This is a genomic window from Photorhabdus laumondii subsp. laumondii (genome assembly GCF_003343245.1).
GTDB classification, from domain to species: Bacteria; Pseudomonadota; Gammaproteobacteria; order Enterobacterales; family Enterobacteriaceae; genus Photorhabdus; species Photorhabdus laumondii.
On record NZ_CP024901.1, the window covers coordinates 4,555,354 to 4,670,696 of the forward strand.

Sequence of the window (115,343 nt, forward strand, 5' to 3'; positions counted from 1 at the left end):
GGGCTCGTAAATTATTTATATTTTCCATTGTGGCAATCACTTCCCTGAGTGTCATGATGTCTATTGACCCGCATGTGCCCTCAGAAGCCTTCCTAACTTACGTCCGGTAATTTTTCCTGATGGCAGTGGCAATACTCCTCTGCCATCAGTTCTCTCATCCTAATTTCCCTCTCCTTAATACTTCAATATTATTAATTCAATTAACTATTTACCCCTTATTGAAAACCTATCTACAATGACGCATCAAAATATTTCGAGGTAATCATGAACGATAATAAAATGACGCCACTTGAGCTTCGGGCGACATGGGGCCTAGGTTCAGTTTTTTCTCTGCGAATGCTAGGTATGTTCATGGTTCTTCCTGTATTAACAACCTACGGCCTTCATCTAAAAGATGCCACCGAAACACTTATTGGCATCGCTATTGGCATTTATGGTTTAACCCAAGCCATTTTCCAAATTCCAGTTGGCCTGCTTTCCGACAAAATTGGCCGTAAGCCCTTAATTATTGGCGGATTATTGCTATTCGTCCTTGGCAGTATTATTGCTGCTCTCAGTGATTCCATCTGGGGCATAATCATTGGGCGAGCGTTACAAGGCGCTGGAGCGATATCTGCTGCAATTATGGCGCTACTTTCTGATTTAACCCGTGAACAAAATCGAACTAAAGCGATGGCTTTTATTGGCATTAGCTTCGGAATAACTTTCGCCATAGCCATTGTACTTGGCCCAATCCTTACGAATGCTATTGGATTAAATGGCCTATTTTGGGGAATTACCATTCTGGCCGGTAGTGCCATTCTGATAACACTATTGGCTGTTCCTTCCACAGATAAACACATGCTTAACCGTGAATCAGGCATTGTTCGTCACAGTTTCAGTAAGGTTCTGGCTGATAGCCAGTTGCTGAAACTTAACTTTGGCATTCTCAGTTTGCACACTTTGCTAATGGCAAGTTTTGTCGCCCTTCCTCTGGTGATGCAACAAGCAGGGCTCCCTACCCAGCAACATTGGAAGGTTTACCTGATCACTATGCTAGTTTCATTCTTATCTGTTTTACCTTTCATTATTTACGCAGAAAAAAAACGCCGCATGAAACAAGTGTTTTCACTGTGTATCACGATGCTGCTGATTGCTGAAATTGTATTGTGGGCGGCGGGACATCACTTATGGATGATTTTTATCGGCATACAAATTTTCTTTATTGCTTTCAATGTAATGGAAGCTATCTTGCCATCACTCATCAGTAAAGAAGCACCAGCGGGTTATAAAGGTACAGCAATGGGTATCTATTCCACCAGCCAATTTTTAGGTGTCGCTTTAGGGGGTGGCCTCGGTGGTTGGTTATATGAATTAAAAGGAGCACCGCTGGTATTTGCAGCAGGTATCGTTCTGACAATCATTTGGTTCATTATCAGCACAACAATGAAACAACCTCCTTATGTCAGCAGTATCAGAATTTCTCTACCAGAAAATATCGTCAATAAGGCATTGCTGGAACAAAAAATTCTTGTTCAGCCCGGCGTTTGCGACGTCGTTATTGTTCCGGAGGAGCATAGTGCCTACATAAAAGTAGATACTAAGCTGATAAGCAGAGCACAACTTGAACAATTGATAGCTAATAATAATGACACGATAGATTAAGTATCAAACCAGATAACCCCTACTCGCTCCGATTCGACATTAAGGTAAATTGGGAGTGGGACTCCTGGTCAGGAATATCCCACTCCACATTAGGCTAGATATATCAATCCATTAGGCGGAAAATCAATCCCGGAAATTAGTAAACTGGAATGGCTGTCCCAGCTCTGCGCCACGAACTAATGCCATAACACTTTGCAAATCATCACGAGCTTTACCTGTCACTCGCACTTGCTCACCCTGAATCTGTGCCTGTACTTTCAGCTTACTATCCTTAATCAGCTTCACGATCTTTTTCGCCGTAGGGGTATCAATCCCCTGCTTCAAAGTCGCGTCAACGCTGTAAGTCTTACCACTGTGCAACATATCATCAGGGATATTCAATGCAGCACCATCGATACCACGTTTAGCCAACTTTTCACGCATGATATCAACCAACTGATTTACCTGAAAATCTGACTCACTGGCAATCTTGATAGATTCACTTTTTTCATTTAATTCGAAACTGGCGTTGACATTACGGAAATCCCAACGGCTAGTAAGCTCGCGCTGCGCATTTTCTACCGCATTGCGAACTTCATGCATATCAATTTCTGAAACAATATCGAAAGATGGCATTATCCATGACCTCCTGATAATCAATAAGTTGGCATGATAACCGCTTTCCATTGTCAGCAAAAGCTCTATACTCAGATTCGCGGGATCTTATCATTTCTATCCATTACCATAATAGCGTCTCTCCCGGAGGATTATATGAAGATAACCGTTCTTGGCTGTGGCGCTATAGGAAAACTGTGGCTAGCAGCATTATCACAACAAAAACATCAAGTACAAGGTTGGCTAAAAAGTTCCCGATCTTATTTATCTGTTCATATTGACGAAATGAATGGGGAAATATTCAACCAACCAATCCCAACTAATAACAGCGACCATCTTACCAACAGCGAATTACTGATTGTCTGTCTGAAAGCATGGCAAGTTGCTGATGCAGTGAATAATTTACTCCCCAAACTTTCACCTAATTGTCCAATCTTATTACTACACAATGGCATGGGCACCCAAGAAGAACTATTATCAGCGCCTAATCCAATACTGCTTGGCGTCACAACGCATGGCGCATATCAGGATGACCAACAGGTTTATCATACCGCTTCCGGGCTAACCTATATTGGTTCAGCAACATCAAATGCAACTGGGCTTAGCTCTCTGGCTAATGTATTACACCAATCTTTGCCAGATGTTGCATGGCATAATGAAATTCTCTCTATTAGTTGGCTGAAACTTGCCGCTAACTGTGTCGTAAACCCGCTGACTGCGCTTTATGAATGCCAAAATGGAGATCTGCTTCGCTACCCAGAACAAGTGAATATTTTGTGCGAAGAAATTATTCAGGTTATGCAACGAGAAAACATCCATACCACTATCGACAACCTGATTTCCTATGTCTACGATGTGATTAAACTTACAGCAAAAAACTACTCATCCATGTTGCAAGATGTCCGCGCAAAGCGTCGCACTGAAATTGACTATATCACCGGTTATTTATTACGCCAAGCCCGGGCACATGGTCTGGCAGCCCCTGAAAATACCCGTATCTATAACCTAGTAAAACATAAGGAAAGATGATTATGAACCCTTCAGCACTCATCTGCCTGACTCACGGTAGTGAAGAAACAGAAGCCGTTACAACTATTGATTTACTGGTACGCGCTGGCATCAGTGTTACGATTGCCAGCACCGCCAGTGATGGAGAATTGGTTTTAACTTGCTCCAGAGGTGTGAAACTGGTTATACGATTCGGGGTTCACGTAATAGGAACCCCGAAACATAGAATTGAAACAATTAAGGCCGATAAACTTTCACGTTATCAAAACCCTGTTCAGATAAATAAAGTGCCTGCAAACGGCTCATTACTCCACGTTCACAATAGAGCAGATAAGTCTTCTCCTTTGGCAAATCACCAAACTGGCTGCTCAACTTATAGAATGGCAATGATTTGATTTCCACACCATTCAACTGTAATGGCCGATCATCTTGCTCATCAGGTGAACGAATATCCAATAACACATCCGTTGGAGCGAACGCTGTCACTGTTTCAATTTCAACCACTTGCTCACTGCTTTGTTCTGCGATCTGACGAATATCAACATTCTGAGCTTCACTGACAACTTTTTCCAAAATATTAAAATCGAAATTCGCTTCTTCTGCTTCAATTTTAGCTTTAACGGCTTTTACTGTCGGGCTTTTTGAAATAACACCACAGAATTCAGGCATTGTACGAGCAAAATCCTCAGTGCCTATTTCACGTGCCAACCTGATAATGTGTTCTTTATCATGAGAAATCAGTGGCCGCAGAATCAACGTATCCGATGCATTATCAATCAAGCGCAAATTAGTGAGTGTCTGGCTGGAAACCTGTCCCAAAGCCTCACCGGTAACAATCGCCTGCACGCCATAACGCTCTGCAACTTTAGATGCCGCTCTTACCATCATCCGTTTAAGCACCACCCCCATTTGACCATCATCAACTTTTTCCAAAATTTCAGCGACAACAGGTTCAAAATCCACAGCAACGAAACGAACTTTATGGGAACTGCCAAAACGATTCCAAAGATAATGAGCAACCTGTTTCACACCAATTTCATGAGCAGAACCGCCAAGATTGAAGAAACAATAGTGAACACGACAGCCACGGCGCATTAGCATATAGCTGGAAACACCGGAATCAAAACCTCCCGAAATTAGAGACAATACATCTTCCTGCGTTCCGATAGGAAAACCACCAATCCCCTCATAGCGGGCTTTTACCAGAATCAACACATCTTGATCAATTTCCAGATTAACAGTCACATCAGGATGATTGAGTTTTACTTTTGCAGATTCAATATGCTGGTTTAAACCACCACCAACATAGCGTTCTACTTCATTAGAAGTAAATTGATGTTTACCTCGGCGCTTTACCCGCACGCAAAATGTCTTATTGTGGAGCAATTCTCCATAAGCCTCATAAGCTTGTTCAAAGATATGATGCATATCACGAAATTCACGCTCTTCTACTTGCAGAATATGGTGGATCCCGGGAATACGTGTCAGCGCATCACAAATTTGAACGCCAAGGTTTTCATCTTTAGTGCGAACTTCGATATTATCCCAATGGCGAACCACGGCAATATTATCTCCTAACGTTTTCAGCACATTGCGAATATTACTCGCGAGAATTTTAATAAAGCGCAAACGAACAGTTTGGCTCTTGATCGTGATTTCAGGGAATAATTTAATAATAAACTTCATAGTGAGTTATAGTAGTAGTTAGGCATTTTGATAAATAAAACTGATGGTATGTTTTGGTTGTCAAATCAAGCCGCGAAGTATAACACTATCTCGTGGTATAGCGCGTAAAAAACACAAAACCAGTTAAGGATTTGTTTGCACCAGCGTAATAGGATAGTCTGCAACTCTCAGGCGAACTCTGTATAAATAGTAAAAAATTATGCCAAAGAAAAATGCAATATCAGAAAGTACAAACAGTACGCCAGAAACTGCACCAGCAATGACATTTGAAAGCTCATTAAAAGAGCTGGAACAGATTGTCGCCCGGTTGGAATCAGGTGAACTGGCACTGGAAGAAGCCCTAAGCAAGTTTGAGCGTGGTATCCAATTAGCCCGCCAAGGGCAACAAACTTTGCAACAAGCAGAACAACGAGTACAAATTCTGCTTAACGACGACACCCAATCGCCACTGAGTCATTTCTCCCCGGATACTGAATAAGCCTATGTCTGAACAAAATTCAACCCAATTTAAAGAACAGCTTAAAATCTGTCAACAACGAGTCAATAACGTTCTGATAAGCACACTATCTTCAGTGGCATTTGCAAACAACCCACTAGTTCATGCAATGCAACATGGTACTTTACTCGGTGGTAAACGCCTGCGCCCATTTTTAGTTTATGCCGTTGGTGAAATGTTTGGATTATCCGCAAATAATCTGGATGCTCCAGCAGCAGCCGTTGAATGTATCCACGCCTTTTCATTAATTCATGACGATTTACCGGCGATGGATAACGATGATTTACGCCGTGGACAACCAACCTGCCACATAAAATTTGGTGAAGCTCACGCGATTCTAGCGGGAGATGCATTACAGGCTCTGGCGTTTGAAATCCTATCTAAAAGAGAAATGCCGGATGTTACAACAGCAGATCGCCTTGAAATGGTTGCTGAATTGGCAACCGCCAGTGGTATAGCCGGTATGTGTGGTGGCCAAGCCCTAGACTTGGCCGCTGAAGGCAGACACATTGATCTCCATATGCTGGAACAAATTCATCGCCATAAAACAGGTGCGCTTATTCGTTGCGCCGTCAGAATGGGCGCATATGGTGCAGGCCAAAGTGGGCATGACGCCCTGCCTGAATTGGATCAATATGCCCAAGCGATTGGTCTCGCATTCCAAGTTCAGGACGATATTCTTGATGTCATTGGCGATACCGAAATGATAGGAAAACGTCAAGGCAGTGACCAACAGCTAGGAAAAAGCACTTACCCCGCATTACTAGGGTTAGAACAAGCACAGAAAAAAGCATACGAACTGTATCAAGAAGCCTTAAAAGCTTTGAATAAACTGGAAGATAAATCCTATAACACAACAATGCTGCGCGCACTTGCCAGCTTTATTATTGAACGTAATAACTAAGGTCTGCCGGTAAATCTACCTGCTGGCAGCGCTATTAATAAACACTTCTTAACGAGCATCAAATGAGCATTGATATAGCCAAATACCCCACATTGGCATTAGCGGAAAATCCTGAAGAACTTCGTATGTTGCCAAAAGAGAGCCTGCCGAAGTTATGCGATGAACTTCGGCAATTCCTGCTAAACAGTGTCAGTCGCTCCAGTGGTCATTTTGCCTCCGGTCTTGGTACTGTTGAGCTGACTGTAGCATTACATTACGTCTATAAAACGCCTTTCGATAAATTGGTATGGGATGTTGGCCATCAGGCTTATCCTCACAAAATCCTGACAGGACGTCGAGATCGCATTGATACGATTCGTCAAAAAAATGGTCTTCATCCTTTCCCGTGGCGAGATGAAAGTGAATATGACACCTTATGTGTTGGGCACTCATCGACCTCTATCAGCGCTGGATTAGGTATGGCAATTGCTGCTCAACGCGAAGGCAAAGGCCGCCGTACAGTTTGTGTTATCGGTGATGGTGCGATAACAGCGGGGATGGCTTTCGAAGCGATGAACCACGCCGGGGATATCGACCCGGATATATTAGTCATTCTTAATGACAACGAAATGTCTATCTCGGAGAACGTTGGTGCATTAAATAACCATCTAGCCCAACTTCTTTCCGGAAAACTCTACACCACATTGCGAGAAGGCGGGAAAAAAGTCTTTTCCAATCTACCACCGATTAAAGAACTACTGAAAAAAACTGAAGAACATATCAAAGGCATGGTTGTTCCTGGCACTCTGTTTGAAGAATTAGGTTTTAATTACATTGGTCCCATCGACGGACATGATGTACTGACATTGACTCAAACACTGAAAAATATGCGTGAGTTGAAAGGGCCACAGCTACTGCACATCATGACCAAAAAGGGTCGTGGCTATGCACCTGCCGAAAAAGATCCCATCAGCTGGCATGCGGTACCTAAATTTGATCCGACCACTGGCGCATTACCTAAAAGTTCAGACAACCGCCCTACTTTCTCCAAAATCTTTGGAGATTGGTTATGTGAAGAGGCCGCTAACGATAAAAAATTGATGGCAATTACACCCGCCATGCGTGAAGGCTCTGGTATGGTGCGTTTCTCCCGAGAATATCCTGATCAATACTTTGATGTCGCCATTGCAGAACAACATGCCGTGACTTTCGCCGCTGGTTTGGCAATTGGTGGTTACAGGCCGATTGTTGCTATCTATTCAACATTTCTCCAACGTGCTTATGACCAGGTTATCCATGATATCGCCATTCAGAATCTACCTGTTTTATTTGCAATAGATCGCGGCGGTATCGTAGGTGCTGATGGTCAGACACATCAAGGTGCCTTTGATCTTTCATTCCTTCGTTGCATCCCCAACATGGTCATTATGGCACCAAGCGATGAGAACGAATGCCGCCAAATGCTACATACCGGCTATCATTATCAGCAAGGTCCAGTAGCCGTACGTTATCCACGAGGAACCGGAACGGGAGCAGAACCCCAACCATTTGAACAATTGCCAATTGGTAAAGGTGTTATTCGCCGTCAGGGTAATAAGGTAGCGATCCTAAACTTTGGTACTCTGTTACCCGATGCAATAACAGCAGCAGAGTCACTGGATGCAACTGTTGTTGATATGCGTTTTGTCAAACCACTGGATAAAGAATTAATATTAGACATGGCCGATAACCATGATTTATTGGTCACACTGGAAGAAAATGCCATTATGGGCGGTGCCGGAAGTGGCGTTAATGAATTACTAATGCAGAAAGGCCGCCTGGTACAAATTCTGAATATTGGCTTGCCTGATCAATTTGTGCCACAAGGTAGTCAGGAAGAAATCAAAGCGGATTTAGGGCTTGATGCCGCCGGTATTCAAAATAGTATCAATAAAAGGCTATTTTCCTGAGTGTATAGGGATAATAGGATATTTATCCTATTATCCTCAATGTGTGGATTTACAGATTAATCACGTATAATGATTTGAGTTAAAATCGCCAGCAGTCTACACCCCCTACTCTGACGCCTACGTTAGGAAATATTAGTGATAATCTGTCGAATTGTTCCATTATTGGAATTGTAATTAAATAATCTATAAACCGATTGGTTTGCTGTAGTTAATTTTAGTGAGCGGGAATTGCTATAGCTATTATCCCAAATAATCGAGACTAACGCTGAACAAGTATTATATAGGTAAAGTTTGTCAGGTTTCATGTAAAGCCGCAACGCATAGCGAAGCGGCTTTTTTTAGGATTATAGTAGGAAGTGCCTCAAATTAGATGATATGTATTTCCGCATTCTTCTCTATAAAAAGGCACCATTTTCAGAATCAAGTAACGATGCTTACCAAAGTACTCTACACAAACCCAGCAATCCAGTGCAGCCGACTTCTGATATTTCGTGCAGTCGTCTTCTGAAAATGACAAAATCGATAGGGGTCATGACCGTGCCAAAAACGTTCGTATTTGATACGGTACTTGTACGCTTTCATTATGTACATTTTGCTAATAGGCACACCTTAGTGTACAATTTCAATGCGTATAAATAGGAGGGCGTAACAATGCCTCAGATCCCAGTAGAAACTAACGACCGAATGTCGCTACGTATTGCCTCAGAAGAAAAGTCGCTGTTGATGCGTGCAGCCGCTTTACAACATACCAACTTGACTGAGTTCGTGCTCCGCAATGTGATGCCAGCAGCACGGAAAGTTATCGACGAGAACGAACGGCTGGAGCTGACCGAAAGAGATAGTTTGCATGTTCTGGATCTTTTGGATAACCCACCGGCACCCAATGATAAATTGTTGGCCGCAGCATTTGCCTTGCCGAAACAATCATGATGCTACCAATCTGGCACGAAGAACCTATAGGCAAACATCATGATCGTGGTGCTTTTGACTGTGGTGATGAGGCGTTGAATCAGTTTTTACATCGCCATGCAAGGCAGAGCCATGAGAAAGGTGGGGCAAAAACCTACCTTGCAGTTAGCAAGAACAATGGAACGGTATTAGGTTACTACAGTCTAAGTCCCGCTTCTATTGCTTATGAACGTGCACCGGAAGTGATTAAACGTGGTCTGGCTCGACATGAAGTGCCAGTATTTCGGCTTGGCCGTCTGGCTATAGATCTTTCAGTACAGAGTCAAGGACTCGGTGGTCAGTTGTTGCTAGCCGCTGGTCGGCGCTGTTTATTGGTGGCCGCACAGGCTGGCGGGGTTGCATTGCTGATTGATGCCAAGAATGAGCGTGTTGCCGAGTGGTACGCCAGCTATGGTGCTATTCCGCTATTAGATGCCCACCTATCTTTGCTGTTACCATTCAAAACAATACATGCAGCTCTAGTCACTGCGGGGAAGCTTTAAATGAACGAAGCAACCAATCACAATAAATTACAACCACCACCAGATATCTCTGTTAAGCGACAGGGAAACGCCTATGTCATATTTAACCTGAGTTCTGGATAAGAAATTGACGAGAAGCCTGTTCCGGGAGCAAAATTTTGGTGAACGCCGAAAACAGCTCCGGGGAGGAACAGGCCAAGGATAAGTTAGTGGAAATTTTCTGCGATGTCGACGATTTTTGCCGTTTTTTCATCCCTCAGTGGACACAGTTTTGCCTTGATAACGGATACCGTCTACGTCACCGCCAAGGTCGCATGTCTCCCAGTGAAATCATGACTATCCTGATCCTCTTTCATCTATCACATTACCGTGATTTTAAACATTTTTATCTGGAGCATATTTGGAAATATCACCACAATGATTTTCCCACCTTGCTCAGTTATACCCGTTTTATTCGTGTCGCGCCTTCCGTTTTGGCACCACTGTGCAGTTATCTGACTCAATTAAAAGGGAAACCGACTGGCATTGCTTTTATTGATTCCACCAGTTTGGGTATTTGTCATAACATCCGCATTCCCCGTCATCAGGTTTTTGAGGGGATCGCAAAACGAGGAAAAACCTCGATGGGATGATGTGATGGACGTCCCCTTTTTCAGCGGTAAAGAGTGTCACTTTCATCACGAAGAAACGTCGTAACATGAAAGCGCGTATGCTGGCAGAGTGGGATAAAATCATGTTATCAACGCGTTTCATCATAGAAACCATCAATGATCAATTAAAGAATATTTCTCAAATAGAGCATTCGCGCCACCGAAGTATAACGGGATTTCTGTTGACCGTTTTAGGTGGTGTGATTGCTTACTGCCTTAAATTAAAAAAACCATCACTGAAAATTTTCTACTCAGAAGACGATTTTCCAGTGATGGTTTAAACAGAATTCGGGTTAATTTAGAAAAACTTTACTGCTGCGTCGATGACTTTTGCCAAAAATTTCTAACACTCCCTATAAACCAATACTTCTTTCATCCCTCTAAGCTTCTAATTCCTTGAAAATCTGCGTCATTGTGTCACTCAGAACTTCCACTAAATTCCTTTATCACTCGAACAATTCCGCATGTGTACCGGTTCTGACAAACTCGATTGCATTTTTCTGTTCGTCCAAAAGATAAATTAAAAGAAAATCCCCCCAATATGACACTCTCTAAATCCAGCCCAATCTCCGATTAACTCATGATCTTTATATTCAGCTCCTAGCGGTGAATCATTAGCAATGAGGAGCATTACAACAGATTTTAATCGGTGCATGTCATAGCGCCCAGAACGGCTCAATCGTTGCCAATCTTTACCGAACTGTTTTGTATAGTCTGAGCGACGCGGAAAGCTAGCGCGCTTACTTGCCGCAGTCTTTTTCAATGTCATGAATTAAATCATCCGCATCGTTAAAACGTGCATTCATTGAGCTTCTCGCCTCATTCATAGCCTCAACAGTAACTCTGTTAGGGATTTTCTTGATCTCGAAAGGTAGCGCCTTTTCTTTGGCCACCATCGTTACAGCAATGCGTAGAAAGTCAGACATTTTAATCCCAATAGCAGCTAAAACATCGGTTGCCTCTTGCTTAATTGCTGGGTCTATACGTGTGCGAACATAAGTTTCAGTACCCATTTAATACCTCGTACATGCTGATTTTTGTAGTACAATCGTAGTCCTAATTTTGATATTAGGCAATCTTAGCCCAGAGAAGAACATGCTGAAGTATAAAGCAAAAAATGAGTCCCTCTTTAAGGGGCATTATACAGTCTGTCTGCTAACCAATTATATTTTGCACTATGCCACGCTGACATCTCATAGAATCCAAGGCAACGATATTACCTTTCAGTGGCAATCTGTTCAGGCGTTCGGGAATTGTAGTAATTTCATTAGGCTTTCCATCTACACCACACCTCAGAAAATAAAAATCTGATAAAACGCCAGTAACCAAACAATCACGAAAGAAAATCCAGCAGCGATAACATCATCCAACATGATGCCTAATCCACCATGAACATAGCGATCAAACCAGCGAATTGGCCACGGTTTCCACATATCCAGAATACGAAACACTATAAAACCGGTCAAAACCCACTGCCAGTTAACCATAGGGATTGCCATCAATGTGATCCACATACCGATAAATTCATCCCAGACAATACTACCATGGTCATGAACCTTCATATCATCAGAAGTACGCTGACAAATCATTATGCCGAAAAACATCCCAACAATAATAACCAACCAGCAAATCCATTCCGGAAACTGAACCAGTAATAACCAGAATGGAATAGCCGCTGCCGATCCCATTGTCCCCGGCACCACGGGCGACAGCCCACTACCAAAACCTGTCGCTAATAGATGCCAGGGATTACTCATCCGTAAACGATGCTTTGCCTTATCCATGTGCTTCCTCGGTAATAAAGTGATCGAACCCTTTCAGATCTAATTTAATCTCTTTATTATTGCTGTAATAACGAATACCCTCTGATTCCGCCATAATCTGTCCAACACAGCTAAAACCAGCACCGGTATGCGCCAACGCAATTTCCAACGCACCACGATTCCTCTCTGGGACAGTAAAACACAATTCATAGTCCTCACCACCACTCAAAGCCCACATTAAAGCTTGTTGTGGTTCAACGTACTGTTTCATTGCATCAGAGTAAGGAAGCGCATCCAGATTTATTCTGGCTCCACATCGGCTGGCTTTCAGAATGTGACCTAAATCAGAAATCAAACCATCAGATAAATCAATTGCTGATGTTGCCAAGCCACGTAGTGCTTGCCCTTGTAAAATACGAGGCTGCGGCCTGAGATGGCGCTGAACCAACCAGTTGTGAGATACCGGATCAAAAATTTGCAAACGATTTTGTAACAGAGCCAAACCCGCCGCACTATCCCCCAGCGATCCACTCACATAAATCCAATCGCCATTTTTTGCGCCAGTACGCCGTAACGCCCTGCCTGCGGGAACTAAACCATGAATCGTCAACGTCAGACTCATCGGACCGCGGGTAGTGTCACCACCAATAAGCTGCATACCATAATAACGCAACTGCTCAAACAGACTGTCACTGAAACCACTCAGCCAGCGTTCATCCACTTCCGGTAATGTTAACGCTAATGAAAGCCAGGCAGGATCAGCGCCGACTGCGGCCAGATCACTCAGATTCACAGCAAGAGATTTGTAAGCTAAATCTTCAGGAGAAATATCAGGTAAAAAATGAACGCCTGAAACTAAGGTATCCGTACTAACCGCCAATTGTTGTTTATCGGCTAGTGTCATCAGTGCGCAGTCATCACCAATACCTAAATTTACATCACGCCGGTTAATCTCCTGGCGATCAAAATAACGTGCAATGAGGTCAAATTCGCCACATGCCATAATAAAATCCCAAAAAGTTACTGATGATCACGAACATAAGGCCGGTATCCCGGCCTTACAAATCATCGTCTACGGTGGGAAAAACCCGACAAGCAGTAGCTTATCTTTTTCTGCGTACTGCCGGGCCAGATTTATCCAGTACCCCGTTTACGAACTTGTGGCTATCTTCAGCACCGAAGACTTTTGCCAATTCGATAGCTTCGTTAATAGCCACTTTATAAGGGACATCATCACGATAACTTAGTTCAAACATAGCAATACGCAAAATGGCTTTTTCTACCTGACCTAACTCTTCGAGCTGACGGGAAAGATAAGGGGCCATCAAAGCATCCAGCTTAGCCGCATTTACAGCTACTCCTGACAGCAATTCGCGAAAATAGGTTACGTCAACACCAGTGACGTCCTGCTCCGACAGAAACTGTAATTCAACATCAGCAATGCTATTGCCAGATAATTGCCATGAATATATAGCCTGAACAGCGCACTCACGAGCACGACGACGAGCAGCAGGTTTCACAAGATTCCCCTTAATTAAAACTAAAATCAGCCTTTAATGGCATTAATTACATTGACCATTTCCAGTGCGGTTAATGCGGCTTCTGCGCCTTTATTACCCGCTTTGGTTCCAGCACGCTCAATCGCCTGTTCAATGCTTTCTGTGGTCAGAACACCAAACGCTACTGGAATTTCACTAGCCATCGCTACACTAGACAGACCAGAACTGCATTCACCAGCAACGTATTCAAAATGAGCGGTACCACCACGGATAACTGTACCTAGCGCGACAACAGCGTCATATTTTTGGGTTTCGACCAATGTCTTCACTGTTAATGGCAACTCGTAAGCACCAGGAACCCAGACAACAGTGATATTCTCTGAAGCAACCTGACCGATACGCTCAAGCGCATCCACCGCTCCTCCTAACAGACTGTCATTAATGAAGTTGTTAAAACGTGCAATGGCAATCGCCACACGAGCTTGTGGAGCTGCAACAACACCTTTGATTACGTTCATAGCCTTCCTTCCATCTGTTCATATCCGCAGGGGGGCGGATTCTATCATATTCTTTCGTTAGCTGCGCCTGCCGATTTAGCAGCAGAGCATAAAAACAGGCAAACTCACCCACACTCACATATTCAGTCAGTATACAGGCCGCAGATGCAGACGAAGATCAGGCCCAACTTGCTGTACATCGAAAATGTCAAATTCCGGTGCCTCTGCCAGATTTTTGAGTTCAGGAATAGTGAACAAACCACGAGCCGTATCACCTAGCACTTTTGGCGCAACATAAAGAACCAATTCATCCACCAACCCTAAAGTTAGCAATGCGCCTGCCAGCAATGCCCCACACTCAGTCCAGACTGTGTTGATCTGGCGCTTACCCAGCTGCATCATCAATGACACCAAATCTACCCCAATACCATGAGCAGGTAACAGTATCTGTTCTACATTTTCAGATAAGTCATGTTCATCTACTTTAGTGCGAGCCAGCCAACAATAACCGGGCTGCTGTATGACCTGATGCTGGGGGCTAACACGATTCTGACTGTCAACAATAACACGTACCGGTTGACAAAGATTTTCCTCGGGATAAACCGCCTGAATTTCTGCGTCCAATTCACTCCAACGAACTGTCAAGTGAGGATCATCAGCTAAAACAGTGCTACTGGAACTCAGAATCGCGCTACATTGAGCACGGAATTTTTGCACATCACAGCGAGCTTGTGGTGATGTAATCCATTTACTTTCACCAGAAGCTAATGCCGTTCGGCCGTCGAGAGAAGTCGCCATCTTCAACTGAATATATGGAAACCCGGTACGCATCCGCTTCAAAAACCCCCGGTTGAGAGATTCAGCTTCTTCCATCATCAGTCCATGTTCTACTGCAATACCAGCCTGTTGCAGCTTATAAAGCCCTCTTCCTGCTACCTGTGGATTGGGATCCTGCATCGCCGCAACCACACGGCTAACGCCAGCCGCAATCAACGCATCGGCACAAGGCGGGGTCTTACCGTGATGGCTGCATGGCTCAAGCGTGACATAAACAGTTGCGCCTTTAGCTTTATCTCCGGCTATCTGTAACGCGTAAACCTCAGCATGCGGCTCACCAGAACGTAAATGAAAACCTTCCCCAACAATTTGTCCATCATGCACAATCACACAACCAACGTTAGGATTAGGTGACGTGGTAAAGCGCCCTTGACGCGCCAATTCCAAAGCGCGCGCCATATATTTTTTATCGTTATTCACTGGTTCAACCTTGTAATCTAGCAATCTCTTCGCCAAATTCACGAATATCTTCAAAGCTGCGATAGACAGAAGCAAAACGGATATAGGCGACTTTATCCAATTTCTTCAATTCATCCATAACCAGATTACCAATCATCTTGGATGGAACTTCCCGCTCACCGGTAGCACGTAACTGAGATTTAATATAGCTAATCGCCATTTCTACATCATCAGAACTGACTGGGCGCTTTTCCAGTGCTTTTTGCATACCACGGCGCAATTTCTCTTCATCGAACGGCTCTCGGATATCGTCACTTTTTATTACTCTAGGCATAACTAGCTCAGCCATTTCAAAAGTGGTGAATCGTTCATGACACTCAAGACACTGGCGCCGTCGGCGCACCTGCGAGCCATCCCCTACCAAACGAGAGTCAATCACTTTGGTATCAACAGCAGCACAAAATGGGCAATGCATATCGTTTCCTGATGGTTAATCCGAACTAAATTTACAGTTTATCCTTAATCTGAATAAAAAACACCCTGTCAGTCGGATACTCACAGGGTGTTTGAACAGCATCAAGGCAGAATAATTAAGGCAGTAAAGATGGCTGATCAGCTCCTTCCTTCTCAACCTTTTGCTGGATCATGTGTTCACGCTTCATACCCAGTTTCAACGCTAAAGCGGAAGCAACATAGATAGAAGATACCGTACCGATAGAAACACCAATTAACATCGCTAGTGAGAAACCCTTCAACATTGCACCACCGAAAATATACAACATCAGCACCACCAGTAAAGTTGTTGCAGATGTCATGATTGTACGGCTCAATGTTTGCGTCAGAGAGACGTTCATAATTTCATACGACGTACCACGACGGATCTTACGGAAATTCTCACGGATACGGTCAGAAACCACGATACTGTCATTCAATGAGTAACCGATAACTGACATCAGCGATGCCACAATGGTCAGGTCAATCTCGATACGGAACAATGACAGAACCCCTAGCGTGATGATGACATCATGGGCAAGCGCAAGAACCGCACCCAATGCTAAACGCCATTCAAAACGGAACCCAACATAAATCAAGATACAGATAAGCGCCGCCAGCAACGCCATTGCACCATCTTGGGCGAGCTCAGCACCGACACTCGGCCCAACAATTTCAATACGATTGACACTCGCATCTTTATCAATGGTGTCATTAATGACTTTAATAACCTTTTTACCCAGTTCCTCATTCGCCGCACCCGTAACTGGTGGCATACGCACCATTACATCACGGCTACTACCGAAATTTTGCAACAGCGGATCTTCAAAGCCCGCTTTTGCCAGGTTATCACGCATCTTATCCAGATCAGCAGATTGACTGAGTTTGATTTCAATTACCGTACCACCGGTAAAATCGAGTCCCCAGTTAAACCCGCGAGTTGCCATCACAAAAACAGAAGCTACCAACAGCAGCAACGAAATTCCGAAAGCAACGTTGTCCCAGCGCATAAAGTCATAGACTCTGCGACCGTAGTTCAATTGTTCAACAGTATAATCCTGTGCCACAACGTGCTCCTTAAATTGACAGCTTCTTAATACGCTTACCGCCGTATAGCAGGTTAACGATTCCTCGCGTACCTACAATAGCGGTGAACATAGAAGTCGCGACACCAATTGACGTTGTTATCGCAAAGCCTTTAATTGACCCGGTACCAACAGCATAAAGAATGACCGCCGTAATCAACGTGGTCAAGTTAGCATCAATAATACTGGAGAAAGCGCCTTTATAACCTTCATGTATCGCTTGTTGGACTGTCCGGCCATTACGCAACTCTTCTTTGATACGTTCGTTGATCAGCACGTTCGCATCAACCGCCACCGCCAGCGTTAGCACAATACCCGCAATCCCCGGCATGGTTAACGTCGCCCCTGGTAACAGAGACATGATACCAACAATCAGCACCAGATTAGCCAACAACGCACTGCTCGCAATCACGCCGAATTTGCGATAGTAAATCACCATAAACAGAATTGATGCAATTAAGCCCCACAGACAAGCCTCTAAACCTTGTTCAATGTTTTGCAGACCAAGGGTTGGCCCAATAGTACGCTCTTCTACAATCTGAATCGGCGCGATCAGAGCACCCGCACGCAACAATAAGGATAACTGACGCGCTTCGGTTGCGTTGGAAAGGCCCGTGATACGGAAACTGTTCCCCAGACGAGTCTGAATATTAGCAATGTTAATCACTTCTTCATGTTTAACTAACACCGACCGACCATTAGCATCTTTCTTACCGCTGTCTTTATATTCCACAAACAATGTCGCCATTGGCTTACCAACATTGTCTTTGGTGAAATTAGACATCGCTGTGCCACCGGCACTGTCCAGTGAAATACTGACCTGTGGATTACCATATTCATCGGTATCCGGGATTGAATCTGTAATGTGATCACCGGTCAGAATAACACGTTTATATAACACAACCGGATTACCATCACGAGTGCTCTTCACCTCAGAATCACCTGGCACACGGCCTGATGTAGCTGCGGTAGAGTCAATACCGGTATTGACCAGACGGAATTCCAACGTTGCTGTCGCACCAAGAATCTCTTTTGCACGAGCAGTATCCTGAATACCCGGTAATTCAACCACGATACGGTCAGCGCCCTGACGCTGAACCAATGGTTCAGCCACACCCAGTTGATTAACACGGTTACGCAGAATGGTAATATTCTGCTGCACCGCATAAGAGCGGGCTTCGCGCTGACGTTCATCACTCATCACCGCTTTCAGAGTATTATTGCTTCCAATACTGAAAACTAAATCACGGTGACGGCCAGTAAGATAGTTTTCCGCCTCAGACCGTGCTTTCTCATCACGGAAGCGGATTTCTACACCGTAATTATCAATTTTACGGGCAGTGGAGTAAGGAATACCTTTTTCACGCAAATCAGTGCGCAGGCCATCAATATTCTGCTCTTGCAGTTTGCCTAATGCGGTTTCCATATCCACTTCCATCAGGAAGTGCACCCCACCTCGCAGATCAAGACCCAGTTTCATTGGTTCGGCACCAACCTTACTTAACCAAGTTGGTGTTGCTGGTGCCAGGTTCAGTGCCACCACGTACTGATCGCCTAATGTGGACACCAATGCTTCACGGGCACGAAGCTGAATATCGGAATTATCGAAACGAGCAAGAATCGCACCATTTTCCAGCGCAATAGATTTACTCGCGATTTGATTTTTTTCTAAAACATTATGGATTTGGACCAGCGTTTGCTCACTGGCGGCAATGCCTCGCGCGCCAGTGATTTGTACAGCCGGATCCTCACCATAAAGGTTGGGAAGTGCATAAAGCAAACCGATGAGGATCGCAGCGATCAGCATCAGATACTTCCACAAAGGATAACGGTTTAGCACGGCAGTTCCCTTCGGGAAAATCAGAAATTACAGAGCTTTCATTGTACCTTTCGGTAAAACGGCAGCGACGAAATCACGTTTAATGGTCACTTCAGTAGTGTCATTCAGTGCTACAACGATATAACCCGTGTCAGAAACTTTTGTGACACGACCAATCAAACCACCATTGGTCATCACCTCATCACCTTTGGAAATAGAATCCATCAGCTTTCTGTGTTCTTTGGTACGTTTCTGTTGTGGACGCAGGATCATGAAATAGAAGATCAAGCCGAAAACGACCAGCATGATGATCAAAGAATATGGGCTTCCCTGAGCCGGTGCGCCAGCAGATGCTGCTGCTTCAGAAATAATACTCATTAAACTTCCCTCATTGTTATCAAATTCAATAGTAATCAAAAACCAGCCGCAATATGCTATACCCACTGAAACCAGTCAATCACTACTTAAGTCAAATACTTAATGCCGGAACGGGTTTACCAATCCGTTGATAAAAATCTTCAACAAACTGTTCAAGATTACCTTCCTCAATGGCCTGACGGATCTTAGCCATCAGGCGCTGATAATACCGCAAATTATGGATAGTATTCAGCCTTGCACCGAGAATTTCGTTACAACGGTCAAGATGATGCAAATATGCCCGACTATAATTCCGACAAGTATAACAGTCACACTGCTCATCCAGTGGCGAAGTATCCTCTTTATGTTTGGCATTACGGATTTTAATCACACCATGGGTCACAAAAAGATGACCATTACGGGCATTACGGGTTGGCATCACACAATCGAACATATCAATGCCGCGACGAACTCCCTCCACCAAATCCTCTGGTTTTCCTACTCCCATCAGATAGCGCGGTTTGTCTTGCGGGATTTGCGGACAGACATGTTCAAGAATGCGGTGCATATCCTCTTTAGGCTCCCCTACCGCCAGACCACCTACAGCGTATCCATCAAAACCAATCTCCACCAGACCTTTTACTGAGATGTCACGTAAATCTTCATAAATGCTTCCCTGAATAATACCAAACAAAGCATTTTTATTCTGTAGTTCATCAAAACGCTTACGACTACGCGCAGCCCAACGTAACGACATCTCCATCGAACGTTTCGCATAATCCCAATCAGCAGGATATGGCGTACATTCATCAAAAATCATGACAATATCAGAACCCAAGTCATACTGGATTTCCATCGATTTTTCTGGGCTGAGGAAAACCGGCGTACCATTAATTGGGTTACGGAAATGTACACCTTCCTCTTTGATTTTACGCATGGCGCCAAGGCTGAATACCTGAAAACCGCCTGAATCCGTCAAGATTGGACCATGCCATTGCATAAATCCATGCAGATCGCCATGAAGTTTCATGATTTCCTGCCCTGGACGCAGCCACAAATGGAAAGTATTGCCAAGCAAGATCTGCGCACCGGTTTCTTTCACTTCTTCCGGTGTCATTCCTTTTACTGTGCCATAAGTCCCAACTGGCATAAATGCCGGCGTTTCTACCACGCCACGCTCAAAAATCAGACGACCACGACGAGCTTGACCGTCGGTAGTTTGTAATTCAAATTTCACTTAACCTCCAGGCATCAGATAAACAGTCCGATGCTGTTGTTCAAAATCAGACAAAGTTGAAATTTACCGTTGAACTGAGATATTCACATAACACTATTTTCAACAACTTCAATAATATATTCCAGTCAATGCCATAATCATTACATTGAATTAAGAAATCTTTTCCTTGCAAGCGAAGGGATTACGACGAATAAACATAGCATCACCATAACTAAAGAAACGATATTTTTCTGCAACCGCCTCTTGATAAGCATTCATCGTATTTTTATAACCCGCAAACGCAGAAACCAGCATAATAAGTGTCGATTCCGGCAAATGGAAATTAGTAATCAACGCGTCCACAACCTGATATTCAAAACCCGGATAGATAAAAATTTGCGTGTCATTAAAAAATGGCGCAATTAACTCATCCTGACAGGCTTTTGCGGCACTTTCCAGCGATCGAACTGACGTTGTGCCAACGGCAACAACTTTGTTACCTCGCGCCTTACATGCCAGCACAGCATCAACCACATCCTGTGGCACTTCTGCATACTCAGCATGCATAATATGGTCTTCAATGGTCTCCACCCGCACAGGCTGGAAAGTACCCGCACCAACATGCAATGTCACAAAAACCATCTCCACGCCCTTTTTACGCAGCGCTTCCAATAATGGCTCATCAAAATGAAGACCGGCCGTTGGTGCAGCTACCGCTCCGGGCCGTTCACTGTATACAGTTTGGTACAACTCACGGTCTGCCTCTTCATCAGGACGATTAATATAAGGCGGCAAAGGCATATGACCTATGTCATCCAAAATGGACAACACATCACGTTCATCATCAAAACGTATTTCGAACAAGGTATCATGACGGGCCAACATGGTTGCTTTAAGACTTTCATTGTCACCTAATAACAGCTCAGTTCCCTCTTTTGGCGCTTTGGAAGCACGCACATGTGCAAGTACCCGCTTATCATCCAACACCCGTTCAACCAGCACTTCCAGCTTACCGCCCGTAGCTTTTCGGCCGAAAATACGCGCAGGTATGACGCGGGTATTATTAAAAACCAGTAAATCTCCGGCATTCAGCTTATCGAGAACATCCGTAAAAATACCATGCGTTAATGCCCCCGTTTCACCATCAAGCGAGAGCAAACGACAGCCACTACGTTGTGGTTGAGGGTAATGAGCAATCATTTCGTCAGGAAGTTCAAAAGTAAAATCGGAGACACGCATTATATTTAATCATTCAGAAAAACAAGCGGACTAGTCTAGTGCCGCAGCCCTGAGGGTGCAACAAATAAGCACATAACTTCGCGGATTTATATTATAATTGCCGAATGAATTTTCTCGCTCACCTTCATTTAGCAACTCTGGCTGACAGTTCCTTACTAGGAAATCTGATGGCTGATTTTGTGCGCGGTAATCCAGAGGGACAATACAGTGCTGATGTGGTTGCAGGTATTCGTATGCATCGGCGTGTTGACGTATTAACAGATACCCATCCACTGGTTATTCAAGCCCGTCATTTATTCAGTAATTCATATCGACGGGTTGCGCCGATTACTTTAGATATTATCTGGGATCACTTCCTCTCCTTGAATTGGGATAAACTGGTTCCCACTTACTCATTACCGGCATTTATTCACCATGCTCGTAGTCAGATTGAACCTCATCTTTATTACACTCCCGAAAAATTTCAGGAGCTGAATGCGTTTTTATGGCGGCAAAACTGGCTGATCCGTTATGCAGATCTTGCATTTATCGCAGATGTATTAAAAGGCATGGCTCGAAGACATCCCAGATTATCGGCTTTATCTGGATCATTTCAGGATATAGAGCAACATTACGCTGATTTCGACGCACTATTCTGGCAATTTTATCCCTATATGATGGAAAAGGCAGAAAATAAGGATTTTTACTGCTTACCCCAATAGACGTTTATGTTCAAAATATCACCTTCATTTAATACACACCGTAGAACTCCCCCTTTCTAGCTAATACAACCTGTGTCAGACTGAGCAAATATGCACCACAGCTTATGAAGCAAGCAGTCTCATCCTAGCACGCAGAAAGACATGACAGTAAAGAAAATAAAAATAAGGTATTGATAGGTAAAATCTATTGCAAAGATTAGTATTTTATCCTTTATTGGTGTACGCTAATTCCTTATTCTATATCCAATTTTTACATAAACCCCGCAAAACTACAGGAGTAACTCATGGTTCTGGTAACTCGTCAAGCCCCTGACTTTACAGCAGCAGCGGTCCTCGGCAACGGCGAAATAGTTGGGAATTTCAACCTGAAAAAACACCTAAATGGTAAACCTGCCGTTATCTTTTTCTGGCCAATGGACTTTACTTTCGTATGCCCTTCTGAGCTGATCGCATTTGACCACCGCTACGAAGAGTTCAAAAAGCGCGGAGTGGAAGTTATAGGTGTTTCTTTTGATTCTGAATTCGTCCACAACGCATGGCGTAAAACTCCTGTCGATCAAGGTGGTATTGGCGAAGTTAAATATGCAATGGTTGCTGATACTAAACGCGAGATTCAAAAATCCTACGGCATTGAGCACCCAGAAGCGGGTGTTGCTCTGCGCGGCTCTTTCCTGATCGACAAAAACGGCGTAGTTCGTCATCAAGTCGTGAACGATCTGCCTCTGGGCCGTAACATTGACGAAATGCTGCGTATGGTTGACGCACTGCAATTCCATGAAGAGCACGGCGATGTTTGCCCTGCACAATGGGAAAAAGGTAAAGAAGGCATGAGCGCATCTCCAGATGGCGTAGCTAAATACCTGTCTCAAAACGCTGCTAAACTATAACCTTAGATATTATCCATAATTAGGCCAGCTGGTTATTCCGGCTGGTTTTTTTTCACTGAAATTCCTCGTTTTGCCACCTTGCGCACAAAAACCCCCTATTCCCAATAACTATCACCACTTACAATTAAATTTACAATTGTTTAACATTAAAATCAGTGTAAATAAAACAAGTCATTACACCGACAAAAATAACCTCACCAAAAGACAGGAGCTTACAACATGTTGAAAACATGGAAAACACCGCTGGTAATAATATCCCTGCTCGTCTCGTCCCACCTTTATGCCGCTTCAGAACCGGCTGTTGAAGCCAAAAATGGTATGGTCGTTTCATCCCAACATCTTGCTTCACAAGTTGGTGTGGATATCCTCAAAATGGGTGGAAATGCGGTTGATGCAGCGGTTGCTGTTGGCTATGCCCAAGCCGTTGTCAATCCATGTTGTGGCAATATCGGTGGTGGTGGCTTTATGACAATTCATTTAACCGACGGTACCGATACTTTTATTAACTTCCGCGAAACCGCGCCAAGTGCAGCAAGTGCCGATATGTATCTGGATAAAGAAGGGAATGTTATTAAAGGAGCCAGTTTATATGGCTACCGCGCGGCGGGTGTGCCCGGAACCGTGATGGGGTTAGACAGCACCCTAAAAAAATATGGCAAGTTGAGCCGTGAACAAGTCATGGCCCCTGCAATTAAGCTGGCACGAGAAGGCTTTATACTGGCCCGTGCAGATACCGATATTCTGGACACCACAATCAAGCGTTTCCGCAAAGATCCAGAAGCAGCTCGTATCTTCCTACGTAAAGATGGCTCTCCTTATCAACCAGGAGATAGATTAATACAAACCGATCTGGCAAATACGTTAGAATTAATTGCTAAAAAAGGGCAAGACGCTTTTTATCACGGAAATATTCCTAAACTGGTCGCCGAAGCCGCTAAAAAATCCGGCGGCATTATTACCGAAGCTGATTTTGCCAATTATAAAATTTCAGAAACAACCCCCGTCACCTGTCACTATCGCGGTTATAAATTTATCTCTTCCCCGCCGCCAAGTTCAGGCGGAGTAACCATGTGTGAAATTCTGAATATTTTGGAAGGTTATAACCTCAAAGAAATGGGATTCAACTCGGCTGATTATATTCACACATTGACAGAAGCCATGCGCCATGCCTACATGGACAGAAATACTTACCTTGGTGATCCAGAATTTATTAAAAATCCAATCGATCACTTACTGAGTAAACACTATGCTGAATCTCTACGTAAAAAAATAGAGCCAGGTAAAGCAACATTATCGGAGAATATTCAGCCGGGTATTGGACCCCATGAGAAGCCAGAAACCACACACTACTCCATTGTCGACAAAGAAGGTAATGCAGTTTCAACTACCTATACTATCAATGGACTTTTTGGTGCTGTCGTCATCGCCCCCGGAACAGGTTTCTTCCTCAATGATGAGATGGATGATTTCACCACTAAAATTGGTGAAAAGAATCTTTATGGTCTCATTCAAGGTGCGACTAACTCTATTGCCCCCGGTAAGCGCCCACTATCCTCAATGAGCCCGACACTTGTCACAAAAGACAATAAGACATTCCTTGTTCTGGGCTCACCCGGCGGCTCCCGTATTATCTCTATTACCTTGCAAACCGCCTTAAACATTATTGATCACGGTATGTCTCCTCAAGAAGCGGTCAATAGCCCCCGTATTCATCACCAATGGTTACCCGATGAAGTTTATTATGAGCAACGTGGTATTTCTAAAGACTCGTTGAATTTGCTAGAAAAAATGGGATATAAAATGGTGGAGCAGATACCATGGGGCGCGGCTGAAGTGATTATGGTCGGTTTACCTAAAACCACTAGCACTTCAGCTAAGTCTTCAGGCAATGATGCCACCGTATCTGGTCAAGTTCGTGAAAACCATCTTTATGGTGCCAATGATGTCCGACGCCCGGCTGGTGCGGCTATTGGCTACTAATGACCAACAGCTAAAAAAATAGCTAATCTGTGTAGGCAATATCGGGATGGGATATCCTTTTTTCAGGAATCCCATCCCATGCTTTCCCTGAACATCTGACGATGGCAAACAGTCAGAGAAACAAACATCATCACTGATGCATTTGAGTCTCACGGGTACCTGAACGCCCTAAAACACGGTCATAAATACCAGCCACAACTAAAACCAACAGGGATGGTGCTAGCCAAGCCAATCCTTGATCCGCCAGTGGTAAACGCGTTGCCCAGTTTGGTAACAAATAAACTAATACTTCGGATGACTTAATCGCATCCAAAATACCAAATATCAGACTAACTAACATTACCGGAGCCAAAATACGAGTAAAATTGTGCCACCAGCACAGCGTAAAACTCAACACAATCAGAACGATACAAGGTGGATAAATAGCTGTCAGTACCGGTATGGAAATCTTAATCAAATGACTCAAACCAAGGTTAGAAGTCAACATGGAGAATCCTCCAAGGATCAGAACCAATGAACGATAAGACAGGGGCAAATAACGGCTGAAAAACTCAGCACATGCACAAGTTAATCCAACCGCAGTCACCATACAGGCAACAAAAATCAGCACAGCCAGGAAAACACTGCCAACACCACCAAAAGTATGATGAACATAGGCATGCAAAATGACCGCACCATTTTCTGCATGAGGCACTAACGATCCACTGCCAGCCCCCAACTTGAACAGGGAAAGATAAACCAGTATCAGACCAAAGCCGGCAATAAAACCTGCCCACATTGCATAACGAGTTAATAATGAAGATGAGGCAACGCCTCTTGAACGCGCAGCGTTAACAATAACAATCCCAAACACCATCGCTCCCAGCGTATCCATTGTCAGATAACCATTGACGAAACCACTGGAGAATGGGATTTGCTGATAAACATCAATCGCGGGAATTGAATCACCGGCTGGCCAAAGTAAAGCAGCAACACCAAGTATACCTAACGCCAACATCTTGATGGGTGCTAACACATGCCCGACAGTATCAAGCAAACGGCCTGGGTAAAGGGAAACAGCAATTACCAGAACAAAATAAATAAGACTGTAGATAAACAGGGATAACTCGCTGGTACTGGTAAGCGGGGCGATGCCTACCTCAAAAGAGACCGTTGCGGTCCGTGGGATAGCGAATAAAGGACCAACAGCCAAATAACAAACTGTCGCCAGCAGCAAACCAGCAACTCGACCAATAGGTGAACTCAGCTCTTCAATACCACCGCCAACTTTTGCCAATGCGATGATTGTAATGACGGGTAAACCAACCGCAGTCGCTAGAAAGCCTAGTGCTGCTAACCAAACATATTCACCTGATTGTAACCCCACCATAGGGGGAAAAATAATATTTCCCGCCCCGACAAACAGAGCAAAAGTCATAAACCCTAATGCCCAAATATCCTTAGATGATAAACGATGTGTCATAATGATTATTAATGTTTTGTTACCATATTTAATGGCCTGAATAATATAAATATCATCAACAGTTAAGCCCATATTGACAATATTGAACCCTAATTTAACGATTTATTATCAAAACAATATTCACCAGGTATCTGTTGAAGACAGATTATAGTGACCATGATAGATAGAATCGCCAACAACTGCCCACAAGTAAAACTTTTATAGTGCCAGAAGGCAATAGATAAACCAGAATGCAGAAGTATATGCCGCACTCTTTTTCAAAACTAGTGATTGCTGTTAGCTATCATTGAATAAACACTATATGATTTGCGTTTTTTTTAACCTGAAAAAATAATAATCAATTACGAAGATTAATTATTACTGTTAATCAAACTATTCCTATCTCTTCTGCTGGTTATTTTGACAGGTACAATCAATCCGGCCGGAAAAGTAAAACTAAAGATCGTCCCTTTGCCTATTTCGCTGGAAACTTTAAGATGAGAATGGTGATGATGTAAGGCATGTTTAACAATCGCAAGACCAAGACCACTTCCTCCAGTTTGTCTGGAACGCGCTTTATCTACTCGATAAAAACGTTCGGTCAAACGAGGTAGATGTTCAGCACTGATACCTTGCCCATTATCTTTCACTGTAAATTCAGCACCGTGGGAATTCTTTTTCCAACTGACATCAATTTGAGTCCCTTTAGGAGTATGGTTAACCGCGTTATAAACCAAATTCGACATTGCACTGCGAAGCTGCTCTTCATTACCGAATACTTTTAGATCTTCACCAATATCAAAATTAATCTTATAACATTCATTACCTAGCGCAATCGCTTCCTGACGCAATACTTTAAGCATCAAAGGCACATCAACGACTTCATTCATATCAATTTGGGGAGCGACTTCAATTTTGGACAGTTGCAACAATTGTTTCACCAAACCGTCCAGCCTCCGGGTTTGTTCCTGCATCGTATTCAGCGCTTTCTTATTTAGCGAACTATCCTCTGCTGCCTGATCCTGCATCACTTCCAAATAACCCTGCAAGACGGTTAGAGGGGTACGCATTTCATGACTAACATTAGCAAAAAAGTCACGACGGGCATTTTCCAGTGTTCGCTTCTGAGTCACATCTCTGGCAACCATTAAGAACTGCCCCTCAGAATAAGGCATCACCCGGAACTCAACAACGAACCCATTATTTAATTCAATGGATAAAGGGCGCGAAAAATCTCTGGAAAGGATATATCGGCTAAAATCAGGGTAGCGAAGTAAATTAAAAATATGCTGTCCATTGTCTTCAGGCCAACGAAAACCAAGTAAATGTTGCGCTAAACGGTTACACCAGAAAATATTACCTTCCGTTGTCATCATCACAATAGCATCGGGTAATGATTCCGCCCCGCTACGAAACCGTTTGATCAACAGCGCCAGCTCACGACGCCGCTTTCGATTCCGTTGCTGCATCTGGTGAATACCATAGAAAATTGGCTCCCACCCTCCTCTCCCCGACGGTGGCAACATACTGCGATCCAACCATAGCCAATTCGAAAGTTTCAGCAAGTTATAACCATGCCATATCAGCACCAAAAATACCGAAACCAATAAACACCAGGACAAATGACCAATAAATATCGCCAGAATTAACGCAGGCAAACAAAAGAGAAACAGTTCTGAAACCAGTTTTTTCCAAGATAGACGTTCTAACACATTAGATTCTCCGGTGCATGGACTTAGTAACGGGTAGAAAAACGATAGCCCGTACCACGAACGGTCTGCACCATTTTATCATGGCCGCCAATCTCTAATACTTTACGTAAACGGCGAATATGAACATCAACAGTTCTATCTTCAACATAAACATTTGCTCCCCAAACATAATTAAGCAACTGTTCACGGCTATAGACTCGCTCAGGGTGAGTCATAAAGAAGTGCAGTAATTTAAATTCCGTCGGCCCCATATCCAGTGCTTTATCCCGGCTGGTCACCCGATGGGACGTTGAATCCAAAACTAAACCATCCATTTCGATGATATCTTCCATGACCATCGGTGAAATACGCCGTAATACCGCTTTAACTCTGGCAACCAGCTCTTTAGGAGAGAAAGGCTTAGTGATATAGTCATCTGCCCCAACTTCGAGGCCACGCACCCGATCTTCCTCTTCACCACGGGCAGTCAACATCATCACCGGAATATCGCGAATATTATTATTCCGTTTCATCTGCTTAATTATCTGCAAACCAGAACCACCGGGGAGCATCCAATCCAATAACACTAAATCAGGATAGGGTTCAGATAAACATGCCAACGCAGAATCATAATCCTCTGCTTCTACCGGCTGATACCCGTTTTTTTCCAGAACAAAACAGACCATCTCACGAATCGGAGCTTCATCTTCAACTACCAGAATGCGTCTTGCCATGATTAGTCCCGTTAATATATTGAGATATACCCGTTATCCTTCAAGTTGCCTCTTTGTTGGCTGCACTCGCTCACCCCGGTCACATAGTTTGCTATGTTCCCGGGGATTCACTCCCTTGCCGCCGCGATTCATCTTGAAATCCATAGGGTATAAACGTTACTTAGTTTGAAAAAGCATTATGCGTCAGTTTTATGACAAATTTATGAAATCCTGCCTTGGTTATCTTCTCTCTGCAATCGATTTCGCAATAATTAATTTAACAATTGCCATATTTCATAATGAATGCGAAGCCGCTCGTAGATATATTCACGAAATCAGATTTAAAAGCGACATCCAAAATATAACGATTATAATCATGCTTCACTTTAACCAATGACGGCGAAAATATGCGTATTATTCACACTTCGGACTGGCATCTTGGCCAATATTTTTTTACAAAAAGCCGGGCTGCTGAACATCAACATTTTCTGCGCTGGCTGATTAAACAGATTGAACATTATCAGGTCGATGCATTAATTGTTGCCGGAGATATATTTGACACGGGTTCACCACCTAGCTATGCCCGTGAACTATATAATCGCTTTGTCGTTGAACTACAACCGACCGGTTGTCAGTTAATTAGCCTTGGTGGTAACCATGATTCAGTAGCAACATTAAATGAATCAAAAGAACTCCTTTCCTGCCTGAATACCACCGTTATTGCTCACGCAGAAAAAGATCAACAAAAACAGATAAAAATACTCACCACCAAACAAGGCAATGCCGGTGCAATTCTTTGTGCAGTCCCTTTTCTGCGGCCAAGAGATATTATGATCAGCCAGGCTGGTCAGTCAGGAGAACAAAAACAGCTCGTATTACAAGAAGCTATTGCAGAACATTATCATCGACTCTATCAGCAAGCGTGTGAATTACGTGATGAATTGAATTTACCCTTACCTATCATTGCTACCGGGCATCTGACGACCGTTGGCGCCACTGTTACAGATTCGGTGCGGGATATTTATATTGGTACATTGGATGCCTTCCCGGCGCAAGCTTTCCCGCCGGTAGACTATATTGCGCTTGGGCATATTCACCGGCCACAAATAGTGGCTAAATCTGAACATATTCGCTACAGCGGTTCCCCTATTCCTCTTAGTTTCGATGAAGTCGGGCAAGAGAAAAGTGTCTGTTTGGTGGAATTTACCCAAGACAAACTGGAATCCATCAAGCTTTTACCCATTCCGCAATATCAGCCCATGCAACTCATCAAGGGCAACCTGCAACACATTGAACAACAGTTGCAAACTTTTAATGACTATCAAGGAGAGCAACCCGTCTGGCTGGATATTGAAGTTGCAACCCAAGATTACCTCCATGATATCCAGAAAAGGATTCGATCAATGGTTGCCGAGCTTCCTGTCGAAATCATTCTGCTACGACGTAGTAAAACACAACAACAAAATAGGCTAGCACAAGAAAACAGGGAAACTCTGACAGAACTTAGCGTTAACGAGGTTTTTGCCCGACGGCTTGCACAATCAGCACTCGAAGATGAAGAACATAAAAAACGTCTGACCACCCTTTTCGAACAAACACTGAACGATATCTATCAGGCTAAAAACAAGGAGGAGCAGGCATGAAAATTTTGAGTTTACGGCTAAAAAACATTAATTCATTACAAGGTGAATGGAAAATTGATTTCACAGCAGAGCCGTTTGCCAGCAGTGGTTTGTTCGCCATAACCGGCCCGACCGGTGCGGGTAAAACCACCTTATTGGATGCGATCTGCCTTGCGCTTTATCACGAAACCCCACGCTTGACGATTTCTACCTCACAAAATGAGCTGATGACCCGACACACTGCGGAATCATTGGCTGAAGTAGAGTTTGAAGTGAAAGGTGTCGCTTACCGTGCTTTCTGGAGCCAACGGCGAGCGCGTAATCAACCCAATGGCAACCTGCAAGCCCCTAAAGTGGAACTCGCCCTTAGCAGCAGTGGTAAAATTCTGGCCGATAAAATCCAAGATAAGAAAGAAAAAATCATTGAAATTACTGGATTAGATTACGGCCGTTTCACCAAATCCATATTGCTATCCCAAGGAGATTTCGCGGCTTTCCTCAATGCTCAGCCAAACGAACGGGCTGATTTATTGGAAGAGTTAACCGGCACTGAAATTTACGGAATTTTATCCCAACAAATTTACCAACAACATAAACAAGCACAATCAGTGCTGGATATTCTGCAAGCCAAAGCATCTACCATTGATTTGCTAACGGCAGAGCAGCATCAACAATATCTGGAACAACAGCAACAACTCACCCATGCAGAATCACAACTCAATCAGCAGATAAAAACAGTGCAACATTCGGCGCAATGGCTGACACGTGAAGAAGAACTTGAGCAACTCGTCACTGAAAATAACGCTATCTTACAGCAGGCAGAAAAAGCGCTTACTCATGCAGAGCCGCAACTGCAAAAACTGGCTAACAGTGAACCCGCAGAAACACTGCGCCCATTGCTGGATGATAAAAACCGAACACAATATGAACATCAGAGAACCAGCAAACAGTTGGAAGAGATGCATCAGCAACTTCAACAACTGCAACAGACGCTCACACCGATACAGCAAAAGGTGGCTCATGCAGATTCTGCCAGAGCAGAGTATCAACAGCACCGGCAACAACAAGAAAAGCTGATAACAGAACAGGTGATTCCATTAGATCATCAAATTGCGGTACAGATTAAAGAGCTCAATCTTACTCAGCAACAAATCAACGAACAGAAAACGGTGCTTGAAAACCGTTGTCAACAATATGACACAGCAAATCAGCGCGCCTTATCATTCACCAATCAAAGAAAACAACTGGAAAACTATTTCGAACAACAACCTTATCATCAATATTTCGGTGAAAAACTGGCTTTTTGGCAACACCAATTCTCGTGGCGGCAAGAACATCAACAACAAATTGACCACCAAACACAAAAAGTAGGCAAGCTCACTGCCGAAATCACGCAACTTAGCAATAACCTGAACAAACAAGGGGAAGACTTAAAACAACAAATTGAAAATAACCAACCGCTGGAACTGGCATTTGAACAGGCCAAGCAACAATTTTTTACTCTGCAAAAACAATATTCGCCAGAGAAATTAAAAAAACAATTAACTCAATATCAGGAACAGCTACCGCTGCAACATAAACTGGAGATCCTGTCGCCACAAATCTTACAATTACAAGCCGCTATTGCCAGTCATCATATTCGCTTACAACAACCGGAAAAATTATTAAAAGAATTTCCTGTTCAAATTGAATCCATCGATAAACAACTCTCAGACAAACAGCAACATTTATCCGATCTTACTCAACGTATTCAGTTAGAACAAAAGATTGTCAGTCTGGAAAAAGAGCGGGCACAGCTCAAGGAAGGTTCTCCTTGCCCACTATGCGGTGCTGAACATCATCCTGCAATTCAGGCTTATCAAAATATTGAACTGCCAAAATCAGAACAACGGTTAAAAGATTTACGCCAGCAATTTGAAGCGCTGCAAGCCACCAAAATATCATTGGTTAATAAAAAAGAGTTCCAACAGCAAGAATACGACCATATTTTACAAGAAATTACTGATGCTGAACCACGATTGAATATATTAACGCAACAATGGCAGGAAACTTGCGCAATATTACAGACCGAAATTTCTCTTTCAGATAAACCCGCTCTTGAACTATTTGTGCAACAAAACCAATCGGCTCATCGGCTTTGCCAAACTCAATTAACCGAATTTGAACTGGCAGAAAAAACGTACCAGAAAACAGAAAAAACAGTGACCGCTCATCAAGAATACGTTAAAGAAATTGAACGAAATATTGAACTGAGTAAGCATCAACACAATATACTGAAAAAACAGTTATCTGAATTGCAACCAGAGATACAACAACAGCAGCATAAACTAACTGATGTCATCGAAAAAATGACGTCAGAATTACAGCAATATAATTTATCCCTGCCAATGCTGAATGATACTGAAAACTGGCTGCAACAACGTAGAGAAGAGTGGCAGATATACCAAAACTGTCATGAAAACTGGCAACAGATCCAAAAAGAAGAAGCGGTCATTCAAAATCAAATTGAATCATTGCATAAACAGAAAGAAGAATATCTCTCCCATCTAAATAGGCTTAATCAAACAGCTCAACAACAGAAACAGCAACTCGCAGAGACACAACAACAGCGCCAACAACTATTTGGTGAACAATCCGTTACGGAAATCACTCAGGCATTACAACAACAATCTCAAAAGCTTGAGGAAATGCACAAACAAGCATTGTCACATCTGCAACAAGCGCAATCCAGCATCAACCAACTGACCGGTGCCATTCATGAGACAGAAAAAAACGATAACCAGTCTGAGCAACAAAAACAGCAGGCAGAACAGAATTTCAATGCTGCATTAGCAAAAAGCCCATTTGCCGATCAGCACGCCGTTGAATCAGCGCTGTTATCGCAAGAGCAACGTAAAGAATTGCGACAACTTAAAGAACAGCTTGAACAACAGCAGATACAAGCCAACGCCCTATGCCAGAAAGCAGCAGAAACCCTGCAACAACATCGGAAAAATCGCCCTGAGTTACTTAATCAATATACAAAATCACAACTGACCGAACAGTTGGAAAACATGACTGATGAGCTAAAAAGAAACACCTTACAACAAGGAGAGCTGAAAAACCTGCTTGGTAATGATGCAATACGCCGTCAACAGCAAAAATCCTTATTGGAAGAGATCAGCCATTGCCGACAAAATTATGATGACTGGAGTTATCTTAATAACCTGATTGGTTCGGCTGATGGTGCTAAATTCCGTCGCTTTGCTCAAGGATTAACACTGGATCATTTGGTTCATCTCGCCAATCAACGGCTGAAAAAATTGCACGGACGCTACGATTTGCAACGTAAAAACAGTGATGGTCTTGAACTACAAGTGGTTGATACCTGGCAAGCCGATGCTATTCGTGATACCAAAACGCTTTCCGGTGGCGAAAGTTTTCTGGTCAGCCTCGCCCTGGCTTTAGCACTATCTGATTTAGTCAGCAATAAAACCTGTATTGATTCACTGTTCCTGGATGAAGGCTTTGGCACACTTGATCCAGAAACCCTTGATATTGCTCTTGATGCACTGGATCATTTAAATGCTTCCGGTAAAACCATAGGTGTTATCAGCCACATTGAAGCTATGAAAGAACGGATACCTGTACAGATTAAGGTTAAAAAAATTAATGGGCTTGGGATAAGTAAACTCTCACCTGAGTTTCGTTATGATCAACAATAGCGGAAAACAATAAATAAAAAGTATTTCCAAAGTGAACTGAATGCCGCCATTTTTTCCTTGAAAGGGTACGCCCGCCAACATAAGGCGGGAAGGAAATTTCGATAAAGCATTACTTGCTGGTTTTGAATGTACTGCGTGACTTGCTCTTGCCAACATATACCCTATGGATTAATTTCACAGGTAATAAGGAATATGCAATAGGAATAATAACTACTACAACAGAACGAGTATTTGTTTCCACAAACAACTCACCTAATCGCGCTCCCCATGTTATTAGGGTGTCATTTCGTCCTCTATAAAGTTGCTTGAGTATGACCGGTTTCAGCTTCGCCGGGCAAACGTAAAAGTCCCTCGTATAGCCATCATCCTGAATAAGAACAAAAATGCCGATCTTGAACATCGGCATTTTGCTGTAAAAGAGGAGAATAATTTAATGCTTTAACGCTTCAATTTTATCCCGGCTCAAACCAGTACTGGTGACAATAATGTCCAAACTCACGCCATGCCGTAACAAGGCACAAGCCGTTTCCAGTTTACCTTCTTCTCTACCTTCAACTCGGCCTTCAACTCGGCCTTGTTCGCGCCCTTTTTGTTCAAGCTGTTCTGCAATAGTCATCAACATCGTTTCATGCTCCGGAGATTGTTCAATCAGTTGATGGACAAATTGTGAGAGATCCGGCGTATGTCCATTCAGTAAAATATAGCGTAACACCACATTGCGCTGCTCAGTTGTATTATACCCCGCATTCAAAAGTTTCACCAATTGAGGGACCCATTCCAGCATATCCCGGCAGCGAATATGTTTTTGCACCAGTTCCATCAGGGCTACCCCTTTATGTGTCAGGATCTCTTCATCGCTGAGCACACTGACGTCCACCAACGGAAACTCCTGGCAGTATAAGCGGGCAGCCTGTTCAGGGAACGTAAAACAATCCAGCCACCGGTTTGAGTAAGGATAAGGACGAACCTCACCATGATAAAACAGCAAAGGCACCACCAAAGGGAGTTCAGTATGACCTTTTTTCAGGTGGGCCGCCATAGCTGACATGGCATAACCCATCAACCGCCAGGCCATCAACGGGTCAGGAGTGGACTGATGCTCAATCAGGCAATAGATATAACCTTGTCCCCGAGCTGTTTCAACCGAGTACAGCACATCACTGTGCAGTTGACGTAAATGCCGGTCCACAAAACTGCCGGGTTCCAGTTTCAATGTGGCTAAGTCACACAACGACTGGACCTCTTCCGGCAGATAAAGGTATAAGAATTCCCTAGCCGTTTCAGGCTGCGTTAAAAAATATTTGAATAATACATCATGGTGAGGCCGTTTTTCTTTCTTTGCCACAATCTGTTTCTCTATTTATCTATTTATCTATTTATCTATTTATCTATTTATCTATTTATCTATTAGTCATCGCCACTTATTATAAAAGCTATAATATCTCTGGAAAACTCGCAATCAAGTTACAAAAAACATTTTCCCAGATTTTCTCAGGCAAGTCTTTACCGAATGCATTAATATAAGATGCCTAAAGAATCAAATACCAGCAAAGAAAAAACGAGGAAACATTATATTTACAACAACTACTCAATGAAAGTTATTGGTAGATTCACATAATAAGTGCAACATCGTTAATCCGGAAGTAAACATACTCGTATTCCCTTAAATCATTTTCTTGAGGGTTTTTATACCTATTTACCATAATAAATTATTTAATTACTTTATAAAAAAGTTTATTTTCCGATTGAAAACGTTATTAAAGCCAGTCCCTTTAAGAAAACAGATTGTCTGATTAATCTATACTCTATGGATTTCAAGATGCATCGCGACGGCAAGGGAGTCAATCCCCGGGAGCATAGATAACTATGTGACCGGGGTGAGCGAGTGCAGCCAACAAAGAGGCAACTTGAAGGATAACGGGTATATTCATATTGTTATTTATTTTCCCTGATTACATAAGCATTAACAGAGTCAAGTTTTTTCACTGATGGATTTATGATGGACAGGTTTTAAACTGTTATTAAAACACATTGTTTTAACATCGGATTTTAAGCGATATAAAATTTTAAATGGTATTTTTACCACTTTCGACGGCCGATTTCTGTTAAGTTTAATCATACTCGCTATTCATTTTTACTGATCATGATAATCACTTATCTGTTTAATCATTCATTCTTTTTTATCCATTATTTCCCAACGCGCACTAATACTGACCCTATTTTACCGACAATCTTGAGTGGTTTTAATAAGCCACACCCTTTATTTTTTGATAAATCAGCCAGTAAATGGCCTGATGATATAAGGATATCCCTTTATGTTTTTTCAGATAATTAACTCAACTATTATAACTTAAACCCTATTAAACTAATCTATCAACCAATTTTTTATTGCGTTATTTTTATAGATTTTCTCGCAAAATAACAACGAAAAAGCATCTGAATATCCTCTTGTTAGTTATATAAAATTTTTAATAGCTCCGTATTATCACTTTTAAATAGTTGTATCAGGTTAGGTAAACGTAAAATAATCGGAGGATAGCATTGCCGATAAATGTATTAAATATGACAGAGAGTCAGCCGTTTTTTAGCCACTCTGTATTTTTTAAATCTGGTATTAATGAATGCACCTGTTTTTTTCAATCCTTAACTAACTAATCACCGATAAAAAGCAGCTTGCAATTGCCCATAAGTGAACATGCAAGTAAAAAGATAAGTTTAACCTTGTTAAAAACATGATAAACCGGCCTGGAACAGGTAAATAATTCTATTTTCCATCTCGTATTTAACGATGCCATTTTCATTAAACTGATACTTTCCATTTAACTGATACTTGGTTTTTTTCATTTTTACTTTAATAATTCTATATTCCTTTTTCTACACTTAAAAAACAGAAAGAGTAAATGATGTGTTAATGGCATTAAAATCAACGCATATACCCTATGGATTTCAAGATCATCGCGACGGTAAGGAAGTGAATCCCCGGGAGCATAGATAACTATGTGACCGGGGTGAGCGAGTGCAGCCAACAAAGAGGCAACTTGAAAGATAACGGGTATATTTCTTTAATCATCTTTAATGATCTTAATCTGGTTAACCTGAAATTTTATCGGCTTTATTTAACGATTATCTCTGATTTCACATAAATTTCATTACATCCCTGTAAAATAAACTTAAAACCTGCTTTTCCTGATTTTTTCTCTTCCAATGCTAATATAGCATCGAATTTTTTATCCTCTGAAAAATAACCTTAACCACTTCTTTTTATCTTTGATGATTAAAGTTTTTACCTGTTCTTTCATAATACGCTTGCCAATTTCTTCCAGATTTTAAAACTACACTGACAGATAATTAACGATTTAACGATTTAACGATTTAACGATTTAACGATTTAACGATTTAATTTTAATGGTTTAATAGATTAAAAGCCATGTAATAAGTCACTTACAACTATTTATAAACCTTAACCGCCCAACTAACTCACCGGCGGCTAAGGTTACTCATACAATTATCTATGTCTCTATTACTGTAAAAAATTCTCTCACTAAAATGAAAGTCCCAGTAGCCTGGGCAAAATCGAAAAAACACCGCGATATTACGACGGATTAATCCGCAGTAACCAGTTCCAGTATTTGCTGCCTGACATGCTCGAAAATGAGTTCGCCAATCTCCGCACTCGAACCGGATGTTTTAGAAAGAACGCCTCTCGTTGAAAATTCTTTTTTAATCGGTACTTGATAGATCCCTGCACGTGGAGGTTTATCGTGATCAGGTCGCTCCGCTCTCACTAAATCCGGGCGTAAATGCAACATTAAACTCGTTTCTGTTAACCCTGCATGCTCAGCATGCCAACCGGGAAAATCAACTAAATGTTCACGAGTCCAATCATCAGATACCAAACTCCACCAGCTAAATACGATAACGGAACGATCGTTAAAATGCCCTTCTGCCCGTAATGCATCTACTGCTTCGAAAATAAAACCTTCATTCTCAAAATGACCATTAATGATCACCAGTTGCTTAAAGGGTAGTGAACACAAGCTCTTAATGGTTCGGCTGATATAAGCGGTAAATGTTGATCCATCCAGGTAAACTGTGCCGGGAAATTCAAGCCCTCCACCACTCTGTGGCAATGATCTGGCAGACACCGGCTGTACCGGTAAGGTGAAACCATTAATATCCTCCGCCAACACGCGGGCAAAGGCTTCTGGGATCACGGAATCCACATTCAACGGCAGATGAGGCCCATGCTGTTCAATCCCGCCAATCGGCCATATCAATGTCTTACCTTCAACTGCGGTTAAAACCTGCTCACTGGTCAGTTCCGCAAACTCTCTAATTTTTTTATTATTCATGATGTTATCCCTTTTCCTCATCCTTTTTCTGACGTCATGACTTGCGTATATTCATGAACAATGCGCTGCAATGTTTTATACATATGCCGATGAAGCGCGGTATAAACCTGCACCGTATTCGCCCCTGCCAGTAGGTATTCATGAACATCATTACCATCCTGTACGCCTCCCGACCCAAGTATTGGAATCGTCACCCCTCGCTTACGCAGGTTATAAATAGCGGCAAGCACCATTGGTTTAATCCCCGGCCCAGAGTATCCGCAAACCCCATTAAGCAGCGCTTCACCATTCGCTGTGTCGAATGCAATTCCTGAAATGGTATCGCTCAAAGTTATCGCATCAGCCCCCCCTTCTACCGCAGCTTGAACACGCCCATACAAATTATCGCCAAGCGAGAGTTTGACCGCAAAAGGGGTGTTCGTTCGCTCCTTCACCACTTTAGTGTAGTTGAATACTCGTTCTGGTGTATCTTCCGTGAAGTCGTCCGCATGCAAGCATGAAATGCCTAACTCCAAAGGGGCATCGGTCACTGCCGAAATACGAACAGCCAATGAAGCTAACGCCTCAGGTGATTCCGCATGGATAGAAACGATCACCGGAAGTTGTTCTTCCTTAAATTCACGGAGAAGTGTTAACCAATATTCAACGGTTTTCTTCGAATATGTCGTATTGTTCAGCATCCCTGTACTGAATAAATAGGTCTTTTCTGTATGCAATTTTTCCGAGCGCGGATAAATCGTTTTTGTCACAACCGCCCCTGCGCCGTGAGCGATAAACTGGCGAATATTTTTAGCTTGATCAGAAAGCAGACCCGACCCAACAATAATTGGGTTTTTTATCTTCATTCCTAAAACATCATAGGTTGGTTCAATAACTCGATTTTCCATCGTCACTCCACAAATTACCCATTCAAGCAAACTCGCTATTAACCCGCCTTTCCATTCAATAGAAAGGCGGTATATCCTCAAAAAGGTGATCAATAGCTACTCAACTGCAAAATTCCTGAAAATCTCGCCAATCTGTCCCGGATTTTGACGGAAATCGTGAATATCCAATTTCGACACGTTGCAAATATGCTCTAATCCCTTTAACAAATGACTACCACCATTCACAATCGGTAGTTGAGTGATCAACAAGACGGGCCGTTTCAGAGCAGAGGCCCAACCAAGTTCAATATGTGTACCGTCAGTACGCAGTAATTCATCACCTTGATGAACCGGAAGAATCGGCATGAAAAAATCACACTGCTGCATCCATTGGAAATCCCGTTTCGATACCATATCTGGCGTATAACTAGGTGTATCAATGCCAAATTTCTCAGTCAAATGCGCCGAAAATACATTACCATTCAATGCCTTCACCGTCTTAATCGCCAGTTGGATAGTCGTTCTCAACTCCTCATGAAAACCGTTATCACAAATTGCAAATTGAATCGGCCCACCAACGAAAACACTTTTATTTGCCAACGGCATAACGTTCCCCTTAATTTTCATTACTCAACAGACTATGAGCCGTCGTTTCAGAACATCGAACTCAGCACAGCCAGAGGATAGGATGCTTAATCATTCAATAAGTTATTGCTCACAACAGGCCAGTTTGATCTAGCTATATCGAGGAAGCAGGTTGTTTTCCTCAAGTTCATCCAAACTATCCACAAATGCCAAATAAACTTTTTCCAGATGAGTGTCATCATGCGCATCAGAGATAAACCAGCAACGCCATTCCCAAATATAAACCCCTCTCATCAATAGGTTGTAGTAAAGCAAATCCATGTTGTCGCGATGCATTAATCTAAAAAATGAGGAAAATGATCTTGCCTCGATAGGAACCCGACGGCTTAAGAACAGTTGGTTCAAACGTGAAACAAACGATTCAGTACGCTGAGTCAGTACCTTGGTAAAAGTTTCCCCTCTCCTCTTGATCTCTTGCAAAGTGGCTTTCGCAGCAGTCATGCAAAGCGGATGTTGAAAATAGGTCCCACCAAAGAATGTCGGCTCCGCTGCGGGGAAACTATCATCGTTGAAATTCCAGTTTCCACCGTCAATCGAATCAAGCATCTTCTTCCTACCCGTAATGACGCCCAGTGGCATCCCACCCCCTATCGTTTTGCCATAGATCACAATATCTGCCTCAATACCGAATAACCCCTGGATACCCGCTGGATGAGATCTGAAACCTGTCACGATTTCGTCAAATATCAGCAGAATATCTAACTCCCTGGTCACTCGACGCAAATGTCGCAAATAATCTGGATTGCTCAATCCTGGGTCACGCGTTGGTACAGGTTCTACCAGCACCGCAGCGATATCAGTTCTATTGGTTTTGAGAAACTCAATTGCCTCATTGGAACCAAACCCAAACACCGAAACATCAGCAACCATATTTTCAGGTATGCCCACCGAAACGGGTTTTGTCGCATTAGCTTCATCATAGTCACCCGCTCTAGCCAGTACGGCATCCCAATGCCCGTGGTAACTGCTAGAAAAGAGCACAATATGATTACGGCGAGTGAGCGCCCGTGCTGCCCGAACCGCATTCATCACCGCTTCTGTTCCACTATTGACGAAAGCAACGCGATCCATGCCGGTAATCTCTTTGATAAGTTCAGCCACCTCTAAGCCTATCTCATGCCGAGTTCCCAAACCAAAACTGTTGTCTATTTGTTGAGTGAGCGCTTTAACTACAAAGGGTGGGCTATGGCCAAACAAATGCGCACCAAACCCCATCGTCATATCAATGTAATCATTACCATCAATATCCTTGACAACAGGTCCGGCAAATTTGGTGCAGACAATCGGGTAAAGTAGCTCTTTTATCGAGAGTTTAAAGCCAATTCCAGAACGGCTATCGGCAATATTTTTACGTACCGCTACCGAATGAATTTTTGATTTAATCGTTCGCTCGTTATATTCAGATATAAATGAAGCCAGATACTTTTTTCTCTCCTCAGATTCAATCGATGGTGCACTTCTCAACATCCATTGGAAAAAGCGTTCTTTATTAATCGGTGGAATATCTGACGTATCGGATTGTTCAGACCTTTTTTCCTGATCAGACAAGACGGGTTGAGTAACCGAATGGTTATCTTCCACAACCCTGTTTTTACCCACCATCAAGATATATTCACTGAGTTGACGAACTGTTTGTAATTCTGCGAAAAATTGCCGCACTGAAAGTTTTACACCAAATTGTTTATGGATGGGCTCTAATGCTTCGAATAACAAGAGTGATTCCGCCCCCAATTCAACCAGCGGTATTTCTAGTTTTATCTCTTCTTTCGATAAACCAAATGTCTCTGCAAAAATAGTGATTATTTCTCTCTGAATAATTTCAATATTACTCATATCAACCTCACTTTCCTCAAAATGAAGACGATCTCTACCGTTTTTACAGCTCAGATTGCCGTTCTTTCAAATGGATAAGTTGGCAGCGGGAGCCATTTACGATATTCGCTCTGGTAAAAAATATCCCAATTGATACTTCCCCCGGCCTGCCAGACAGAGGCAGGCGAAATATACATCTCTTGCAGTTTACTCAATTGAGGGGTCACCACTGTCGAACAGATCAATATCCGGCAAACGCGAATCGACAGGTAACATAGGCGCGGGTCTCAACGAACTGATATCTGTCAATTGCCCCGCTTCAATCAAGCCGTTTAATGCTCTTCTATCAATTTTGTTGTGAGCATTACGCGGCAATTCATCCGCCAGCATCATCCTACTGGGCAACATGTAGATGGGGAGATAAGCCTTGAGATGATCACGAATAGCGGACTCTTCGGGAAGGTTATCCTTATTGACAGGGACGAATATTGCGACTAAACGATCGAGTCCTTCGTAAGATTCAACGATAACAGCGGCGTCCGCAATAGCATGATGACGATTGAGGCAATCCTCAATCTCAGCAATCTCAATTCGAGAACCAGAGACTTTTACTTGGTCATCTACACGGCCACAAAAATGAATTCGTTCCCCATCCCAATAGGCTAAATCACCGGTTTTATACATACGTCTATGATGAATATAGGGATCAGCAGTGAAACACTGAGTAGTCAACTGTTCATCAGGCGCTGTGACAAGCGCTTCAACCACCAGCTCAAAGCGCTCTGCAAATATCTGAAGACCTGAATGTGAGAAAAAATGTTTATCCGCTTTAAACTCACATCTTAAGTGGGAACCGGCATCCACAAATAGCAGTTCAATATCAATCTGGCCTTCCTGCTGACAAACCCTGAATGGGGAAATAGTCCGTCCCGCCCATGATACCTGAACAGAATCGCCAGCCATCTCCAGCGCCACCCAACGCGACTGCTCTACATGCCCTAGCATATTCACCATTGCCTGAAACAATGGGTTACGACCATCATTTCGTTCCGCAGCCAGGTGTTCGACCATTTGGCTGAGACAAAAATTTCGATTATCAAGGGCCGATAACAATCGCTCCTTCGCTGCTAATAGAAAGTGGTGAAATGTCTGATCGACGGATAAACGTATGGGTAATACATTAAACAAACAGCCGATAATGTGCCGATGAACCGAGTGACGCATCGACACCGGCACCCCCATAACGATATCAGCAGTTTTTGTCTCTCTGGCGATGTAAGCACTCCATGCGGCCAACATGACTGTAAAGACCGATCCACCTATTTTTGAAGCAAGCCGCTTGATTTTTTTGGTTGTCTCTTCACCAATACTAAACAGAACGGATGACTTGTCATTAGCGCCTTTGCGCCAAAAACTATCCCATTGCAATACGTCTGGCGGCTGCTTTAAACATTCACTCCAATAAGCTTTCGATTCCTCCGCCGCTTCACTTTGGTAATACTTCCGTTCTTTGACAGCATAATCCTTAAAATCCTCAGCGGGCGGTAACCAGGAATCGTCATCTTCGCCAAGTCCAGCCAGATAATAGTGTTCAAGTTGATCCAACATCAGCCCCAGTGAAGTAAAATCCGACACAATATGGTGAACACACATATGTAAAACGTATTCTTCCGCGCTGACAACGTAGATACCGAAACGCAGACACGACAATTTTTCTAATTGAAAAGGGATGGAATGAAAGCTCTGAACGGCATCTTCAAGCGCCTTCTGGCTCAAGTTCGTTGCATCGAAAACCTCCAATGCCGGCGGCAAGTGTTCATTAATGACCAACTTTGGTTCGCCATTCACATTAACGAAAGTGCTTCTCAAGGTGGCATTCTTGGCAACGAGCTGGTTAGCCGCATAGCGAAAAGCATCGATTTGAAACGATCCGTGAATACGGAATGCCATGGAAATATTATATTTGGAATCGCCAGGGGTATCATTGTCAATGAACCATAAAGCGCTTTGCTGCATGGACAGCAATTCTTCATCACCAATCTGTGGGCAATCTTTATACATAACGTGTCAAGCTCCATAAATACTTAAACAGTATCCCCACCCTCTGGCTAAGCCAGCCTCGTTACGGAGTCAGCTCTTCTATCACTATTTCAGTTATCGCCTGACGTTGCTCTTCATGGGAAAATTTCTCAGGCGTGATCATAACCTCATCACTTTGTGCATTTACATGATAAGCGGGGCATCTTCAACAACGCTTGCCAGATGGTAGATCCCTCTAAAGAGTGGTCAGTTCTATCTGGCATTCAACTCCCTTCTCCTCAATCAATTCCAGATTCTCCGATCATTTCCAACCAAAGTTCCATCAAACGAGGTGGTAAAATCTGTAGATGACAATCTGGCCTGGAAGAAATAGTGACCTCCATCGTATCGGCATAGATCTCTATATCCATGCTCAATGGTATCTCTTGCGCATCTTCATCGGGTTTCCCAATACCCCACAAAATGAGGACTGACCCACAACAGCATATTCAGGCTACCCTTCCCAAAAACAGCCGCTAGCGCCTTTTACGATTTGCCGATGTTGTTCATACAATTCAGCACAAAATTGCTCATAATTTGTGGCATTTTCAAGCGCAAGGGGCTGACCATTCACTGACATTCTGTATGCCTTTGAAAGATCTCGCCATAAGATTCTGCTGGAAATACCGTCACAGACCAGATGATTGAATATCAATACCAATCTTTGATCACGGGCACAATTGCCATCAAACAAGCAATAACGCAATAACGGCGGATTTGCCAAATTCATGGCAGCCCTAACCTCAGCAATGTAGTTTGATATTAAGCGTCGGCGATCACATGGACTATCGGTTTGCTCTCTAACTTCAAAAACCTGATGCAATAATTCACGGCTAGGCGGCACGAAATCCATCTTCATATTCATCCCGCTACCAACAAACCGTGCTCTCAGAACAGAATACTTATGCAATAGATATTCAATCGCTACCTTAAGATGTGCCGGTGCCAATCGCTCCAAGGGCATTAATACTTCACCGACACACAACTGATCAACGCTCAGCGAATATCGCAAATCATATAATTGCCCTAATTGAACACGCATAATATTCACCTTTCCATTGCAAGCCCTGCGGGCAGAAACGAAATTAAAACGTTATGCAGACTCAATACTCTTCTGCATACAAATTAGTCGAATAACACAGCGTTTACTTTTGACTACCAGAGAAAGCGAACATGCAGAGTAAAAAAACGGGAATTGATAGCCCGGCTACCCACATGGAATGATAATTAGCGTCATTTATTAAGGTATTAAAAACACAGTGACGATTTTAAAAGTAGCAATAAAAAAATAAACCTCCACGAATCAATCCAGATATTTGAGCTGGACCAAAATAATTAATACATTATTACTATCAAATAAGTAATTTGGTTAATGTTTTGTTTTAACCATACCCTCACTTTACGGCTTTTATGAACTCTTCTACATATAGATAGAGAAAAGAGGCCGCCCAGAATACTGGGTCGAGGAACTTACCCGACTAGCCGCCAGTGTGTTGGGTCAGGGAACCAGCCAAAAAGCGGTTCCCTTATTCAACCATTAGTTTCCTATTAAGAAACGATGAGTACAATCAATCCGGCTCACCGATTTCACTGACGATGAATCGCAGCATGAGATGTATTACTCAGTGAGGAGCGGCGGAAATTGAACCACACCAACGCCGCCATCATCAGAAGAAACAGGGACGCAGCACCCATCACAGAAAAAACAGCATCGTCAAACGCTGACTTAGCAAGGCTGACCAAAGCCTGCCCCGCATCCGGAGCCATCTCTTTTGCCGCAATCAATGCGCCATCAATACCATCTTTAGCCACATCGTAGATAGGAGAATCCACTGGAATTTCAATGAAATAGCTATAGATAAATGACATAATGCTACCCATGATCGCAATGCCCAATCCCCCACCCAATTCATAGGAAACTTCTTCAACGGACGCCGCCATCCCTGCCCGATTAGGCGGTGCTGCCTGCATGATAGTACTGGATGCCGCAGTCATTGTTGCTCCAAGACATGTCCCGAGCGCAAAAAAGCAAACTATCTGCAAAGGTAGCGGCGCTGAAAAACTCGCCATGAGCGCCAGTATGGCAATGGCATACATCAACAACGAGGTTATAAGGAAGCGTGCACTCCCTAAGCGAGGAAGAACCCAACCACTCACAGGACTTGCAACAATCGCACCCAATGAGAATGGCAGAAAATAGAGCCCGGATTGCAAAGGCGTTAATGATAATACCAGTTGCAAACGCTGGCTTAACACCAGATTAAGGCCCATCAAACAGGCGGAAGCCACCAGCCCGGCGATAACCGCAGATGAGAAGGCCGGGCTTTTGAACAGGTCAAAATCAATCAACGGATGCACACTGCGTTTTTGCCGTCGAATGAACAACGTCAGAAAACCTATCGTCAGAGTGGAAGTTATCAATATTCCGATATAAGAAGGCTCCCGTTTGGCAAATTCTTTGATGGCATAGGCGAAGCTTATCAAGACAACCATGATCTGCAATGAGCCAATAAGATCCCACGGGTGAGACGAATCTGTTTTCGCTGTTGGGACAAACAACCACGACAGAATGAGTGTCAAAATCACCAGAGGAACGTTGATCAGAAACACTGATCCCCACCAAAAATATTCAAGCAATACACCGCCAATCAGGGGACCTATTGCCGCGCCGCCAGAAGCAACCGCTGTCCAAATCCCAATGGCAAATGATTTCTCATCTTCATCTTCGAATGTCAAAGCGATAATCGACAGTGTGGCAGGCATCATGATTGCCGCCCCAACCCCTAATAATGCCCGAGAAACCACCAACATTTCTGGCGAATAGGAGTAGGCCGCTATCAAGGATGAGAAGCCAAAGATGATGAGACCATAAACAAACAACCGTTTATGCCCGATGCGATCTCCCAAGGTACCCGCGCCTAGCAACAACCCAGAGACGACAAGAGGATAGATATTCACTATCCATAACTTTTCCGTTGTATTCGCCCCCAAACTGTGGGTCAGACTCGGTAACGCGGTATATAACACGGTCATATCGATAGCAACCAGCGATAACGCGACTGAAACAGCAGTGAGCACCCACCATTTTTTTATCGTATTCATTTCATTCATTTTTACTGCCTATGTCATCTCCAGGAAATCTGGCGTCATTTAGACGCCATAATTATCATATTCTTGCAATAAATTGTTAACGTTAACGCTAAGAGTGATATCACGTTTCAACTTTTTGTTTAATTCCGTTTCCGTTACCCCCTGAATAGCGCCTTGCCCAACAAGCTTCTCCACTCGACTACGTGACAATGCGAGCTTTTTGGTCAAGATTGAGATCAACCTGATAGGAATGGGATATTCAAGCTGTATTGTGATCTCTGCCGCTGGAATTTGAGCGATGTCCTGAAGCTTTTTACCTTCGATGATAAAGTCAGGAGCAGTGCCGAGTTCAGCTCTATTTTTTGCCAATACGCGGTAATCAAATGCATACCGTCGTATTTCATCTTGATCATTATGCAAAAACCGTTCATACAAATTGCTTTCCAATTTGTTGACATGAATCCTGGAAAAAATATCAATATTCCAGGTGTAATCACATTTCTCACATTTATAGATACTCCACACATCTAAGACTTTTTTCTGCGCATTAACCCTAAAAGTGCCGGCTGGATAAAACTCCTTTTTTACTTCACAGCCAGGGCAACGTTTCAAAATGGCCTGATAGCCTACGGGCCTTACTAACCAGATAACATTTCTATTTGTCATGATAGATCCACGTTTAAATTGGTCAAGTTAGCTACGGCTAAATTGGTCAATTTCAGATCTGATTTTGATGGCATTCTATAACATCAGATCTTGAAACCCTTTATCAATTCGTTGCTTAGGTGACAGAAGACAGAAGACAGAAGACAGAAGACAGAAGACAGAAGAACTTGACGTGAATTGCTATAAGCCTGCAAGCAATATTTTTTCTGGGCAGTTTTCTGCATCAGACGCCGTTTATTTCGGGATATCATCGCCATTATATACCCTATGGATTTCAAGATGCATCGCGACGGCAAGGGAACGAATCCCCGGGAGCATAGATAACGATGTAACCGGGGTGAGTGAGTGCAGCCAACAAAGAGGCAACTTGAAAGATGACGGGTATAGACGATTAAGAGAAGGCAAACCTGACCCACGTTACCGCAGGTCAGGCACATCACGGTGATTTTCCTTTATAGAAAGGAGAACCATCACAACTCACGCTTTGGACAATCAATCACGTCGAAATTTTTGCTGTAGCAAATGTATAATTCATCACGATTGATCTGAATGGTTTTTCCCTTTAACGATGGGTTATTTTTCTGGAGGAATTTAATTAACTGCTCATTAGATGGGCGATCACTCGGCAATACCAATCCATCAAACAGTTCTTGCTGTTTACTGAAAAACTGATCTGGCGTTGTAAACGCGCAAACACCATGTTTTTCCCACTCACTTTGTAACAAATCTGCCCCTGGAGAAGCGCACAGATAAGGTTTAATCACCTGATAATCCAGTGGCGGCAAATCCCCTTTGCAAAGACGTGGATGTTTTCTGACATCAGACCAATCACGGCACTGCGCCATTGATTTACTATCACAGGTTTGCGCCCACAAGCCGTGAATCACCCAACTAAATTTGTTTTCGGAGAAACATTGCAATTCAAACTTTTCATATTCACGCTGCGCTTCAGCAAGTTTGTTACTCTTTTTCAGGCGCTCAATATTCTTTGCTTTGCCCTTACAAAATGCAGGAGAATAACTAATAGCCAGTTTGAAGTAATCTGTCGATGCGGTTGCGTTCTGACCATAACGATCACCTTTAGCAACATAGTCATAATCTTTCGGCGGAGTAGCCGGTAAGATACAAGATGCCCCCTCTTCCAATGTTGATAGAGACGCCAACGAGTCAGTCACTTCTGGTTGCTTCGCACAACCCACAATCAGTAAAACGAATATTGCTGATAATAAATTAAAAAAACGCATCTTCATTCCTTTATGGGAAATTATTTCCCTGTTGATGGTAAACAAACAAAAACCTGCCCAAATTAGGGCAGGCGACTATTAAAATTATTTTTTTTCAGTCAGATCAATTTGATACACCGCAAAACCGATCTCATCATTTTCCAAATATTTCACTGGATATTGAGAAAATGCTTTGATGAATTTCGCCGCTTTCTCACTTGGAGACGTTTCGAAACGGATATCCAATTTCTTGTCAGTTTTGATTGGCATAATCGACCAGTTATTCTCTGCTTTGGTCGTTACTATCCCTTTCTGTTTAGACATTTTGACAATGTAAGCCGCCAAAATAGCGCGGTTCTCATCCGGTGAAGAGAATGCGATGTGATCTTCACCTGTGCCAGCAAATTTACCGCCATAGGCGCGGTAATTATTGGTAGCAATGAGAAATTTAGCGTGAGGATCGATCGGTTTACCTTGGTAAGTCAGCTCTTTGATACGATTCGCCCCTTGATGGATGATCTGGCAATCAACGTCGTATTTAGCAGGTTGAGTCAGATCAATCTTATAATTCACGCCACTTATCATGTCGAAGTTATAAGTACGGAAGCCGCTCCAATTCAACAGATACTGCGGCTGAGTTGAATTTGGATCAATCTGGTTATACATGCCGGCCGAACACTCCAACCATTCAATCACATCAGCACCGGTGACTTTCACAACAGCCAGTGTATTGGAATAGAGATACAAATCTGCTGCGTTACGAAAGGTTAAATCACCTTTTTCAACTTCAACAAACTCTGCGGGTGCATTTTTACGCCCGCCAACTTTGAATGGTGCCGCAGCGGCCAGAACAGGAATATCCGCTAAATCGGGATCACCTTGAATAAAATGCCGCGTGTAATCGGCTTGTGCATCATTCACAATCTGCACTGTCGGGTCACTTTGAATCAAAGCCAAATAGCTATACATATTGGCAGACGCTTTGCCAATCAATTTACCGACAAAACCCCGCGTTCCCTGATGAGCTTGCCCAATAATTTTTGCCAATTCACTATCACGCTCAACCAGTGCCTTTTTATTCACTTTGTCATAAATCGGGCGCGCTTCCGCTTTGGCTTCCGTCACTTTCCAGGCCCCACCCTCGTTGTCGATAACCATATCAACAACACCTAAATGATCACCCCATTGGCCGGGCATAACAGCCGGAATACCGTTAACCGTACCTTTGGCAACATCAACGCCTTTAATATCGGCAAATTCTTTGCTTGGAAACACACCGTGTGAGTGACCAAACATAATCGCATCAATACCTTTAACTTCACTCAAGTAATAAACCGAGTTCTCAGCCATTGCCTTATAAGGCTCCTTGGAAAAACCGGAATGAGGAATAGCAATAATCAAATCTGCCCCCGCTTTTTTCATTTGAGGAACAAATTTTTTCGCGGTTTCAGTGATATCGTTAACGACAACTTTCCCATCCAGATTGACCTTATCCCAGATAACAATCTGTGGCGGTACAAAACCGATATAGCCAATCTTGATGGTATGATTTTTACCCTCCCGGTCTTTTACTGGCGTATCAACAATAATATAGGGGGTGAAATAGTTCTTACCGGTTTTCGCATCCATGATGTTGGCATTGATATAAGGGAACTTCGCACCGGCAATGGCTTTTTTCAGATAATCCAAACCAAAGTTAAACTCGTGGTTACCAAAGTTACCCACGGTATAACCCATTGTATTCATTAACTGATGTGCTGGATGAGATTCCCCTTTTTTAAGACCTTTTGCGGCCACGTAATCAGCCAGTGGGCTACCTTGAATCAAATCACCGTTATCGACCAGAATGGTGTTAGAGGCTTCTGCTTTGGCAGCTTTAACTAAACTCGCTGTGCGTACCAAACCAAATTGTTCTGTAGGTTTATCTTTAAAGTAATCAAAATCAATCAGATTACTGTGAACATCAGATGTTTCCATTACCCGCAAATCAACTGTTGCAGCATGGACATTACATGCGACCAATAAGGTTAATGTGGAGACTTTCAACACATTGTTAACCATTTCACACCTCTTTTTTAGGTAGTTTTGGAGGATTCAAAATTAGCTCTCCTACTATCACTGTCAACTTACAAATACAGATGAGCGTCACCTATCTTTTATTTTCATAAGCTGGATTGTCGCTGTACACATCATCATATGCCGTTTCAACGAACAAACGCAGGCTATTGTACTGAGAAACTGCAAAACGTTTATCTCAATCCACAAGATAAATCTGTTTTTTTATAGTTAGGGTCTTTTCATTTCTATCACGCCAAAAGTTACCCGCAAGCGTACCACTTTGCCAAGATCTCACTCCTCCCATAACATTAACACGGTTTAAGTTAAGTAAGATGACGGGTATAGTAATAGTTAATTAGCTAGAACTAGCCTTAACTATTCATTAATTTTAAAGCGATTTTCAGGTTAATCGCTGACGTCAAAACAAAAAACATAAAATAATATAACATCTTAAAGTTAAAGCATTTTTTCTCATCAGGATTACTGAGGATTTCCTGACAAGTTAATAACACCTCTACTGTCTTTATTCATCACCATTAATCCTAAAATAATCAAAACATTATGATGGAGGTAACTGCAAATGAAATGGTATGTCAAGGAAGCCCTCGCAATTAATCAGGCTATACCCTACGAGGAATCAATCAATATCGAAGCGGGTTTCGGACCTACAGGGCTGCCACACATAGGAACCCTTTGTGAAATCCTCCGAGCCAATCTCATCAAAACCGAATTGGAGAAAGCAGGTAGAACAGTTAATTTTTATCTCATTTCAGATGATTTGGACCCTTTCAGAAAAGTGCCTTTGAATATTCCAAATGCTGAACAATTAACGCCTTATCTAGGCCAACCGATAAGCAAGGTGCCAGACCCTTTCGGAAATTTCACGTCATTCTCTGAAATGGCGGAGTATCAACTTATGAAGCTCGCCACAGAATACGAAATAGAGTGTCAGCTAGTCAGAAACTCTTTAGCCTATCAAAATGGCGATTACAATGACGAAATCAAACTATTCCTACAAAATTTTTTAGTGCTAAACCAAATATGCAAGGAATCTACCGGATCTTTAAGACAAAGAACCTACAGTATGATCATGCCCATTTCTGAAAGAACGGGTGCCGTACTTGAACATATTATCGTTACAGACGTGAACCCTGCATCAGGCGAAATAACCTATTACATACCTGGAGATGAAGTCATTAATAAACCCGGTTATGAATATGGCGTAGAAATTCGGGAATTCTATAAAAATGAAATATTGGACCAAGAGCAAACTATTTCGGTACTAAACGGTAAATCTAAACTTCAGTGGAAAGCCGACTGGGGTATGCGCCTCCTTGCCAGAAACATTCATTTTGAAATGCATGGTGAAGATTTGCTGGCTTCTGCCGATGTTGCTCGCCAGATCGCGGGAGCATTAGACCGGCCAATTCCACGTTTTTACAAATATGGGCTTTTCCTTGATGATTCAGGTAAAAAAATATCAAAATCGAAAGGAAATAGTTTCTCTTTAGATGATATTCGCCATCTGCTCACACGAGACGCAATTCGCACTTACCTCTCAAAAGAGCCACAGAGATCGTCTAAATTTTATGTCGCGCTGGCACCACATCTCAATGATCAAGTTAATATTTCGCAAAAAGATGGAAAAAGACTATCTTTTTCGAAGATAGCAAGAATATTACACGCATCAAAACCAGCAAGTAAACTCGCGGCTGAAAATTTTCTAAATCGCTATAAAAAACCGGGAGAATCCATTTCAGATCAGGAATTGGAAATAAGTTATCATTATTATATCAGGACATGTGAAAATGAAAATCAAGGGTTACAAAACATTAAAGAAGAAAAATATTTCTCAGCCATTGCCAACTCAATAAATTCAGGAGAAATATCCACTAAAGATCAACTTTTCCAACATATAATCACTACATATGAAGACCATTTTTCAGATGATAAATCATCCCAAATATGGCCTCTGCTCTACCGAGGGTTATTTGGTGATACCAAAGGCCCACGAATTAAAACATGGTTAGATTTAAATTGCATGCAGCATATTTTAACCCATTTTAGCCATCCATATAAAAACCCACATAAAACCCCATATAAAAACCCATCCCAAAAAAATGAGGAAAATATCGTTAACAACGAAATTAACAAATCTCAAAAAGAGAGATTACTAAAAAATAGCATTGAGGAGAACAAAACATATATGACTAAGTTATACAGTAAAATTAATTTCACCGAAATCAGGAAAAAATGTGATGAACTTTCTTCCGCTTTACAGAAGAATAGTGAGGCGTTAGTCGAAGCACTCTCTGGCTATCAATGTAAAAACGTCACCGAAGATGAAATTCTCCGTTCAATAGATGTCTTGAATAATATTGAGAACAACAGAGAATATTTCAAAAAGAAAATTTATGGTGTGACATCATTTCTCCCGCTTAACCAACCCATTTACGCTTCTGTATGTTTTGGTTTTATCCCTTCACTTATGGCAGAAAACGTGTGCATACGCCCGCCGACAGCAATGCATACACATTACAAAAAATTTGAGGCGGTTATTAATTTATCCGAATTTTCTCCAACATTATCTATTTCTTATGAAGATAAAGAGTTATTTTTAAGTCAACGCGTAAAAATAACTGATGCAGTAATCTTTACGGGAACGCCAGAGAATGCGCTCAAAGTACGTAAACATTTCAGAAAAAATACCTTATTTATTCTTAATGGCGCCGGTCATAATCCACTTATTATCTCAAAAGATGCAGATATTAATCTGGCTGTTGAAAGTGCAAAACGCGTTGTTCTTTACAATCAAGGGCAGGATTGTGCTGGTCCAAATGCCATATTAGTACACAATGATATATACGATTTATTCAAGCAACGATTAATCTCTGATTTGCAGAATATTGAGGATAGAGTTGGTCCTTATAGTGACTATAAAAATATAGTCGGTCCCAATAGCGATATTGATCACAGCATAAAAATTGCTTCATTATTTAAAGTCAATAGACCCTATTGCACCTATGGAGGAGAAGTTAATCCCATCAATGGCATGATAAAACCAACGGTTTTCGAGAAAGAATTATCATTAGGTGGCAATTATAAAGAATTTTTTGCCCCTGTGTTCTTCTTACAAAGATATTATCAGGATCAAGATTTAATCCATTATTTTTCCGATCCTTTGTATTCTGCTAATGCTATGTATATATCTTTGTTTGGTACCAGTGACTATATCCATCATCAACTCAGCGAACGCCTTCACTTACCCGATAGTATTCTGAGTAATACTGATTTACATCGGGAAGAACACGGTTACCTTCCCTATGGTGGTCAAGGGCCGGCGGCTTCATGCCTTTGGTACGAAGGTAATAGGATTAATGGCAGTACGTTGCCACAGCGTGATATATACCATTATTTAATTGAACCCTTTGATACCCCTCCCACGCCAAAGAGTGAAAAACGCCACTGCGTTCAAGCGGGAATTTAAACTACTCCGGTGAGTCCTCACTTCAACGGATGACCTGACCGCGCCGTACTTCCACAAATAAGCACGGCGTGTCTCAGCGTTCAATAAAAATCATCAATCAGGATAATTGACACAAGATACTAGGGCTTATCCCTGTGATTCGCTATCATGCTACCTTATGTTGGTCATGCTCCCGATTCATTGAGCAAAAATATGGGGTAATTTTATGTTGTGGTTCAAAAATTTAATGATTTACCGTTTAAACCGAGAAACTTCACTTTCTGCGGATGAACTGGAAAAACAATTGAGTCCGTTAGCATTCACCCCATGTGGTAGTCAAGATATGGCGAAAACAGGTTGGGTGCCACCAATGGGTTCACACAGTGACGCCTTCACCCATGTCGCGAATAATCAAATTCTGATTTGCGCCCGTAAAGAAGAAAAGATGTTACCTTCACCGGTTATCAAACAAGCACTACAAGCAAAAATTGAAAAACTGGAAGGAGAACAGCATCGCAAACTTAAAAAAACAGAGAAAGACTCTCTAAAAGATGAAATATTGCATACCCTGCTACCACGGGCATTTAGCCGATTCAGCCAAACTTATATTTGGATCGATATCGCCAATAATCTGATCGTTATTGATGCTGCTAGTGCTAAACGGGCCGAAGATAATTTAGCATTATTGAGAAAAAGTCTCGGTTCTCTACCTGTAGTTCCCCTGACATTTAAAAACCCAATAGAATTAACCCTGACCGAATGGGTACGTTCCGGTGCTCTGCCAACAGGTTTTGCTTTAATGGATGAAGCTGAATTAAAAGCTATTCTGGAAGAAGGTGGCGTGATCCGTTGTAAAAAACAAGATTTAGTTTCTGATGAAATCGCTACTCATATAGAAGCTGGCAAATGTGTCACTAAACTGGCGCTTGATTGGGAAGAACGTATTCAATTTATGTTGTCAGATGATGGTACTTTCAAGCGCATAAAATTCAGTGATACTCTGCGTGAACAAAATGATGACATTGATCGAGAAGATTTTGCCCAACGGTTTGATGCTGACTTTATTCTAATGACCGGTGAATTAAGTGCGCTGATTAACAGCACCATTGAAGCACTAGGTGGCGAAGCAGAAAAATAACCTCAACCTTTAATGCTATTTGCCGCTTTGAACTATTTTTCAAAGTGGCATTATTATCTCTTTTTCAACCTTATATACCCTATGGATTTCAAGATGCATCGCAATGGCAAGGGAGCAACTTGAAAGATAACGGGTATATTGCTCTTTCCCCCTTACTGGCGATAATATCAACCTATTTCAGTGCCAATGATAACGTTAAAGCTAGTCACGATAATCCCATTAATCCAATTAGGTATTCAATGAATTCAGCTACAAAAGGCTACCAACCTCCTTTCTCAATTACAGCTAAAATGATCCAATTAGTTGCTGAAATCAGTGAGAACATCGGGCGGTTAAGCACAGAACAGGAACAAATAAAAGCCCTGCGATTGAGGCGTATCAATCGGATACGCACAATTCACGGTTCACTGGCAATTGAAGGTAACTTACTTGATGCAAGCCAAATCACAGCCATTATTGAAGGAAAGCGAGTTATTGCACCGATCAGTGAAATACAAGAAGCGCGTAACGCTATCTTGGCTTATGAAAAGCTTAACCATTGGCATTTCACATCAGAGCAAAACTTACTGGAAGCCCATTATGTTCTGATGAAGGGATTGCTAGATAATGCCGGCAGTTATCGACACAGCGGCGTCGGTGTAATGGATGGAGAAAAAGTCATTCACATGGCTCCACAGGCAAACCGGATTCCAAAGCTGATGGGTGACCTTTTTCACTGGTTAGACTCTACTGATATTCATCCGCTTATTGCCAGTTGCATTTTCCATTATGAATTTGAATTTATTCATCCATTTGCCGATGGAAACGGCAGAATGGGCCGGTTATGGCAAACATTAATCTTAAACCACTGGAACCCTTTATTTGAATTTATTCCCGTTGAAAGCCTGGTTTATGAACATCAAGCTCATTACTATCAGGCAATTAATCTCAGTAGCCAACTTGTTGATTGTGCACCGTTTATTGAGTTTATGCTGCACATGATCCGTGATGCAATTCTGACATCCACCCATCAGGCTACCCATCAGGCTACCCATCAGGCTACCCATCAGGCTACCCAACAAGTTAAACAACTCATTATGGTATTGAAAGGGGAAATGAACCGTGGGCAACTGCAATCAGCACTTGGATTAAAAGATCGTAATTCATTCCGTCTGCGCTATTTGCAACCCGCTTTGGCAGAAGGATTAATTGAAATGAGCCATCCAGAAAAACCGAGCAGTCCATTACAGCGCTATCGTTTGACGGAAAAAGGGGTAAATTTAAAAAATCACCACAAATAGTGAAAAGTAACCAATTCCTGCCTTATCAGGGGCTTCGATAAGAACCCGCTAAAAAACTGGACTATAATATCTGATTAAATATCAATATATTAACAAAACAATTCAACCACGCCAGCGAAATACTCACTCCTTTCACTATTTTGAAAAACTCATTAAGTGGACATGAACACCATAATTATAGTGCTTTAATGTCCACTTAAAATAACTATAATCAAGTGAACATTAAAACTACAAATACATACCCTATGGATAGATCTACTGCACTTAAACGTTTTATTGACTGGGACAAAAAAGGGCGATACGTCTTCACCCTTGCCGATCTCAGAAAAATCTTTCCCGAAGATAGCCCCAAAACACGCCAAGCGGGCTTAAATCGTCTGGTTAAAGAATCGATGCTTTCACGACCTGTACGCGGTGTTTATCTGTTTAATTTTGCTCATAATCGCGATAGTTACGCTATTGAACATATTGCCAAAGCTCTACGACGTGGTGAGTACAATTACGTTAGCCTTGAATCAGCATTGAGTGAATATGGCGTTATTTCACAGATCCTGATCGATAGGCTCACCGTGATGACAACAGGCCGGAAAGGTCTTTATCACACTCCACTGGGTACTATTGAATTCACTCATACCAAACGCCAACAAGAAGATATCTTAGCGAGTATCACGCAAGCAAACCGCCCTTTGAGACTCGCCAAACTTGAATGTGCACTACGTGATTTAAAGCGCGTTGGTCGCAACACCCATTTAGTGAATAAACAGGAGATTACACATGGTCAATAAAGCAAATTTCGCCCAACTTATAGAGTTAGCAATGCAGGTACCAGGACGTTCCCATATGCGACCGGTTATTGAGAAGGAACTGTTGCATTACGATATTCTTTATTGCCTTGATACTAATGGATTACTTGATCAACTCACTTTCCAAGGAGGAACCTCTCTGCGCTTGTGTCACGGAGCTCCACGTTTTAGCGAAGATCTGGACTTTTCCGGTGGTGTTAACTTTAATCGTAATCAATTACAAGCCATGAAAAAATGTTTGGAACATTACATTGGCAAACGTTACGGTTTTGAAGTTTCAGTTAAAGAACCAGCCGATTTAAGAAACGAGCCTGAATATGCTGGCCTTAATATAGATAAGTGGCAGGTCTCAATTGTCACCGCGCCTGAGCGCAAAGATCTCCCCAAACAGAGAATCAAAATTGAAATTGCCAATATCCCTTCTTATTCACAGGAACCGAAGGCATTAATGACCAACTACAATTTTCTACCTGATGGCTACGCCGATACGCTGGTATTAACCAAATCATTGGATGAAGTCATGGCGGATAAACTGGTTTCTCTGGTCAATACACAACACTATGTACGGCACCGAGATATCTGGGATTTACGCTGGTTAAAACAGAAAGGAGCTACCCTGCGTATGGATTGGGTTAATAACAAGATTATAGATTATCGGATTAGTGGCTATTCAGACAAATTAGCCAATATTCTGACACGCTTGCCTGCAATTATTAAAGGTGATGCTTTCCGTAACGAAATGCAGCGCTTTATCCCACAGGATGTCCAGGAACGCACTCTGCACAAAGAAAAATTCTTTACATTTTTAACTACCGAAATCGCTGATATGCTACAACGGGTACAAAACTCACTAAACAGTTGCTCAACATCCGAGAATGAATTCAATATGTAGATATACCCTATGGATTTCAAGATGGATCGCGGCGGCAGGGGAGCGAATCCCCGGGAGCATAGATAACGATGTGACCGGGGTGAGTGAGTGCAGCCAACAAAGAGGCAATTTGAAAGATAACGGGTATAAACGAAAATATCACTAGGTGTTAGTTACTCGATATCGTAGAAACAGAGCAAATCTATTCATTTTGTACAGATAATCCAAATCGGAGGCTTTCATGGGAACACGTTATGAAACCGACGTGGTAGCTTGGGCTAATGAACAAGCAGCGTTACTACGCAGCGGTAAGCTGAGTCAGATAGATATAGAAAACATTGCCGAGGAGATAGAAGACGTGGGTAAAAGTGAAAAACGCGAGCTAGCAAGTCGGCTGGCCGTTCTACTGGCTCACCTTATGAAATGGCAATTTCAGCCAGGCCGTCGCGGCTCCAGTTGGCAAAGAACCATCAAAGAACAACGAAAATCTCTATCGCGACGTACTGATAAGACGCCAAGCCTTAAGGGATGTCTGGCAGATAAAGAGTGGTTAGACGACGCATGGTCTGATGCAGTTGCAATTGCTGCTAATGAAACCGGGCTGGATGTTTTTCCTGAATCCTGTATCTGGGATATAGAGCAGATTTTATCCCAAGGTTTTTATCCAGAATAATCTTACAAATTTATTGAATACACAAATTATTAACGCTGGGTAAAACCAGCGTTAATAATATATCTCACTTTTATCCTCATTTATTATATGGCTTAATTCAATAAAATCATAATACATATAAGAATACCTATCATCTTATCAATCACATAAGCGCCATTAAAAAAATATTATTTCCAAAAACCATCTAATTACATGAAATATAACCACCCATTAAACCATTAATAACAAACACCTATTTACTCCTAATCAACCTTATTTCAATAAATTATTCACCCTTATTAGACAGGCTATTATAAATAGCCTGAATAACTTTATTCTCCAATTATTAACAGAAAGATAAAATAATCCATCCTAATATCTTCATTGCATATATACCCTATGGATTTCAAGATGCATCGCGGCGGCAAGGGAGCGAATCCCCGGGAGCATAGATAACTATGTGACCGGGGTGAGTGAGTGCAGCTAACAAAGAGGCAACTTGAAAGATGACGGGTATAAATTAATGATGAATTAGCTCTAACGAATACAACGTTACCGTTGAAGGTTTCGCGCCTTTATCTATCAACGTTAATTTATTATTAGCTATAGACACATTAATCTGGTTAGTCACCTCTGGTGGAGTTATTTTTTCCAGCGATCCGCCTTGTTGAATACGATACGCTTTAACTTTAAATTTCTTACAACCTATATGATCAATCACCACAGTAACGCCTTGGTCACTATGAGTATAATCACGAGTTTTAGGTCTTAAAAGAGAATCTAGTGGCAGTTGTTGTACCGGATCTTTTTGCACTACCGCATTATTAGATTGAATGGTTGTCGGATCAACACCACCAAACCATCTATTTTTACTACAGGTATCCGTTAATTGATCTAATGTCCGGTTAGTATCCAAATAGTATTGTCGATATAAATCCGCAGGAACGGGGGCTACATTACCATCAGAAAAACTCTTATCCACTTTATAATTTGCTGCAAGAATATTAATTTTATTACCCGATTTATTTTCAGCCGCCAAAACCGTTAAGCCGGTTGAAAAATCTTTTTGACCACTTAATATATAAGGTGTTTTTAATATTTTAGCAAAAAGACCAAAAGATTGAGCTGAATAGGTACAGAAATTTCTAACGCTTGGGTTTTTAGGATTAGGCTGATCATTAAACAAACCAAAAGATAAACCATCACCCCGATAATAATGGGCCAGGTCAACTTTGGTATATTGCATATAAATCAACGAGGAGGCGATATATGCTGCGTTTTTAGGACTCTGCACTTTGGTAAATGTATTTCTCGACCCAAAAGGACTAGAGTTCCACTCAGTACAAATACTCTCTGTCTTAGTAAAGCCATAAGTATGCAAACTTTTCTGAATCGTATTACCCATATCAATAATGTTTTGCGGGTCTCCAGTATCAACGTATCCATGCCAAGAAAAGAAATCTAACGGTACATGATTATCCCGACAATATCGGAAAAATCCATCAATATAATGCCCTCCTGCATGATTACTAAACGAAATACCTGCACCACCCACTTTAGCATCAGGATCAACCGTCTTAATTAATCTCACTACTTTTTCATATAATTGATAATACTTTTGTGGATCATCCGTATTCCAGAAAAACAGTAAATCAGGCTCGTTCCAAATTTCCCAGTAGCTTATTTTTCTCGGCAACCCAATGCTGGCATAATTTACACCATAACGATTCACCAAGGTTTTAACTAATATTGCATAAATATCAAAATCCTCGGGTATTTCATAACCACCATCAAGTGAACGCCCAATACGAAACAGAAGTTGTCGCTGAATATTATCTGGATTCAGATCTGCTTGATTATTCAGAACATCACGTAGATAAGCATCCGTCATTTCATAATTGGCATCTTTTAATGCAAGACTCACATCATGATTTCTCATTCCGAGAGCCGCATTGGGAAAGAGACTTCTGACATTTGCAATATCAGCAACAAGCTTTTTAGCCGCGGGTTTATTTTCCTCAGACACATTAACAATCATTTGATTTTGATTGTTTTTCCTATCCACCTGGAAGTAATTATCTATATCCCCAATACCAAAGCCGTCATGCAGCCGGACATGGGTAATTCCCATCTGATTAAATTCATTATCTAAATCAGGAAAACCTGGCGCTATAGATTTAGGAAGACCATTGACACCATTAACCGTTTTAAGACATGAGTTATGTCCCGCTGATAAATCCCGATGATTTTTATTAAATGAAAAAACTTTAGTCATAATACCCTCTATACTCATTAAGAAATTGTATCCCTATAAACCAAAAATAATATCAAAGAATAAATAGATTTATCTGACAACTCAATAACAATAAATGAATGGAAGACCCAGATAATAGTTAGATATCACTTTCAACCACACCTTAAAATTCTCAGCTATTACTTTGAATTTATTGGATTAAACAAACAATTACATTAACACAACTATTTATGATAATAAAATTGACTCCGTGACTTATTTAACCGCAGAATCATTAAAAGAAAAAAAGATATATCAATCAACCAACAATGATATTAATAACAATAATAAAATAGCACGCAATAAAACCATACAGAGAGTAGATTATATTTAAAAATATCGTACAAAAGATCATCGACATATATTAAAAACATGTTTTCAACCTTAACAAGCCACCAAAAAATATAAAAAATCCATACAATTTAATTAACTGTTATCAAAAAGGCTCTTTCCAGAGCCTGTTCGATTAAAATAATTTACAATAATATCTCCATTGAATATAAAATTAATTATCCTCTAACTCTAACGAATATAATGCTACTGTCTCAGGCTTCGCTCCCTTATCCACTAGCGTTAATTTATTATTAGCTATAGACACATTAATCTGGTCAGTTACTTCCGGTGGTGTCATTTGTGCCAGCGATCCACCTTCTTGAATACGGAATGCTTTAACTTTAAATTTTTTATAACCTATATGATTAATTACCACGGTAACACCTTGGTCGCTATCGGTATAATCACGATTTTTAGCTCTCAACATATTATTATCCGGAAATGGCTTAACCGGTTCATGTTGTACTACCGCGTTATCAACGCGAACGGTTGTCGGATCAACACCGCCAAACCATTTATTCTTACTCCCAGTATCCGTTAATTGATTCAGTGTTCGGCTGGTATCCAAATAGTATTGTTGATATAAATAATCAGGAGCCGCATTACCATCGGCAAGGCTCTTATCAACTTTATAATTTGCGGCAAGAATATTTATTTTATTTCCTTCGGTATTCTCGGCAGCCAAAACAGTTAAACCTGTGGAAAAATCCTTATTACCACTTAAAATATAAGGTGTTTCGAACATTTTGGCAAACAGGTAAAAGGATTGAGCTGAATAGGTACAGAAATTTTTAACACTTGGATTTTCAGGGTTGGGCTGGTTGTTAAACAAACCAAAAGATGAACCATCTCCTCGATAATAATAAGATCTGTCAACTTTTATATATTGCATATAAATAAAAGTGGAAGCAATATATGCCGCATTTTTAATACCTTGCACTTTTGTATATGTATTTTTTGTCCCAATAGGACAAGAATTCCATTCAGTACAAAAACTTTCTGTACCGGTAAAACCATAAGTATGCAAACCTTTTTGAACTTTATTCCCCACATCAATAATGTTTTGTGGGTCTCCAGTTTCAACGTACCCATGCCAGGAAAAGAAATCTAATGGTACATTATTATCTCTACAATATCGTAAAAACCCATCAAGATAATCTTCTTGTGCTCTATCAACAAACCCAATACCCGCGCCACCAACTTTAGCATCCGGGTCAATAGCTTTAATTATTCTTGCAATTTTGGCATATAATTCATAATATTTTTGAGGATCATTACTATTCCAGAAAAAAATTAAATCAGGTTCATTCCAAACCTGCCAATAGGTTATTTTTCTTGGTAAACCAATTCTGGCATAGTTTAAAGCGTAGCGATTCACCAACGTACTGACTAATATTGCATAAATATCAAAATCTTCTGGTATTTCATAACCACCGTCACCAGTACGTCCAATACGAAACATGATTTTTCGCTGAATATTATCTGGGTTTAGCTCAGCTTGATTATTCATAATATCGCGCAGATAAGCATCAGTCATTTTATAATTAGCCTCTTTTAATGCAAGACTAATATCATTATTTCTCATCCCGGCAGCCGCATTGGGAAAAATGCTTCTGATATTTGAAATATCAGTAAGCAGTTTTTTAGCCGCAGGTTTATTTTCCTCTGGGACATTAACAATAATTTGATTTCGATCATTGACTCTATCCACTTGGAAATAATTATCCATATCCCCAATACCAAAACCATCATGCAGCCGGATATGGGTAATTTCCATCTGATTAAATTGATCATCTAAATCAGGGAAACCCGGCATCAAAGATTTAGGAGCACCATTCAAGCCATTAACCTCTTTAAGCAATGAGTGATGCCCTGCCGATAAATCTCGATGATTTTTATTTAATGAAAAAATTTTAGTCACAATAAACCTCTATATTCATTAAGAAATGACATTGTTATAAATAAAAAATAATATAGAAGAATAAATATATTTCCCTGACAACTCAACAACAATAAATGAACCGAATACTTAGAGAATAGTTAAATATTACTTTTAACTATATTTTACAATTACCCTATATTAATTTTAATTTATTATATCAATCAATAATCACATAGATATAATTATTTACGCCAATAATCGACCCTGTGATTTATTTAACAAAATCAGCACTAAAGAACATATACTTCAATAATAAATTGATATTAATAACGACAGTAAAAAAACACCCAATAAAATCATATAGTGAGTGAATTATATTAAATAATATCGCATAAATTTATTAATATATATCAGACGGATTCTCCTAAATAATCTTGGCAAGCCTCTTTTGCAATAACGACATAAATACGGTTAATTTTGCTGGCGGGTGAGCAAGTGCTCGTAGTAAATAAATATCTTCTTTACGTCCATCTGGATCATCAAATAGAGGAATAAGTTTTTCAGAACGAATATCTGTGGATACCACCCAATTAGGCAGAAGCGCTATTCCAAATCCACTCACTGTGGCCATTCTCAATGTTTCAAAGTCATCACTACGAAAGATCCTATTATTATCGCTGAAATTAATAACACTACGATAGCGTGACCAGCAAATACCCGCGGGGTCATGATGTTTATCAAGCAAATAGTGCTCATCCAGTTCAGTAAGTGTTGTCGGTGTTCCATGCCTTTGAATATAGCCTGGGCTGGCACAAATAATCCAAGTTTGTGTGGCGATACGTTTGGAATAAAGTGTGCTGTCCTTTAATTCACCAATACGAATAACTACATCAAGACGATCCCTGACCGGATCAGTCAACCGCTCGGTTTGATCAAGTTCAATCCGAATTTTAGGATACCGCGTGAATAGTTCTGCTAGCATCGGAATAATATGTTGACGTCCAAACGTTGGCAGGCAAGCTACACGTAATACCCCTTGCGGCTCGCCATTCAACGCCGCTAATTCAGCCTGGATATCGACAAGATCATTGATAATACCTTGCGCCCTTGCAAACAAAATCTCCCCTGCATCCGTCAGCGATAAACCGCGGGTAGAGCGAAAGAATAGTTTTGTCTCTAACACCTGTTCAAGGTTGTCTATCTGACGTGTGATAGAGGATGCAGCCATACCTTGCAAACGAGCAACGGCAGAAAAACTCCGTGAGCGGGCAACATGAATGAATGTTGTTAGCATATCGGTACGTAATAAATCTTTCATCGCAATTTTTACCTATACATTTCATATATTACAAATAATACACAACATCTGATAGCGCTCTCATTTTTGCATTCTATGCAAAACAATTTCGCTCGCTCTTTTTATTCCCACTATCTCAAGATAGTGCCAGAATTATTTCATCATAATTCCGGCCAAATGCTGAGCATTCCCATGTCAAATACAGCAATTAAACCAAATCCTATTTCTTCTATTTCTCTCATTTTGTTATCTACTGCTTGTGGTTTTGCTGTAGCGAATATTTATTATAACCAACCATTATTGCCAACAATTGGGACAAGTTTTAACGTTAATGGTTCAATATCCGGCTGGATCGCGACACTAACTCAGATTGGCTATGCGGCGGGGCTTCTCTTTTTTGGGCCGCTTGGAGATACGATAAGCCGTCGCAAACTGATTTTCTGCCTGTTAATCGGCAATATAATCAGCCTTATTTTATGTGCCACAGCACCAAATTTTACATGTCTTCTGACAAGTAGCCTGATTGTGGGGATAACTTCTATTTCAGCACAAATCATTATTCCTGCCGTATCTGGTTGGGTAATACCAGAAAAGCGTGGCCAAGCGGTAGGCAGTCTGATGAGTGGCCTTTTCGCCGGAGCACTACTTGCCAGGGCATTAAGTGGTGCAGTCGGAGAGTATTTCGGCTGGCGTGAAATGTTTATATTGGCCGCTTTAATCGATATCTGCCTATTTTTTCTGATCTGGTTTGTGTTGCCAGAAATAGAAACACCACACACGATGACTTACGGCCAACTTCTTATTTCACTCGGTAAATTGGTAAAGCAACAACCCCTTTTGCGTGAAGCTGCATTATCCGGTTTTTTACTGTTCGCCGCTTTTAATACGCTGTGGGGGTCGCTGGCCTTATTACTTTCCCAACCACCTTACGGATGGGGGAGTGATATCGCAGGTCTTTTTGGTTTGATGGGTATTGTGGGAATGCTAGCTTCACCCATAATAGGTTCGTTGACAGATCGCTTCGGCGGGAGAACGATTGTTGCCACAGGCGCTTTATTAGTGACACTGGCCTTGTGCCTAATTAGCGGCACGAGCCACAATATTCTATTTTTATTCGCGGGTATTATTCTGTTAGATCTTGGCAGCAGAGCGGGTTTAGTGGCAAATCAAACACGGTTATATACATTATTACCTGAGGCTCGCAGCCGACTAAATACCGTATTTATGACCTGTTATTTCGCTGGCGGCGCAATAGGTTCCTCTTTGGGAGCTGTCGCCGCTTGGCATTTTTCTTGGTATGGTGTCGCTTTCAGCGGCGGAGGATGCGCATTATTAGCCGCGCTATGGGTTCTATTTAATCCAAATAGCCGCAAGCAAATATGATTTTACACACTGCGCCCCAAGCTATCTTTTATGATAGATTGCCACCAGCCAGAAGATAATTGGCATCACGGTATTAACTAGCAGATTAGCAGCCGGTACCATTCACTCTTTGGAGGCCAATTTTTTCCAGTTAATAAGTGTAAATTCAATGGAATTTAAATAGCAATTAACCAAAAGAAATCAACATAAGTGGTAATAAACAACCATGTAATTTATTAGATTTAAAGTATATCTGAAAACAATTTAGATGATACTAGGTTGACAAAATCAGAAATTTGCACCAACATCAAAGTTGACAAACTTGAATTTTTGCACCTTTAGAGAAAACAGCAAATGCCAAACATCCGCTACCCTTGGGAATTCCATCCACAGTTAAGTGAAGAACGTTTAAGTATCATTGCAAAAGAACTACTCAATGTGCTTGATCATACCTATGAGCAGCTTTCGACACCATTAGATGATAATTACACCCGAGGAACCTGTACATTTGGCCGCCAAAGGCAATGTCTTATTCAGCTCTGTATGAAAGGTACTTATGATTGGCTAAAACTCACTAATCCTAATATGGATACGACCATCGAAATAGAAACAATCCCACTTCGTTTTTTTACTGATGACCCAGAAAACCCCAAAAAATCAGGCTTCTTTCGCCGTAACAGTGTAGACCAACTCTGGGCACCAGAAATCACGATACCAACAATATGGCGCTTTATTGTAGAAAAACCCCAGTTTGAAGGCGAAGGTGCGCAAGTTCATTTTGCTGGTTACAACGAGCATGAAGAAATGTTGTCTCAATGGACTTACGATAACAGCAAAATATCTACTCTGCATTCTACAGATAACACACCGCCATCTGCGGTAACAATCGAATTGGATCCTATCAGTGCTGCGATGCCTGATAAATCCAGAGAAAACAAGCGCAACAACAAGTAGTAGGTGACAAGTGTTCAATGGTTCTAATTTGCGATTAGCTCGTCTGTATCACGAGCTATCTCTTGAGCAAGTGGCTGAGCGGGTTAATAAAACCCGCCAATATATTCAGCGGCTGGAATCCGGCTTTGCTGTGCCAACTAATGAACTTTCTAATGAATTAGCGACTGTATTGCAGGTTACTCCTGCGTTCTTTGAAACCCAAATACAATCTCCTGTGAACGAAGAAATTGTTCATTTCCGTAAACGCAGCGCAATTAGAGTAGCAACAAAATTAGCAGCACTTGCAAAGGCTGAGTTATACAGACGATTAATCGTCGTTTTTGAGGAAAATCTAAATTTACCGTCAGTGTTATTTCCTGAATTAAAAGCAAACTCCCCGGAAGAAGTTGAACGAGCAGCAGAAAAATGTCGGATTGATTGGGGATTAGGGTTTGGGCCAATTGAAAATGTAACTCGCCTGGCTGAAAAGCTAGGTGCATTTGTTACCTCGTTTGACTCAGTATCTGATGATGTTGACGCGTTATCCGTTCCATTAGATCGACCTTTCATTGTCAGAAATACAGCCAAGAAGTCACCATGCCGACAACGGTTTGATATTGCACATGAAATTGGACATATTGTGTTACACGGCGGAATATCTACTGGTGACAGAATAACCGAATCTCAAGCCAACCAATTTGCCTCTGCCCTACTTTTACCACGAAGTGCGATGGCTAAATATTTCCCTGCCCCGATAAGCGGAAGAATCAACTGGCGAGGTCTAAGTGAGTTCAAGTTAACTTGGAAAGTAAGTAAAGCAGCAATTATTTATCGGGCACATCAGCTTTCCCTTTTAACCGATACGCAATACAAAACGGCTTTTTTGGGGCTTAAACGTAAGGGAGAAGCTATTGAGGAAAAAGAGGATTATCTTATTCCCCATGAAAAACCTGAATTATTTCATCGGGCAATAAAAGTGCTTATTAATGATGTTTGTATTGATATTGAAACATTAGCTGAGCGTCTGAAAATTACAGTGCCAATGCTGCTTGAACTCGCTAACGATAGTTCACTTTATGAGCTTAATGATCAGGCAAATTCTGTAAATGTCATTTCGATGTTTTCATATCGATCCAGAATAGCGTGATTATTTTCCATCCTGTTCAAATTAGGCTCTTATTAATACAAACCAATTATCATTTTATCCGATGCACCGTAAAACCCCGTCCTTCAGAGGGTGTCAACTCAACCGCGCTTTCCAGCGCGGTTATTCAATGGAAGAATCAGTGACAATTAACCTGATGAAACCGCTTCCATCCCTACCAAGCCCACTTTCAGATAGCCCGATTTACGCAAAGAATCCATCACACTCATCAGTGTTTCATAATCCACAGTTTTATCCGCTTGAAAGAAGATGGTTGTCTCTTTATTAGATTGGGTGGTCTGATCCAATACCGCCGCCAAAGTATCATAATCGACCGGTTGATCTCCGACATAAAGCTGGCGATCAGCTTTAACCGTCAAGAATACCGGTTTTTCTGGACGCGGCTGTGGTTTTGCCGACGAAGCAGGTAAATCCACTTTAATATCAACGGTTGCCAGTGGTGCTGCTACCATGAAGATAATCAACAGCACCAACATCACGTCAATAAATGGTGTGACGTTAATTTCATGCAATTCGCCACTATCATCCAGATCTTCATTAAGACGTATTGCCATAAGTCACCTTGTCTTGCTATTTGCTAAATCCAGATCACGGCCAAGCAGTAATATTGACTGTGCCGCCATGTCACCAACCTGACCACGGTAAGCAACGATCATACGGGCGAAGATGTTATATATCACAACGGCAGGGATCGCTGCGACCAGACCCAGTGCTGTCGCTAACAGGGCCTCCGCAATACCCGGTGCCACAACCGCAAGGTTAGTTGTCTGTGAGTGAGCAATACCGATAAAGCTATTCATGATGCCCCACACCGTACCAAACAGACCAACGAAAGGAGAAATCGCCCCAATGGTTGCCAGATAGCCATTGCCACGCCCCATATGACGGCTGATAGCCGCAACGGAACGTTCCAGGCGGAAAGCGGCACGTTCTTTCGTGCTATTCAGGTCAGTGCTCTCAGAAGATAACTGACGTTCTGCCTGTACTTCACTCAGCAATAAGCGGCTGATACTGTGTTTGTTGAAACCTTCGGCAATTTCCGCAGCCTGATCAAGGCTCTTAACGTCCGTTAAAGCTAATCGCTCTTTACGCAAACGACGACCAGATGCCAACAGTTCAGTGCCTTTTGAGAAGAACAGAGCCCAAGTAATAACAGAAGCAATCACCAGACCAATCATAACGGTCTTAACCACAATATCGGCGTTCTGATACATGCCCCAAATGGACAGATCAGTCGCAAAGCCACTGGAAAGATTGGCTTCATCAGCAGGAATTTTAGGTGCAACCTCATCCGTTGCAACCGGCGTAACTTGAGTGGATTCTGTCGTAGGTACCGCTTGCGGTGCAATCTGATTTGCAGATGGTGCAGTTGTGTCCGTCGTTGCCTGAGTAGTCGCGGGAGTAGACCCTGCAATTTGTACGGTTTTTGACGTGGTATTGTTATCTGTTGCAGATGCTGGTGCTGTATCAGCCAATGCTGAACCTGTCAGCCCGAACGCTAATATTATTGAAGCAGTCAAATTTCGCATCAGTTGGCCTTTACTCCCTTTGCTATAAACCTTGTTATTTAGCAGTGAATTACTTTTCGTCATCTCACTAACCTTATTTATACTGAGTCTTCACCAGATTGAATGAAAATGCAGGCTGATAATATCAAACATTAAGTGATTTGATAGTAATTATCATTATTGTTTAATAAAAAAGTATTATCCCTTCACAAAATAAAGTTAAACAACCCCTACTCACAGGTAATGAGATGAATTTTCGTCAAGTTGTCTTAATCTTTTTGTACAAAAAGGTCTAAATCTTTTAACGTGTTAACTCTATTTTTTTACACCATTTCAAAAATTGAAGTGTTAAAGGTGGCAGTGGATCATGGCAGAAAAAAAACTGGAAACTTTACTGGTCAATGCAGGTAGAAGCCAAAAATTTACTCAAGGCGCAGTCAATCCCATCATTCAGCGAACTTCATCGGTGATCTTCGATTCTGTCGCCGACAAAAGACGTGCTACGCAAAACCGGGGCAAGAGCGAGCTGTTTTATGGCCGCCGTGGTACACAGACTCATTTTTCTTTTCAAGCAGCAATGGCTGAACTGGAAAGTGGCGCAGGCTGTATGCTTTACCCTTCTGGTGCTGCCGCGATTAGTCATGCCATTCTCGCTTTTGCCGCCGCAGGCGATCATATTCTATTAACCGGTTCAGCTTATGACCCGACGCAAAGTTTCTGTGACAAAATATTGTCACGGATGAATATTACCACCGATTATTTCGATCCCATGATTGGCGAAGAGATTGCTGATCTGATTAAGCCCAATACCAAAGTGGTGTTTCTTGAATCCCCCGGCTCCATCACAATGGAAGTACAAGATATCCCCGCTATTGTCCGCGCAGTGCGCCAAGTCAATCCAGATATTGTCATCATGCTCGATAATACTTGGGCGGCAGGTGTGCTGTTTAAAGCGCTAGAATTCGGCGTCGATATTTCGATTCAATCAGGCACCAAATATATTATTGGTCACTCAGACGCAATGTTAGGGATTGCTGTGGCTAATGAACGTTGTTGGGCGCAACTGCGAGAAAACTCCTATTTGATGGGGCAGATAGCCGATGCCGATACGGTCTATATGGCCAGTCGCGGATTGCGTACTTTAGCCATTCGCTTGAAACAACATGAAAAAAGCAGTATTGAAGTCGCACACTGGCTGCAACAACGAACCGAAGTTGCCGCTGTCTATCACCCCGCTCTGCCTTCCTGCCCCGGTCACAATAATTTTATCCGTGATTTCAGTGGCAGTAGCGGCCTGTTCTCTTTTCAATTGAAAAAGAAGTTAACTCCCCAACAATTTACGGATTATCTGGATAATTTTCACCATTTTAAAATGGCATTCTCATGGGGCGGTTTTGAATCTCTGATCCTAGGCTATCAACCAGAAGAGATAAAAATGATGCGTCAATACGATATTTCACAAAGGACAGGCACTCTGTTCCGCCTGCATGTCGGGCTGGAAAATGTTCAAGATTTGATTGATGACCTCGCAGAGGGATTTGGTCGAATTTCGACTTGAGTAATCTTATTGTTATTCAATGTAATAAACTGAAAAACTTAACATTTGAAATCATAATGAAGCGATAATATAGATATATTGCCAGTACAATGCATTTGCATTACACTTTGTTGAACAGATTCTCAAATCAGCATAACGAGGTAGAAATATGCACGCATTACCAAATGTTGAGTTCGAGGTTGGTGCAGAATCCAAGCTTACCAGTCGCAGCCAGACAACCATCCCAACATCTGTCCGTAAAGCGCTTAAGTTAAAACCAGGTCATGACAGTATCGCATATAAGATTTTATCTTCTGGTGATGTACTTATCAGCCGTAAAAATAGTGAAGAAGAAAAAGATCTTGTCATGGAATCATTTCTGGACTTTCTGGCAAAAGACATTCGGAGACATCCGGGACAAGTACAACAATTAGATGAACAACTCATTAACCAGGCGAAGTCACTTATCGCTGGAATAGACATAGATCTGAGCAACCCATTATCTGCTGACGATGAGTAAAGACTATGTATGATCGAGTATGTGTAATAAACGGATGGGCTCTTTTTGCTCATCCGTGCTTTGTAGAACAATTAAAACAATCAATAGATAAGGTAGAACAACTTCAACAAAAATATCCAAATGACTACTTGAAAAAAAATGATACAAAACGCTTGGCTGCAATCATAAAACTCGTTACTGAAATTATTCCCAATGACCCAACTAATATAGCCTTTCGTTTAGGTGACACATTAGGTGGCAAAAGAAAACACTGGTTCAGAGCAAAATTTTTCCAACAATATCGCCTTTTTTTCCGTTTTCACGCTGAAAGTAAAATTATTATCTTTGGCTGGGTAAATGATGAGAGAACAAAAAGGGCATATGGTGATAAGCACGATGCTTACAAAGTATTTGGTGAAATGCTTAATGCAGGACACCCACCAGACGACTGGAACTCTCTTTTAAAAGAATCCATTGATTCACCACACTTAACTAAACTTATTAATGAACATTAGTCATAGTTTCTCCTTATCCGGGATAAAATCAAGCCATGCCAAAGCTTTTACTGTAAACTGACTTTATATATACAGATGCAATAAATTTATTTTATATGCCCTATGGATTTCAAGATAACGGGTATAACAGTTACAGGATAAGCAATGGAAGTACTAAACGGGATCATGCAGGCATTATGGCAGCATGACTTTTCTAAACTTGCCAACCCCGATGTTCTCTGGATTATCTATGGCATTCTATTCGTGACACTGGTTCTGGAAAATGGCTTATTACCCGCCGCTTTTCTGCCCGGTGATACTCTGTTAATCCTTGCCGGTGCATTAGTTGCCAAGGGAGTCATGAGTTTTATCCCAACCGTTTTTATATTAACAGCGGCGGCAAGTATCGGTTGCTGGTTTGGCTATCTTCAAGGGCTATGGCTTGGCGATACCAAACGAGTTAAGAATTGGTTGGCACAACTTCCTATTCAGTATCGCCAACGAGCTAACGAGCTGTTTTTCAAACATGGTTTGGCCGCGTTACTGATTGGCCGTTTTTTGGCTTTTGTCCGCACTCTGTTACCAACATTGGCGGGTATATCCGGCCTTAACAGTAAACGCTTTCAAGTTTTTAACTGGTTGAGTGGCCTGCTATGGGTTGTCATCGTGGTCGGTTTTGGTTATCTCCTTAATCAGATCCCGTTTATTAAAAATCACCAAGATTTGGTGATGAACATTTTGATAATTTTACCCATAGTGCTATTGCTAAGTGGTTTAAGCGCCTCTTTGTTGATGTACTGGCGCCACAAGAAAATCTCGGCGACAAAACGTAAATAAAAGTCATCATGGTTTACAAGCAGCAGCAGGGTTTTTATCCTTAACTTAATGTACCAATATTATATATACCCTATGGATTTCAAGATGGATCGCGACGGCAAGGGAGCGAATCCCCGGGAGCATAGGTAACTATGTGACCGGGGTTAGTGAGTGCAGCCAACAAAGAGGCAACTTGAAGGATAACGGGTATAGGCTAAGGCTCAGCCACTAAGTGATACTCTTGGTATCGATGCATCACCAAACCGGTCAATCTATGGACTTGGCCATGTATTGATTACAATACATGGCTTAGATCACGCCGATTGTATTACTTCCTTCAATTACGCTTAATATCAACTTAATATCAATTGCCATAATTTCAACTGATATTTTAAGTCTCTCTTTTTATAGGAGTTAGTAATGGATAATCAACCTATTATCAGACTTGCTGATGGGAATCACATGCCACAACTGGGGCTTGGATCATGGGCCTCAGATGACCAGCAGATAGCAGAAACAATCCATGCTGCACTGGATATCGGTTATCGGGCAATTGATACCGCCGCTATCTACAACAATGAGAAAGGCGTAGGCAACGCGTTACAAGAAACAGATATCCCCCGTGAAGATATCTTTGTTACAACTAAATTGTGGAATGACAGACACCTTGATGCCCGTGCTGCCTTGACAGAAAGTCTGGAAAAGTTGCAACTGGATTATGTTGACCTTTACCTCATTCACTGGCCTGCACCACCGCAAGATCAATATGTCGGTGCCTGGCAACAATTGATTGAATTACAGAAAGAGGGGCTTATTCGCAGTATTGGTGTTTCTAACTTCCAACCTGAACACATCCAGCGACTGATCAATGAAACCGGTGTTCATCCCGTCATTAATCAGATTGAGTTGCACCCGCTGTTACAACAACGTCAGCTCCATGCCTGGAATGCCACACATAATATCGTTACCGAATCCTGGAGCCCACTGGCACAAGGTGGTGAAAATGTATTTGATAATCAACTGGTTCAACATCTGACACAAAAGTATGGCAAAACACCCGCGCAGGTTGTTATTCGCTGGCACATTGATAACGGCATGATTGTGATCCCAAAATCAACCACGTTATCGAGAATTAAAGAGAACTTTGATGTGTTCGATTTCAAACTAGAAAAAGAAGATTTGACCGCGATGACTACGCTAGATATCGGTAAACGTCTGGGACCAACCCCTGAAATATTCGTTGATTTCAGTGAATTCATTCAGCTTCTTGAGCAAAATAGCGCTAATAATCAGTGCTGAAAAACGGCTGATAAAATTGATAGGGTGATCGTGGACAAAGTAGAATTAAAACGTGCGCGGCATCACCGCCGCGCCCCAATTTTGCTGAGCTATTTTCTTGGTTCTACCGATTATCACTCATCTGGTTTTTTCCATTATTGATTGACCGGTATAGTCACTAACTGCCCAACAGAGCCGCGATCGGCCATTTCCAGAATCTGGCTGTAATAGAGGAATGGGAAGTGCTCATAAGAGGGCTGGTTCATATAAACCAGCAATTCCACCCGCCCATCAACCCAAACCGTATCCTTCCAACCATAATCTTGCGGTTGAGGGGCCTCACCGTTGTGGTTAATCAGCTTAAACTGCACACCTTCAATATGGAATGGTTGTGGGGCAGAAGCATTTACGATCCAACGCTCCCACGTTCCTTGCTGGCTAGTAATATCCACCCGATTCATATCCCATAACGCACCGTTTATTCCCGGCGTATTATCATCAAGATAAATTTCCCGGTTACGGATTACACTGGAAACTGGCGTAACATCATCAATCAAACGAGATGGGAGATTATCTGTCACCAGAGATAATAAACCGGTTGCTTTAATGGTCAAAACGGTGCTGGAAATCAACACCGTAGAGGGTTCAAACAACCCACGCAACTTATCAAGTACCCCAGCTGATTCACCTGCGGTAACAACAACTTCATCCTCTTTGGACATATCAATTAATACCTCACGCCGTTCTCCTGGCGCAAGGGAGAGTTGCTGAACGGCTATCGGCGCAGGTAACAGCCCCAAATCAGTGCCTATCATATAGAAAGGACGGCCATCACCAATCTGTAACTGATATCGGCGGGCATTAGATGCATTGAGTAAACGTAAACGGATCCAGCCACGAGATACCTCAATAAAAGGATTCTGTACGCCATTAACTAACAGAGTATTACCGATAAATCCACTATCAGAGGCCGGCTGATACTCAGGAACCCCAAAGTTATCCAACCGTTTATCTTGAAGAATAACCGGGAAATCATTAACACCATAGTGTTTCGGCAACGGCAAATGACGGCTGGTTTCATCTTCTACCAACCACATACCAGCCAAACCTTTATAAACATGTGGTGCCATCCGATTAGGTGTATTGGCATGATACCAGCAAGTTGCCGCCTGCTGACGAATAGGCAACACTGGCGACCAGTCAGACCCCGGAGAAATCTGACGGGCAACTCCACCGGTCAATGTACCCGGTAATTGTAATCCGCTGACGGTCATTGAAACCGGCTCTGCTAGCCGATTGCTGTATATCAGTTTGACATCATCGTTTTTATGAACCCGTATAGTCGGACCAAGGTATTGACCATTAATCCCCCATACACTGGTTTTATATTGTCCATCAAAAGTCCAATGCGCTTTTTGTAAAGTCAGAAATAACGGCTGCCCACCACGGGATTCCAATAAAGGGGGAACCGGCAAAGCAGTCTGCTGATTTTTGCTGGCCCGAACCAATAAAGGAGCGGCTCCGATACACATCGCCAAGCCTGATACCTGAATAAACTGGCGCCGACTAAATGACATATTTTCTCCGCGACAAACCTAATTAAATTCCGGGCCTATATGGCTCAAAAATAGTTGAGACACTGCAATCATTCATCCCGGAAGCGAATAACTCAATATTGAAGTTATTAAAGCTTATTATCCTTTTGATTGCGCTTAACAAAAACATTATTTATCAAGCGCTCATCATAACGCGAATATGGTGGGAATTAAACTATCTGAATGCATTACACGAATCTTTCCCGATCAGCATCAGTACATGTCATTTCCGACTAATAATAAATTGTGGTCATGGACAACGAACAAAAATCCTCACATATGCTAAATATGTGAGGATTAAAGTACGCTTAACAGCTATCGCCTTGGTTAGACCCGCACTTTATTATAAAAGAGTGGCTCCAAACAACCTATTATGAATACTTACCCTATTTCTCCATTGCAGCCAACTCTTCATCCAATGCATCTATTTTAGCTTTCATCACTTTATGACAATATTCTGCCAGCTCACGCACCTGCTCTTTGGTATAGCCAGAAGTATCAATGGGAGGCAACATTTCAACAATGACGGGACCATTATTCCAGCGATTCAGCTTAATACGTCCATTAGTGATAGAAGAAACGCAGACCGGGACAATCGGCACTCCCGCAGAGATCGCAGCATGGAAAGCGCCAGTTTTAAATGGCAACAAACCACGACCACGACTACGTGTCCCTTCCGGAAACATCCAAACAGAAAGATGACGATTTTTAATCTGCTCCACAACCTGAGCAATCGTGCCATGTGCTTTAGCACGGTTAGCACGATCAATCAGGATATTACCTGCCAACCAATAAAGCTGACCAAAAAATGGGATCAGCACCAACGTTTTTTTACCTACTGTCACTGTGCCCGGCTGAACCGCATTGGACATAGTTATCATGTCATAGTTGTTTTGGTGGTTGCCAATGTAGATACTCGGACCATAATGCTTAGCTTCAGCAGGAATACGCTCAATAATTTTGACGCCAAATATTTTCGACAACCGACCAAACATATTCCCAAACACCATAACATGGTCAGGATGACGTGGCCTGAATAAGCAGTAAATAGCACCAGAGACACACACTACAATCGAAAACAGAATAACAATAATGCCGCGAATAATTGCTAACATAGCCGCCTCTTATTTAATCCCACTATTTAGTTACGTTAGTATTAGTAGCAGAAGGTGGAGTCTCAACCTGTACCCGTTCAATACGCTGCAACCCACGAGGTAGAGACGTTCCCTTACGACCACGTTCTCCTCGGAATTTCTGAAGATCTTCAGGACGCAGCGTCAATTTACGCTTTCCAAAGTAAAGTGTAATAGACGATTGTGGCGGTAGTATCAATAACCAACTCAACAGGTCATTTTCTGCGGCTGACTGAACAGAAATTATCTTATTCCCTTTCCCTTTAGAAAGTTGCGGCAAATCTGCAACCGGGAACATTAACATCCGGCCTGCGCGGGTAATTGCCAACAACATATCATCCTGCGGATTATTTATTTCCAGCGGCGTCATGACGCGAGCATTTTCCGGCAATGTAATCAGTGCCTTACCTGCTCGGTTTTTAGCAACCAAATCACTAAAAGTACAGATAAAACCATAACCAGCATCAGAGACCATCAGAAACTGCTGTTCATCCGGTGCCATCAGTACATGTTCTACCGTTGCCCCTGCGGGTACAGTCAATTTACCCGTTAGTGGTTCCCCCTGCCCTCTGGCAGAAGGTAAATCCCGCGGATCAAGCGAGTAACTGCGACCTGTTGTATCAATAAACACAACCGGCTGATTGCTCTTACCACGAGCCGCACCACGGAAGCTATCACCTGCTTTGTAATTCAGACCGGCCGGATCAATATCGTGACCTTTCGCACTACGAACCCAACCCATCTCGGACAATACGATTGTCACCGGCTCAGAAGGCGTGATGTCATGCTCACTCATCGCTTTGGCTTCATCACGTTCTCTCATTGGAGAACGACGCTCATCACCATAAGTGGCCGCATCAGCCATGATCTCTTTCTTCAACAGGGTATTCAGTTTGCGCTCAGAACTCAGAATCGCCTGTAACTTATCACGCTCTTTTGCCAGTTCGCTCTGTTCGCCACGGATTTTTACCTCTTCCAGTTTAGCTAAGTGGCGTAATTTCAGCTCAAGAATGGCTTCCGTTTGCGTCTCACTTAAACCAAAACGTGACATTAATACTGGTTTTGGCTCATCTTCACTACGGATAATGTGAATGACTTCATCAATATTGAGAAATGCGATCAGTAAGCCTTCCAGCACATGCAGGCGCTTAAGAACTTTTTCCAGACGATGGTTCAGACGTTTACGAACGGTTTCCCGGCGGAATACCAACCATTCGGAGAGGATCTCAACCAGCCCTTTCACGGTCGGACGGTTATCCAACCCGATCATGTTCAGGTTAACGCGATAACTCTTTTCCAAATCGGTAGTGGCAAACAGATGATTCATCACCTGCTCCAAATCAACCCGGTTTGTGCGAGGGACAATAACCAGACGAGTTGGATTTTCATGATCAGATTCATCTCGTAAGTCATCAACCATAGGCAGCTTTTTAGCCCGCATTTGGTTAGCGATCTGTTCCAACACTTTGGCACCAGAAACCTGATGCGGCAGCGCAGTGATCACAACATTGCCATCTTCTTTTGACCAAACAGCTCGCATCCGTACCGAACCACGGCCATTTTTATAAATCTTACGGATATCTTCGTGAGAAGTGATGATCTCCGCTTCAGTCGGATAATCAGGACCTTTAACGTGTTCCATCAGATCATCAAGGGAACTCTGTGGCTTATCCAGCAGCATAACCAGTGCATTCACCACTTCACGCGCATTATGGGGCGGAATATCTGTCGCCATCCCCACCGCAATACCGGTGGTGCCATTCAGCAAAATATTTGGCAAACGCGCCGGCAGCATTTTCGGTTCCTGCAATGTGCCGTCAAAGTTTGGCACCCAATCAACGGTACCGTGGCCTAACTCAGCCAACAGCAACTCGGCATATTTGGACAGGCGAGACTCGGTATAACGCATCGCGGCGAAAGATTTGGGATCATCCGGCGCTCCCCAGTTTCCTTGCCCATCCACTAAAGGATAGCGGTAAGAAAATGGCTGCGCCATTAACACCATAGCTTCATAACAAGCACCATCACCATGCGGATGGTATTTACCCAGTACATCACCCACGGTACGGGCGGATTTCTTAAATTTGGCGGTATTGTTCAATCCCAGTTCTGACATGGCATAAACAATACGGCGCTGAACCGGTTTCAAACCGTCACCGATAAAAGGCAACGCCCTATCCATGATGACGTACATGGAGTAGTTCAGGTAGGCGGTTTCAGTAAATGAGTGGAGCGGCAAACGCTCCACTCCATCGTGAGTTATCTCACTCATTCGTTAATTTCCTCAGAATCTTTTGACTATCCCTGTGGGTGTTACACTTCAATGTCTACCGTATCGCCCTTCTCTTGCAGCCAGTTACGGCGATCTTCTGAACGCTTCTTCGCTAGAAGCATATCCATCATAGAGAAGGTTTCCTGGTAGTTTTCATCATCGATAGTCAACTGCACCAGACGACGGGTATTCGGGTCTAACGTTGTTTCACGCAGTTGCATGGGATTCATCTCACCCAATCCTTTAAAGCGCTGTACGTTAGGCTTACCCCGTTTGCGGCTTAGACGATCCAACACCGCACTTTTTTCCTCTTCATCCAATGCGTAATACACTTCTTTACCTAGATCAATACGATATAGAGGCGGCATTGCCATATAAACATGGCCGTTCTTAACCAATGTTGGGAAATGGCGGACAAACAGGGCACACAATAGCGTCGCAATATGCAAACCATCTGAGTCTGCATCCGCCAGAATACAGATTTTGCCATAACGCAACTGACTGAGATCGTGGCTATCCGGGTCGATACCAATCGCGACAGAGATATCATGGACTTCCTGTGATGCCAACACTTCATCTGAAGAAACTTCCCAGGTATTCAGAATCTTCCCTTTCAGCGGCATAATGGCTTGATATTCACGGTCACGCGCCTGTTTTGCCGATCCCCCCGCAGAATCTCCTTCTACCAGAAACAGTTCGGTAAAATTGAGATCCTGTGATGTACAGTCAGCCAGTTTTCCCGGTAATGCTGGGCCACTGGTCAGTTTTTTACGCACAACCTTTTTCGCTGCACGCATTCTACGTTGTGCGCTAGCGATCGCCAGTTCAGCCAACTGCTCTGCTTCCTGAACATTCTGGTTTAACCATAAGCTGAAAGCATCTTTGACAACACCAGAAACAAAAGCAGCAGATTGGCGCGAAGAGAGGCGTTCTTTCGTCTGACCAGCAAATTGCGGATCCTGCATTTTTACCGACAGAACATAAGTACAGCGATCCCAGATATCATCGGCAGCAAGCTTCACACCACGTGGCAAGATATTGCGAAATTCGCAAAATTCACGCATCGCATCCAGTAACCCCTGACGCAACCCGTTTACATGTGTTCCCCCCTGCATCGTTGGGATGAGGTTGACATAACTTTCAGCCAGTAGCTCTCCCCCTTCCGGCAACCAGAGTAACGCCCAGTCAACCGCTTCGGTTGCACCACTGAAAGTACCGACAAAAGGCGCAGCCGGCAATGTTGTCAGGCCATTAACCGCAGCCATCAAATAGTCGGTCAGACCATCGGCATAACACCATTTCTGTTCAGTACCGTTGATCTTGTCTTTAAAAACAATTTCCACTCCCGGACATAAAACGGCTTTCGCTTTCAGCAAATGGGTCAAGCGGGAAACAGAGAAACGAGGGCTATCAAAGAAACTTTCGTCAGGCCAGAAGTGAACACCGGTACCAGTGTTGCGTTTACCACAACTTCCTATTACTGTCAGCTCCTGCACTTTATCGCCATTCTCAAAAGCAATCTGATAAATCTGACTGTCACGGCGAACGGTGACCTCAATCCGCTTGGACAAAGCGTTAACCACCGAGATCCCCACACCGTGGAGACCACCAGAAAACTGATAGTTTTTATTCGAAAATTTACCACCGGCATGTAAGCGGCTCAGGATCAACTCAACCGCTGAAACGCCTTCTTCTGGATGAATATCAACCGGCATGCCGCGGCCATCATCAATGACCTCCAGTGACTGATCGCTATGAAGGATCACTTCAATATGTTTAGCGTGACCTGCCAAAGCTTCATCCACGCTGTTATCGATCACTTCCTGTGCCAAATGGTTCGGACGCGTTGTATCAGTGTACATTCCCGGACGACGGCGAACCGGTTCCAGACCACTGAGAACTTCAATGGCATCTGCGTTGTAACTAGATTGAGTCATGTTGTAATTCTGTTGGTTGCTTCTTGATTAAAGGGCTAATCAGTTTTGTATACTGTTGATAATACCAGTCGTTCAAACATTTTTGGCAAGTTTTTTCTCGCCATCACTAGAAAGCCCAAGAAAGTTGATGATTTGTGGGAAATAGTGTTCAAATCCGATAAAGGCATGATTACCACCAGATTCAATAGTTTGCTTACATAATACCAGATAAGCAACCGCCTGGCGGTAATCCAGCACCTCATCTCCGGTTTGTTGCAATAACCAGATAAGATCCGGTGACTCCAATGGTTCAATCCACATGCTTTTGAGATCATGAATATGGCGCGATTCCAACGTATATCGTTGGTTTGTATAAGGGTTAATATTTTCCCCAAGATAATCCCGCAGTAATTCAAACGGACGCACGGCTGGATTAACGACCACAGCGGGCAAGCTGAAACATTGTGAAAGCCATATCGCTAAATAACCACCGAGAGAAGAGCCAACGATACCCAAATCATCCCCGGCATGCTCCATCACCAGATTTTCGAGCAGCTCAGCCGCTTCTTCAGGATAAGGGGGTAACTGAGGCACCAGCATGTCAATGTCAGGATGATGCTGATACAGCCACGCTTTTAAGGCATTGGCTTTTGCAGACTGCGGGGAACTATTAAAACCGTGCAAATAGAGTAAGGTTGACATCAGACCGAGCCCCTCAATTGTGCAATACCACTGGCCACTATGCTCCTGTGCGACACACCACAGATGGTGAGGCTTGGCAAATCCAATAAGCAGAGAGTAACACAGCAACACAAAGAGACAAACACAACCTAATATCCATCCGAATCTAAATCAGGGCAGAACTCATTACTTGCCAGTCTATAGACCTGAGTTGTCAAACCAAATTCGCCATTATCGGCAACAGACAATTCGAGATAACGCCATCCCGGAGCAACAGTATCAAGCATAAAATTGGTACAATGTGGTTTGAATTGCAAACATGTTGATGGTGTCGCCATCATACGGATGCCATTCCAATCCAGATCCATCTCTTGATGTATATGCCCACAAAGCATCGCCTTAACTCGTGAATAACTTTGCAGATACTGGGCCAGAATATGTGAATTGCGCAAACTATGCTGATCCAGCCAGGTACAACCTGATGGTAATGGATGATGATGAAGCAGGATCACCGCGTAACGTTCAGGGTGCCTATCCAGGCAATTTTTCATCCATTCAAGCTGATATTCCGACAACTCCCCGTGGGGAACGCCCTGCACCTGACTATCAAGCATCAAAAGTTGCCAGTGCTTACCGACTAAAATCTGTTTCGACGGAGAAACGCCAGCCGCCGCCAAGGCATCCACCATCGCAGGCTGATAATCATGATTACCGGGTAACCAGACACAAGGTGCCGGTAAACGGGCAATACCATCAGCAAAATGTCGATAAGCTTCCAACGACTGATCCTGCACCAAATCACCTGTCGCTACGATTAAATCAATATCAGCATTTTGTTTGAGGATGGCATCCAGCACCGCTTGGTAACTGCGATAAGTATTGATACCCAATAAAGTATCTTCTTTGCTGGCAAAAAGATGCGTATCTGTTATTTGCAATATTTTGGCTGTGGTTCCCTCTACCACAGGCAGTTCAAACTGGCTTTCCAAATGGTTTCCTTGTCCTATAAGTCATCAACGAGCATCATAACTCGTTTTAACGCAAGAGATCTGCTGACTGGCACACACTTCCCTTTTCTCGGTTAAAAATTAGGAATTATCTGAATTCCATTCTTTTTTTAACTTTTCATGGTGTAATGCCAGCCATTGTATCGCAATAACTGAAGCAGCATTATCAATAATTCCCTCTTCCATCCAATGATAAGCTTGTTCACGACTTACCACATGCACCCGAATATCTTCATGTTCACCAGATAATCCATGAATACCGGTCGCTGTCGTGGCATCCACTTCCCCCACCATCACAGAGATACGTTCCGTTGTTCCTCCGGGACTGGAGAGATAACTCAACACGGGTCTGCAACGTTTAACTTCGATTCCGGCCTCTTCCATTGTTTCGCGGCGCACCACCTGTTCGACATCTTCGCCCTCTTCAATCATACCGGCAACAATTTCCAGTAACCATGGCGTCGCTTTCGTCTCTATTGCCGGAATACGTATCTGCTCTATCAATACAACCTCATCACGACGTGGATCATAAGGTAACAATGCACCGGCATGGCCCCGCTCAAAAACTTCACGGCTAACCTCTTCACTCCAACCACCGGCAAACAGACGATGACGGAAACGGTAATTTGTCAGTTTAAAGAATCCATTGTACAAACTTTTTTTCGCGATAATTTCTATATCCTGCTTATCCAACATGACTGGCGTTAACGGCTTCTTATGCATAAAATTCTCCTAAATAGTTCCTTACTTGCTAGCCACTAAGATGATATTAATCAAGCAGAGTTAAAAAATTCACTCGTTGATGGTGTAAAGTTAAGCTAAATTAAGGCAATATGGCACAAACGGCTACCTTTCGCTGATAGCATACTCTGCTAGAATCAGTAACATTTCGTTTTTCACCAAGGCAACGTAAGAGTCTATCCCAATAAGCGTAATTGGTGCAGGCCGTTTTTGTAAATGAACAGTGAACTCAGGCTGTGCGCAGCACCTGAAGCATTCACTCTTTATCACAAAGCATGGTAAATAAAATAGCCTAATGGGATAGACAACGAGCAAAATAGCTGTGCAATCAAGGAATTACAATGAAGAAACTGCTCTCCATTTTTATCGCTATGAGCCTGACGGGATTGAGTTCGATGAGTCAAGCTGAAGATCTTTTGCAAGTTTATAAGCAAGCAAAAGAGGGTAACCCTGAACTACGTAAATCAATGGCTGAACGTAATAAAGCTTTTGAAAAAATTAATGAATCCCGTAGCCCATTATTACCTCAGTTGGAATTAAATACCGGATACGCCTATAACAGTGGTTACCGCGATCAACGTGACACAGAAAGCAATACATTGAATGCAAAGCTTGGTTTGACTCAAACCATTTTTGATATGTCTAAATGGCGCCTATTGAACTTAGAAGAAAAAACGGCAGGTATTGCTGATGTTACCTACCAAAGCAGTGAACAAAAACTGATCTTGGATAGTGCAACAGCTTATTTCAAAGTACTGCGCACCATTGATACACTCTCCTACATTGAAGCTCAGAAAGCGGCCATTTACCGCCAGTTGGATCAAACGACTCAACGTTTTAATGTCGGTCTGGTTGCAATTACTGATGTCCAGAACGCCCGAGCTAATTACGATGATGTACTCGCTCAGGAAGTTGCCAGCCGTAATGAGCTGGACAATGCATTGGAAGCCCTGCGTCAGGTCACGGGTATTTATTACCCTCGGTTAGCCTCACTAAATATTGATCATTTCAAAACACAGAAGCCAGAAGCGGTAGATATTCTGCTAAAAGAGGCAGAGAAACGTAATTTAAGTTTACTATCTGCTCGTTTAGGTCAGGATCTGGCTCGTGAACAAATCAAAGCAGCCCAAACCGGCCATATGCCAACTATTGATTTAGGCGCTTCTACCAATGTTTCAAATAGCCAGAATCATGCACCAGGCAGATCAAACAACTATAGCGGTGAAAACAGCGTTGGCCTGACACTTCGTCTGCCAATTTATAGCGGCGGTGCCACCAGTTCCCGCGTTGAACAAGCACAATATGGTTTTGTCAGCGCCAGCGAACAATTAGAGAGCACTTACCGCAATGTGGTACAGACTGTCCGTTCTTCCTTTAACAACATATCTGCTTCCATCAGCAGTATCGACGCCTACAAACAGCTTGTTGTTTCGGCGCAAAGCTCGCTCGACGCAATGGAAGCGGGTTATCAAGTTGGCACACGTACCATTGTTGATGTACTGAATGCCACGACCAAGTTGTACGATGCCAAACAGAAGCTATCCAATGCTCGCTATGATTATCTGATTAATCAACTGAATATTCAGCATGCACTGGGTACGTTAAATGAGAAGGATTTAGTTGCTCTGAATAATTCGCTAGGTAAACAGCTCTCAACTTCCGCTAACAGCATTGTTCAGGGAACAGGAACCCCAGTAACTTCTGCTCGTAACTGATACAGTCTTTCACTTCCACTAAATTAACGGCCCGCCATCAAGCGGGCTGTTTTATTTCCAACCAACTATACCCGTTATCTTTCAAGTTGCTTCTTTGTTGGCTGCACTCACTCACCCCGGTCACATCGTTATCTATGCTCCCGAGGATTCACTCCCTTGCCATCGCGATCCATCTTGAAATCCATAGGGTATATAATTGGGTTCTGAAACAATAAACAGATATTTTTCTTAATGAAAAAACACATAAATTAAAATAATCCTTCAAATGGATTCCAGCTCTGGCTATTCACTTTTTCTTTCAGATAATAGGCATAGTTAGCAGTGGTTCCCCATATTGCTGAAAACGCAAATTTAATCCCCATGTCGACAGCAGGAGGAATATAAATACTCAAGACACTTTCCATAATCTCCAATATAATTATCACTACAACACCAACACCAACACCAACACCAAATAAAGTCAGGTTCTTTCGCCATAAACCTAAAACAAAAAAGTAAATAAAACCAAAAAAGAAGGCAATAAAATTCATGTTCAACAATATACGGCGCATATAGGGTTCTACTTTCATGGCAGCTTTGTGCTCAGGCGTTTTAGGAGCACCATTCTGTTCAAAGAATGCAAAGCGCATCTGCCATTTTTCCGAATATTGATTTTTATCCATGCTACTTAATTCCTTAATTAAAATAGAAAATACAATACCAATAATATAATCACAAAAAGTTATTAATTTAAGATTATTTGCTAGAGACATAAAGTAAAAAACATAATTAGTAGATTCACTTACATCATCATGTTACATATTAAATCACCTTTAATTCACTGAAATTTACGAGATTAAGATTAATATCATAAAATATTAATTTCGGCACTGTTTTTCTAAAAAATAGATATTTTTCAACATTAAAACCAGATTAAACGGAATACCAAATAATCAATATCCGGCCATATCTTTGTCAGACAAAAAATCAAGCTAGCAATTCGAAGGTTTATGCTTTAATTTTGTTCATATTTCCCCTATCCTTAAAGCTATTTCATAAAGAATCATAGACATCTAAAATCTGGGTATACGACGATGACAATAAAGCGGACCAAAGATATTAATCACGACACATTCCGTAAGGCTTGGCGTAACTATCGCCTTGCACCTGTGGCAATAGCTGTCAGTGCGGTTTTCATGTTATCTGCCTGTGAAAAGAGTGATGAAACTGTCTCTCTTTACATGAATGCAGATGAATGTTCTCAAGCCAATCCATCACAAAGTGAGCAATGTACTACTGCTTACAACAATGCGTTGAAAGAAGCGGAAAAAACAGCGCCTAAATATGCCACCAAAGAAGACTGTATTGCCGAATTTGGTGAAGCACAATGTACTCAAACCCCGGCGCAAGCTGGCCTTGGCACCACTACTTCTAGTACCTCCACCAATGGTGAAGCACAGGCACAGCAGCAGCAAAGCGGCAGCTTCTGGATGCCGCTGATGGCAGGTTACATGATGGGGCGTCTAATGGGCGGTGGCTCAGCACCATCACAACCTCTGTTTAGCTCCAAATCCGCTACCAGCCCGGCAAACGGTCAATTCGTTGATTCGACAGGTAAAAGCTATGGCCCTGCAACCGCAGGTGGCCGTTCCATGACAGTACCTAAAACGGCTATGGCACCAAAACCAGCAACAACCACAACCATTACCCGTGGCGGCTTCGGTGACTCTGTCGCCAAACAGTCAACCATGCAACGCAGCGCCTCTTCGGGCTCCACATCCCGTTCAGTGGGAGGCTAACCACGGATGAAACGTATTGCTATTACTGAACGTCCGGATTGGCATGAAAAAGCGATAGAATATGGCTTTAATTTTCACACCATGTATGACAAACCTTACTGGTGTGAAGAAGCTTATTACCAATTTTCTCTTGCCCAAATTGAAGAAATCGAAGCTACCACCGCTGAACTACATCAAATGTGTTTGCAGGTAGTCGAGAAAGTTGTCGATAGTGAAGAATTGCTGACTAAATTTCAGATCCCAAAACATTGTTGGGATTTTGTCCGTAGTTCCTGGATTACCAGCCAGCCGTCACTCTATTCCCGTTTGGATTTGGTTTACGACGGTAAAAGCCCGGCAAAATTGTTGGAAAATAATGCTGATACGCCAACCTCGCTGTATGAATCCGCTTTTTTCCAATGGATCTGGTTAGAAGATCAGATGAATGCCGGGTTACTGCCAGCACATGCCGATCAATTCAACAGCATGCAAGAGCAATTGATTGAACGCTTTGCTCAATTGCGTGATGAACATGGCTTTGGCTTACTGCACATGGCTTGCTGTCAAGATACGGAAGAAGATCGTGGTACCGTTCAATACTTGCAAGATTGTGCGCTGGAAGCCGGTGTTCCAACCGAGTTCTTATTTATTGAAGATATCGGTCTGGGAGAAAAAGGGCAGTTTACTGATCTAAAAGACCAGGTGATCAGCAATCTATTCAAACTCTACCCTTGGGAATTGATGTTCCGTGAGATTTTCGCTACCAAATTGGAAGATGCTGGCGTTCGTTGGTTAGAGCCCGCGTGGAAAAGTATTATCTCCAACAAAGCATTGCTACCCATGTTGTGGAAGATGTTTCCAAATCATCCAAACCTGCTACCTGCTTATTTTGCCGATGATAATTATCCGGCAATGGATAGCTATGTTATTAAACCTCTGTTCTCACGGGAAGGGGCTAATATCCGTATTATTGAAAAAGGCAAGGAAATTGCCAGTGTTGATGGCCCTTACGGTAAAGAAGGTATGATCGTTCAGCAATTTCATACACTGCCAAAATTCGGTGACAATTATACGCTTATTGGTAGCTGGCTGGTAAATGATCAGCCTTGCGGTATTGGTTTGCGGGAAGACAGTGAACTAATAACCCAAGATTTATCTCGCTTCTACCCACATATTATTTTGGATTAATTACTCACCAAGGAGGAATTAAAGTAGGTTGCCACAACGCCAAAGATTCCTCCTTCAACAATCCGATAAAAACGTTGTATTCTTATAAGCTTATATACCCGTAATCATTGAAGATGCTTGATTTTATCCGAAATGGAGATCATTATCCTCGCTATGAAAATATTTATTACATCAGAACAAAAAATCAAACTTGAACGTCTTCACGACACCACTCGTGATGGTCAGGTACGAGACAGAATAAAAGCGATCCTTCTGGCTTCTGAAGGGTGGAGTTCTGTGATGATAGCCCAGGCATTGCGACTCCATCAGACCACCGTTGACCGCCATATCAGTGATTACCTTAATCAAGGTAAACTTAAATCTGATAATGGAGGGTCTGATAGTTTGCTTTCCCGAGAACAAACTGATTTTTTAATCAATCACTTATCTCAACATCTTTTCCATCACACCCATGAAATCGTGGCCTATGTTGCTCAGCTCTGGAATATTACCTTTAGCATTCCCGGCATGAATAAATGGCTACACCGTCAGGGTTTTTCTTATAAAAAACCTTGTGGCGTCCCTCATAAATTCGACGCAGAAAAACAGCGACAATTTATTGAATATTATGAGAATCTTAAAGTCACAGCGAAAGACGAACCCATCCTTTTTCTTGATGCTGTTCACCCGACTCAAGGCACCAAACTCAGTTATGGCTGGATGCGAAAAGGCGAGAAAAAAACCGTCAAAACAACAGGAAGCCGGACTCGCCTGAATATATTGGGTGCCCTCAACCTGAATGCCATTGGTCGTACGGTGTTCCAGGAATATCAGACCATCAACGACTACAACATTTGCTGTTTTTTCAATGAAATAAGAAAGTCTTATCCTGACTATCATCAAAAAATTCACCTTATTGTGGATGGAGCGGGTTACAACAAAGCTCATCTTGTGAAGGAGTGGGCTTATGTTAGCAATATTGAGTTACATTACCTTCCTCCCTATAGTCCAAATTTAAACCCGATAGAACGATTATGGAAGGTCATGAATGAACAGGTTCGAAATAACCGTTATTTCGCGGATAAACATGAATTTCGAGACAACGTCTTCAAATTTTTCACCACAACGCTACCGGATATAGCGGACTCGCTGATGTCTAGAATTAACGACCATTTTCAGGTGCTAAAAACTGCATCTTGAAGTTTCTTGGGTATATACCCTATAGATTAATCTACCTCTATCAATGTCAACCTTATTCGTCATTTTTAAATATCTCTGTACTGTAGCTCATGATATTAAAATTGCAGTTATAACTGTCCATATTTTAAGCTAAAATTTAGTGTCATCACTTTACAATCTTTTTTGACCTCATTCTATTAGACTGCTCACGAAATCGATTCCTTTATATATAACACAAAGATAATTTAACCAATGAAATTTTTAGTGACGAAACATCAATGCATTTTCACACAATGGGCAAGAAAATCCCTGTCTCACCGGTCAGCTATCAAGCCTTAAAAAATAAAGAATCCAGCCGTTATTGATGCTATAGTATTCAATAACTATTATTGGTTTTTATTGGAAGCTCTTATGTCCATATCAGCAAAACAGACAATTACCGCACAGATACCGATCAAACTAGCTACAGCCATAAACGATTTAGCCAAAGAGTTAGACCGCTCAAAATCGTGGATCATTAAAGAGGCTCTTACCTCAATGATTGAGGAACGTGAACATCGCCACCAAATGATTTTGGCTGGCCTCGCGGATGTCGATACAGGCCGTATTGTGAATCATTCAGATGTTATTAATTTTGCATCCAAGCTGAAAAAATCATAATCATGGAGGTTTATTGGACACTTAAAGCTCAAAATGATTTGGAGCGCATCTATCATTTTGCCTGTCAATACAGTAAATCACATGCTAATAATGTGTTAGACCATCTAATTATCAGCACTACAGATCTGGCACTGCAACCTAAGATAGGGATTCCTCAGCCTAGATATAAGCCCCGCGAGGTACGTAAGGTACTTTTTAGTGATTACGAAGTCCATTACGAGATATCCAACGATACAATTTACATTGTAGACCTTTGGCATACCCGCGAAAACCGTTAGTTAAAAACCATCCTCACAAAAGGATATTCAGTATAACAAGTTCATGATCTGGTGCTAAATTCTGAATTTGACTAGCCATTCTGACCTGTTCCAGTACGTCGACATGGGCTTTCAGCTTAACCCAACTTGAAAGCCCCAATTCATGGGCAATTACCCCCTGAGCATCACTCAACCGGCTGTGCTGTTGAATGAACTCCTCTTATGTCAAATGCGGATAATAACAACAAGAACGTTCAATTCAACCAACCTGCACAGACAACATACTCAGCGAACCAGACTCAATACCATCGACAGGAATGGAAACCGCTTCTTTTCTATCCCACGTTCCCATGATATACAGCAACGGTAAAAAGTGTTCAGGAGATGGGTTCGATAATAGACCATCTTCTCTGTCCAGTGCATGAATCAAAGGATAAGGTTGCTCATAACTGGTAAGGTTATCACGCACATAATGGTTAAATGATTCCGCCCACGGGTAAGGTTCAGCATTAGGATCTTGCCGCTTCATGGCTCGAAGATTGTGTACTACATTACCACTCCCCAAGATTAAAACACCTTCATCCCGTAAAGCAGCCAGCTTTTTCCCTAATTCATAGTGGTACGTCGCTGGCTTGGCATCATCTATACTCAGTTGAATCACAGGAATATTGGCCCGTGGATACATTTTAACCAGAATTCCCCAAGTTCCGTGATCCAACCCCCACTGATGATGATCGGCATAAACTTCCACAGGTTCCAGCATCTCTTGCACTAAAGCGGCCAGTTCAGGCGAGCCCTTAGCCGGATATTGAGTTTCATACAATTCCTGTGGAAAACCACGAAAATCATGAATAGTCTTCGGCTGTGTCATGGCTGTTACCAGTGTGCCATTGGTATACCAATGAGCAGAAATCGCCAGAATCACTCTGGGTACAGGCAGTCTTTCACCAAGTTCACGCCACACATTGGTATAGCGATTTTCTTCCAGTACATTCATTGGACTGCCATGACCAATAAACAGTGCCGGCATTCTGGAAATATTCATAATGACCTCTCACACCAAATATAGGTAATTTTAATACTTGCTGACAGGTTACGCCTTTTAGATAAGCAAAACAGTGGGCTAATGGTGATGGAGTTTTTCAAAAAAACTGAAAAGCCACAGCTTGCGCAAACTGTGACTTTAAAAAGTATGTACGTTATAACTGATATTTCATCTGGTTATCGGACAATTAGGTTTCAGCTTGCTTTCTGTTCTATTGCCTGGCGATAAATCACCAGATCTTCAATAGTGACTACCGGCATATTATGTAGCTTCGCAAATTGCACTACTTCAAGAGTACGCGCCATTGAACCGTCATCATTGGTTAATTCGCACAATACACCTGCCGGTTTAAATCCGGCTAAACTGACTAAATCAATTGCTGCCTCAGTATGCCCTTGACGAACCAACACGCCACCAGGTTGAGCGCGCAGTGGAAAAACATGTCCCGGACGGTTCAAATCACTTGGTTTGGCATTATCAGCAATTGCTGCACGAATGGTCGTGATGCGGTCAGCCGCAGAAACCCCCGTCGTCACTCCTTGAGCGGCCTCAATGGTTACGGTGAATGCAGTCTGGAACGGGCTAGAGTTATTTTCTACCATCATGGGCAATTGTAATTGCTGACGGCGCTCTTCTGTCAGACATAAGCAGACAATACCACTGCCATAACGGATAGTCAGTGCCATTTGCTCTACAGTCATTGTTTCGGCCGCAAAGATAATATCACCTTCATTTTCACGATCTTCATTATCCAGCACCATCACCCCCTTTCCATCACGCAAAGCGTTAATGGCGTGTTCAACACGTTCTGATGATGTGCCATATTCAGAAAGTAGCGTCTGATTCATGGTAAAGAAACCTCATTAAAATTTATGGATTACCAGAATCAGGGCGGTCTTGAGGAGTTCTCGCTATAACATCATGCCATAACATTAATATCATGTGTGAATACCATAGCCGGAACAACAGGCGAGCACAAAGCCCGACAGATGCCGTTATTCTCTCCCATCCGGACTATCACCGTCGGCTCCAGAATTACACTGGATCTGCTGACCTCCGCTTTATCATTAAGATAACCACAAACGGAGCGCTCGCGGGCTTCACCATGCCACTCAAAAAATGGACTGATGTTTACCGCCGGTGGGGACTTTCACCCCGCCCTGAGATAAGCCAGTGAACTATAACGCTAATATTTGCCAGCGGCAATCAACAAAATCAAATATGAAACCTAGCTCACAATGGTTTATGGTTTTACTATCTGGTATTACACTATTCAGAAATTATTTATGTCATAAAAAGGATGCATCATGCTCGATCCCAAAAAAATTGAACAAATTGCCCGCCAGATCCAAGATTCTTTACCAAAAGGGGTTAAAGAGTTTGGTGGTGATGTAGAAAAAAAATTACGGATGATTTTGCAATCCCAACTTGGCAAGCTTGATTTAGTGAATCGTGAAGAATTTGATATCCAAACTCAGGTTCTGTTATGTACTCGTGAAAAATTGACCGCGATGGAACAGCGTTTAAGTGAACTAGAAGCGAAGTTTGAGAATAAGAATGTTCCATCTGCTGATAACACGACAAAAAAAGAAGAGTAATTATTACCATACATAAAAATAACCGTGATAATGAGCAGAATGTGATATCTGCTCATTACACATCCACACCAATCAGAGATTAATGCTTCTGGTTTTCTTTACCGTAATGCTCAGAACGTGGACCATACAGCAAACTACGACTACCACCGGCTGTCAGTAAGCGGTTACTTGTAATGCCAGCGATTTCATGACCTTTATCCATAATGGTATTAGCTATCTGTGAAACTACGGCGGATACCAACATGCCAACAAGATTATTCGAATTGCTTTGATTTTCAGTTGATGAAACCATTGCTCGACCATGCCACAGTTGTTTACCACTACGCAAATCCACCAGCTTCGCGGAAGCCGTTACACGCGTATCACTGTTGATAATCTGATATTGCGTACCATATTCTTCAATATCCAAATAGAGCGCTGAATCTGCACCAAAAATATCATGCAATTTTTTGTAACTGATATCCTGAACATCCTGTGCCGCTGTCACACCATTTTGCTGAAATGTCTCTTCCACAACAGCAACCGGAAAAACGTAATAGCCAGATTCTGCCAATGGATATGTCACATGAGAAATCAGGCTGTGCCCTGCTTTAACTTCCAGAGATTTGTTTACCGCCGGCAGAACCAGAATAGATTTAGGTTTGCTTTCTTTAAATGCAGTGTAATCATAAGGGACAGATTTACTACATCCTGTCAGCACAAATGCCGCCAATAGACTTAATGCGACGAGAATACGGTTCATTGCATAGTTCCTTTATTTTTACTTAATAGAAAATCCATAAATGGCGCTGACTCAGGGAACAATTTTTTCTCTATTTCAAATTGATGAAATGCTTCTGAAACACGACCTGTTTTGCTATAAAGCAAGCCAATCTGAGCATGCAGCCCAGGCGGTACAGACTTATCTTTGGCTTTCGCTCTTTCAATCACCTGCTGCAAAGCCTGTAACTGTTCTTCAAACCCCATCTTATCCTGCTGATAATACTGATAAATTGTAGGTTGGTATTTATCCCACTCATAAATTGTTTTTGGCTGAGTGACACAACCCGCTAAGGTCATAGCTGCCAGCAATAAGCCCGCTTTTTTCATTAATATCATGAATATATATCCCTATATTTCTTAATTAGATGGTTTCCATGCACCGGTTTCAACACTTTCAACCAGACGGTTTACTGCTTCACGAATAGCCAGATCCAATACTTTACCATTCAGTGTGGAATCATAGCTGGCGGTACCACCAAAGCCGATAATTTCACGGTTGGATAATTTATATTCTCCTGCACCAGCCACAGAGAAAACCACTTCGGAAGTTTCTACATTCACCACATTTAGCATGACTTTAGAATAAGCCACCTGTGATTTACCACGCCCTAACAAGCCCCATAACTGATGATCACCCACTTCTTTACGGCCAAATTCAGTCACATCACCAGTAATAACGTAAGCAGCACCTTTCAACTTCTGCGATTTACCTTGTAAACCCGCTTCTGCTTTCAGTTCCGCCATATTGGTGCGTTCCAGCACCGTAAAGCGCCCGGTCTGTTGTAAATGCGAGATTAAAATCGTTTTAGATTGATTACCGAGGCGATCAACGCCATCAGAGAAAATGCCATTTTGATAACTGGAACGGTTTTCAAACTTACCAATCGCAATTGGACTACGAACACCTTGATATACTGTATTATAAGAATTAACTTTTTGTACCTGGACGGTATTAGAAGATTCAGTTGTACACCCTGCTAATATTGCCGAAGCCAAACAAATTGAAGATAAAATCAACTTACCTTGCATAAGAACTTATTCCTACGTAAAAAATTTATCCGTTTATCTACTAACTTTAAGATGTAAAAGTTATAGATAACATATTCCATTAAAAAATCATTTACATCAGAAATCATTATGAATAAGCCGACGTTACGTGACCAGCATTTTATGCCACAAAGATAAAAAACTATCTGTTACATCACACTTCTTCTGATAAATCCCCCACAAAATAGATAATAAAATCACACTAACTTAAATTGTTATTATAATAATTGTATCGTTAATTAAATGACTCGCACACGATATTACAAATATCTATACCTTATGGATTTCAAGATGCATCGCGACGGCAAGGGTGCGAATCCCCGGGAGCATAGATAACGATATGACCGGGGTAAGTGAGTGCAGCCAACAAAGAGGCAACTTGAAAGATGACGGGTATATATTATTTATGATGAAATATCACTCAATTAAGTACAAATTAAATAAAAAAATAGCCGGGAAGATTTCATCTCTTACCCGACTTTCATTCTAATAATATGATCAAATAAATAATTTACAGTGATCAATGCAGTAATATCTTCTGACTATTTTCAATGACAAGCTAAAGCATTATTTACTGATTTTTAATCGCCTTGATGATATTGGTTGTCGAAATACCATCTTCAAAGTTCAACACTTTGACGTCTCCGCCCGCAGCCCAAACTTCTTCACTACCAGCAATTTCTTCCGGTTTATAATCTCCCCCTTTTACCAATACATCCGGCAAAACATCCGCAATCAATCGCTGTGGTGTATCCTCTTCAAATGGAACAACCCAATCCACCGCGCCCAGAGCAGATAACACAATCATTCGTTGTTCTAGTGGATTAACTGGACGACTCTCACCTTTCAGCCGTTTAGTTGATGCATCACTGTTAACAGCAACAATTAACCGATCACCCAGTCTACGGGCATTCTCCAGATAAGAGACATGACCTGCATGCAGAATATCAAAGCAGCCATTAGTCATCACAACCCTTTCACCACGTTGACGAGCATCAACAACAGCCTGTTTAAGCTGAAATTCGGTCATCACACCGAAACCTGTTTCAGCGCGGCCACGGATAGCATTCTCCAGTTCAATCGGCGAAACGGTCGACGTTCCCAGTTTGCCAACAACAACCCCCGCAGCAGCATTCGCCAGGAAACAAGCTTCATTCAGTGGCTTTCCAGCCGCAATCGCCGTTGCTAACACACCAATAACTGTATCGCCAGCACCCGTAACATCAAACACTTCTTGCGCCTGCGTAGGCAAATGCAGTGGTGGCTGATCAACACTCAGCAAACTCATTCCCTGTTCAGAACGGGTGATCAGTAATGCCTGAAGATCCAAACCCTTAACTAGCCGAGTTCCCTTCTCAACCAACTCATTGTCATCTTTGCAGTGGCCCACGACCGCTTCAAATTCAGACAGATTTGGCGTTAGCAAAGTTGCACCTCGATAACGCTCAAAATCATTACCTTTCGGATCGATTAATACCGGGACTTTGGCCGCATTTGCCAGTTTGATCATTTCCTGAACCTGACTCAGTGCACCTTTGGCGTAGTCAGATAGAACCAATGCTCCAATATGGGGTAACGCCTGTTCAATGCGCTCAAACATTGGCTGTGCATCGACGTTATCGAAACCCTCTTCAAAATCTAAGCGAATTAACTGCTGATTACGGGAAAGTACCCTCAGTTTAGTCACTGTCGGATGGGTTGGGACAGAAACAAAGTCACAGCGCACCTTGACGCTGCGCAGTTTCTCACTCAGCGCATGTGCTGCGTCATCAATCCCAGTCAAACCGATTAAATGTGAATTTGCCCCAAGAGCAGCAATATTCATAGCAACGTTGGCAGCGCCTCCCGGACGCTCTTCAATGGTATTGACTTTTACTACAGGCACCGGCGCTTCCGGCGAAATCCGGCTGGTCGGCCCATACCAGTAGCGATCTAACATAACATCACCGACGACTAAAACCTCTGCACAGTGAAAATCCGGGAGTGTCATTTTCATCCCTTGCTCCAAATATTAGATATCAAATTGGTGCCAAATATTATCATATGACCGTAAAATCCCTACACCAAACCGGTAAACCCGTTATTATTCACCCAACCACTGTTGCCAACTACGACGTACCCGTTCCTGCTGCTCACTGAAACAGTGGATTGATACTCGACTGGAATGCGTCTGTAACGTCAGATGATGTAGTTCATCACGCATAGAAACGTAAGCCTGCGTTAATCCGGCTGCCTCATCTTCATCCATAATTTCATAAGCCGCCATTAATTGAAAAATTCGCACATTATCCGACCAACGCACCAAACGCTCATTTTCAGCCGCATAACGAAGCACCAAATATTGAGCGATAAATTCGATATCGGTGATACCCCCCGGATCAGCTTTAATATCAAATTGATCTGAATGGTGACTGCCTAAATGTTTATGCATCTTTTCCCGCATTTCCCTTACCTGCTGACGTAACAACGCGGGTTCTCGTCGCGTACATAACGTCTGATGGCGTATCCGCTCAAAATCCCGATGCAAGTTTTCATCACCAAATACCATACGAGCACGTACCAACGCCTGATGTTCCCAAGTCCACGCTTGATTCCGCTGATAATCAGCAAACGCACCGATGGTACTGACTAACATGCCTGATTCGCCTGAAGGACGCAGGCGGACATCCACGTCATACAACACACCAGAGGAGGTTCGAGCACTGAACAAGTGCATAATTCGTTGGGCAAGACGCAAATAAAATTGCCGGGCATCAATCGATCGATCGCCATCAGTCATCACATCCATCGGGCAGTCAAGCAAGAAAACCAAATCAAGATCAGAACCATAACCCAACTCCCAACCGCCCAATTTACCATAACCAATCACAGCAAATCCCAATCCTTGCCGCTGACTCAGATGTGATGGAACACCATAACGTTTTGCCATTTGCCCCCACGCCTGTAAAACCACCGCTTCAATAATCGCTTCTGCTAAGTAAGTGAGATGATCACTGACTTTCATCACCGGCAACACGCCAGTGATATCCTCCGCCGCAATCCGCAGTAATTGCGCCTGCTTAAACTGGCGGAGCGCCTCTAATTGCTGCTCTTCATCATCTTCTGGTATCCGCAACAAATATTGCCGCAACTCATCTTTATAGGCATTCAGCGGCAAAGGTTCATACAGAAATTGTGGATCAAGCAGCTCATCCAGCAACAATGGATGACAGGCAAGCTGAGTCGCAATCATCGGTGAAGCAGCACACAGCCGGATAACATGTGCCAGTACAGCTTCCGATTCAAGTATCAGTTCCAGGTAAGTTGTACGGCTGACAATACTTAACAACAGAGGGATAACCCGCTCTAGCACTATATTAACATTTCGATTATTAACATCTTGATTATTGGCATCTTGTCGCAAACAAACTTTTGCCAACAAACGTGGCATCAGATGGTCGAGCACATCGCGCCCACGCGGGCCAATGGTTCTTTTACCCACATCATGGCGGAACACAGAAATAATATGCAATATCTGCTGTGCAATCTCTTCATCCAAATGTGGAGCGAGTATGATTAACTCTTCTTTTTCGAGATCTTCCAGCCACAGACTTTTAAATGGTACATGGCTAGGTTCCTCATCACTATTATCACTGTCATCACCAATTAATTGCGTAAAAATAGCCCGAACAGCACTCATCTTGTTGTTCAATTCAATTATTAGGGCGTCCCAACTTTCAAATCCCATACCCCACGTCAGTCGTGAACGATTCAGCTCATCTTCTGGCAAAGTCTGAGTTTGTTGATCATTAATTGACTGTAAAAGATTTTCTAACCGCCGCAAAAAAAGGTAACCGTCAGCAAGTTGTTTCACCTGCAATGATTGCAAAAGCGTCAACTTCGCTATTATTTGCAGAGTTGGTAACAACGCCTGAGATTGCAAACACAGTTCACGTCCACCACGAATCAGTTGGAACACCTGGGCGATAAATTCAATTTCACGAATACCACCAGCGCCCAGTTTAATATTGTCTTTCAAGCCACGGTGCCGCACTTCCCGTTCAATCATGCCTTTCATATTTCTCAGGGATTGAATCACACTGAAATCAATGTAACGGCGAAAGATAAATGGTCTCAACATTCGACGTAGCTCTTCACCATACGCTTGGTTGTCCGAACCCATAATCCGTGCTTTCACCATCGCATAACGTTCCCAATCACGCCCTTGCTCTTGATAGTAATCTTCCAGTGCAACAAAACTAAACACCAATGGGCCACTATCACCAAACGGGCGCAAGCGCATATCTACCCGATACACAAAACCATCCACAGTTTGCTGATCGAGCACTTTGATAAGATGCTGCCCCAGGCGGGTAAAAAACTGGGTGTTATCCATTTCACGCCGGCCACCTTGGGTAATGCCGTTTTCAGGATAGACAAAAATCAGATCAATATCAGAAGAGAAGTTCAACTCACCACCGCCCAGTTTTCCCATACCGATAATCAACAGCGGTTGTGGTTCGCCCCGCTCATTACAAGGCGTTCCCCAATCCTGACAACAACGCTGATACAACCAATCACGGGCAGCAATAATCAACGTTTCAGCCAACATACTAAGCTGTTGCAGAGTCTCCTGAGTCGTAATGCTATGTAGCGCCTGCGACCAGGCTATTCTGACCAGAATCTTGTTACGGAACTGGCGTAAAACCCGCATGAGGGTATTTTCATCCTCTACTGATGCGAGTAACTGTTGCAGCCATTCAGTATATTGATGCCACTCCTGCGCTTCAGGTGGATGTTGGCGGATCTCAACTAACCATTCAGGATGAGCTTGCAGGTTTTCAACAACAAAATCGCTCAGGGATAATATGGCCTGCTCATGAGCAGCAACAGGCTCAACGTTCAAAGTCAGTTGATGAAAATGTTCAGTCACACGCTGTAACTGGGCCAGAAGCGGAGTTGAAAGTGGCAACATAGAGAATTCCTGTTATTTAAACGGAGAAATTTATTAACCACATAGATTTATTAACCACATAGTCAGTGCCAACTTACATTGCAAATAGAGCGAGCTATAACATAGCGTTTCAGCTTCTGTTTCCATATCCAATAATTTCTGGTTGATAGCAACTAATTGGTTATCCAACTGTTCCGACTCACTAGAATATTCGATCGTCTGCTGAATCAAAGTCAGTACTTGCTTTAAGCCATCTCGACCGTCTGATAAACCGGCCAGCCAACATTCCTCTTGCTCCTGCCAATGGGCTAATATTGACGTAAGTACCGAAGGCAATGACTGCCGCATATCAATTTCCACTTGAGTTGAAGGCCAAACTGCTTTTGGTTTTCCCTGAGCTAATTGATAACCACGGGCCGCTTTGCTTCTATTTCCTTGCCGCAAGCCATTTGATTTTGCCAATTCAACCGCCAATGCTAATACATCGGCTATGATTCCTCGCTTTAACTCCAGTTCAAACTCACAGATTGGCTCCTTACGATTGGCTGCAATAATTTCTCCCTGATCGAGCACCACTTCAATCTCACTTTGTCCATAAGTTACTACCCACTTCTCACGCATAAAGTCAGTACTGAATAATGCATTCAAACGGGATTGCAATGCTTCCACATCACAGTTGTCAGGCCAGATGTGCGGTGGAAACAGAGTCAATGCCAATTCCGGCTTTGCCAATGGCACATTATATTCCGGTCGCTGATGCAACCCGCCAACCACCTTACCTGCTGTTTTAACCGTCATCTCATATTGATCATCAAAACCACGGATCCTCAACCCCATATCAAGACCACGCAGTTGATTATCCGACGTTTCAAAATAGATATTGGTCAACTTTTGGGGAGAAAAATAGTCATGCGGAAGTAACAATAATTGCTGGCGAATGGTAGGAATAACTTGTGGTTTGGCAATAAGTTTTAATTCAATTTCTACACTCATATCTACACCGTTGATGACAATCTTTGCTCTCATCTTACCTTGATTTCGCTTTTTGCTACGATGAGTAAGAAAAAAATTAAAATTTTCCTTTTCTGCAAGTTATGATAGCCATTAACAGGAAATGCTTCGTTCAATAGATAACAAGCCCCGTATTCAACCAATTAGAAAAATGTCATTTTGGTTTACTGATTGCTCTAGCAAACTTAACTCTTTACTATCAAATTCTAAACTCACCATAGATAAAAAACGGTTGAAATCACAATGCGAAAACTACATTTACTTCTCACGGCGTTAATGAGCCTCAGCTTTTCGCTCACTACCTACGCGGAAGGAAAACGCTATGTATCTGATGAGTTATCTACCTACACACACGCCGGGCCGGGTAACCAGTATCGTATTGCCGGTACACTGAATGCCGGTGATGAAGTCACATTGATAAGCATCAATCGGGATAGTAATTACGCTCAAGTTAAAGATGATAAAGGCCGCCTTGTCTGGCTACCCGTTAACCAACTCAGTAATAAACCAAGCCTACGCACCCGCCTCCCTGAGTTGGAACAGGAAGTGAAAACATTGACAGAGAAGTTAGCCAATATAGACAATAACTGGAATCAGCGCACTGCCGACATGCAACTGAAGGCTGCCAATAGTAGTAGCATTGTTGCAGAACTGAAAAAAGAGAATGAGAGGTTAAAAAACAAACTGACGGTAGCAGAAAAAAAGCTTGATGCTGCAAATCTGCAACTTGATGACAAACAACGTAATATCATTCTGCAATGGTTTATGTATGGCGGTGGTGTTGCAGGCGCTGGTTTAATCTTTGGGCTATTACTGCCACATATGATCCCTCGCCGTAAGCGTAATGACCGTTGGATGAGTTAATAAGGAACATGTTAGGTGAGAGTCTATCTGGTTGGCGGCGCAGTACGTGACCGACTGCTAAATTTTCCTGTAAAAGAGCGGGATTGGGTCGTTGTGGGTGGAACATCAGAAGCGCTGTTATCCTTGGGATATCAGCAAGTTGGCAAAGATTTTCCGGTGTTCCTGCATCCTCAAACCCATGAAGAGTATGCCTTAGCACGCACTGAGAGAAAATCCGGCCTGGGATATACGGGTTTCACTTGTTATGCAGCGCCAGATGTCACACTGGAAGACGATTTGCAGCGTCGTGATCTGACAGTTAATGCGATCGCTCAAACACCCACTGGTGAACTGGTCGATCCTTATCATGGTGTTGATGATTTGAACAATCGTATTCTACGCCATGTTTCTGATGCTTTTTCTGAAGATCCGCTAAGGGTATTACGAGTCGCTCGTTTTGCTGCTCGTTTCGCCCATTTAGGGTTTACCATCGCGTCCGAAACACAAGCATTAATGTCAAATATGGCAATCAATGGCGAGTTATCAGTACTCACACCAGAACGTGTCTGGAAAGAGACCGAGAAAGCCCTTGCTAGCCCTTCCCCTCAGGTCTTTTTTCAGGTTTTACGTGATTGTGGTGCATTGGCAGTGTTGTTTCCTGAAATTGATAATTTGTTTGGTGTTCCCGCACCAGAGAAGTGGCATCCTGAGATTGACACCGGTATTCATACGTTAATGGTGCTGAAAGTAGCGACTGAATTAACAGATGAAGTCGATAGTCGTTTTGCTGCTCTATGCCATGATCTTGGCAAAGGGTTGACACCACCAGAACAGTGGCCTCACCATTATGGACATGGGCCAGCGGGCGTTAAGTTAGTTGACCAATTATGTCAACGTCTGCGTGTTCCTAATTCTGCTCGTGATTTAGCAAAACTGGCTGCTCAATATCATGATTTAGTGCATACCGTCACTCAATTGCGGCCGAAAACATTACTTAAGTTGTTTGATGCTGTTGATGCATGGCGTAAGCCTCAGCGAATAGAGCAATTAATTATCATCAGTGAAGCCGATGCGCGGGGTCGTACCGGTTTTGAAAATACACCCTATCCACAAGGTGATTGTCTGCGACAGGCATTCAAAGTTGCCAGCCAGGTTCAGGTGAAAAATATTGTAGACAGTGGATTACGTGGTGCTGACATTGGTCATGAGTTACGACGTCAACGTCAGCATGCATTGGCGCAATGGAAACAACAAGACGATACAGCTCAAGACAATACTGTTACCTGAAACATCCCCTGATATCAAACACTAGGCAATATTTGAGTTAAATTGATATCAGGGGAACCATTCACTACATAAATACCCAGTAAACAGCGGCTGCCACAATAAAGCGGTAGATAGCAAATGGGATAAAAGATATACGCTTAATCAATGCCAGAAAAGTTTTAATGGCGACTAACGCGACAACAAATGCAGTAACAAAACCAACAGCAAACATTGGGATATCAGAAGCGCTCAAAAAGTGCAGGCTCTTATATAAATCTAATCCACTTGCTCCCATCATCATCGGTACAGCCAAAATAAACGAGAATTCTGATGCAGTATAACGATTAACCCCCATCAGCATTCCACCAGAAATTGTCGCACCTGAACGGGAAAATCCCGGCCATAAAGCCAGACACTGAAAACAGCCAATCATAAAAGCCTGACGATAAGTAATATCATCCAGCCCCTCTGCTTTTGGTGTTTTAGGTTTCAAGATTTCTGCAGTAATCAGCAACACACCACCAATAACCAAGGCGTACATCACGCTTTGTGGGTTAAACAGTGATTTGATGACATCGTGGAACATCAACCCAAGTGTCACCGCAGGTAGCATTGCTAAAATAATATGACTCAGTTTCAGTTTGCCATTGGTTTTACCTTCATGAGGAACTTCACCAAAGTGGATACCAATGAGCCCAAATAAGCGACGCCAAAACACGACTACCACAGCAAGGATAGATCCAAGCTGGATAATAACTTCAAATGTTTCAGCTTTATCGCCAGTAAATCCCAACATATGGCCAACAATGATCATATGGCCGGTAGAGGAAACAGGAAGAAATTCAGTTAGCCCTTCAACAACACCAAGGATAGCTGCATGAAACAAGGTAGAAAGGTCAGTCATATAGAGAGGTCGCCCATTAATAAATATCCGAAACAAGTAGCATGGAATAAACTCAGCTACCATTATTCCCATTGTCATTAATCAATTGACATAATTATCAAACCTGGCACCACTGCATGCCAGTCTATGTAAGAACAATGACAATAATATGGCAGCCAAATTCACTACTGATCAGATTATTTTTTTCTTTCAATAATAACACCAACTTGACGAGCCTGCGCGACAGCACCCGGTTTACTCACTTTTATCCGTACCCACGGCGAATTAAAACGTTTTAACAGCAGATCCGCTACCTCTTCAGCCACTCTTTCAACCAGAGCAAAATTCTGATTTTCTACATGATTGATGATCGCTTCGCTAACTTTGGCATAATCCAGACAATATTCGACATCATCACTGGATGATGCACGTTTATTATCCCATCCCATTTCGATATCGAACACTAACTTCTGTTTAATGGTCTGTTCCCAGTCGTAAACACCAATTGTGGTAACAACGACTAACTCCTCAATAAATACGATATCCATCACGTCATTTTCCTGTTTTTCAACTTGTCGGATACCACTTCCGACTAAATATGCGTATTATCCATGACTAGTCTAAGAAAACGACCATTATTATTGGGGAGACATTATGAGTGCTATCGCGCTTGGCATGATCATCTTCGCGTATCTTTGCGGTTCAATTTCCAGCGCAATACTTATTTGTCGCCTGGCTGGGCTACCTGATCCTCGTCAACATGGCTCAGGCAACCCAGGCGCGACAAATGTATTGCGAATTGGTGGCCGCAGTACTGCGGCAATAGTACTAATTTGTGATGTTCTAAAAGGGATGATCCCCGTCTGGTTGGCTTATCAACTCTATGTTCCCCCTTTCTATTTAGGAATTACAGCAATCGCTGCTTGTCTCGGCCATATTTACCCGATCTTTTTCCAATTTAAAGGCGGTAAGGGTGTCGCAACTGCTTTTGGTGCTATTGCGGCAATTGGTTGGGATCTGACAGGTTTGATGATGGGTACTTGGCTGCTGACCATATTATTGAGCGGCTATTCTTCTTTAGGGGCCATTGTCAGTGCCTTGATAGCACCATTCTATGTCTGGTGGTTTAAACCCGAATTTACTTTCCCCGTAGCCATGCTCTGCTGTCTGGTGTTACTACGTCACCATGATAATATCCAGCGTCTGTGGCGCGGCCAAGAAAATCGTCTCTGGAACAAGCTAAAAAAGAAAAAAGAGATGACCGAAAAAGAAAAAAAACGAACAGAAAAAGAGCAAAGAAAAGAAGATTAACAACAAGGCTGGATAAAGACCAGCAACTCATTGAGTTACTGGTCTTTTATTTGAAGATTTATAATGGAGGTAATTCCGACAATGGCCAGCGGGCTTTGACTATCACGCCAAGTGAGTCATTCACCTCTCCTTTTAGGCGGATCATGCCGGCAAGCGCAATCATGGCACCGTTATCTGTACAGAATTCAGGGCGCGCATAAAATACTTCGCCACCCAATTTTGCCATGACCTCTTCCATTTTAATCCGCAATGCCCGGTTGGCGCTGACACCACCAGCCATCACTAGTCGCTTGAACCCGGTCTGCTCAAGCGCTCTCTTACATTTAATCGCTAATGTATCAACCACTGCGTCTTCAAAAGCGCGGGCAATATCCGCTCTGGTCTGCTCATCATCGCTGTTGTTATGAATAGTATTAGACGCAAAAGTTTTCAATCCTGAAAAACTGAAATCCAACCCAGGACGATCTGTCATCGGGCGAGGAAATACAAAACGCCCAACTTCTCCTTTCTGAGCCATTCTGGAGAGTACCGGCCCTCCTGGATAATCCAATCCCAGTAACTTAGCTGTTTTATCAAACGCTTCACCAGCGGCATCATCTATTGATTCACCAAGTAGCTCATATTTACCGATACCCGTCACACTAATAAGCTGTGTATGACCACCAGACACCAGCAAAGCTACAAACGGGAACTCAGGACTGTTATCTTCCAGCATTGGAGCGAGTAAATGCCCTTCCATATGATGAACAGGAATCGCAGGAACATCCCAAGCAAACGCCAGAGAACGGCCAATCGTCGCCCCCACCAACAATGCACCAACCAGACCAGGACCTGCTGTATAAGCCACCGCATCAATATCTTTACAGGTTAATCCTGCTTCTTTCAAAGCAGCTTGAATTAAGGGCACTGTTTTGCGGATATGGTCACGTGAAGCCAATTCAGGCACGACACCACCGTAATCAGCATGCAGTTTAATCTGACTGTATAATTGATTTGCCAATAAACCGGCTTCGTCGTCATAAATTGCGATTCCGGTTTCATCGCAGGACGTTTCTATACCTAAAACTCGCATTACACTACCTATATTCCACAGAAGAGAGCCAGTTTATCATTAATAAGCTAATTTGCGCGGCTTACATGCTGACTATTTTTGCTGCTTAGTCTATAATCACTCCTCTACATAAAATCCCTGTGTGGTTATCATCAATATTACGGAACTGATTTGCAGATCACCGTCGTAGTGTTGTTGTTTCAATTTGCTGCGGCGCTTTACAAAGCCGTGTTCATTGAAGTAAAATTCCGCACCATTTTAAGATGGCTGGCATCCCACGCCAGCAAGACCGATTTCTATTGAGGTGAGAGGCACATGCCGGTAATTAAAGTACGTGAAAACGAGCCATTCGACGTAGCATTGCGTCGCTTTAAGCGTTCCTGCGAAAAAGCAGGTGTATTAGCAGAAGTTCGCCGTCGTGAATTCTATGAAAAACCAACGACTGAACGTAAACGCGCTAAAGCTTCTGCTGTAAAACGTCACGCTAAGAAGCTGGCTCGTGAAAACGCACGCCGCACTCGTCTGTACTAATCCTTGCGGTTGATCCGCATAGTGATTGAATTTGCAGACAATAGTAGTTGCAGATAAAGGCCGTGCTTTCCGAAAGGGAGCGCGGCTTATTGTCGTTCATCAACAGGCGTAAAAGGGCTTATGGCTGGACGAATTCCGCGCGCATTTATCAATGATTTATTAGCTCGTACCGATATCATCGATCTGATCGATGTTCGTGTGCCACTTAAAAAACAGGGTAAAAATCACCACGCGTGCTGTCCATTTCATAACGAAAAAACACCTTCGTTTACTGTTAATGGCGATAAACAGTTTTATCATTGCTTTGGTTGCGGAGCTCACGGCAACGCTATCGATTTTCTGATGAATTACGATAGACTTGAGTTTGTCGAATCCATCGAAGAATTAGCGGCTATGCATGGTCTGGAAGTCCCTTATGAAGCAGGTTCCAGTCACAGTCAGATAGAACGTCACCAAAGACAAAACCTTTACCAACTGATGGATAAGCTTAACAGCTTCTATCAAAATGTATTAAACACTCCTGCTGCACAACAAGCCCGGCAATATCTGGCTCAGCGGGGGCTTAGTGAAGAAATTATCCACCGTTTCTCGATTGGTTTCGCACCTGCTGGTTGGGACAACACCTTGAAACGGTTTGCTCATAATGAGGAAGATCGTCGACAGTTAAACGACGCCGGAATGTTGGTCGCAAATGATAATGGCCGTACCTATGACCGCTTCCGCGAACGAATAATGTTTCCAATCCGTGACCGTAGAGGGCGCGTAATTGCATTTGGTGGACGTGTTCTGGGAGATGCACTCCCAAAATATCTCAATTCACCAGAGACTGAAATTTTCCATAAAGGCCGCCAGCTATATGGCCTCTATGAAGCACAACAAAATCACAGTGACCTTTCACGATTATTAGTAGTTGAAGGTTATATGGATGTGGTAGCACTGGCGCAGTTTGGTATCGATTATGCAGTTGCCTCACTAGGTACTTCGACTACATCGGAACATATTCAATTACTTTTCCGCGCTACTGATAACGTCATCTGTTGTTACGATGGTGACAGAGCCGGGCGTGATGCAGCATGGCGGGCATTGGAAACAGCGCTCCCTTATCTGAATGATGGTAGGCAGTTACGTTTTATGTTTTTGCCTGATGGCGAAGATCCTGATTCACTAGTCCGTAAGGAAGGTCGGAAAGCATTTGAACAAAGAATGGAACAATCTCATACATTATCCGAATTTCTGTTCGAATCATTGCTACCACAAGTTGATTTGAGTAATCCTGAAGGGAAAACAAAACTCAGTTCACTTTCCGTACCATTGATTAACCAGATTCCAGGGGAAGTTCTGCGTCTCTATATGAGACAAGAACTTGGCAATATGATGGGCATCCCTGATGCAGTGCAGTTGGAACGTCTATTGCCGCAGCATCTGGAAAGTGGGAATAATTATCAGATGCCGCAGCTAAAACCGACAACTATGCGTATACTTATAGGACTGTTGGTACAAAACCCACACTTAGCCGCTTTAGTTCCCCCCCTACAGGGAATTATGCAGGCCAAAATTGCAGGCTTACCATTATTTATGGAGCTTGTGGAGGTTTGTCTTACTCAGCCAGGGCTGACAACTGGACAACTGCTAGAGCAATATCGTGATAATAAATTTAGTAAACAACTTGAAAAATTAGCTACATGGAACGATATACAAGTAGAAGAAATAGCAGAAAATACATTTCGTGACGCGTTGGATCATCTTGTTGATTCAGCGTTAGAAGAACGTTTAGACATTCTTATCGCCAGAGCAAGAACTGAAGGTCTGACACCGGAAGAGCGCGAAGAAGTTCGCTTAATTAATGAATCCCGTGCCAGAAAGTAAACACTGAATTCACGGCTTAAATGCCGCATTAGGTAGGGAAATAACCCTACATTTTGCCGCTATAAGTGGGCAGCGGCAATATAACGAAAACGCCCTTAAAAGTTATTGTTGGCAGATTAGTTTCGCCGACCGACACCAACCCAAATACTCTGAAGTGTGGATACCGTCTTATGGAGCAAAACCCGCAGTCACAGCTAAAGCTACTTGTCACCCGTGGTAAGGAGCAAGGCTATCTGACCTATGCTGAGGTCAATGACCATCTGCCGGAAGATATCGTCGATTCCGATCAGATCGAAGATATCATCCAGATGATCAATGACATGGGCATTCAGGTAATGGAAGAAGCACCTGATGCCGATGATCTGATGCTAGCAGAAACCGCTAACGACACAGATGAAGACGCTGTGGAAGCTGCTGCGCAAGTACTGTCTAGTGTTGAATCTGAAATCGGTCGCACCACCGACCCGGTACGTATGTACATGCGTGAAATGGGTACCGTTGAGTTATTGACCCGGGAAGGTGAAATTGACATTGCTAAACGCATTGAAGATGGCATCAATCAGGTACAGTGTTCCGTTGCTGAATACCCTGAAGCAATCACCTACTTACTGGAACAATATGACCGAGTGGAAGCGGGTGAGGCTCGCCTGTCAGATCTCATCACTGGTTTCGTTGACCCGAACGCAGAAGAAGAACTTGCACCTACTGCCACCCACGTTGGTTCTGAACTTCCACAGGAAGAGCTCGATGATGATGAAGACGACGATGATGAAGACAGCGATGACGATAGTGATGATGACAACAGCATCGATCCAGAATTAGCTCGCCAGAAATTCCAAGAACTGCGACAACAGTATGACATCACCCGTCAGGAAATTAAGGAAAACGGTCGCAATCATCCAAATACTGCGGCCGAAATCTTAAAACTTTCAGAAGTTTTCAAACAGTTCCGTCTGGTGCCAAAGCAGTTTGACTATCTGGTCAACAACATGCGTTCTATGATGGATCGCGTTCGCCTTCAAGAACGCCAAATCATGAAAATGTGTGTTGAGCAGTGCAAAATGCCGAAGAAGAACTTCATCACTTTGTTCTCCGGTAATGAAACCAGTGACATTTGGTTTACTGCTGCAAAAGCAATGAACAAACCGTGGTCTGAAAAACTCCTTGAAGTGGAAGACGAAGTACAGCGTAGCCTGCAAAAACTTCGTCAAATTGAGGAAGAAACCGGTTTAACCATTGAACAGGTGAAAGATATCAACCGTCGTATGTCCATCGGTGAAGCAAAAGCCCGCCGAGCAAAAAAAGAGATGGTTGAAGCCAACTTACGTTTGGTTATTTCAATTGCCAAAAAATATACCAACCGTGGCCTGCAATTCTTGGATCTGATCCAAGAAGGCAACATTGGCCTGATGAAAGCGGTTGATAAATTTGAATATCGTCGTGGTTACAAATTCTCAACTTACGCCACATGGTGGATCCGTCAGGCAATTACACGCTCAATTGCCGACCAAGCTCGTACCATTCGTATACCCGTTCATATGATTGAGACAATCAACAAACTCAATCGTATTTCCCGCCAAATGTTGCAGGAAATGGGGCGTGAACCAACGCCGGAAGAGCTGGCAGAACGTATGTTGATGCCGGAAGACAAGATCCGTAAGGTACTGAAAATTGCCAAAGAACCTATCTCAATGGAAACGCCAATTGGTGATGATGAAGATTCACATTTAGGTGATTTCATTGAAGATACAACGCTGGAACTGCCGCTGGATTCTGCAACCTCAGAAAGCCTGCGCTCAGCAACCCACGATGTCTTGGCTGGTCTGACCGCTCGTGAAGCAAAAGTACTGCGTATGCGTTTCGGTATTGATATGAATACTGACCATACATTGGAAGAAGTCGGTAAACAGTTTGACGTTACCCGTGAACGTATCCGCCAGATCGAGGCGAAAGCACTACGTAAACTACGTCATCCAAGCCGTTCTGAGGTTCTGCGTAGCTTCCTTGATGAATAATCAATTTTATTCATTCTGACTAAAAAGCGTCTGCTCCGGCAGACGCTTTTGTTTTTAATATCGGCGATACTCTAAATCCTCTGACAATATGGTATTTATGCAGAAATATCATCACAGGTTCCTCTTATATAACTCAATTAACATTCTCTCTAGCCGATAGATAAAAAAGTCGTTTTCCATCCGGTGATTAAGAAAGAATGAAAGAAATATGATTATCATTAAAATAATCACGTATATACCCTATGGATTTCAAGATGCATCGCGACGGCAAGGGAGTGAATCCCCGGGAGCATAGATAACGATGTGACCGGGGTGAGCGAGTGCAGCCAACAAAGAGGCAACTTGAAGGATAACGGGTATAAAATAGATCTTTATCGGAATAATATATGACCAGATGGTGCAAAATCGCTTCTGAAAAATTAATCCAGTAACGGATAAAAACGTTAAATAGACCATAAAAACAACTAATATATATCACTCCCCGTTTTCACTACTTACTAAAAACGCAATTTTGCACATAAAATGATCATACGAATTTACAAAGCTAGACCGCGAGCAAAACTGTACGTATAATCCCTCCCATTCAACGGCCCCTTAGCTCAGTTGGTCAGAGCAGGCGACTCATAATCGCTTGGTCACTGGTTCAAGTCCAGTAGGGGCCACCAGATTTTAGCTGATAAATCAGTACATTAGGCCACTCAAACAAGAGTGGCTTTTTTGTTTCTGGTAGTCAGTGGCGACAGAGATTTTTTCATAAAGCCATTACCCAGATGAAAACACACTAGCCAGCTTCAATTTCTGAGCAGAAAGTTAGGCTATTTATCAACCTCTTAACATCATCACTTTTTCTACCCTTATCCCTGCTTCTTCTTGAAGATAATGTGAGAAACATAGATCAAATTTAAAAGCTTGTTCTGAACACCAAATAGAATCACAAATTGCCAAGACTTCAATTCTGTGTCTATGCAATTTTTCTGTACTTAAAACATTGGCTGGTTTCTGACAATAAGGGCAAATAATGAGCTGACTTAGTGAAATACTCTTCTCCCTGCCTATATAGCTACCGGTCTTTCTAATCAAAGGTAAAACTTCACTAGTAACCCATTTACGAAAACGGTGGGGTAAAGTTCCTTTCTTTACGGCATCACGACATCGGATTGTCAGAAAATACATTCCTGATTCATTGATAATGTTTACTTTTTGCTCTCCACCAAGAGTGTCACTTAAAGCTACATCCTTTTCATCATCACCAAGTTTTGCGATAGCTTCGCGGCTGTTTGTGATTTTCAAAGCATCACATACATCTTGTGCCACAAACCAAAAATTGCCATTTTTAATCAATGTACGTACTTGCTGATTTTCAAAAATGAATGGAGTTACGGATAGGCTAGCCATTGCTGACTCCTTACTTTTCTTTGAGAATTGGGTTTACCATTTAAGAATATGGTGTCGGGAGGCTCAAAACGGCAGTAAGAAACCGCGGACTTATTCCCCTTGCGGGTGTTGTATTAGTCGCCCTCCCGACATTGAATCAGAGAGATGACAGCCGAATAGCTACCATTAAAAATTAGGCATAAAAAACCCAACACTAACGGGGTTGGTTTTGACCGCTTACTTGAGGTTTTGAGTCCCCATGCATAAAACGATAATAAATTGTTTTCAGAAGATCAACTACAATTTTCTATGTGCATTAAGATCTAGTCTCCAGTACGATTTTATCTTGACTATCGTACTATGTACGAATATCATATTTCCATATATAGGCAAGGATGTTTTTTATGGAATATCTGGTTTTTATTGAAACTCCCGTATTTAGTAGAGAACGAGCAGAACTGTTAACCGATGATGAATTTAGGCTATTACAGGAGCACTTACTAAAGAATCACGAGCAGGGTAGTACCATCAGCGCTACTGGAGGATGTAAAAAGATTCGTTGGCAGCGAGAAAGGATAGGAAAACGTGGCGGAGTAAGAATTATCTACTATGCCATAACCAAAACTGGGAGGCTCTATCTCCTTTTGATTTACCCTAAAAATAAAAAAGATGACTTAACTCCAAAAGAAAAAGAGGTACTTAAAGCCATCAGTAACAAATTACAGTAATTAACACCGCGCAGATACGCGACAATGTTCATACAACAGGAGAGACTATGGACAAAAGACTTTTTAACGATTTGGTTGAAAGCATGAATCAGATGGTAGCAATTGAAAAAGGCGAACTTTCTGTTTTTGATGAAAATATCCATTACCATCGCCTGCCTGATGTAAAAAACTTACGTGAAACCTTTGGCTTAAAACAAAGTGAATTTGCCGAAGCTGTTGGCGTTTCTACATCTCTAATTCAAAGCTGGGAACAGCACCGCCGCATTCCTTCTGGTTCATCACTGAAACTACTTAAGATGCTTGAACGTAATCCTGCGCTTATTAATGAATTAAGCACACTTTAATACTTTCACTTTCTCCTTGTCATAATGCAAAAGGATAAAATAATTTCAGTTCTGTATATCCTGTAAAGCCGTGCTCTATCTGATTTCTATGATAAAGCACGGCTTCCTTTCGTGATCTTCTTTTTCACGTAAAATAGAATTTTTCCTTTAATATCATTGCATTGTAATTATCTTCGTGATCCTCTTTTGATCCAAAAACTGAAATTTCCTGAAAAAATTTTCTGATCCAAAGCGTGCAGGCGGGTGCGGTGTAGTGCCGTTTTCGCCATAAGTTCATTTATTTCGTCATAAGCGCCGCGAGACTGTTGTGGTCAATAACCGCTTGAACACCGGTTCAAGTCCAGTCGGGATTACCAAATTTAAGCCGTTAGATCAATATATTGGGCCACTTAAACAAGAATGGCTTGCTTGATCAAAGGCGGTAAATGTTAAAGGCCACCGGGAGGTTACCCGATGGCCTTAGCTACGTTTCCGTTATCTATTTCAGAAATGCACGGATCAGCTCTAAAAGCGCGATTAACTCTTTGAGAACGATGATAGCAGTATCAATAAATGCTTTCACCCGTTTGCTCCAGTTAGGAGCACGACTTAACCAGCCATTGCCTTTACGCTGCCTGTCCAGCTGACTTCCATCAAGTCAGTTAAGGAATATCGCGCTCTGACCGAGGCACTGAAGCAGCACCACCTGTTCTTCAGCCAGGACTTACGAAAACTTGCGTCAGAGATACACAGGCCAGAACGCTACCCCAAACTAACAGCCGTTGATTATAGGTTTATTTTCAGATGATTCAATCAATTAAAATGGTGAGTTGGAAAAAACAAAAAACCAACTGGTGAGGTTGGCTTTTTTGTTTTACCCATACAGGGCGCGGGTATCTTTTGTGCTATTACCGAGATTGGTAGCCTCAGCCCTAGCGCGATATTCCTTAACTGACATAACCAGTCTAATACCTATAGCATAAAATATCAACCTAGGGTGCAGAGTAAAAAAGCTCATACAAATGGAATGATATTCACCCAATCACAGGGGAATACTTCTGTTTCAATCCATCGGATTTATAGGCCGTGTTCCTTATCGCGCTGGCATTCTCCAGCATACCTGTGTTGTGGTGCGTATGGGCGGCAATCTGTTCCGCCAGTGCCTTAACCACATCCAACGTCTCTAACATCAAGGTCATGACATTGATTTGCTGGCTGCCCACCCAAACCACGAGCGCGACGATTTCTTGCCTGGCGCCGGCGATGCTCTGCTTAAGCAGGCCAATTTTCTCTATCAGCTTTTGCCCAACTTCAACATTGGCCTCTTTCCCCACACTGACAACGAAATTTGATGAGGTCACCATACTATAGTCACCGTCTGCAATTTGCCGGACAGCGCCCGCCAGTAGCGTAGACGTGCCCAAGACCGTGGTTTTATCCGTGGCCTGTATCGTGGTTTCCCGGGCAACTACGTTACGTGTTTCCGTGTCTGCCCTGACTTCACGGTGCATGGACGATTCATCAATAGTTTGGTCAGTCTGACGAATCCAATGCCCTTCCTGAGTCACTCTCTGCGAGACTTCCGCCCGCTGCTGCTGCAATTGTTCGCCTGGCTTGATATCGGGCAAGGTATTACCCTGGCTTAATGTCTGCCGGATAAAGGGCTTGTCCAGCCTGCCTGCCTCAAAAGCGATTTCAACCACCGTTCCGACTGGCGGATATTGGAACATACCCGATTCACTGCCCGCCATCGGCAAAAGCAGCGGAACCGCGTGATAAACAGGAACAGCGGTATCCTGACCATCATCAGCCAATAATTGCACATCAACCGCATAGCGTGGCCGGAATGGGTCGGAGATATCGCCGCTGACCGTATTTTCAGGGTGTGCCTCAATGCGGGCAAATTTGGGTAAATGCAGCCCTGCCGATAATTCGGGGTAGGCGGCATCAATCTGACGCTGCATTGGCGATGAGGCTACTCCGTAAAAAGTGGCTT

General features: G+C 42.5%; 100 protein-coding genes, 1 tRNA gene, 4 pseudogenes and 1 riboswitch (1 of these 106 running past the window's edge). Of the genes and pseudogenes, 45 read left to right on the top strand and 60 right to left on the bottom strand.

From position 1 onward, the window contains the following. Together cyoE and PluTT01m_RS19965 are read left to right on the top strand one after the other, a co-directional pair. Positions 1–110 carry the 3' end of a heme o synthase gene (gene cyoE, locus PluTT01m_RS19960; protein WP_011148018.1) on the top strand. Its footprint begins 775 nt before the window's first position, so 110 of the gene's 885 nt are visible here — the last part of the coding sequence; its start codon lies off the left edge, out of view; its stop codon occupies positions 108–110. A gap of 154 nt (positions 111–264) precedes the next feature. Continuing rightward, positions 265–1,644: an MFS transporter gene (locus PluTT01m_RS19965; protein WP_011148019.1), complete on the top strand. Its 1,380-nt coding sequence runs from the start codon at positions 265–267 to the stop codon at positions 1,642–1,644. Between the two features lie 123 nt (positions 1,645–1,767). On the opposite strand, the gene PluTT01m_RS19970 is transcribed toward PluTT01m_RS19965, so the two are convergent. Further along, the gene (locus PluTT01m_RS19970; protein ID WP_011148020.1) at positions 1,768–2,259 is read right to left on the bottom strand and encodes a YajQ family cyclic di-GMP-binding protein; all 492 of its coding nucleotides are present in this window, start codon (positions 2,257–2,259) and stop codon (positions 1,768–1,770) included. 135 nt (positions 2,260–2,394) lie between these two features. On the opposite strand from PluTT01m_RS19970, the pseudogene panE reads away from it, so the two are divergent. Together panE and PluTT01m_RS19980 are read left to right on the top strand one after the other, a co-directional pair. Further along, positions 2,395–3,307 (top strand): annotated as a pseudogene (panE, locus tag PluTT01m_RS19975) (2-dehydropantoate 2-reductase). Continuing rightward, positions 3,270–3,431, top strand: a pseudogene (locus PluTT01m_RS19980) (DJ-1/PfpI family protein); the annotation flags it as partial. The pseudogenes panE and PluTT01m_RS19980, both read left to right, overlap by 38 nt. A 52-nt stretch (positions 3,432–3,483) precedes the next feature. On the opposite strand, the gene thiI reads toward PluTT01m_RS19980, so the two are convergent. After that, a complete protein-coding gene (thiI, locus tag PluTT01m_RS19985) occupies positions 3,484–4,932 on the bottom strand; it encodes a tRNA uracil 4-sulfurtransferase ThiI (RefSeq protein WP_011148022.1) in 1,449 nt (482 codons plus the stop codon). 199 nt (positions 4,933–5,131) lie between these two features. On the opposite strand from thiI, the gene xseB reads away from it, so the two are divergent. The 6 genes and pseudogenes from xseB to PluTT01m_RS20015 all read left to right on the top strand — a co-directional run bounded on the left by xseB (position 5,132) and on the right by PluTT01m_RS20015 (position 10,621). After that, positions 5,132–5,410 carry an exodeoxyribonuclease VII small subunit gene (xseB, locus tag PluTT01m_RS19990; protein WP_011148023.1) on the top strand — a complete coding sequence of 93 codons (279 nt, stop codon included), beginning with the start codon at positions 5,132–5,134 and terminating at the stop codon, positions 5,408–5,410. Between the two features lie 4 nt (positions 5,411–5,414). Beyond that, a complete protein-coding gene (gene ispA, locus PluTT01m_RS19995; RefSeq protein WP_011148024.1) occupies positions 5,415–6,332 on the top strand; it encodes a (2E,6E)-farnesyl diphosphate synthase in 918 nt (305 codons plus the stop codon). Between the two features lie 62 nt (positions 6,333–6,394). Continuing rightward, positions 6,395–8,260, top strand: coding sequence for a 1-deoxy-D-xylulose-5-phosphate synthase (gene dxs, locus PluTT01m_RS20000; RefSeq protein WP_011148025.1), 1,866 nt, complete (start codon positions 6,395–6,397; stop codon positions 8,258–8,260). Positions 8,261–8,911: 651 nt separating this feature from the next. Next, positions 8,912–9,190 carry a type II toxin-antitoxin system TacA family antitoxin gene (locus PluTT01m_RS20005; RefSeq protein ID WP_011148027.1) on the top strand — a complete coding sequence of 93 codons (279 nt, stop codon included), beginning with the start codon at positions 8,912–8,914 and terminating at the stop codon, positions 9,188–9,190. After that, positions 9,187–9,711, top strand: a complete 525-nt coding sequence (locus PluTT01m_RS20010; RefSeq protein WP_011148028.1) for a GNAT family N-acetyltransferase — start codon at positions 9,187–9,189, stop codon at positions 9,709–9,711. The genes PluTT01m_RS20005 and PluTT01m_RS20010 overlap by 4 nt, the downstream gene beginning before the upstream one ends. 140 nt (positions 9,712–9,851) lie before the next feature. Beyond that, a pseudogene (locus PluTT01m_RS20015) lies at positions 9,852–10,621 on the top strand (transposase). Between the two features lie 239 nt (positions 10,622–10,860). On the opposite strand, the gene PluTT01m_RS20020 reads toward PluTT01m_RS20015, so the two are convergent. The 13 genes from PluTT01m_RS20020 to queA all read right to left on the bottom strand — a co-directional run bounded on the left by PluTT01m_RS20020 (position 10,861) and on the right by queA (position 21,543). Beyond that, positions 10,861–11,109 (bottom strand): type II toxin-antitoxin system YafQ family toxin, encoded by a 249-nt coding sequence (locus tag PluTT01m_RS20020; RefSeq protein ID WP_228956753.1) that lies wholly within the window; start codon positions 11,107–11,109, stop codon positions 10,861–10,863. Further along, positions 11,081–11,353, bottom strand: coding sequence for a type II toxin-antitoxin system RelB/DinJ family antitoxin (locus tag PluTT01m_RS20025; protein ID WP_011148029.1), 273 nt, complete (start codon positions 11,351–11,353; stop codon positions 11,081–11,083). Before PluTT01m_RS20025 ends, PluTT01m_RS20020 begins: the two co-directional genes overlap by 29 nt. A gap of 279 nt (positions 11,354–11,632) precedes the next feature. After that, positions 11,633–12,124 carry a phosphatidylglycerophosphatase A gene (gene pgpA, locus PluTT01m_RS20035; protein ID WP_011148030.1) on the bottom strand — a complete coding sequence of 164 codons (492 nt, stop codon included), beginning with the start codon at positions 12,122–12,124 and terminating at the stop codon, positions 11,633–11,635. Then, positions 12,117–13,106, bottom strand: a complete 990-nt coding sequence (gene thiL, locus PluTT01m_RS20040; RefSeq protein WP_011148031.1) for a thiamine-phosphate kinase — start codon at positions 13,104–13,106, stop codon at positions 12,117–12,119. Before thiL ends, pgpA begins: the two co-directional genes overlap by 8 nt. A 100-nt stretch (positions 13,107–13,206) precedes the next feature. Then, positions 13,207–13,623 (bottom strand): transcription antitermination factor NusB, encoded by a 417-nt coding sequence (nusB, locus tag PluTT01m_RS20045; RefSeq protein WP_011148032.1) that lies wholly within the window; start codon positions 13,621–13,623, stop codon positions 13,207–13,209. Positions 13,624–13,649: 26 nt separating this feature from the next. Then, positions 13,650–14,120, bottom strand: coding sequence for a 6,7-dimethyl-8-ribityllumazine synthase (gene ribH, locus PluTT01m_RS20050; RefSeq protein ID WP_011148033.1), 471 nt, complete (start codon positions 14,118–14,120; stop codon positions 13,650–13,652). Positions 14,121–14,246: 126 nt separating this feature from the next. Continuing rightward, positions 14,247–15,356, bottom strand: coding sequence for a bifunctional diaminohydroxyphosphoribosylaminopyrimidine deaminase/5-amino-6-(5-phosphoribosylamino)uracil reductase RibD (gene ribD, locus PluTT01m_RS20055; RefSeq protein WP_011148034.1), 1,110 nt, complete (start codon positions 15,354–15,356; stop codon positions 14,247–14,249). A gap of 4 nt (positions 15,357–15,360) precedes the next feature. Beyond that, a complete protein-coding gene (gene nrdR / locus PluTT01m_RS20060; RefSeq protein ID WP_011148035.1) occupies positions 15,361–15,810 on the bottom strand; it encodes a transcriptional regulator NrdR in 450 nt (149 codons plus the stop codon). Between the two features lie 115 nt (positions 15,811–15,925). Continuing rightward, on the bottom strand, positions 15,926–16,894 hold the full coding sequence (secF, locus tag PluTT01m_RS20065) for a protein translocase subunit SecF (RefSeq protein ID WP_011148036.1): 969 nt from the start codon (positions 16,892–16,894) through the stop codon (positions 15,926–15,928). 10 nt (positions 16,895–16,904) lie between these two features. Further along, complete coding sequence (secD, locus tag PluTT01m_RS20070) at positions 16,905–18,752, bottom strand: protein translocase subunit SecD (protein ID WP_011148037.1); 1,848 nt, start codon at positions 18,750–18,752, stop codon at positions 16,905–16,907. Positions 18,753–18,779: 27 nt separating this feature from the next. Beyond that, entirely contained in the window at positions 18,780–19,109 is a 330-nt protein-coding gene (gene yajC, locus PluTT01m_RS20075; RefSeq protein WP_011148038.1) for a preprotein translocase subunit YajC, read from the bottom strand. A gap of 91 nt (positions 19,110–19,200) precedes the next feature. Further along, a complete protein-coding gene (gene tgt / locus PluTT01m_RS20080; protein ID WP_011148039.1) occupies positions 19,201–20,325 on the bottom strand; it encodes a tRNA guanosine(34) transglycosylase Tgt in 1,125 nt (374 codons plus the stop codon). A gap of 150 nt (positions 20,326–20,475) precedes the next feature. Beyond that, positions 20,476–21,543, bottom strand: coding sequence for a tRNA preQ1(34) S-adenosylmethionine ribosyltransferase-isomerase QueA (gene queA, locus PluTT01m_RS20085; RefSeq protein ID WP_011148040.1), 1,068 nt, complete (start codon positions 21,541–21,543; stop codon positions 20,476–20,478). A 104-nt stretch (positions 21,544–21,647) separates the two neighbouring features. Between queA and PluTT01m_RS20090 the strand changes: the two genes are divergently transcribed. The 3 genes from PluTT01m_RS20090 (at position 21,648) to ggt (ending at position 25,111) form a co-directional block, all read left to right on the top strand. Beyond that, positions 21,648–22,244, top strand: coding sequence for an acyl carrier protein phosphodiesterase (locus PluTT01m_RS20090; RefSeq protein ID WP_011148041.1), 597 nt, complete (start codon positions 21,648–21,650; stop codon positions 22,242–22,244). A 284-nt stretch (positions 22,245–22,528) separates the two neighbouring features. Next, complete coding sequence (locus tag PluTT01m_RS20095; RefSeq protein ID WP_011148042.1) at positions 22,529–23,131, top strand: peroxiredoxin C; 603 nt, start codon at positions 22,529–22,531, stop codon at positions 23,129–23,131. A gap of 219 nt (positions 23,132–23,350) precedes the next feature. After that, positions 23,351–25,111 carry a gamma-glutamyltransferase gene (ggt, locus tag PluTT01m_RS20100; RefSeq protein WP_011148043.1) on the top strand — a complete coding sequence of 587 codons (1,761 nt, stop codon included), beginning with the start codon at positions 23,351–23,353 and terminating at the stop codon, positions 25,109–25,111. 130 nt (positions 25,112–25,241) lie between these two features. On the opposite strand, the gene brnQ is transcribed toward ggt, so the two are convergent. From brnQ to phoB, 3 genes are all read right to left on the bottom strand, one after another. Continuing rightward, the gene (brnQ, locus tag PluTT01m_RS20105) at positions 25,242–26,573 is read right to left on the bottom strand and encodes a branched-chain amino acid transport system II carrier protein (protein ID WP_011148044.1); all 1,332 of its coding nucleotides are present in this window, start codon (positions 26,571–26,573) and stop codon (positions 25,242–25,244) included. A gap of 350 nt (positions 26,574–26,923) precedes the next feature. Then, positions 26,924–28,264, bottom strand: a complete 1,341-nt coding sequence (gene phoR, locus PluTT01m_RS20115; protein ID WP_011148045.1) for a phosphate regulon sensor histidine kinase PhoR — start codon at positions 28,262–28,264, stop codon at positions 26,924–26,926. Positions 28,265–28,287: 23 nt separating this feature from the next. Beyond that, a complete protein-coding gene (gene phoB, locus PluTT01m_RS20120) occupies positions 28,288–28,977 on the bottom strand; it encodes a phosphate regulon transcriptional regulator PhoB (RefSeq protein ID WP_011148046.1) in 690 nt (229 codons plus the stop codon). Positions 28,978–29,363: 386 nt separating this feature from the next. On the opposite strand from phoB, the gene sbcD reads away from it, so the two are divergent. Both sbcD and PluTT01m_RS20135 read left to right on the top strand, forming a co-directional pair. Further along, complete coding sequence (gene sbcD / locus PluTT01m_RS20130) at positions 29,364–30,599, top strand: exonuclease subunit SbcD (protein ID WP_011148047.1); 1,236 nt, start codon at positions 29,364–29,366, stop codon at positions 30,597–30,599. After that, positions 30,596–34,282, top strand: a complete 3,687-nt coding sequence (locus PluTT01m_RS20135; RefSeq protein WP_011148048.1) for an AAA family ATPase — start codon at positions 30,596–30,598, stop codon at positions 34,280–34,282. The genes sbcD and PluTT01m_RS20135 overlap by 4 nt, the downstream gene beginning before the upstream one ends. A gap of 430 nt (positions 34,283–34,712) precedes the next feature. Here PluTT01m_RS20135 and PluTT01m_RS20145 read toward each other — a convergent pair whose 3' ends face one another. The 13 genes from PluTT01m_RS20145 to PluTT01m_RS20210 all read right to left on the bottom strand — a co-directional run bounded on the left by PluTT01m_RS20145 (position 34,713) and on the right by PluTT01m_RS20210 (position 51,076). Further along, positions 34,713–35,627, bottom strand: a complete 915-nt coding sequence (locus tag PluTT01m_RS20145) for an Rpn family recombination-promoting nuclease/putative transposase (protein WP_011148050.1) — start codon at positions 35,625–35,627, stop codon at positions 34,713–34,715. Positions 35,628–37,884: 2,257 nt separating this feature from the next. After that, positions 37,885–38,634, bottom strand: a complete 750-nt coding sequence (locus PluTT01m_RS20160; RefSeq protein WP_041380331.1) for a creatininase family protein — start codon at positions 38,632–38,634, stop codon at positions 37,885–37,887. A gap of 17 nt (positions 38,635–38,651) precedes the next feature. Further along, positions 38,652–39,521, bottom strand: a complete 870-nt coding sequence (locus tag PluTT01m_RS20165) for a beta/alpha barrel domain-containing protein (protein ID WP_011148052.1) — start codon at positions 39,519–39,521, stop codon at positions 38,652–38,654. Between the two features lie 96 nt (positions 39,522–39,617). Next, complete coding sequence (locus tag PluTT01m_RS20170; protein ID WP_011148053.1) at positions 39,618–40,106, bottom strand: hypothetical protein; 489 nt, start codon at positions 40,104–40,106, stop codon at positions 39,618–39,620. Positions 40,107–40,235: 129 nt separating this feature from the next. Further along, a complete protein-coding gene (locus PluTT01m_RS20175; RefSeq protein WP_011148054.1) occupies positions 40,236–41,978 on the bottom strand; it encodes an aminotransferase class III-fold pyridoxal phosphate-dependent enzyme in 1,743 nt (580 codons plus the stop codon). Between the two features lie 50 nt (positions 41,979–42,028). Continuing rightward, positions 42,029–42,172, bottom strand: a complete 144-nt coding sequence (locus tag PluTT01m_RS27010) for a hypothetical protein (protein WP_157866907.1) — start codon at positions 42,170–42,172, stop codon at positions 42,029–42,031. Then, on the bottom strand, positions 42,165–44,018 hold the full coding sequence (locus PluTT01m_RS20180) for a condensation domain-containing protein (RefSeq protein WP_011148055.1): 1,854 nt from the start codon (positions 44,016–44,018) through the stop codon (positions 42,165–42,167). Before PluTT01m_RS20180 ends, PluTT01m_RS27010 begins: the two co-directional genes overlap by 8 nt. Positions 44,019–44,275: 257 nt before the next feature. After that, positions 44,276–44,407, bottom strand: a complete 132-nt coding sequence (locus PluTT01m_RS27965) for a hypothetical protein (protein WP_255562346.1) — start codon at positions 44,405–44,407, stop codon at positions 44,276–44,278. A gap of 83 nt (positions 44,408–44,490) precedes the next feature. Beyond that, positions 44,491–45,078, bottom strand: a complete 588-nt coding sequence (locus PluTT01m_RS20190; RefSeq protein ID WP_011148057.1) for a condensation domain-containing protein — start codon at positions 45,076–45,078, stop codon at positions 44,491–44,493. A 545-nt stretch (positions 45,079–45,623) separates the two neighbouring features. After that, a complete protein-coding gene (locus PluTT01m_RS20195) occupies positions 45,624–47,138 on the bottom strand; it encodes an MFS transporter (protein ID WP_049789846.1) in 1,515 nt (504 codons plus the stop codon). A 48-nt stretch (positions 47,139–47,186) separates the two neighbouring features. After that, the gene (locus tag PluTT01m_RS20200; protein WP_011148059.1) at positions 47,187–47,792 is read right to left on the bottom strand and encodes a DUF1062 domain-containing protein; all 606 of its coding nucleotides are present in this window, start codon (positions 47,790–47,792) and stop codon (positions 47,187–47,189) included. Between the two features lie 470 nt (positions 47,793–48,262). Continuing rightward, entirely contained in the window at positions 48,263–49,036 is a 774-nt protein-coding gene (locus tag PluTT01m_RS20205) for a ribonuclease T2 family protein (RefSeq protein ID WP_041380332.1), read from the bottom strand. An 84-nt stretch (positions 49,037–49,120) separates the two neighbouring features. After that, on the bottom strand, positions 49,121–51,076 hold the full coding sequence (locus PluTT01m_RS20210) for a bifunctional 2',3'-cyclic-nucleotide 2'-phosphodiesterase/3'-nucleotidase (protein WP_011148061.1): 1,956 nt from the start codon (positions 51,074–51,076) through the stop codon (positions 49,121–49,123). A gap of 577 nt (positions 51,077–51,653) precedes the next feature. Between PluTT01m_RS20210 and PluTT01m_RS20215 the strand changes: the two genes are divergently transcribed. The 6 genes from PluTT01m_RS20215 to PluTT01m_RS20240 all read left to right on the top strand — a co-directional run bounded on the left by PluTT01m_RS20215 (position 51,654) and on the right by PluTT01m_RS20240 (position 59,304). Then, a complete protein-coding gene (locus PluTT01m_RS20215) occupies positions 51,654–54,560 on the top strand; it encodes an aldehyde dehydrogenase family protein (RefSeq protein WP_011148062.1) in 2,907 nt (968 codons plus the stop codon). Between the two features lie 205 nt (positions 54,561–54,765). After that, positions 54,766–55,677 (top strand): recombination-associated protein RdgC, encoded by a 912-nt coding sequence (gene rdgC / locus PluTT01m_RS20220; RefSeq protein WP_011148063.1) that lies wholly within the window; start codon positions 54,766–54,768, stop codon positions 55,675–55,677. Between the two features lie 119 nt (positions 55,678–55,796). Next, positions 55,797–56,957 (top strand): Fic family protein, encoded by a 1,161-nt coding sequence (locus PluTT01m_RS20225; protein WP_011148064.1) that lies wholly within the window; start codon positions 55,797–55,799, stop codon positions 56,955–56,957. A 245-nt stretch (positions 56,958–57,202) separates the two neighbouring features. Continuing rightward, positions 57,203–57,742, top strand: coding sequence for a type IV toxin-antitoxin system AbiEi family antitoxin (gene abiEi / locus PluTT01m_RS20230; RefSeq protein ID WP_041380334.1), 540 nt, complete (start codon positions 57,203–57,205; stop codon positions 57,740–57,742). Further along, complete coding sequence (locus tag PluTT01m_RS20235; protein ID WP_011148066.1) at positions 57,732–58,652, top strand: nucleotidyl transferase AbiEii/AbiGii toxin family protein; 921 nt, start codon at positions 57,732–57,734, stop codon at positions 58,650–58,652. Before abiEi ends, PluTT01m_RS20235 begins: the two co-directional genes overlap by 11 nt. 220 nt (positions 58,653–58,872) lie before the next feature. Further along, positions 58,873–59,304: a DUF29 domain-containing protein gene (locus PluTT01m_RS20240; protein WP_011148067.1), complete on the top strand. Its 432-nt coding sequence runs from the start codon at positions 58,873–58,875 to the stop codon at positions 59,302–59,304. A 499-nt stretch (positions 59,305–59,803) separates the two neighbouring features. Here PluTT01m_RS20240 and PluTT01m_RS20245 read toward each other — a convergent pair whose 3' ends face one another. From PluTT01m_RS20245 to PluTT01m_RS20255, 3 genes are all read right to left on the bottom strand, one after another. Beyond that, positions 59,804–61,558 carry a GH39 family glycosyl hydrolase gene (locus tag PluTT01m_RS20245; protein ID WP_011148068.1) on the bottom strand — a complete coding sequence of 585 codons (1,755 nt, stop codon included), beginning with the start codon at positions 61,556–61,558 and terminating at the stop codon, positions 59,804–59,806. A gap of 523 nt (positions 61,559–62,081) precedes the next feature. Continuing rightward, positions 62,082–63,830 carry a GH39 family glycosyl hydrolase gene (locus tag PluTT01m_RS20250; RefSeq protein ID WP_011148069.1) on the bottom strand — a complete coding sequence of 583 codons (1,749 nt, stop codon included), beginning with the start codon at positions 63,828–63,830 and terminating at the stop codon, positions 62,082–62,084. 385 nt (positions 63,831–64,215) lie between these two features. Further along, the gene (locus PluTT01m_RS20255; RefSeq protein ID WP_011148070.1) at positions 64,216–65,109 is read right to left on the bottom strand and encodes a LysR family transcriptional regulator; all 894 of its coding nucleotides are present in this window, start codon (positions 65,107–65,109) and stop codon (positions 64,216–64,218) included. A gap of 171 nt (positions 65,110–65,280) precedes the next feature. Here PluTT01m_RS20255 and PluTT01m_RS20260 point away from each other — a divergent pair, with 171 nt between their 5' ends. Continuing rightward, entirely contained in the window at positions 65,281–66,471 is a 1,191-nt protein-coding gene (locus tag PluTT01m_RS20260) for an MFS transporter (protein WP_041380335.1), read from the top strand. A gap of 21 nt (positions 66,472–66,492) precedes the next feature. Here the strand turns inward: PluTT01m_RS20260 and PluTT01m_RS28325 are convergent, their stop codons facing one another. Continuing rightward, entirely contained in the window at positions 66,493–66,573 is an 81-nt protein-coding gene (locus PluTT01m_RS28325) for a DUF4311 domain-containing protein (protein ID WP_109791818.1), read from the bottom strand. A 231-nt stretch (positions 66,574–66,804) separates the two neighbouring features. Between PluTT01m_RS28325 and PluTT01m_RS20270 the strand changes: the two genes are divergently transcribed. Beyond that, positions 66,805–67,404 (top strand): hypothetical protein, encoded by a 600-nt coding sequence (locus PluTT01m_RS20270; RefSeq protein ID WP_011148072.1) that lies wholly within the window; start codon positions 66,805–66,807, stop codon positions 67,402–67,404. A 10-nt stretch (positions 67,405–67,414) separates the two neighbouring features. Continuing rightward, positions 67,415–68,530 carry a helix-turn-helix domain-containing protein gene (locus tag PluTT01m_RS20275; protein ID WP_011148073.1) on the top strand — a complete coding sequence of 372 codons (1,116 nt, stop codon included), beginning with the start codon at positions 67,415–67,417 and terminating at the stop codon, positions 68,528–68,530. A 146-nt stretch (positions 68,531–68,676) separates the two neighbouring features. Here PluTT01m_RS20275 and exbD read toward each other — a convergent pair whose 3' ends face one another. Both exbD and exbB read right to left on the bottom strand, forming a co-directional pair. Beyond that, entirely contained in the window at positions 68,677–69,102 is a 426-nt protein-coding gene (gene exbD, locus PluTT01m_RS20280; protein ID WP_011148074.1) for a TonB system transport protein ExbD, read from the bottom strand. 3 nt (positions 69,103–69,105) lie between these two features. Next, positions 69,106–70,077, bottom strand: a complete 972-nt coding sequence (exbB, locus tag PluTT01m_RS20285; protein ID WP_041381122.1) for a tonB-system energizer ExbB — start codon at positions 70,075–70,077, stop codon at positions 69,106–69,108. A 346-nt stretch (positions 70,078–70,423) separates the two neighbouring features. On the opposite strand from exbB, the gene metC reads away from it, so the two are divergent. From metC to dkgA, 5 genes are all read left to right on the top strand, one after another. Then, positions 70,424–71,614, top strand: a complete 1,191-nt coding sequence (gene metC / locus PluTT01m_RS20290; protein WP_011148076.1) for a cystathionine beta-lyase — start codon at positions 70,424–70,426, stop codon at positions 71,612–71,614. A 148-nt stretch (positions 71,615–71,762) separates the two neighbouring features. Further along, a complete protein-coding gene (locus PluTT01m_RS20295) occupies positions 71,763–72,113 on the top strand; it encodes a type II toxin-antitoxin system PrlF family antitoxin (protein ID WP_011148077.1) in 351 nt (116 codons plus the stop codon). 5 nt (positions 72,114–72,118) lie between these two features. After that, the gene (locus PluTT01m_RS20300; RefSeq protein WP_011148078.1) at positions 72,119–72,607 is read left to right on the top strand and encodes a type II toxin-antitoxin system YhaV family toxin; all 489 of its coding nucleotides are present in this window, start codon (positions 72,119–72,121) and stop codon (positions 72,605–72,607) included. Between the two features lie 144 nt (positions 72,608–72,751). Continuing rightward, on the top strand, positions 72,752–73,423 hold the full coding sequence (locus PluTT01m_RS20305) for a DedA family protein (protein ID WP_011148079.1): 672 nt from the start codon (positions 72,752–72,754) through the stop codon (positions 73,421–73,423). A gap of 399 nt (positions 73,424–73,822) precedes the next feature. Beyond that, positions 73,823–74,701, top strand: a complete 879-nt coding sequence (dkgA, locus tag PluTT01m_RS20310) for a 2,5-didehydrogluconate reductase DkgA (protein ID WP_011148080.1) — start codon at positions 73,823–73,825, stop codon at positions 74,699–74,701. A gap of 134 nt (positions 74,702–74,835) precedes the next feature. On the opposite strand, the gene ftsP is transcribed toward dkgA, so the two are convergent. The 7 genes from ftsP to nudF form a co-directional block, all read right to left on the bottom strand. Next, positions 74,836–76,257, bottom strand: a complete 1,422-nt coding sequence (gene ftsP / locus PluTT01m_RS20315; protein ID WP_011148081.1) for a cell division protein FtsP — start codon at positions 76,255–76,257, stop codon at positions 74,836–74,838. Between the two features lie 404 nt (positions 76,258–76,661). Then, positions 76,662–77,390 (bottom strand): 1-acylglycerol-3-phosphate O-acyltransferase, encoded by a 729-nt coding sequence (locus PluTT01m_RS20320; protein ID WP_011148082.1) that lies wholly within the window; start codon positions 77,388–77,390, stop codon positions 76,662–76,664. A gap of 22 nt (positions 77,391–77,412) precedes the next feature. Next, a complete protein-coding gene (parC, locus tag PluTT01m_RS20325; protein WP_011148083.1) occupies positions 77,413–79,680 on the bottom strand; it encodes a DNA topoisomerase IV subunit A in 2,268 nt (755 codons plus the stop codon). A gap of 41 nt (positions 79,681–79,721) precedes the next feature. Then, positions 79,722–81,617 carry a DNA topoisomerase IV subunit B gene (gene parE / locus PluTT01m_RS20330; RefSeq protein WP_011148084.1) on the bottom strand — a complete coding sequence of 632 codons (1,896 nt, stop codon included), beginning with the start codon at positions 81,615–81,617 and terminating at the stop codon, positions 79,722–79,724. 72 nt (positions 81,618–81,689) lie between these two features. Next, positions 81,690–82,298: an esterase YqiA gene (gene yqiA, locus PluTT01m_RS20335; protein ID WP_011148085.1), complete on the bottom strand. Its 609-nt coding sequence runs from the start codon at positions 82,296–82,298 to the stop codon at positions 81,690–81,692. A gap of 128 nt (positions 82,299–82,426) precedes the next feature. Then, entirely contained in the window at positions 82,427–83,266 is an 840-nt protein-coding gene (gene cpdA, locus PluTT01m_RS20340) for a 3',5'-cyclic-AMP phosphodiesterase (protein WP_011148086.1), read from the bottom strand. A 99-nt stretch (positions 83,267–83,365) separates the two neighbouring features. Further along, positions 83,366–84,007, bottom strand: coding sequence for an ADP-ribose diphosphatase (gene nudF / locus PluTT01m_RS20345; RefSeq protein ID WP_011148087.1), 642 nt, complete (start codon positions 84,005–84,007; stop codon positions 83,366–83,368). 359 nt (positions 84,008–84,366) lie between these two features. On the opposite strand from nudF, the gene tolC reads away from it, so the two are divergent. After that, a complete protein-coding gene (tolC, locus tag PluTT01m_RS20350) occupies positions 84,367–85,740 on the top strand; it encodes an outer membrane channel protein TolC (protein WP_011148088.1) in 1,374 nt (457 codons plus the stop codon). Positions 85,741–85,988: 248 nt separating this feature from the next. On the opposite strand, the gene PluTT01m_RS20355 is transcribed toward tolC, so the two are convergent. Then, complete coding sequence (locus tag PluTT01m_RS20355) at positions 85,989–86,402, bottom strand: DUF2628 domain-containing protein (protein ID WP_011148089.1); 414 nt, start codon at positions 86,400–86,402, stop codon at positions 85,989–85,991. 411 nt (positions 86,403–86,813) lie between these two features. Here PluTT01m_RS20355 and PluTT01m_RS20360 point away from each other — a divergent pair, with 411 nt between their 5' ends. The 5 genes from PluTT01m_RS20360 (at position 86,814) to PluTT01m_RS20380 (ending at position 90,781) form a co-directional block, all read left to right on the top strand. Beyond that, on the top strand, positions 86,814–87,518 hold the full coding sequence (locus PluTT01m_RS20360; RefSeq protein ID WP_011148090.1) for a DUF1190 family protein: 705 nt from the start codon (positions 86,814–86,816) through the stop codon (positions 87,516–87,518). A 6-nt stretch (positions 87,519–87,524) separates the two neighbouring features. Continuing rightward, positions 87,525–88,685 (top strand): glutathionylspermidine synthase family protein, encoded by a 1,161-nt coding sequence (locus PluTT01m_RS20365; RefSeq protein WP_011148091.1) that lies wholly within the window; start codon positions 87,525–87,527, stop codon positions 88,683–88,685. Between the two features lie 153 nt (positions 88,686–88,838). Then, on the top strand, positions 88,839–89,864 hold the full coding sequence (locus PluTT01m_RS20370; protein WP_011146066.1) for an IS630-like element ISPlu3 family transposase: 1,026 nt from the start codon (positions 88,839–88,841) through the stop codon (positions 89,862–89,864). 390 nt (positions 89,865–90,254) lie between these two features. Further along, positions 90,255–90,503 carry a CopG family ribbon-helix-helix protein gene (locus PluTT01m_RS20375; protein ID WP_036778328.1) on the top strand — a complete coding sequence of 83 codons (249 nt, stop codon included), beginning with the start codon at positions 90,255–90,257 and terminating at the stop codon, positions 90,501–90,503. 2 nt (positions 90,504–90,505) lie between these two features. Then, on the top strand, positions 90,506–90,781 hold the full coding sequence (locus PluTT01m_RS20380; RefSeq protein ID WP_011148093.1) for a type II toxin-antitoxin system RelE/ParE family toxin: 276 nt from the start codon (positions 90,506–90,508) through the stop codon (positions 90,779–90,781). 13 nt (positions 90,782–90,794) lie between these two features. Here PluTT01m_RS20380 and PluTT01m_RS27015 read toward each other — a convergent pair whose 3' ends face one another. The 3 genes from PluTT01m_RS27015 to ribB form a co-directional block, all read right to left on the bottom strand. Next, entirely contained in the window at positions 90,795–90,953 is a 159-nt protein-coding gene (locus PluTT01m_RS27015; RefSeq protein WP_011148094.1) for a hypothetical protein, read from the bottom strand. Positions 90,954–91,019: 66 nt separating this feature from the next. Next, positions 91,020–91,805, bottom strand: a complete 786-nt coding sequence (ygiD, locus tag PluTT01m_RS20385; protein ID WP_011148095.1) for a 4,5-DOPA-extradiol-dioxygenase — start codon at positions 91,803–91,805, stop codon at positions 91,020–91,022. Between the two features lie 194 nt (positions 91,806–91,999). Continuing rightward, positions 92,000–92,653, bottom strand: coding sequence for a 3,4-dihydroxy-2-butanone-4-phosphate synthase (gene ribB, locus PluTT01m_RS20390; RefSeq protein ID WP_011148096.1), 654 nt, complete (start codon positions 92,651–92,653; stop codon positions 92,000–92,002). 145 nt (positions 92,654–92,798) lie between these two features. Continuing rightward, positions 92,799–92,976: riboswitch (FMN riboswitch) on the bottom strand. A 136-nt stretch (positions 92,977–93,112) separates the two neighbouring features. Here ribB and ubiK point away from each other — a divergent pair. Beyond that, on the top strand, positions 93,113–93,403 hold the full coding sequence (ubiK, locus tag PluTT01m_RS20395) for a ubiquinone biosynthesis accessory factor UbiK (RefSeq protein ID WP_011148097.1): 291 nt from the start codon (positions 93,113–93,115) through the stop codon (positions 93,401–93,403). A 79-nt stretch (positions 93,404–93,482) separates the two neighbouring features. Here the strand turns inward: ubiK and PluTT01m_RS20400 are convergent, their stop codons facing one another. The 6 genes from PluTT01m_RS20400 to PluTT01m_RS20425 all read right to left on the bottom strand — a co-directional run bounded on the left by PluTT01m_RS20400 (position 93,483) and on the right by PluTT01m_RS20425 (position 101,138). After that, complete coding sequence (locus PluTT01m_RS20400) at positions 93,483–94,145, bottom strand: DUF799 domain-containing protein (protein WP_011148098.1); 663 nt, start codon at positions 94,143–94,145, stop codon at positions 93,483–93,485. Beyond that, positions 94,142–94,501, bottom strand: coding sequence for a DUF4810 domain-containing protein (locus tag PluTT01m_RS20405; RefSeq protein ID WP_011148099.1), 360 nt, complete (start codon positions 94,499–94,501; stop codon positions 94,142–94,144). Before PluTT01m_RS20405 ends, PluTT01m_RS20400 begins: the two co-directional genes overlap by 4 nt. A gap of 21 nt (positions 94,502–94,522) precedes the next feature. Further along, entirely contained in the window at positions 94,523–95,194 is a 672-nt protein-coding gene (locus PluTT01m_RS20410) for a CsgG/HfaB family protein (RefSeq protein ID WP_011148100.1), read from the bottom strand. 589 nt (positions 95,195–95,783) lie between these two features. Then, positions 95,784–97,208, bottom strand: coding sequence for a bifunctional D-glycero-beta-D-manno-heptose-7-phosphate kinase/D-glycero-beta-D-manno-heptose 1-phosphate adenylyltransferase HldE (gene hldE, locus PluTT01m_RS20415; protein WP_011148101.1), 1,425 nt, complete (start codon positions 97,206–97,208; stop codon positions 95,784–95,786). 87 nt (positions 97,209–97,295) lie between these two features. After that, positions 97,296–100,166, bottom strand: a complete 2,871-nt coding sequence (gene glnE / locus PluTT01m_RS20420) for a bifunctional [glutamate--ammonia ligase]-adenylyl-L-tyrosine phosphorylase/[glutamate--ammonia-ligase] adenylyltransferase (RefSeq protein ID WP_011148102.1) — start codon at positions 100,164–100,166, stop codon at positions 97,296–97,298. Positions 100,167–100,199: 33 nt separating this feature from the next. Then, a complete protein-coding gene (locus PluTT01m_RS20425; RefSeq protein ID WP_011148103.1) occupies positions 100,200–101,138 on the bottom strand; it encodes a CYTH domain-containing protein in 939 nt (312 codons plus the stop codon). Positions 101,139–101,399: 261 nt separating this feature from the next. On the opposite strand from PluTT01m_RS20425, the gene PluTT01m_RS20430 reads away from it, so the two are divergent. Together PluTT01m_RS20430 and PluTT01m_RS20435 are read left to right on the top strand one after the other, a co-directional pair. Continuing rightward, entirely contained in the window at positions 101,400–102,020 is a 621-nt protein-coding gene (locus PluTT01m_RS20430; RefSeq protein ID WP_011148104.1) for a TIGR04211 family SH3 domain-containing protein, read from the top strand. Positions 102,021–102,035: 15 nt separating this feature from the next. Beyond that, entirely contained in the window at positions 102,036–103,286 is a 1,251-nt protein-coding gene (locus PluTT01m_RS20435; protein ID WP_011148105.1) for a multifunctional CCA addition/repair protein, read from the top strand. Between the two features lie 64 nt (positions 103,287–103,350). On the opposite strand, the gene bacA is transcribed toward PluTT01m_RS20435, so the two are convergent. After that, positions 103,351–104,169 (bottom strand): undecaprenyl-diphosphate phosphatase, encoded by an 819-nt coding sequence (gene bacA / locus PluTT01m_RS20440; protein ID WP_011148106.1) that lies wholly within the window; start codon positions 104,167–104,169, stop codon positions 103,351–103,353. A 176-nt stretch (positions 104,170–104,345) separates the two neighbouring features. Further along, positions 104,346–104,696 carry a bifunctional dihydroneopterin aldolase/7,8-dihydroneopterin epimerase gene (folB, locus tag PluTT01m_RS20445; protein WP_041380336.1) on the bottom strand — a complete coding sequence of 117 codons (351 nt, stop codon included), beginning with the start codon at positions 104,694–104,696 and terminating at the stop codon, positions 104,346–104,348. A 106-nt stretch (positions 104,697–104,802) separates the two neighbouring features. Here folB and plsY point away from each other — a divergent pair, with 106 nt between their 5' ends. Beyond that, positions 104,803–105,459, top strand: coding sequence for a glycerol-3-phosphate 1-O-acyltransferase PlsY (plsY, locus tag PluTT01m_RS20450; RefSeq protein WP_011148108.1), 657 nt, complete (start codon positions 104,803–104,805; stop codon positions 105,457–105,459). A gap of 58 nt (positions 105,460–105,517) precedes the next feature. Here the strand turns inward: plsY and tsaD are convergent, their stop codons facing one another. Continuing rightward, positions 105,518–106,531 carry a tRNA (adenosine(37)-N6)-threonylcarbamoyltransferase complex transferase subunit TsaD gene (gene tsaD, locus PluTT01m_RS20455; RefSeq protein WP_011148109.1) on the bottom strand — a complete coding sequence of 338 codons (1,014 nt, stop codon included), beginning with the start codon at positions 106,529–106,531 and terminating at the stop codon, positions 105,518–105,520. Positions 106,532–106,825: 294 nt separating this feature from the next. Here tsaD and rpsU point away from each other — a divergent pair, with 294 nt between their 5' ends. From rpsU to PluTT01m_RS20480, 4 genes are all read left to right on the top strand, one after another. After that, positions 106,826–107,041 carry a 30S ribosomal protein S21 gene (gene rpsU, locus PluTT01m_RS20460; RefSeq protein WP_001144069.1) on the top strand — a complete coding sequence of 72 codons (216 nt, stop codon included), beginning with the start codon at positions 106,826–106,828 and terminating at the stop codon, positions 107,039–107,041. Between the two features lie 120 nt (positions 107,042–107,161). Beyond that, positions 107,162–108,907 (top strand): DNA primase, encoded by a 1,746-nt coding sequence (gene dnaG / locus PluTT01m_RS20465; protein WP_011148110.1) that lies wholly within the window; start codon positions 107,162–107,164, stop codon positions 108,905–108,907. 170 nt (positions 108,908–109,077) lie between these two features. Next, on the top strand, positions 109,078–110,922 hold the full coding sequence (rpoD, locus tag PluTT01m_RS20470; protein WP_011148111.1) for an RNA polymerase sigma factor RpoD: 1,845 nt from the start codon (positions 109,078–109,080) through the stop codon (positions 110,920–110,922). Positions 110,923–111,510: 588 nt separating this feature from the next. After that, positions 111,511–111,587, top strand: a tRNA-Ile gene (locus PluTT01m_RS20480). A gap of 157 nt (positions 111,588–111,744) precedes the next feature. Here the strand turns inward: PluTT01m_RS20480 and PluTT01m_RS28330 are convergent. Next, positions 111,745–112,317, bottom strand: a complete 573-nt coding sequence (locus PluTT01m_RS28330; RefSeq protein ID WP_011148112.1) for a BRO-N domain-containing protein — start codon at positions 112,315–112,317, stop codon at positions 111,745–111,747. 383 nt (positions 112,318–112,700) lie between these two features. On the opposite strand from PluTT01m_RS28330, the gene PluTT01m_RS20490 reads away from it, so the two are divergent. Continuing rightward, positions 112,701–113,024 (top strand): type II toxin-antitoxin system RelE/ParE family toxin, encoded by a 324-nt coding sequence (locus tag PluTT01m_RS20490; protein WP_011148113.1) that lies wholly within the window; start codon positions 112,701–112,703, stop codon positions 113,022–113,024. A gap of 47 nt (positions 113,025–113,071) precedes the next feature. Continuing rightward, on the top strand, positions 113,072–113,368 hold the full coding sequence (gene nadS, locus PluTT01m_RS20495; RefSeq protein WP_011148114.1) for a NadS family protein: 297 nt from the start codon (positions 113,072–113,074) through the stop codon (positions 113,366–113,368). 478 nt (positions 113,369–113,846) lie between these two features. Here nadS and dinQ read toward each other — a convergent pair whose 3' ends face one another. Together dinQ and PluTT01m_RS20500 are read right to left on the bottom strand one after the other, a co-directional pair. Beyond that, a complete protein-coding gene (gene dinQ / locus PluTT01m_RS28335; RefSeq protein WP_369931603.1) occupies positions 113,847–113,918 on the bottom strand; it encodes a damage-inducible type I toxin DinQ in 72 nt (23 codons plus the stop codon). 463 nt (positions 113,919–114,381) lie between these two features. Next, positions 114,382–115,317, bottom strand: a pseudogene (locus PluTT01m_RS20500) (phage baseplate assembly protein V); the annotation flags it as partial. Positions 115,318–115,343 lie beyond the last annotated feature (26 nt).

Bases quoted from the DNA above. Each gene is read 5' to 3' on its own strand.
- PluTT01m_RS19965 (WP_011148019.1), top strand. From the start codon at position 265: ATGAACGATAATAAAATGACGCCACTTGAGCTTCGGGCGACATGGGGC.
- PluTT01m_RS19970 (WP_011148020.1), bottom strand. From the start codon at position 2,259: ATGCCATCTTTCGATATTGTTTCAGAAATTGATATGCATGAAGTTCGC.
- thiI (WP_011148022.1), bottom strand. From the start codon at position 4,932: ATGAAGTTTATTATTAAATTATTCCCTGAAATCACGATCAAGAGCCAA.
- xseB (WP_011148023.1), top strand. From the start codon at position 5,132: ATGCCAAAGAAAAATGCAATATCAGAAAGTACAAACAGTACGCCAGAA.
- ispA (WP_011148024.1), top strand. From the start codon at position 5,415: ATGTCTGAACAAAATTCAACCCAATTTAAAGAACAGCTTAAAATCTGT.
- dxs (WP_011148025.1), top strand. From the start codon at position 6,395: ATGAGCATTGATATAGCCAAATACCCCACATTGGCATTAGCGGAAAAT.
- PluTT01m_RS20005 (WP_011148027.1), top strand. From the start codon at position 8,912: ATGCCTCAGATCCCAGTAGAAACTAACGACCGAATGTCGCTACGTATT.
- PluTT01m_RS20010 (WP_011148028.1), top strand. From the start codon at position 9,187: ATGATGCTACCAATCTGGCACGAAGAACCTATAGGCAAACATCATGAT.
- PluTT01m_RS20020 (WP_228956753.1), bottom strand. From the start codon at position 11,109: ATGACATTGAAAAAGACTGCGGCAAGTAAGCGCGCTAGCTTTCCGCGT.
- PluTT01m_RS20025 (WP_011148029.1), bottom strand. From the start codon at position 11,353: ATGGGTACTGAAACTTATGTTCGCACACGTATAGACCCAGCAATTAAG.
- pgpA (WP_011148030.1), bottom strand. From the start codon at position 12,124: ATGGATAAGGCAAAGCATCGTTTACGGATGAGTAATCCCTGGCATCTA.
- thiL (WP_011148031.1), bottom strand. From the start codon at position 13,106: ATGGCATGTGGCGAATTTGACCTCATTGCACGTTATTTTGATCGCCAG.
- ribH (WP_011148033.1), bottom strand. From the start codon at position 14,120: ATGAACGTAATCAAAGGTGTTGTTGCAGCTCCACAAGCTCGTGTGGCG.
- nrdR (WP_011148035.1), bottom strand. From the start codon at position 15,810: ATGCATTGCCCATTTTGTGCTGCTGTTGATACCAAAGTGATTGACTCT.
- yajC (WP_011148038.1), bottom strand. From the start codon at position 19,109: ATGAGTATTATTTCTGAAGCAGCAGCATCTGCTGGCGCACCGGCTCAG.
- queA (WP_011148040.1), bottom strand. From the start codon at position 21,543: ATGCGTGTCTCCGATTTTACTTTTGAACTTCCTGACGAAATGATTGCT.
- PluTT01m_RS20090 (WP_011148041.1), top strand. From the start codon at position 21,648: ATGAATTTTCTCGCTCACCTTCATTTAGCAACTCTGGCTGACAGTTCC.
- PluTT01m_RS20095 (WP_011148042.1), top strand. From the start codon at position 22,529: ATGGTTCTGGTAACTCGTCAAGCCCCTGACTTTACAGCAGCAGCGGTC.
- ggt (WP_011148043.1), top strand. From the start codon at position 23,351: ATGTTGAAAACATGGAAAACACCGCTGGTAATAATATCCCTGCTCGTC.
- brnQ (WP_011148044.1), bottom strand. From the start codon at position 26,573: ATGACACATCGTTTATCATCTAAGGATATTTGGGCATTAGGGTTTATG.
- phoB (WP_011148046.1), bottom strand. From the start codon at position 28,977: ATGGCAAGACGCATTCTGGTAGTTGAAGATGAAGCTCCGATTCGTGAG.
- sbcD (WP_011148047.1), top strand. From the start codon at position 29,364: ATGCGTATTATTCACACTTCGGACTGGCATCTTGGCCAATATTTTTTT.
- PluTT01m_RS20135 (WP_011148048.1), top strand. From the start codon at position 30,596: ATGAAAATTTTGAGTTTACGGCTAAAAAACATTAATTCATTACAAGGT.
- PluTT01m_RS20160 (WP_041380331.1), bottom strand. From the start codon at position 38,634: ATGAATAATAAAAAAATTAGAGAGTTTGCGGAACTGACCAGTGAGCAG.
- PluTT01m_RS20165 (WP_011148052.1), bottom strand. From the start codon at position 39,521: ATGGAAAATCGAGTTATTGAACCAACCTATGATGTTTTAGGAATGAAG.
- PluTT01m_RS20170 (WP_011148053.1), bottom strand. From the start codon at position 40,106: ATGCCGTTGGCAAATAAAAGTGTTTTCGTTGGTGGGCCGATTCAATTT.
- PluTT01m_RS20175 (WP_011148054.1), bottom strand. From the start codon at position 41,978: ATGAGTAATATTGAAATTATTCAGAGAGAAATAATCACTATTTTTGCA.
- PluTT01m_RS20180 (WP_011148055.1), bottom strand. From the start codon at position 44,018: ATGTATAAAGATTGCCCACAGATTGGTGATGAAGAATTGCTGTCCATG.
- PluTT01m_RS27965 (WP_255562346.1), bottom strand. From the start codon at position 44,407: ATGGATATAGAGATCTATGCCGATACGATGGAGGTCACTATTTCTTCC.
- PluTT01m_RS20190 (WP_011148057.1), bottom strand. From the start codon at position 45,078: ATGCGTGTTCAATTAGGGCAATTATATGATTTGCGATATTCGCTGAGC.
- PluTT01m_RS20195 (WP_049789846.1), bottom strand. From the start codon at position 47,138: ATGAATACGATAAAAAAATGGTGGGTGCTCACTGCTGTTTCAGTCGCG.
- PluTT01m_RS20200 (WP_011148059.1), bottom strand. From the start codon at position 47,792: ATGACAAATAGAAATGTTATCTGGTTAGTAAGGCCCGTAGGCTATCAG.
- PluTT01m_RS20205 (WP_041380332.1), bottom strand. From the start codon at position 49,036: ATGCGTTTTTTTAATTTATTATCAGCAATATTCGTTTTACTGATTGTG.
- PluTT01m_RS20210 (WP_011148061.1), bottom strand. From the start codon at position 51,076: ATGGTTAACAATGTGTTGAAAGTCTCCACATTAACCTTATTGGTCGCA.
- PluTT01m_RS20215 (WP_011148062.1), top strand. From the start codon at position 51,654: ATGAAATGGTATGTCAAGGAAGCCCTCGCAATTAATCAGGCTATACCC.
- rdgC (WP_011148063.1), top strand. From the start codon at position 54,766: ATGTTGTGGTTCAAAAATTTAATGATTTACCGTTTAAACCGAGAAACT.
- abiEi (WP_041380334.1), top strand. From the start codon at position 57,203: ATGGATAGATCTACTGCACTTAAACGTTTTATTGACTGGGACAAAAAA.
- PluTT01m_RS20235 (WP_011148066.1), top strand. From the start codon at position 57,732: ATGGTCAATAAAGCAAATTTCGCCCAACTTATAGAGTTAGCAATGCAG.
- PluTT01m_RS20240 (WP_011148067.1), top strand. From the start codon at position 58,873: ATGGGAACACGTTATGAAACCGACGTGGTAGCTTGGGCTAATGAACAA.
- PluTT01m_RS20245 (WP_011148068.1), bottom strand. From the start codon at position 61,558: ATGACTAAAGTTTTTTCATTTAATAAAAATCATCGGGATTTATCAGCG.
- PluTT01m_RS20255 (WP_011148070.1), bottom strand. From the start codon at position 65,109: ATGAAAGATTTATTACGTACCGATATGCTAACAACATTCATTCATGTT.
- PluTT01m_RS20260 (WP_041380335.1), top strand. From the start codon at position 65,281: ATGTCAAATACAGCAATTAAACCAAATCCTATTTCTTCTATTTCTCTC.
- PluTT01m_RS28325 (WP_109791818.1), bottom strand. From the start codon at position 66,573: ATGGTACCGGCTGCTAATCTGCTAGTTAATACCGTGATGCCAATTATC.
- PluTT01m_RS20270 (WP_011148072.1), top strand. From the start codon at position 66,805: ATGCCAAACATCCGCTACCCTTGGGAATTCCATCCACAGTTAAGTGAA.
- exbD (WP_011148074.1), bottom strand. From the start codon at position 69,102: ATGGCAATACGTCTTAATGAAGATCTGGATGATAGTGGCGAATTGCAT.
- exbB (WP_041381122.1), bottom strand. From the start codon at position 70,077: ATGCGAAATTTGACTGCTTCAATAATATTAGCGTTCGGGCTGACAGGT.
- metC (WP_011148076.1), top strand. From the start codon at position 70,424: ATGGCAGAAAAAAAACTGGAAACTTTACTGGTCAATGCAGGTAGAAGC.
- PluTT01m_RS20295 (WP_011148077.1), top strand. From the start codon at position 71,763: ATGCACGCATTACCAAATGTTGAGTTCGAGGTTGGTGCAGAATCCAAG.
- PluTT01m_RS20300 (WP_011148078.1), top strand. From the start codon at position 72,119: ATGTATGATCGAGTATGTGTAATAAACGGATGGGCTCTTTTTGCTCAT.
- PluTT01m_RS20305 (WP_011148079.1), top strand. From the start codon at position 72,752: ATGGAAGTACTAAACGGGATCATGCAGGCATTATGGCAGCATGACTTT.
- dkgA (WP_011148080.1), top strand. From the start codon at position 73,823: ATGGATAATCAACCTATTATCAGACTTGCTGATGGGAATCACATGCCA.
- ftsP (WP_011148081.1), bottom strand. From the start codon at position 76,257: ATGTCATTTAGTCGGCGCCAGTTTATTCAGGTATCAGGCTTGGCGATG.
- PluTT01m_RS20320 (WP_011148082.1), bottom strand. From the start codon at position 77,390: ATGTTAGCAATTATTCGCGGCATTATTGTTATTCTGTTTTCGATTGTA.
- parC (WP_011148083.1), bottom strand. From the start codon at position 79,680: ATGAGTGAGATAACTCACGATGGAGTGGAGCGTTTGCCGCTCCACTCA.
- parE (WP_011148084.1), bottom strand. From the start codon at position 81,617: ATGACTCAATCTAGTTACAACGCAGATGCCATTGAAGTTCTCAGTGGT.
- yqiA (WP_011148085.1), bottom strand. From the start codon at position 82,298: ATGTCAACCTTACTCTATTTGCACGGTTTTAATAGTTCCCCGCAGTCT.
- nudF (WP_011148087.1), bottom strand. From the start codon at position 84,007: ATGCATAAGAAGCCGTTAACGCCAGTCATGTTGGATAAGCAGGATATA.
- tolC (WP_011148088.1), top strand. From the start codon at position 84,367: ATGAAGAAACTGCTCTCCATTTTTATCGCTATGAGCCTGACGGGATTG.
- PluTT01m_RS20355 (WP_011148089.1), bottom strand. From the start codon at position 86,402: ATGGATAAAAATCAATATTCGGAAAAATGGCAGATGCGCTTTGCATTC.
- PluTT01m_RS20360 (WP_011148090.1), top strand. From the start codon at position 86,814: ATGACAATAAAGCGGACCAAAGATATTAATCACGACACATTCCGTAAG.
- PluTT01m_RS20365 (WP_011148091.1), top strand. From the start codon at position 87,525: ATGAAACGTATTGCTATTACTGAACGTCCGGATTGGCATGAAAAAGCG.
- PluTT01m_RS20370 (WP_011146066.1), top strand. From the start codon at position 88,839: ATGAAAATATTTATTACATCAGAACAAAAAATCAAACTTGAACGTCTT.
- PluTT01m_RS20375 (WP_036778328.1), top strand. From the start codon at position 90,255: ATGTCCATATCAGCAAAACAGACAATTACCGCACAGATACCGATCAAA.
- PluTT01m_RS20380 (WP_011148093.1), top strand. From the start codon at position 90,506: ATGGAGGTTTATTGGACACTTAAAGCTCAAAATGATTTGGAGCGCATC.
- ygiD (WP_011148095.1), bottom strand. From the start codon at position 91,805: ATGAATATTTCCAGAATGCCGGCACTGTTTATTGGTCATGGCAGTCCA.
- ribB (WP_011148096.1), bottom strand. From the start codon at position 92,653: ATGAATCAGACGCTACTTTCTGAATATGGCACATCATCAGAACGTGTT.
- ubiK (WP_011148097.1), top strand. From the start codon at position 93,113: ATGCTCGATCCCAAAAAAATTGAACAAATTGCCCGCCAGATCCAAGAT.
- PluTT01m_RS20400 (WP_011148098.1), bottom strand. From the start codon at position 94,145: ATGAACCGTATTCTCGTCGCATTAAGTCTATTGGCGGCATTTGTGCTG.
- PluTT01m_RS20405 (WP_011148099.1), bottom strand. From the start codon at position 94,501: ATGATATTAATGAAAAAAGCGGGCTTATTGCTGGCAGCTATGACCTTA.
- PluTT01m_RS20410 (WP_011148100.1), bottom strand. From the start codon at position 95,194: ATGCAAGGTAAGTTGATTTTATCTTCAATTTGTTTGGCTTCGGCAATA.
- hldE (WP_011148101.1), bottom strand. From the start codon at position 97,208: ATGAAAATGACACTCCCGGATTTTCACTGTGCAGAGGTTTTAGTCGTC.
- glnE (WP_011148102.1), bottom strand. From the start codon at position 100,166: ATGTTGCCACTTTCAACTCCGCTTCTGGCCCAGTTACAGCGTGTGACT.
- PluTT01m_RS20425 (WP_011148103.1), bottom strand. From the start codon at position 101,138: ATGAGTGTAGAAATTGAATTAAAACTTATTGCCAAACCACAAGTTATT.
- PluTT01m_RS20430 (WP_011148104.1), top strand. From the start codon at position 101,400: ATGCGAAAACTACATTTACTTCTCACGGCGTTAATGAGCCTCAGCTTT.
- bacA (WP_011148106.1), bottom strand. From the start codon at position 104,169: ATGACTGACCTTTCTACCTTGTTTCATGCAGCTATCCTTGGTGTTGTT.
- folB (WP_041380336.1), bottom strand. From the start codon at position 104,696: ATGGATATCGTATTTATTGAGGAGTTAGTCGTTGTTACCACAATTGGT.
- plsY (WP_011148108.1), top strand. From the start codon at position 104,803: ATGAGTGCTATCGCGCTTGGCATGATCATCTTCGCGTATCTTTGCGGT.
- tsaD (WP_011148109.1), bottom strand. From the start codon at position 106,531: ATGCGAGTTTTAGGTATAGAAACGTCCTGCGATGAAACCGGAATCGCA.
- rpsU (WP_001144069.1), top strand. From the start codon at position 106,826: ATGCCGGTAATTAAAGTACGTGAAAACGAGCCATTCGACGTAGCATTG.
- dnaG (WP_011148110.1), top strand. From the start codon at position 107,162: ATGGCTGGACGAATTCCGCGCGCATTTATCAATGATTTATTAGCTCGT.
- rpoD (WP_011148111.1), top strand. From the start codon at position 109,078: ATGGAGCAAAACCCGCAGTCACAGCTAAAGCTACTTGTCACCCGTGGT.
- PluTT01m_RS28330 (WP_011148112.1), bottom strand. From the start codon at position 112,317: ATGGCTAGCCTATCCGTAACTCCATTCATTTTTGAAAATCAGCAAGTA.
- PluTT01m_RS20490 (WP_011148113.1), top strand. From the start codon at position 112,701: ATGGAATATCTGGTTTTTATTGAAACTCCCGTATTTAGTAGAGAACGA.
- nadS (WP_011148114.1), top strand. From the start codon at position 113,072: ATGGACAAAAGACTTTTTAACGATTTGGTTGAAAGCATGAATCAGATG.